This window comes from Rhizobium ecuadorense, from assembly GCF_001187535.1.
GTDB lineage: Bacteria > Pseudomonadota > Alphaproteobacteria > Rhizobiales > Rhizobiaceae > Rhizobium > Rhizobium ecuadorense.
In genome coordinates this window covers 55654-167323 of record NZ_LFIO01000023.1, presented here as the reverse complement: position 1 = coordinate 167323, position 111670 = coordinate 55654, and the positions used below count along the sequence as shown (strand labels likewise).

At 62.8% G+C, this 111670-nt stretch carries 110 protein-coding genes, 1 tRNA gene and 1 pseudogene (2 of these 112 running past the window's edge); 43 read left to right on the top strand and 69 right to left on the bottom strand.

The genetic code is table 11. The annotated features are described in order from the left end of the window. A protein-coding gene (locus AF337_RS01515) for an Lrp/AsnC family transcriptional regulator (protein WP_049730793.1) crosses the window boundary here: on the top strand, window positions 1-464 show its 3' portion. Its footprint begins 1 nt before the window's first position; only the last 464 of its 465 coding nucleotides appear in the window; its start codon straddles the left edge of the window (only 2 of its three bases are visible, at window positions 1-2); its stop codon occupies window positions 462-464. A gap of 72 nt (window positions 465-536) precedes the next feature. On the opposite strand, the gene AF337_RS01510 is transcribed toward AF337_RS01515, so the two are convergent. Together AF337_RS01510 and dut are read right to left on the bottom strand one after the other, a co-directional pair. After that, window positions 537-1436, bottom strand: a complete 900-nt coding sequence (locus AF337_RS01510) for a GNAT family N-acetyltransferase (protein WP_049730746.1) — start codon at window positions 1434-1436, stop codon at window positions 537-539. Further along, a complete protein-coding gene (gene dut, locus AF337_RS01505; RefSeq protein WP_049730745.1) occupies window positions 1436-1906 on the bottom strand; it encodes a dUTP diphosphatase in 471 nt (156 codons plus the stop codon). Before dut ends, AF337_RS01510 begins: the two co-directional genes overlap by 1 nt. A gap of 90 nt (window positions 1907-1996) precedes the next feature. On the opposite strand from dut, the gene AF337_RS01500 reads away from it, so the two are divergent. Next, complete coding sequence (locus AF337_RS01500) at window positions 1997-3580, top strand: peptide chain release factor 3 (protein ID WP_049730744.1); 1584 nt, start codon at window positions 1997-1999, stop codon at window positions 3578-3580. Window positions 3581-3603: 23 nt separating this feature from the next. Here AF337_RS01500 and AF337_RS01495 read toward each other — a convergent pair whose 3' ends face one another. Then, entirely contained in the window at window positions 3604-4497 is an 894-nt protein-coding gene (locus AF337_RS01495) for a LysR substrate-binding domain-containing protein (protein WP_049730743.1), read from the bottom strand. Between the two features lie 114 nt (window positions 4498-4611). Between AF337_RS01495 and AF337_RS01490 the strand changes: the two genes are divergently transcribed. After that, window positions 4612-5319 carry a glutathione S-transferase family protein gene (locus AF337_RS01490; RefSeq protein WP_049730742.1) on the top strand — a complete coding sequence of 236 codons (708 nt, stop codon included), beginning with the start codon at window positions 4612-4614 and terminating at the stop codon, window positions 5317-5319. A 42-nt stretch (window positions 5320-5361) separates the two neighbouring features. Here AF337_RS01490 and AF337_RS01485 read toward each other — a convergent pair whose 3' ends face one another. Beyond that, a complete protein-coding gene (locus AF337_RS01485; protein WP_049730741.1) occupies window positions 5362-5748 on the bottom strand; it encodes a RidA family protein in 387 nt (128 codons plus the stop codon). 82 nt (window positions 5749-5830) lie between these two features. Here AF337_RS01485 and AF337_RS01480 point away from each other — a divergent pair, with 82 nt between their 5' ends. Then, the gene (locus tag AF337_RS01480) at window positions 5831-6358 is read left to right on the top strand and encodes an Lrp/AsnC family transcriptional regulator (RefSeq protein WP_049730740.1); all 528 of its coding nucleotides are present in this window, start codon (window positions 5831-5833) and stop codon (window positions 6356-6358) included. A gap of 8 nt (window positions 6359-6366) precedes the next feature. Here the strand turns inward: AF337_RS01480 and AF337_RS01475 are convergent, their stop codons facing one another. The 5 genes from AF337_RS01475 to AF337_RS01455 form a co-directional block, all read right to left on the bottom strand. Next, the gene (locus AF337_RS01475) at window positions 6367-6783 is read right to left on the bottom strand and encodes a GFA family protein (protein ID WP_049730739.1); all 417 of its coding nucleotides are present in this window, start codon (window positions 6781-6783) and stop codon (window positions 6367-6369) included. Between the two features lie 115 nt (window positions 6784-6898). Next, window positions 6899-8431 carry a S10 family peptidase gene (locus AF337_RS01470; RefSeq protein ID WP_049730738.1) on the bottom strand — a complete coding sequence of 511 codons (1533 nt, stop codon included), beginning with the start codon at window positions 8429-8431 and terminating at the stop codon, window positions 6899-6901. Between the two features lie 173 nt (window positions 8432-8604). Further along, window positions 8605-9897: a CynX/NimT family MFS transporter gene (locus tag AF337_RS01465; protein ID WP_049730737.1), complete on the bottom strand. Its 1293-nt coding sequence runs from the start codon at window positions 9895-9897 to the stop codon at window positions 8605-8607. Beyond that, entirely contained in the window at window positions 9894-10571 is a 678-nt protein-coding gene (locus AF337_RS01460; protein ID WP_049730736.1) for a FadR/GntR family transcriptional regulator, read from the bottom strand. The genes AF337_RS01465 and AF337_RS01460 overlap by 4 nt, the downstream gene beginning before the upstream one ends. Before the next feature lie 317 nt (window positions 10572-10888). Next, on the bottom strand, window positions 10889-11800 hold the full coding sequence (locus tag AF337_RS01455; RefSeq protein ID WP_049730735.1) for a pirin family protein: 912 nt from the start codon (window positions 11798-11800) through the stop codon (window positions 10889-10891). Between the two features lie 248 nt (window positions 11801-12048). Here AF337_RS01455 and AF337_RS01450 point away from each other — a divergent pair, with 248 nt between their 5' ends. Beyond that, window positions 12049-12861 carry a class II glutamine amidotransferase gene (locus AF337_RS01450; RefSeq protein ID WP_049730734.1) on the top strand — a complete coding sequence of 271 codons (813 nt, stop codon included), beginning with the start codon at window positions 12049-12051 and terminating at the stop codon, window positions 12859-12861. Here the strand turns inward: AF337_RS01450 and coaBC are convergent. Next, entirely contained in the window at window positions 12848-14059 is a 1212-nt protein-coding gene (gene coaBC, locus AF337_RS01445; protein WP_049730733.1) for a bifunctional phosphopantothenoylcysteine decarboxylase/phosphopantothenate--cysteine ligase CoaBC, read from the bottom strand. The two genes, AF337_RS01450 and coaBC, sit on opposite strands and share 14 nt — an antisense overlap. Window positions 14060-14182: 123 nt before the next feature. Then, window positions 14183-14947, bottom strand: coding sequence for an SDR family oxidoreductase (locus AF337_RS01440; protein ID WP_049730732.1), 765 nt, complete (start codon window positions 14945-14947; stop codon window positions 14183-14185). A 125-nt stretch (window positions 14948-15072) separates the two neighbouring features. Here AF337_RS01440 and AF337_RS01435 point away from each other — a divergent pair, with 125 nt between their 5' ends. The 3 genes from AF337_RS01435 (at window position 15073) to AF337_RS01425 (ending at window position 17768) form a co-directional block, all read left to right on the top strand. Next, a complete protein-coding gene (locus AF337_RS01435; RefSeq protein ID WP_049730731.1) occupies window positions 15073-15984 on the top strand; it encodes a LysR family transcriptional regulator in 912 nt (303 codons plus the stop codon). A gap of 138 nt (window positions 15985-16122) precedes the next feature. Further along, window positions 16123-17385, top strand: coding sequence for an MFS transporter (locus AF337_RS01430; RefSeq protein WP_049730730.1), 1263 nt, complete (start codon window positions 16123-16125; stop codon window positions 17383-17385). After that, complete coding sequence (locus tag AF337_RS01425) at window positions 17382-17768, top strand: VOC family protein (protein ID WP_049730729.1); 387 nt, start codon at window positions 17382-17384, stop codon at window positions 17766-17768. Before AF337_RS01430 ends, AF337_RS01425 begins: the two co-directional genes overlap by 4 nt. Before the next feature lie 32 nt (window positions 17769-17800). On the opposite strand, the gene AF337_RS01420 is transcribed toward AF337_RS01425, so the two are convergent. The 8 genes from AF337_RS01420 to ubiE form a co-directional block, all read right to left on the bottom strand. Further along, a complete protein-coding gene (locus AF337_RS01420) occupies window positions 17801-19462 on the bottom strand; it encodes a thiourocanate hydratase (RefSeq protein ID WP_049730728.1) in 1662 nt (553 codons plus the stop codon). Between the two features lie 234 nt (window positions 19463-19696). Continuing rightward, window positions 19697-20026, bottom strand: a complete 330-nt coding sequence (locus AF337_RS01415) for a TfoX/Sxy family protein (RefSeq protein ID WP_049730727.1) — start codon at window positions 20024-20026, stop codon at window positions 19697-19699. A 3-nt stretch (window positions 20027-20029) separates the two neighbouring features. Then, window positions 20030-21127 carry a thiohydantoin desulfurase gene (locus AF337_RS01410; RefSeq protein WP_049730726.1) on the bottom strand — a complete coding sequence of 366 codons (1098 nt, stop codon included), beginning with the start codon at window positions 21125-21127 and terminating at the stop codon, window positions 20030-20032. Next, window positions 21108-22388, bottom strand: a complete 1281-nt coding sequence (locus AF337_RS01405) for a Zn-dependent hydrolase (RefSeq protein WP_049730725.1) — start codon at window positions 22386-22388, stop codon at window positions 21108-21110. The genes AF337_RS01410 and AF337_RS01405 overlap by 20 nt, the downstream gene beginning before the upstream one ends. Further along, window positions 22385-23764 (bottom strand): dihydroorotase, encoded by a 1380-nt coding sequence (locus tag AF337_RS01400; RefSeq protein ID WP_049730724.1) that lies wholly within the window; start codon window positions 23762-23764, stop codon window positions 22385-22387. The genes AF337_RS01405 and AF337_RS01400 overlap by 4 nt, the downstream gene beginning before the upstream one ends. Window positions 23765-23787: 23 nt before the next feature. Further along, window positions 23788-25374, bottom strand: coding sequence for an aromatic amino acid lyase (locus tag AF337_RS01395; protein ID WP_049730723.1), 1587 nt, complete (start codon window positions 25372-25374; stop codon window positions 23788-23790). A gap of 201 nt (window positions 25375-25575) precedes the next feature. After that, the gene (gene ubiB, locus AF337_RS01390) at window positions 25576-27150 is read right to left on the bottom strand and encodes a 2-polyprenylphenol 6-hydroxylase (protein WP_049730722.1); all 1575 of its coding nucleotides are present in this window, start codon (window positions 27148-27150) and stop codon (window positions 25576-25578) included. 51 nt (window positions 27151-27201) lie between these two features. Further along, window positions 27202-27978 carry a bifunctional demethylmenaquinone methyltransferase/2-methoxy-6-polyprenyl-1,4-benzoquinol methylase UbiE gene (ubiE, locus tag AF337_RS01385; RefSeq protein WP_049730721.1) on the bottom strand — a complete coding sequence of 259 codons (777 nt, stop codon included), beginning with the start codon at window positions 27976-27978 and terminating at the stop codon, window positions 27202-27204. 149 nt (window positions 27979-28127) lie between these two features. Here ubiE and mutM point away from each other — a divergent pair, with 149 nt between their 5' ends. The 5 genes from mutM (at window position 28128) to AF337_RS01360 (ending at window position 33966) form a co-directional block, all read left to right on the top strand. Then, window positions 28128-29018, top strand: coding sequence for a bifunctional DNA-formamidopyrimidine glycosylase/DNA-(apurinic or apyrimidinic site) lyase (gene mutM / locus AF337_RS01380; RefSeq protein WP_049730720.1), 891 nt, complete (start codon window positions 28128-28130; stop codon window positions 29016-29018). 20 nt (window positions 29019-29038) lie between these two features. Further along, entirely contained in the window at window positions 29039-29812 is a 774-nt protein-coding gene (locus AF337_RS01375; RefSeq protein WP_049730719.1) for an enoyl-CoA hydratase, read from the top strand. Between the two features lie 191 nt (window positions 29813-30003). After that, window positions 30004-30282 (top strand): 30S ribosomal protein S20, encoded by a 279-nt coding sequence (gene rpsT, locus AF337_RS01370; protein ID WP_003570835.1) that lies wholly within the window; start codon window positions 30004-30006, stop codon window positions 30280-30282. 856 nt (window positions 30283-31138) lie between these two features. Then, window positions 31139-32689 carry a chromosomal replication initiator protein DnaA gene (gene dnaA / locus AF337_RS01365; protein WP_049730792.1) on the top strand — a complete coding sequence of 517 codons (1551 nt, stop codon included), beginning with the start codon at window positions 31139-31141 and terminating at the stop codon, window positions 32687-32689. 164 nt (window positions 32690-32853) lie between these two features. Continuing rightward, window positions 32854-33966 carry a saccharopine dehydrogenase family protein gene (locus AF337_RS01360; protein WP_049730718.1) on the top strand — a complete coding sequence of 371 codons (1113 nt, stop codon included), beginning with the start codon at window positions 32854-32856 and terminating at the stop codon, window positions 33964-33966. A gap of 135 nt (window positions 33967-34101) precedes the next feature. Here AF337_RS01360 and hemW read toward each other — a convergent pair whose 3' ends face one another. The 4 genes from hemW to rph are packed head-to-tail and all read right to left on the bottom strand — an operon-like array spanning window position 34102 to window position 37100. Then, window positions 34102-35304, bottom strand: coding sequence for a radical SAM family heme chaperone HemW (gene hemW / locus AF337_RS01355; RefSeq protein WP_049730717.1), 1203 nt, complete (start codon window positions 35302-35304; stop codon window positions 34102-34104). Window positions 35305-35313: 9 nt separating this feature from the next. Then, window positions 35314-35958 (bottom strand): RdgB/HAM1 family non-canonical purine NTP pyrophosphatase, encoded by a 645-nt coding sequence (gene rdgB, locus AF337_RS01350; RefSeq protein ID WP_049730716.1) that lies wholly within the window; start codon window positions 35956-35958, stop codon window positions 35314-35316. Then, a complete protein-coding gene (locus AF337_RS01345) occupies window positions 35959-36384 on the bottom strand; it encodes a VOC family protein (protein WP_049730715.1) in 426 nt (141 codons plus the stop codon). Further along, window positions 36381-37100: a ribonuclease PH gene (gene rph / locus AF337_RS01340; RefSeq protein ID WP_049730714.1), complete on the bottom strand. Its 720-nt coding sequence runs from the start codon at window positions 37098-37100 to the stop codon at window positions 36381-36383. The genes AF337_RS01345 and rph overlap by 4 nt, the downstream gene beginning before the upstream one ends. A 127-nt stretch (window positions 37101-37227) precedes the next feature. Between rph and hrcA the strand changes: the two genes are divergently transcribed. Both hrcA and grpE read left to right on the top strand, forming a co-directional pair. Further along, complete coding sequence (gene hrcA, locus AF337_RS01335) at window positions 37228-38316, top strand: heat-inducible transcriptional repressor HrcA (protein ID WP_049730713.1); 1089 nt, start codon at window positions 37228-37230, stop codon at window positions 38314-38316. Between the two features lie 111 nt (window positions 38317-38427). Next, window positions 38428-39060, top strand: coding sequence for a nucleotide exchange factor GrpE (gene grpE, locus AF337_RS01330; RefSeq protein WP_049730712.1), 633 nt, complete (start codon window positions 38428-38430; stop codon window positions 39058-39060). Window positions 39061-39095: 35 nt separating this feature from the next. On the opposite strand, the gene AF337_RS01325 is transcribed toward grpE, so the two are convergent. Further along, window positions 39096-40040, bottom strand: a complete 945-nt coding sequence (locus tag AF337_RS01325; RefSeq protein WP_049730791.1) for a nucleoside hydrolase — start codon at window positions 40038-40040, stop codon at window positions 39096-39098. A 239-nt stretch (window positions 40041-40279) separates the two neighbouring features. On the opposite strand from AF337_RS01325, the gene AF337_RS01320 reads away from it, so the two are divergent. Together AF337_RS01320 and AF337_RS01315 are read left to right on the top strand one after the other, a co-directional pair. Then, complete coding sequence (locus tag AF337_RS01320; protein WP_049730711.1) at window positions 40280-40705, top strand: Hsp20 family protein; 426 nt, start codon at window positions 40280-40282, stop codon at window positions 40703-40705. A 47-nt stretch (window positions 40706-40752) separates the two neighbouring features. Next, window positions 40753-41010 carry a BQ00720 family protein gene (locus tag AF337_RS01315; RefSeq protein ID WP_003570822.1) on the top strand — a complete coding sequence of 86 codons (258 nt, stop codon included), beginning with the start codon at window positions 40753-40755 and terminating at the stop codon, window positions 41008-41010. A 336-nt stretch (window positions 41011-41346) separates the two neighbouring features. On the opposite strand, the gene trmB is transcribed toward AF337_RS01315, so the two are convergent. From trmB to AF337_RS01235, 16 genes are all read right to left on the bottom strand, one after another. Beyond that, complete coding sequence (gene trmB / locus AF337_RS01310) at window positions 41347-42048, bottom strand: tRNA (guanine(46)-N(7))-methyltransferase TrmB (RefSeq protein ID WP_049730710.1); 702 nt, start codon at window positions 42046-42048, stop codon at window positions 41347-41349. Further along, complete coding sequence (gene metK, locus AF337_RS01305; RefSeq protein WP_049730709.1) at window positions 42045-43298, bottom strand: methionine adenosyltransferase; 1254 nt, start codon at window positions 43296-43298, stop codon at window positions 42045-42047. The genes trmB and metK overlap by 4 nt, the downstream gene beginning before the upstream one ends. A gap of 178 nt (window positions 43299-43476) precedes the next feature. Beyond that, complete coding sequence (locus AF337_RS01300; RefSeq protein WP_049730708.1) at window positions 43477-43890, bottom strand: helix-turn-helix domain-containing protein; 414 nt, start codon at window positions 43888-43890, stop codon at window positions 43477-43479. A gap of 148 nt (window positions 43891-44038) precedes the next feature. Continuing rightward, window positions 44039-45643, bottom strand: a complete 1605-nt coding sequence (gene lnt / locus AF337_RS01295; protein WP_049730707.1) for an apolipoprotein N-acyltransferase — start codon at window positions 45641-45643, stop codon at window positions 44039-44041. Window positions 45644-45775: 132 nt separating this feature from the next. Next, a complete protein-coding gene (locus AF337_RS01290) occupies window positions 45776-46930 on the bottom strand; it encodes a hemolysin family protein (RefSeq protein ID WP_049730706.1) in 1155 nt (384 codons plus the stop codon). After that, window positions 46927-47442 carry an rRNA maturation RNase YbeY gene (gene ybeY / locus AF337_RS01285; RefSeq protein WP_049730705.1) on the bottom strand — a complete coding sequence of 172 codons (516 nt, stop codon included), beginning with the start codon at window positions 47440-47442 and terminating at the stop codon, window positions 46927-46929. The genes AF337_RS01290 and ybeY overlap by 4 nt, the downstream gene beginning before the upstream one ends. Next, window positions 47442-48494: a PhoH family protein gene (locus AF337_RS01280; protein WP_049730704.1), complete on the bottom strand. Its 1053-nt coding sequence runs from the start codon at window positions 48492-48494 to the stop codon at window positions 47442-47444. Before AF337_RS01280 ends, ybeY begins: the two co-directional genes overlap by 1 nt. An 18-nt stretch (window positions 48495-48512) precedes the next feature. Further along, on the bottom strand, window positions 48513-49922 hold the full coding sequence (miaB, locus tag AF337_RS01275) for a tRNA (N6-isopentenyl adenosine(37)-C2)-methylthiotransferase MiaB (protein ID WP_049730703.1): 1410 nt from the start codon (window positions 49920-49922) through the stop codon (window positions 48513-48515). Between the two features lie 49 nt (window positions 49923-49971). Further along, window positions 49972-50769 carry a lyso-ornithine lipid O-acyltransferase gene (gene olsA, locus AF337_RS01270; protein ID WP_049730702.1) on the bottom strand — a complete coding sequence of 266 codons (798 nt, stop codon included), beginning with the start codon at window positions 50767-50769 and terminating at the stop codon, window positions 49972-49974. A gap of 27 nt (window positions 50770-50796) precedes the next feature. Next, window positions 50797-51225: a Fur family transcriptional regulator gene (locus AF337_RS01265; RefSeq protein WP_049730701.1), complete on the bottom strand. Its 429-nt coding sequence runs from the start codon at window positions 51223-51225 to the stop codon at window positions 50797-50799. Between the two features lie 85 nt (window positions 51226-51310). Beyond that, the gene (locus tag AF337_RS01260) at window positions 51311-51811 is read right to left on the bottom strand and encodes a GNAT family N-acetyltransferase (RefSeq protein WP_193393560.1); all 501 of its coding nucleotides are present in this window, start codon (window positions 51809-51811) and stop codon (window positions 51311-51313) included. Beyond that, window positions 51808-52470 (bottom strand): tRNA (adenosine(37)-N6)-threonylcarbamoyltransferase complex dimerization subunit type 1 TsaB, encoded by a 663-nt coding sequence (gene tsaB, locus AF337_RS01255; RefSeq protein ID WP_049730699.1) that lies wholly within the window; start codon window positions 52468-52470, stop codon window positions 51808-51810. The genes AF337_RS01260 and tsaB overlap by 4 nt, the downstream gene beginning before the upstream one ends. 86 nt (window positions 52471-52556) lie before the next feature. Then, window positions 52557-53123, bottom strand: a complete 567-nt coding sequence (locus tag AF337_RS01250; protein ID WP_049730790.1) for a NifU family protein — start codon at window positions 53121-53123, stop codon at window positions 52557-52559. Window positions 53124-53228: 105 nt separating this feature from the next. Next, window positions 53229-53720 (bottom strand): universal stress protein, encoded by a 492-nt coding sequence (locus tag AF337_RS01245; protein ID WP_049730698.1) that lies wholly within the window; start codon window positions 53718-53720, stop codon window positions 53229-53231. Window positions 53721-53851: 131 nt separating this feature from the next. Beyond that, the gene (trpS, locus tag AF337_RS01240) at window positions 53852-54916 is read right to left on the bottom strand and encodes a tryptophan--tRNA ligase (RefSeq protein ID WP_049730697.1); all 1065 of its coding nucleotides are present in this window, start codon (window positions 54914-54916) and stop codon (window positions 53852-53854) included. Between the two features lie 121 nt (window positions 54917-55037). Then, window positions 55038-55436: a VOC family protein gene (locus tag AF337_RS01235; protein ID WP_049730696.1), complete on the bottom strand. Its 399-nt coding sequence runs from the start codon at window positions 55434-55436 to the stop codon at window positions 55038-55040. A 187-nt stretch (window positions 55437-55623) separates the two neighbouring features. Here AF337_RS01235 and AF337_RS01230 point away from each other — a divergent pair, with 187 nt between their 5' ends. Next, window positions 55624-56052, top strand: a complete 429-nt coding sequence (locus AF337_RS01230; protein ID WP_049730695.1) for a YcbK family protein — start codon at window positions 55624-55626, stop codon at window positions 56050-56052. Window positions 56053-56312: 260 nt separating this feature from the next. Here the strand turns inward: AF337_RS01230 and murJ are convergent, their stop codons facing one another. The 4 genes from murJ to mutS all read right to left on the bottom strand — a co-directional run bounded on the left by murJ (window position 56313) and on the right by mutS (window position 63956). Then, a complete protein-coding gene (gene murJ, locus AF337_RS01225; RefSeq protein ID WP_049730694.1) occupies window positions 56313-57899 on the bottom strand; it encodes a murein biosynthesis integral membrane protein MurJ in 1587 nt (528 codons plus the stop codon). A 25-nt stretch (window positions 57900-57924) separates the two neighbouring features. Continuing rightward, window positions 57925-60831 (bottom strand): [protein-PII] uridylyltransferase, encoded by a 2907-nt coding sequence (locus tag AF337_RS01220; RefSeq protein WP_049730693.1) that lies wholly within the window; start codon window positions 60829-60831, stop codon window positions 57925-57927. A gap of 108 nt (window positions 60832-60939) precedes the next feature. Further along, window positions 60940-61215 (bottom strand): hypothetical protein, encoded by a 276-nt coding sequence (locus AF337_RS01215; RefSeq protein ID WP_007633762.1) that lies wholly within the window; start codon window positions 61213-61215, stop codon window positions 60940-60942. Between the two features lie 14 nt (window positions 61216-61229). Further along, window positions 61230-63956, bottom strand: a complete 2727-nt coding sequence (mutS, locus tag AF337_RS01210; RefSeq protein ID WP_049730692.1) for a DNA mismatch repair protein MutS — start codon at window positions 63954-63956, stop codon at window positions 61230-61232. A 113-nt stretch (window positions 63957-64069) separates the two neighbouring features. Between mutS and AF337_RS01205 the strand changes: the two genes are divergently transcribed. Next, entirely contained in the window at window positions 64070-66355 is a 2286-nt protein-coding gene (locus AF337_RS01205; protein WP_049730691.1) for an NADP-dependent malic enzyme, read from the top strand. 177 nt (window positions 66356-66532) lie between these two features. Beyond that, window positions 66533-67522 carry a helix-turn-helix transcriptional regulator gene (locus tag AF337_RS01200; protein ID WP_049730690.1) on the top strand — a complete coding sequence of 330 codons (990 nt, stop codon included), beginning with the start codon at window positions 66533-66535 and terminating at the stop codon, window positions 67520-67522. Between the two features lie 64 nt (window positions 67523-67586). On the opposite strand, the gene olsB is transcribed toward AF337_RS01200, so the two are convergent. The 6 genes from olsB to AF337_RS01170 all read right to left on the bottom strand — a co-directional run bounded on the left by olsB (window position 67587) and on the right by AF337_RS01170 (window position 74083). After that, window positions 67587-68465: a l-ornithine N(alpha)-acyltransferase gene (olsB, locus tag AF337_RS01195; protein ID WP_049730689.1), complete on the bottom strand. Its 879-nt coding sequence runs from the start codon at window positions 68463-68465 to the stop codon at window positions 67587-67589. 108 nt (window positions 68466-68573) lie between these two features. Then, window positions 68574-70853 carry a PAS domain-containing hybrid sensor histidine kinase/response regulator gene (locus AF337_RS01190; protein WP_049730688.1) on the bottom strand — a complete coding sequence of 760 codons (2280 nt, stop codon included), beginning with the start codon at window positions 70851-70853 and terminating at the stop codon, window positions 68574-68576. Window positions 70854-70908: 55 nt separating this feature from the next. After that, window positions 70909-71412, bottom strand: coding sequence for a signal peptidase II (gene lspA, locus AF337_RS01185; RefSeq protein WP_049730687.1), 504 nt, complete (start codon window positions 71410-71412; stop codon window positions 70909-70911). Further along, window positions 71409-72269 carry a TrmH family RNA methyltransferase gene (locus tag AF337_RS01180; RefSeq protein ID WP_049730686.1) on the bottom strand — a complete coding sequence of 287 codons (861 nt, stop codon included), beginning with the start codon at window positions 72267-72269 and terminating at the stop codon, window positions 71409-71411. The genes lspA and AF337_RS01180 overlap by 4 nt, the downstream gene beginning before the upstream one ends. Continuing rightward, window positions 72266-73363 (bottom strand): class I SAM-dependent methyltransferase, encoded by a 1098-nt coding sequence (locus AF337_RS01175; RefSeq protein ID WP_049730685.1) that lies wholly within the window; start codon window positions 73361-73363, stop codon window positions 72266-72268. The genes AF337_RS01180 and AF337_RS01175 overlap by 4 nt, the downstream gene beginning before the upstream one ends. Before the next feature lie 99 nt (window positions 73364-73462). After that, window positions 73463-74083, bottom strand: a complete 621-nt coding sequence (locus AF337_RS01170) for an NUDIX hydrolase (RefSeq protein WP_049730684.1) — start codon at window positions 74081-74083, stop codon at window positions 73463-73465. Between the two features lie 67 nt (window positions 74084-74150). Here AF337_RS01170 and AF337_RS01165 point away from each other — a divergent pair, with 67 nt between their 5' ends. After that, window positions 74151-74606: an SRPBCC family protein gene (locus tag AF337_RS01165; protein ID WP_049730683.1), complete on the top strand. Its 456-nt coding sequence runs from the start codon at window positions 74151-74153 to the stop codon at window positions 74604-74606. Window positions 74607-74669: 63 nt separating this feature from the next. After that, entirely contained in the window at window positions 74670-75104 is a 435-nt protein-coding gene (locus tag AF337_RS01160; protein WP_049730682.1) for a GNAT family N-acetyltransferase, read from the top strand. A 35-nt stretch (window positions 75105-75139) separates the two neighbouring features. Here AF337_RS01160 and AF337_RS01155 read toward each other — a convergent pair whose 3' ends face one another. The 3 genes from AF337_RS01155 to sppA all read right to left on the bottom strand — a co-directional run bounded on the left by AF337_RS01155 (window position 75140) and on the right by sppA (window position 76916). After that, window positions 75140-75472, bottom strand: a complete 333-nt coding sequence (locus tag AF337_RS01155) for a LapA family protein (RefSeq protein ID WP_049730681.1) — start codon at window positions 75470-75472, stop codon at window positions 75140-75142. Window positions 75473-75636: 164 nt separating this feature from the next. Continuing rightward, a complete protein-coding gene (locus AF337_RS01150; protein ID WP_003544934.1) occupies window positions 75637-75936 on the bottom strand; it encodes an integration host factor subunit beta in 300 nt (99 codons plus the stop codon). Between the two features lie 29 nt (window positions 75937-75965). Next, window positions 75966-76916: a signal peptide peptidase SppA gene (gene sppA / locus AF337_RS01145; protein ID WP_049730680.1), complete on the bottom strand. Its 951-nt coding sequence runs from the start codon at window positions 76914-76916 to the stop codon at window positions 75966-75968. 226 nt (window positions 76917-77142) lie between these two features. On the opposite strand from sppA, the gene lptC reads away from it, so the two are divergent. The 7 genes from lptC (at window position 77143) to ptsN (ending at window position 83463) form a co-directional block, all read left to right on the top strand. Next, entirely contained in the window at window positions 77143-77808 is a 666-nt protein-coding gene (gene lptC / locus AF337_RS01140; protein ID WP_049730679.1) for an LPS export ABC transporter periplasmic protein LptC, read from the top strand. Between the two features lie 15 nt (window positions 77809-77823). Further along, a complete protein-coding gene (locus tag AF337_RS01135; protein WP_049730678.1) occupies window positions 77824-78459 on the top strand; it encodes an LptA/OstA family protein in 636 nt (211 codons plus the stop codon). Window positions 78460-78499: 40 nt separating this feature from the next. Further along, window positions 78500-79276: an LPS export ABC transporter ATP-binding protein gene (lptB, locus tag AF337_RS01130; RefSeq protein WP_003583867.1), complete on the top strand. Its 777-nt coding sequence runs from the start codon at window positions 78500-78502 to the stop codon at window positions 79274-79276. Window positions 79277-79496: 220 nt separating this feature from the next. Continuing rightward, complete coding sequence (rpoN, locus tag AF337_RS01125; protein ID WP_049730677.1) at window positions 79497-81059, top strand: RNA polymerase factor sigma-54; 1563 nt, start codon at window positions 79497-79499, stop codon at window positions 81057-81059. An 87-nt stretch (window positions 81060-81146) separates the two neighbouring features. Further along, entirely contained in the window at window positions 81147-82061 is a 915-nt protein-coding gene (locus AF337_RS01120) for a DMT family transporter (protein ID WP_049730676.1), read from the top strand. Between the two features lie 291 nt (window positions 82062-82352). Then, the gene (gene hpf, locus AF337_RS01115; RefSeq protein WP_003570772.1) at window positions 82353-82928 is read left to right on the top strand and encodes a ribosome hibernation-promoting factor, HPF/YfiA family; all 576 of its coding nucleotides are present in this window, start codon (window positions 82353-82355) and stop codon (window positions 82926-82928) included. A gap of 70 nt (window positions 82929-82998) precedes the next feature. After that, window positions 82999-83463: a PTS IIA-like nitrogen regulatory protein PtsN gene (gene ptsN, locus AF337_RS01110; RefSeq protein ID WP_003570770.1), complete on the top strand. Its 465-nt coding sequence runs from the start codon at window positions 82999-83001 to the stop codon at window positions 83461-83463. A gap of 118 nt (window positions 83464-83581) precedes the next feature. Here the strand turns inward: ptsN and AF337_RS01105 are convergent, their stop codons facing one another. Both AF337_RS01105 and AF337_RS01100 read right to left on the bottom strand, forming a co-directional pair. After that, window positions 83582-84481 (bottom strand): ribokinase, encoded by a 900-nt coding sequence (locus AF337_RS01105; protein ID WP_049730675.1) that lies wholly within the window; start codon window positions 84479-84481, stop codon window positions 83582-83584. Between the two features lie 81 nt (window positions 84482-84562). After that, window positions 84563-85789, bottom strand: a complete 1227-nt coding sequence (locus AF337_RS01100) for a DNA recombination protein RmuC (protein ID WP_049730674.1) — start codon at window positions 85787-85789, stop codon at window positions 84563-84565. 233 nt (window positions 85790-86022) lie between these two features. On the opposite strand from AF337_RS01100, the gene def reads away from it, so the two are divergent. The 5 genes from def (at window position 86023) to truA (ending at window position 89063) form a co-directional block, all read left to right on the top strand. Further along, a complete protein-coding gene (gene def / locus AF337_RS01095; protein ID WP_049730789.1) occupies window positions 86023-86538 on the top strand; it encodes a peptide deformylase in 516 nt (171 codons plus the stop codon). A gap of 65 nt (window positions 86539-86603) precedes the next feature. Next, window positions 86604-86888: a FitA-like ribbon-helix-helix domain-containing protein gene (locus AF337_RS01090; protein ID WP_049730673.1), complete on the top strand. Its 285-nt coding sequence runs from the start codon at window positions 86604-86606 to the stop codon at window positions 86886-86888. Further along, window positions 86885-87307, top strand: coding sequence for a type II toxin-antitoxin system VapC family toxin (locus AF337_RS01085; protein ID WP_049730672.1), 423 nt, complete (start codon window positions 86885-86887; stop codon window positions 87305-87307). The genes AF337_RS01090 and AF337_RS01085 overlap by 4 nt, the downstream gene beginning before the upstream one ends. A gap of 20 nt (window positions 87308-87327) precedes the next feature. Then, a complete protein-coding gene (gene fmt / locus AF337_RS01080; RefSeq protein ID WP_049730671.1) occupies window positions 87328-88263 on the top strand; it encodes a methionyl-tRNA formyltransferase in 936 nt (311 codons plus the stop codon). Continuing rightward, window positions 88263-89063, top strand: coding sequence for a tRNA pseudouridine(38-40) synthase TruA (truA, locus tag AF337_RS01075; protein WP_049730670.1), 801 nt, complete (start codon window positions 88263-88265; stop codon window positions 89061-89063). The genes fmt and truA overlap by 1 nt, the downstream gene beginning before the upstream one ends. A gap of 6 nt (window positions 89064-89069) precedes the next feature. Here the strand turns inward: truA and AF337_RS01070 are convergent, their stop codons facing one another. The 3 genes from AF337_RS01070 to dapD all read right to left on the bottom strand — a co-directional run bounded on the left by AF337_RS01070 (window position 89070) and on the right by dapD (window position 91806). After that, on the bottom strand, window positions 89070-89666 hold the full coding sequence (locus tag AF337_RS01070; protein WP_049730669.1) for a hypothetical protein: 597 nt from the start codon (window positions 89664-89666) through the stop codon (window positions 89070-89072). Next, window positions 89653-90846 (bottom strand): succinyl-diaminopimelate desuccinylase, encoded by a 1194-nt coding sequence (gene dapE, locus AF337_RS01065; protein WP_049730668.1) that lies wholly within the window; start codon window positions 90844-90846, stop codon window positions 89653-89655. The genes AF337_RS01070 and dapE overlap by 14 nt, the downstream gene beginning before the upstream one ends. Before the next feature lie 99 nt (window positions 90847-90945). Beyond that, window positions 90946-91806, bottom strand: a complete 861-nt coding sequence (gene dapD / locus AF337_RS01060) for a 2,3,4,5-tetrahydropyridine-2,6-dicarboxylate N-succinyltransferase (RefSeq protein WP_049730667.1) — start codon at window positions 91804-91806, stop codon at window positions 90946-90948. Between the two features lie 193 nt (window positions 91807-91999). Between dapD and AF337_RS01055 the strand changes: the two genes are divergently transcribed. Beyond that, window positions 92000-92866: an LOG family protein gene (locus AF337_RS01055; protein ID WP_049730666.1), complete on the top strand. Its 867-nt coding sequence runs from the start codon at window positions 92000-92002 to the stop codon at window positions 92864-92866. Window positions 92867-92951: 85 nt separating this feature from the next. Here AF337_RS01055 and AF337_RS01050 read toward each other — a convergent pair whose 3' ends face one another. Both AF337_RS01050 and AF337_RS01045 read right to left on the bottom strand, forming a co-directional pair. Further along, window positions 92952-93584, bottom strand: a complete 633-nt coding sequence (locus AF337_RS01050; RefSeq protein WP_049730665.1) for an EF-hand domain-containing protein — start codon at window positions 93582-93584, stop codon at window positions 92952-92954. Between the two features lie 104 nt (window positions 93585-93688). Continuing rightward, complete coding sequence (locus tag AF337_RS01045; RefSeq protein ID WP_049730664.1) at window positions 93689-94405, bottom strand: pyrimidine 5'-nucleotidase; 717 nt, start codon at window positions 94403-94405, stop codon at window positions 93689-93691. Between the two features lie 101 nt (window positions 94406-94506). On the opposite strand from AF337_RS01045, the gene AF337_RS01040 reads away from it, so the two are divergent. Both AF337_RS01040 and AF337_RS01035 read left to right on the top strand, forming a co-directional pair. Continuing rightward, on the top strand, window positions 94507-95580 hold the full coding sequence (locus AF337_RS01040) for a bifunctional transcriptional activator/DNA repair enzyme AdaA (RefSeq protein WP_049730663.1): 1074 nt from the start codon (window positions 94507-94509) through the stop codon (window positions 95578-95580). Continuing rightward, the gene (locus tag AF337_RS01035; RefSeq protein WP_049730662.1) at window positions 95577-96347 is read left to right on the top strand and encodes an isocitrate lyase/PEP mutase family protein; all 771 of its coding nucleotides are present in this window, start codon (window positions 95577-95579) and stop codon (window positions 96345-96347) included. Before AF337_RS01040 ends, AF337_RS01035 begins: the two co-directional genes overlap by 4 nt. A gap of 59 nt (window positions 96348-96406) precedes the next feature. Here AF337_RS01035 and AF337_RS01030 read toward each other — a convergent pair whose 3' ends face one another. Further along, entirely contained in the window at window positions 96407-97555 is a 1149-nt protein-coding gene (locus tag AF337_RS01030) for an alpha-hydroxy acid oxidase (protein ID WP_049730661.1), read from the bottom strand. 300 nt (window positions 97556-97855) lie between these two features. Further along, window positions 97856-98743: an acetylglutamate kinase gene (gene argB / locus AF337_RS01025; protein ID WP_003570750.1), complete on the bottom strand. Its 888-nt coding sequence runs from the start codon at window positions 98741-98743 to the stop codon at window positions 97856-97858. A gap of 143 nt (window positions 98744-98886) precedes the next feature. Between argB and AF337_RS01020 the strand changes: the two genes are divergently transcribed. The 3 genes from AF337_RS01020 (at window position 98887) to AF337_RS01010 (ending at window position 100836) form a co-directional block, all read left to right on the top strand. Further along, window positions 98887-99426, top strand: a complete 540-nt coding sequence (locus tag AF337_RS01020; protein ID WP_049730660.1) for a sigma-70 family RNA polymerase sigma factor — start codon at window positions 98887-98889, stop codon at window positions 99424-99426. After that, window positions 99423-100142, top strand: coding sequence for an anti-sigma factor (locus AF337_RS01015; protein ID WP_049730659.1), 720 nt, complete (start codon window positions 99423-99425; stop codon window positions 100140-100142). The genes AF337_RS01020 and AF337_RS01015 overlap by 4 nt, the downstream gene beginning before the upstream one ends. A 139-nt stretch (window positions 100143-100281) precedes the next feature. Then, window positions 100282-100836 (top strand): fasciclin domain-containing protein, encoded by a 555-nt coding sequence (locus AF337_RS01010; protein WP_049730658.1) that lies wholly within the window; start codon window positions 100282-100284, stop codon window positions 100834-100836. A gap of 212 nt (window positions 100837-101048) precedes the next feature. Here AF337_RS01010 and yihA read toward each other — a convergent pair whose 3' ends face one another. From yihA to rpmH, 4 genes are all read right to left on the bottom strand, one after another. Next, the gene (yihA, locus tag AF337_RS01005; protein ID WP_049730657.1) at window positions 101049-101702 is read right to left on the bottom strand and encodes a ribosome biogenesis GTP-binding protein YihA/YsxC; all 654 of its coding nucleotides are present in this window, start codon (window positions 101700-101702) and stop codon (window positions 101049-101051) included. Between the two features lie 142 nt (window positions 101703-101844). Further along, the gene (gene yidC / locus AF337_RS01000; RefSeq protein ID WP_049730656.1) at window positions 101845-103638 is read right to left on the bottom strand and encodes a membrane protein insertase YidC; all 1794 of its coding nucleotides are present in this window, start codon (window positions 103636-103638) and stop codon (window positions 101845-101847) included. Then, window positions 103638-104039: a ribonuclease P protein component gene (gene rnpA / locus AF337_RS00995; protein ID WP_049730655.1), complete on the bottom strand. Its 402-nt coding sequence runs from the start codon at window positions 104037-104039 to the stop codon at window positions 103638-103640. The genes yidC and rnpA overlap by 1 nt, the downstream gene beginning before the upstream one ends. Before the next feature lie 21 nt (window positions 104040-104060). Next, entirely contained in the window at window positions 104061-104195 is a 135-nt protein-coding gene (gene rpmH / locus AF337_RS00990) for a 50S ribosomal protein L34 (RefSeq protein WP_003570740.1), read from the bottom strand. 419 nt (window positions 104196-104614) lie between these two features. Here rpmH and AF337_RS00985 point away from each other — a divergent pair, with 419 nt between their 5' ends. The 3 genes from AF337_RS00985 (at window position 104615) to AF337_RS00975 (ending at window position 108790) form a co-directional block, all read left to right on the top strand. Further along, on the top strand, window positions 104615-106612 hold the full coding sequence (locus AF337_RS00985; RefSeq protein WP_049730654.1) for a methyl-accepting chemotaxis protein: 1998 nt from the start codon (window positions 104615-104617) through the stop codon (window positions 106610-106612). A 458-nt stretch (window positions 106613-107070) separates the two neighbouring features. Then, entirely contained in the window at window positions 107071-108591 is a 1521-nt protein-coding gene (locus AF337_RS00980; RefSeq protein ID WP_049730653.1) for an ATP-binding protein, read from the top strand. 122 nt (window positions 108592-108713) lie between these two features. Next, window positions 108714-108790 (top strand) — tRNA-Arg (locus AF337_RS00975). A 183-nt stretch (window positions 108791-108973) separates the two neighbouring features. Here the strand turns inward: AF337_RS00975 and AF337_RS00970 are convergent. The 3 genes and pseudogenes from AF337_RS00970 to AF337_RS00960 form a co-directional block, all read right to left on the bottom strand. Further along, window positions 108974-109292: pseudogene (locus AF337_RS00970) on the bottom strand (sunset domain-containing protein). 425 nt (window positions 109293-109717) lie between these two features. Beyond that, window positions 109718-110422 carry an SOS response-associated peptidase gene (locus tag AF337_RS00965; RefSeq protein WP_049730652.1) on the bottom strand — a complete coding sequence of 235 codons (705 nt, stop codon included), beginning with the start codon at window positions 110420-110422 and terminating at the stop codon, window positions 109718-109720. 224 nt (window positions 110423-110646) lie between these two features. Next, on the bottom strand, window positions 110647-111670 hold the 3' portion of the coding sequence (locus AF337_RS00960) for a glycosyltransferase family 2 protein (protein ID WP_082336725.1). 176 nt of this gene lie beyond the right edge of the window; only the last 1024 of its 1200 coding nucleotides appear in the window; its start codon lies off the right edge, out of view; it ends in the stop codon at window positions 110647-110649.

Genomic DNA, 111670 nt, shown 5'->3' with positions numbered 1-111670 from the left:
TGGCTAACGATGTGCAGTCGCTCGACGAAACCGATCAGGCCATCCTGGGAGCGCTGGCCGGCAATGCCCGTATCTCGCTGAAGGAGCTGGCGCAGCAGGTGGGGCTTTCCTCGCCAAGTGCGGCCGAGCGTCTGAGGCGGCTGGAGGAGCGCGGCGTCATCAAGGCCTTCACCATCGATCTCGACCCCGCCGCCGTCGGCTATCCCCTGCAGGCGATCGTCCGTGTGCGGCCGCTGCCCGGGCAGTTGCATTTCGTCGAGCGGCTCATCCAGGAGATTCCCGAAATCGTCGAATGCGACAAGGTGACCGGCGAGGATTGTTTTATCGCCCGCCTGGTCATCCGCTCGATGGCGGAGCTCGACGGCCTACTCGACAAGGTCGCCGAACGGGCGGAAACCAACACCGCGATGATCAAAGCCTCGCCCGTCAAACGCCGCCTGCCGCCGCTGTCTCGGAAAAAGTAAACTCGGCGAACGAGTGCATGTCGCCCGGAAGTGTGCAGCGATTCCCAACGACATGCATCAAAACAAAGAGCTTTAGAAATCCGCCATCGGCGACAGCATCGCCGGAAAATGCGGGGCCTCATCGCCGAGCCCGCGCAGCATCAACACGGTGCCGCTTTCCACCGGCTGCGGAGTTCCCGCCCAGCCGAGCTTGTCGGGACGGAAAAGCACCTCGACGGCGGCGGCGGCGATGTCGAGCCCGCCGAGGATCGCGGCTAGCGACGGGATCTCCGCCGCCACGACATCGAGAAGGCGGAAGCGGCCGGCCTGATCCATCTTCCAGGCGATCGCAGCCTGCCGGTCTTCCAGGAAGCTGACGCGGACATCGGGATCGAGCTGGGTGTTGATGAGAAACATCGCCGCATTGACGGTGACCGAGAGCGACGTCGAAACCGGGGTTCGCGCTTGCAGCAGCGATTGCAGCAGGGCAAGATCGTCAGCATCGGTCGGCGCAAGCAGCCGGGCGGGTCCTGAAAAAATCGAGGGGTCTGGTGCCGCTCCCTCATATCGATGCTGCGGTATGACCCGAAAACCGTAGGGCTCGTAGAGCGACGGTTTATCGGTATAGAGAATGACGGCTTCAAAACCCTGCCGCTCGCACCAGTCGAGCGCCTTCACCGTGAGGTCGCGGTAGAGCCCGCGCCCGCGCCATGCCGGCCGCACGGCGCCCGATTGCAGCCCGGCGGCATGGACGATCCGGCCGTTGAGGACGAAAGGCAGCGCAAAAGCCGAGAGATTGGCCGCAAGTCCCCCCTCGGCATCGAACCAGCCGAACGGCATGCTGCTGGGGTCGGGGCCGCCGAGCTGCTGCAGCGGGCCGATATCGATGCCGAAAATATCCTGGAGCAGGCGGACCAAGGCCGCCCAGCCGACCGGGTCGCCGAAATAATCCTGCCGAAAGGTGAGGCCGGCGCTGTCGAGGCGTTTGGCCATCACACCCCGGTAGAGCCGAAGCCGCCGGCGCCGCGCGTCGTCTCGCTGGCGGTGGCGCTCTCGGCCACCCGCGCCTGGGTCACCGGCGCGATCACCATCTGGGCGATACGCATGCCGCGCTCGACGATGAAGGCTTCCTCGCCGAGATTGGCGAGCAGCACCTTCACCTCGCCGCGATAATCGCTGTCGACGGTACCGGGCGAATTCAGGCAGGTGATGCCGTGTTTGAAGGCAAGGCCGGAACGCGGCCGCACCTGGCCCTCGAAACCCTCGGGGATTTCGAAGATGAAGCCGGTCGGCACCAGCGCCCGTTTGCCGGGCAGCAGCGTCAGCGGCGTGTCGCCATCGACGGCGGCGCGCAGGTCCATGCCGGCCGCCCCCTTGCTCTCATAGGCGGGCAGGTCGAGGCCTTCGCCATTGGTCAGGCGGATGAGGTTCAGCGCCGGGCGCGTGTCGTGATGAATGGTCATGGCCCATTACTTTGCGCGCGAAAGGGTAAGGTCAATTGCAAAGCCGGGCTTTAATCGTTAGATACGCGGCAATTCCACAGGATTCACAGTATGGCCGAAAGTCTCGCCGAGGCGGTTTCCCGCCGCCGCACATTCGCTATTATCGCCCACCCGGATGCGGGCAAGACGACGCTCACCGAAAAGCTGCTGCTGTTCGGCGGCGCCATTCAGCTTGCCGGCGAAGTCAAGGCGAAGAAGGATCGCATGCAGACGCGCTCTGACTGGATGAAGATCGAGCGCGAGCGCGGCATCTCCGTCGTCACCTCGGTGATGACCTTCGAATATAACGACAATGTCTTCAACATCCTCGACACGCCGGGTCACGAGGATTTCGCCGACGACACCTATCGCACGCTGACGGCCGTCGACGCCGCGGTCATGGTCATCGATGCCGCCAAGGGTATCGAGCCGCGTACGCTGAAGCTCTTCGAAGTCTGCCGCATGCGCGATATTCCGATCATCACCTTCATCAACAAGATGGACCGCGAAAGCCGCGATCCCTTCGAAATCCTCGACGAGGTGGAAGAGAAGCTGGCGCTGGATACGGCGCCGATCACCTGGCCGATCGGCCGCTCGAAGACCTTCTGCGGCTCCTACAATATTGCCGCCAACACGGTGCGCGGCTCGGATACCGAAATCGAGGGAACGCCGGTCAACGGTCCGCAGGCTGTTGCCGACAGGCTGCCGGAAAACGAGCGCCGGGCTTTCGTCGAGGAGACGGAGCTGGCGATCGAGGCCTGCCGCCCCTTCGACCGCGACTCCTTCCTGGAAGGCCATATGACGCCGGTCTTTTTCGGCTCGGCGCTGCGCAATTTCGGCGTTCGCGACCTGATCAACGCGCTCGGCGAATTTGCGCCGCCGCCGCGCGACCAGGTCGCCGATACCAGGACCGTGCACGCGACCGACGACAAGATGACCGCCTTCGTCTTCAAGATCCAGGCCAATATGGATCCCAACCACCGCGACCGCATCGCCTTTGCCCGCATCTGCTCCGGCAAGCTCGAGCGCGGCATGAAGGCAAGGCTTGCCCGCACCGGCAAGCAGCTCGGCCTGACGGCGCCGCAATTCTTCTTCGCCTCGCAGCGCCAGCTTGCCGACACCGCCTATGCCGGCGATGTCGTCGGCATTCCCAATCACGGGACGCTGCGCATCGGCGATACGCTGACCGAAGGCGAAGCCCTCGTCTTCCAGGGCGTGCCGAACTTTTCGCCGGAAATTCTGCGCCGCGTGCGCCTGGAAGACGCGATGAAGGCGAAGAAGCTGAAGGAAGCCCTGCAGCAGATGGCCGAGGAAGGCGTCGTCCAGCTGTTTTCGCCGGAGGACGGTTCGCCGGCGATCGTCGGCGTCGTCGGCGCCCTGCAGCTCGACGTGCTGAAGGAGCGGCTGATGGCCGAATACGGCCTGCCGGTCTCCTTCGAAATGTCGCGTTTCTCCGTCTGCCGCTGGATCTCCGCCGATCAGCCGGCCGATCTGGAAAAATTCCTCACCGTCAAACGCGGCGATATCGCCCGCGATCTCGACGGCGATCCGGTCTTCCTCGCCCAGGACGGGTTCTCGCTGCGTTACGAGTCCGAACGCCATCCGGCGATCAAGATGGTCGCCATCAAGGAATATCACGCCGCCAAGGCGGCGTGATACCCGAATACATTCTTGCAGTTCTAGCCGGCCAGCCGTTCCGCCAAAAAATCGACGACGGCGCGCACCGCCGGCAGCTGGCCGCGCCGGTGCGGCATCAGGATCGTCGTCTCGATGCTGCCGGCCGTCCAGTCCGGCAGCAGCCGCACCAGCCGCCTGGTCGCCAGCGCTTGCCGGCAGACCGATGTCGGCAGGCAGGTGATGCCGAGCCCGGCCGCCGCCGCTTCCATCAGCACAAAGGGTTCGTCCGCCGCCATGACGGACTGCAGCGTGACCAGCGCCTCTTCGCCGTTATCGCAATAGAGCCGCCATTGATTGTCGGTCAGGCTGGTCATGATCGTGGCGTGTTGCGTCAGGTCTTCCGGGCGGCGCGGTTGCCCATGGGCGCGGATATAATCCGGCGAGGCGAGAATGAAGAAAGGGTGGCTGGCAAGCTTGCGCTGCACCAGCGCCGAATCCGGCAGCGGCGCGCGGTGGCTGCGCAGCGCGATGTCGAAGCCTTCTTGGACGATATCGACGAAACGGTCGGTCACATGCATGGAAAGCCGGAGCTTCGGATAGCGCGCCGCCAGCGCCGGCAGATGCTCCGTCAGGGTGAATTGCGCCGTCGGCACCGAGGCCGTCAGGCGAACGCTGCCGGCGGGCTCGGCCAGATGCCGCCGCACGATGCCCTCGGCCATCTCCGCCTCGATGATCGAGGCTTGTGCGTGCTGAAAGAATTCCCGGCCGAGCTCGGTCAGCGCGAAGCTTCGCGAAGTGCGCTGGATCAGCCGCACGCCAAGCCGACCTTCCAGCTCCGCAACCCGCTTGCTGACTGTCGATTTCGGCATGCCGAGATGTCTCGCCGCCGCCGTGAAACTGCCGCTGTCGACCGCCTGCACGAAGAGATGCAGGTCGTTGAGATTGAAGAGCGCCATCGCCATCTTCCATGATTGTGGACATTGGGATGCATTTATAGCCTCTACCGCAAGATCGTCCATATCTGCACATTGATCGCGTCCAAACATGTTCAATTCTGAAAGGAACGATTGATGTCACCCATATTGTTTTACGGCGTCCCCGAAGGCTGCTCCTTCGGCTCGATCGTCGCGCTGGAATGGTCCGGCCTGCCTTACCGGCTTTGCCGCGTCGAGATGCCGGAAATGGTCTCCAGCGACGACTACCTCAGGATCAACCCCGTCGGCGAAACACCGTCGCTGTTGCTCGAAGATGGCAGGGTCATCAGCGAAAGCATGGCGATCCTCCAGCATATCGGCGCCCGGGCGATCGGCAGCGGTCGCGGTTTTGCGCAGGGGTCGGAGGATTTCGATCGTCTGAACCAGATGCTCGCCTTTCTCAACACCAGTTTCTTCAAGGCCTTCGGCCCACTCTGGTATGCGTTCGAACACCCGCTGGAGCCGCAGCAGAAGCAGGCGCTGGCAGCCTATGGCATCGCCGCAGTGGAAAAGGCGCATCACACGCTGGAACGGCTGCTCGATGGCCGCGATTGGCTTGTCGGCAACGGCCCGAGCCTGGCCGATGCCTATTTCGTCGGGATTGCCCGCTGGAACGATTTTCACAAGGTCGTCGACCGGCGGCAGTTTCCCGGCCTGCATCGCCTCTACGAGCGCATGCAGCAGCAACCGGCCGTGCAATTTGCCCATGCGATCGAGCACCGGCAGGAGACCAAAAGCAGTGGCGGTTTCCTCGGCGAGGTCGATCTGACCGAAGCCCTCGGCCTGTTGAAGCAGGCCGCCTGAACCCGGCGGCCATCGCGGCTTCGGATGCGATGGCCATTGCCGTCAGCCGGCGGCGACGATCTCGATCTCGACGAGCCAGTCGTCGCACAGCGTTTCCACGACGATGGCGGTCGTCGGCACGGCGCGGCCGCCAAGGGCGCGAAGCCGGGCATTCTGGTTCGCCTCCACAAAGGCGCGATCGCGCAGGTAACTCGTCAGCCGCACGATGTTGTCCACCGTCATTCCGGCGGCTGCGAGGATGCTGCGCAGATTGGCCCAGACAAGTTCCAACTGCCCGTCCAGATCGGCCGCCGCCATTCCCTCACTATCCAGACCCATCGTGCCGCTGACGAAGAGCAGCCGGGAGGGATGCCTTACCTCCAGCGCGTGAATGTAATCGGGGCTCGTGGGATAGATCCCGCCTGTCGGATTATGCTCGATCATCTCCATGGGGCTTTTCCTCCATCGAATATTCTGTTGAACAAATGGCAATATCGGCGATTATTCTTCGGCACAAAGAGGAGTTTGCCGAATGAAGAAAAATACAGACGATCTTCGGCAGCGGCGTGTACAGCAGCCGGCCATGGATGCTTTTGACCGAAAAATATTAGCCGCGCTCGCCGCCGACAGCAGCCAGAGCTATGCGAGACTCGGCCAAGTGGTCGGGCTTTCGGCGCCGGCCGTGCATGAGCGTGTGCGCCGTCTCAGCCAATCCGGCGCCATCAAGGGCGTGCATGCCGCGCTGGATGGAGCCGCCCTCGGCAAGCCGCTGCTGGCCTTCGTGCATGTCGAGGCGGCCGGCTGGGGCAAGAGCGAGCGGCTGATGCAGCTCCTGCACTTTCCCGAAGTCGAAGAGATGCATTCGGTTGCCGGTGATGCCAGCGTCCTCTTCAAGGTCCGCACCGCCAGCCCGCAGGCATTGGAGGCTTTTCTCGCACAGGTTCACGCCGTTCCCGGCGTCACCGGCACCCGCAGCTATATCGCTCTCTCCACCTATCTCGAGCGTCCGGTCCAGGCCGGCGTCACGGAGATCTGGCCGGATATACCGCTGCCGGAATAGTCTGCGACCTAAACGTCCTTGCCGCGGTCCTCGCCGTCGAACCGTGGCAGCGGTTCGATATTCTCCACCCAGGGCAAGGCCGAGCGGCACCATATCTGCTTCCTGGGCGTGAGTTCCCGCCGCTGGTCGATGCCGCCAAGGCGGATGCCGATCGCGCCGCCGTCGCCATCGGTGCGATAAAGCGGCGATCCGCAGTTCGGGCAGAAGAATTGCCGGCTGAGGCCGCCGCTATCGCCGTATTTGCTGTAGCCGCGCGGTTCGCCCGAAATCAGCGTGAAACTTCCCGGCCGCGCCGGCGCGGTGACGCGATAGGCCGACCCCGTCAGCCGCTGGCAATCGGTGCAATGGCAGATCGTGACCCGCTCCGGATCGATCTCGGCTTGATAGCGGATCGCGCCGCAATGGCATCCTCCGGTGATATGCATCGGCAAGTCCCCAAAGCATGTCGCGCAAAAGTGTGAAGCGGTTTTGCGAGGAAGACATGCGAAAAACAAAAAGCTAAAGCGTGGGCCAAGCGAATCTGAAAGATCGCGACACGCTTTAGTCCGCCGGCTGCACGGCCAGGCGTCTGGCGTAAAAGGCCTTGGCATCCGCCGTGAAGGCGGCCCGCTGATCGGCCCGGGTGTAGAACATATGCCCGCCGCGATAAAGTTTCAGCCCGACGCGGCCGCCGGCAAGCGACGGCGGCAGGTGGTCGACCACGTAGCGGCTGACGCCGTAAGGCGTCACCAGATCGCTGTAGCCATGCGCGATCAGCAGATGGAAGGCCGTGTTGGAGGCAAGCAGCTGCCTGATGTCGTCGGTGGCGGTCGCCTGCAAGCGCGATCCGCCGCCGCGCCCGCTGCCCCATTCCCAGCGCCGGCTGATATCACTGTCGAGCAGCGAATAGGTCATCTCGGTTTTGAAGCCGAGTTCGTTGCGGGCATAGTCGGCAAAAGCGCCGCCATAGGCGCGGGTGAAGCCGTCGAGGATGGCGTCGTCGCCACGGTCGTAATCCGATTCCGGATAGGGATCGGGGGCGGCGAAGGCGGCGTCGTAGGAGCTCATCACTTCGCCGCTGCCCCCGTCGGAGTGTTTGACGAAGGAATTGCCGAGGAAGCCGCGGTTGCGCGTGACGATATCCTCTGGGATGCCTGTCAGCCCGGCGATCCTGCCATAGAAGGCGGCGGCCTCAGTGCCCGTCGGCGGGGAACCGGCAAGCGTCGTCAGATAATCGCCGAGCGCGAAGGCCTCGGCCTCGCGCTGCTTCTCTTCGTTAAAGGCGTTGCGCCGGTCGAGTTCGGCCGCCGCCAGTGACGGCAGCTCAAGCGCTGCGCCGAGCGCAAACTGATCGGCATTGAACATCAGCTGGCCCTCGAGCAAGGGCGAAAGCATCACCGCGCCGGCGACGACGATGCCCTGGCTTTCCTGCAGCGCCGAGGCGACCTTGGCGGCGCGGAAGCCGCCGTAACTTTCGCCGAGAAGATATTTCGGCGCGTTGGAACGGTTGTTGTGAGCGACATAGAGCGCGATCGCCTTGGCGATGCTCTCAGCGTCTGCGTTGACGTTGTAATAGTTGGAGGCGTCGTCGGCCTTCACCGTCCGACTCCAGCCGGTGCCGATCGGATCGATCAGCACGAGATCGGTGAAATCGAGCCAGCTTTGCGGGTTGTCGACGAGCTGCGCATGGGCGCCGTCGCGCGCCTGGGGCCCGAAATCAAGCACCTTGGGCCCGACCAGCCCGAGATGCAGGAAGGCGGAAGCCGCACCCGGCCCGCCGTTGAAGGCGAAGGTCAGCGGCCGGTCCGGCCCGCCGCCTTTCGCGACATAGGCGGTGTAGAAGATCGCGCCGGTCGGCGCGCCGTCCTGGCCGAAGAGATCGAGCGTGCCGGCGGTTGCGGTATAGGCAATCTTCCGGCCGCCGATCGTCAGTTCGTGTTCGGTGACGGAATCGGCCGGCAGCAGCTTCAGCACGCCGTCGCGCGCACTGCGCTCGACTTTCTCTCCGGATTGACTGCTTTCCTGAGCCGGGGAAAGGGCAGGGGCCAGCGACACCGCCAGAGCGGCAAACAGAAACAGGGGTCGTAAACGCAAGATGTCTCCTCCGGCGGTGCGGACTGCAGCTAAAGCATGTCGCGCGGTTTTCCCAGGCAAAGCGCGAAGCGCTTTTGCCCCAACGACATGCGTAAGAACAAAGAGCTTTAGAGATAGCGTAACATCCGCGGCCGGCGACCGGCATCAAGAGATGGTGATGGGCCGGTGAGGGCTCAGCTCACCTTTTCCACGGCATGGACATTGATCTCGACCGACCGGCCGGCTTTCCAGCCGTTGATCGCCGCACCGAGCCCAAGCGCGACAAAAAGGGCGGCGCACCAGGAAAAGCTGCCGGTCCAGCTGCGGATAAGGCCGACGATGAGCGGGCCGATGGCTGCAAGCAGGTAACCGACGCATTGCGCCATGCCGGACAGATGGGCGGCGACATCGGGATCGCGCGAGCGCAGCACGATCGTCGTCATCGCCGCCGCGATCAGCCCACCCTGGCCGATGCCTTGCAGCAAGGCCCACAGCCAGACCGTCGACAGCGGCGCAAACAGCAGGCCGAGCAGGGCGATAACGGCAACGCCGCAAAGACTGGCATTGATCAGCCGCTGGTCTTTGCCATGCACGGCGATATGCGGCACGATCAGGCAGGATGCCGCCTGCACCATCACCGACAGCGAAACGATCGCCCCGGCGGTGACCCCGTCGAGGCCGCGTTCGCGCAGGATCGGAACCAGCCAGCCGAAGACGCAATAGGCAAGCGCCGATTGTAGCCCCATGAACAGCGTCACCTGCCAGGCCAGCCGGTCCCGCCACAGGCCTTGGACATGAAATCCGCCTCGCCTGGCCTGGCCTCCGTTGCGCAGAACCTGCGGCAGCCAGATCAGGCCGACGATCAAGGCGGGCAGCGCCCAGGCGGCGAGCGCGCCTGAGAGAGAGCCGCCGAGCGCGTGCTCGATCGGCAGCGTCAGCCCGGCCGCACTGGCCGCACCGGCGCAGAGCGCCATGGTGTAGAAGCCGGTCATCAGCGCGGCGCGCCCGGCGAAATCCCGTTTCACCAGCCCCGGCAGCAGGACGTTGCCGATGGCGATACAGGCGCCTGCGAGCGCGGTGCCGATGAAGAGCAGCGGCACCGAGGAAAGCCCGCGCAACGCAGTGCCGAGCGCCAGAAGCAGGATAACGCCGAGCAGCGTGCGTTCCGTGCCGAGGCGCTGGGCAAGACGTGGCGCCAGCGGCGAAAAGGCGCCGAGGCAGACGACCGGCAGCGTCGTCAGCAGGCTGGCGCCAAGCGCGCTGAGGCCAAGTTCCGCGCGGATTTCCGGCAGCAGCGCCGAGGCGCTCGAAAAGACCGGGCGCAGGTTGAAGGCGATCAGCACCAGGCTGGCGCCGAGCAGCAAACGATCGGCGGCACCGCGCACCGGTGTTGCCTGCGGCGGCGGCAGGCTGCCGGCCTCGGCGTCTACAAGCAGTTCGTCTGATGCGTCGAATGTCGTGACGGTATCGGCGGAAGATGTGGTCATGACAGGATCATCCGGTCGAGAGCGGCAAGAACCGGCCCCATGAAGCGGCGCACCGCCGCATCCGCTCTATCGGGATCGCCAGTTTCGATGGCGTCGACGATATCGGCATGCGCCTGCATATCCGGTTCGGGAATATCCTTGCCGAGTGTCGCGGCGATGGTATCGGCGATCGAGGCCGAGAAGAAATCGTAGATCTCGATCATCGCCCGGTTGCCGGACGCGGCGATGACCGCCTTGTGGAAGGCGAGGTCGCGTTCGATGAAGCCGGCCTGATCGCCGCCGTCGTAACTGCCGCGTTCGGCAAGCAGTCGGCGAAGCTCCGCTACCGTCTCCGGGCTCTTGCGGACTGCCGTCAGCCGGGCGGCCTCGACGTCGAGCGCCAGGCGCGCCTCGAACTGGTCGCGCAGGCTGGCGCGCCGCGCCATCGTCAGCGGCCGGCCGGCATCGCTGGTTGCGCGGACATAGGTACCCGAACCCTGCCGCGTTTCGAGATAGCCTTGGGAGACGAGAACCCGCACCGCCTCGCGCACCGTGCCGCGGCTCACCGAGAGCATGGCCGACAGTGCGGCTTCATTCGGCAATTTCTCGCCGACCGCCCAGCGTTTGCCGAGAATATCGCTGCGGATCGCCTCGACAGCGTCATCGGCGAGATTGGTCCTGCTGATTGCGCGCATCCCACTACTCATAAAGTCATCTGATGACTTTATGAGTAGTGGGATTGCGATGGTTCGTCAATGCTGATGAAATCACGGCAATAAAAAAGGGCCGCCTCGGCGACCCTTTCCATGAGTTTGGCCTCAAACTGGCCTGGACTGTCTATGCAGCCCCAGGAAGGCGGGGATTACAGCGAGGGCTGCCTCGCTTTCATCATCTCTCCCATGCCCGTTACGAGGTCCGAAATCTCATTAGACATTGGATCACCTTCCTTTCGTTCTGTTGCTGATAGCTCGAAGGTAGGCCGATTCTTCGCAGATGCAAGAGAGAAATGCGATCAATGCGCCGCCTTGATGAAGGTGCCGTTCTGCAGTTCGCGCATCGCCTGCATGATTTCCTCGCGCGAATTCATCACGATCGGGCCGTGCCAAGCGACCGGCTCCTCGATTGGCTTGCCTGATACAAGCAGGAAACGGATGCCCTGGTCGCCCGCCTGCACCGTCACTTCGTCGCCGCTGTCGAAGACAACGAGCGTGCGGTTGCCGGACATGTCGCGAATGTTCAACTCCTCGCCGTCCACTTCCTTCTCGACGCGCACTCCGAAGGGTTTCGACGCATCGCGAAAGGTGCCGGAGCCGGCGAAGATATAGGCGAAGGCGTTGCGATAGGTGTCGACCGGCAGACGCTTCTTCTTGCCGGGCGGCACCGAGACGTCGAGATAGATCGGCTCGGCGGCAACGCCGTCGACGGGACCGGCCTTGCCCCAGAAATCGCCGCAGATCACCCGCACGGCCGTGCCGTCATCATCGACGACGACAGGGATATCGGCGGATTTGACGTCCTGATAGCGCGGTGCCGTCATCTTCAGCGAGGAGGGCAGGTTTGCCCAGAGCTGGAAGCCATGCATGCGGCCGGCGAAATCGCCCTTCGGCATTTCCTGGTGCATGATGCCGCTGCCGGCTGTCATCCACTGGATATCGCCGGCGCCGAGCAGGCCACGGTTGCCAAGGCTGTCGCCGTGTTCGACGGTGCCGGCAAGCACATAGGTGATCGTCTCGATGCCGCGATGCGGGTGCCACGGAAAACCGCGAATATATTCCGCCGGATTGTCATTGCGGAAATCGTCCATCATCAGGAAGGGGTCGGTCATCGCCGGATCGCCGAAGCCGAAGACGCGGTGCAGCTTCAGGCCCGCGCCTTCCATGGTCGGTGTGGCGGTACTTTCATGTTTGACGGGGCGGATCGACATGATGTCCTCTTGAAGGTTCAACTTGGCGGCAACTATAGCGGCCCGGCCGCCAAGCGCGAAGCCTGCCCTGCGGACAACGCAGTGTTCACAAAAGAACACAGGCTTTCGCCGAATTTGAACATCCCGATCGCCACGAAACCGTCATCTTGCGCTTGCAAACCAGCGGCGCGTTAAGCTGTTATTAGCCGCGACGGCAGACAATTTAGCATGCCCGCCGATGCGGCGGCGGGTCCCGGAGCAAGAAAGCCATGTGTCGCTGGGCAGCCTATCGCGGAGACGCTCTCTATCTCGAGGAACTGGTATCCTCGCCCGCTCATTCGCTGATTGAGCAGTCCCATTGCGCCACGCGCGCCAAGACGGCGACAAATGGCGATGGCTTCGGCATCGCCTGGTATGGCGATAGGCCGGAGCCCGGCCGCTACCGTGATATCCTGCCGGCCTGGTCGGATTGCAATCTGAAGAGCCTGGCGCGGCAGATCCGCTCGCCGCTCTTCCTCGCCCATGTCCGCGCCGCCACCGGCGGCGGCACGCGCCGCGACAATTGCCACCCCTTCACCCATGACACCTGGTCCTTCATGCACAATGGCCAGATCTCCGGTTTCGAGCGCCTGCGCCGGCCGATGGAGGCGATGCTCGATGACGACCTGTTCAACGCCCGCGGCGGCACGACCGATTCCGAGCTGATGTTCCTGCTGGCGCTGCAATTCGGCCTGCGCGATGCGCCGATCGCCGCAATGGCTGACATGGTCGGCTTCGTCGAGGATCTGGCCGAAAGTCTCCTCGGCTCGATCCTGCTGCGCTTCACCGCCGCCTTCTCCGACGGCAAGACGCTCTATGCGATCCGCTATGCCACCGATCGCAAGGCGCCGACGCTCTATGCCTCACCTGCCAGCGCCGGCTATTGCCTGGTCTCCGAGCCGTTGAACGACGATGTCGACGCCTGGGCCGAAATTCCCGATGGCAGTGCCGTCACCGTCGGCGAAAACGGCATCGACGTCGCAGACTTCCGGCCGGGAAAGCGAAGTGCTGCCCAGCCGCAGCGCATGGCTATCCCTGCCTGAAGCTTTCGGCGATCAGTGCCGCCAGTCTTTCGGCAACCTCTTCCTTCGCCAGGTCGGGCCATTGCTCGACGCCATCGCGGCGGATGAGTTTGACGCTGTTGCGGCTGCCGCCCATGATGCCGGTGGCCGGCGAAACGTCATTGGCGACAATCAGGTCGGCGCCCTTGCGCTCGAGCTTCGCCTTCGCATTGCTTTCCACGTCCTGCGTCTCGGCGGCAAAGCCGATCACCAGTTTCGGCCGCATCGTATGATGGCCGACGGTTTTGAGAATGTCGGGATTCTCGGTCAGCGCCAGCGTCGGAATGGATTCGCCCGGATGTTTCTTCAGCTTCTGGTCGGCCGCCGAGGCGACGCGCCAGTCCGCCACAGCCGCGACCATCACCGCTATGTCGGCCGGCAGCGCCGAAAGCACCGCGTCACGCATTTCCTCCGCCCGCTCGACATGCACGGTGCTGACGCCGACGGGGTCGGCGATCGTCACCGGCCCCGAGACCAGCGTCACTTCGGCTCCGAGTTTGGCAAGGGCTGCGGCGATCGCATGGCCCTGCCGGCCGGAAGAGCGGTTGGCGATGTAGCGCACCGGGTCGATCGGCTCGTGCGTCGGTCCTGAGGTGACGATCGCCTTGCGCCCCTTCAGCGGCTTTTCTCCGTCGTCGAGCATGGTTTCGGCCGCCGCCACGATCTCCAGCGGCTCCGCCATCCGGCCGACCCCGGCCTCCCGGCTCTCCGCCATCTCGCCGGCCATCGGCCCGACAAAGCGGACGCCGTCTGCCCGGAGCAGCGCCGCATTGCGCCGCGTCGCCGGATGCGCCCACATTCTGGGGTTCATCGCCGGTGCTGCCAGCACCGGTCTCTCGGTCGCGAGCAGCACGGTCGAGGCAAGATCGTCGGCAAACCCGTTTGCCATCCTCGCCATCAGGTCGGCGGTGGCAGGGGCGATGAGCACGAGGTCGCAGTCGCGCGCCAGCCTGATATGGCCGACATCCTGTTCGTCTTCACGCGAAAACAGATCGAGGAAGACGTGATCCGCCGCCAGCGCGCCGACGGCCAGCGGCGTGACGAATTCCTGGGCGCCCTTGGTCATGATGGGGCGCACGCTCGCGCCGCGCTCGCGCAGCCGGCGGATCAGATCCAGGCTCTTATAGGCGGCGATGCCGCCTGAGATGATGAGGAGGATGCGTTTGCCGCTGAGAGCCATGGCTTTCTACCCGTCGCCTTATTGACCGGCCCCGACCCTAAGCCTTTGGCGTAGAACATGCAATCGCGCGGGCGGGTTGGAGAGAGATCGCCAACCCGCCGGCCAATAATCGCGCCGCGCGTCTCAACTGCGGGTGATCGAAATGCCGCCGTCGACCAGCGAAGCCGTGCCGGTGACGAAGCTCGCATCGTCGGAGGCGAGGTAGAGAACCGAGCGGGCGAGTTCGTCCGGTGTCGCGACACGCTTCAGCGCATGCATATTGGTGACGGCAACCTGCTTGTCGGCCGTATCGTTCATGTCCCGGTACATGTCGGTATCGACCGCACCCGGCAGAATGGCATTGACGCGCACGCCCTGCGGTCCGAATTCAGCCGCGAGCGCCTGCGTCAGCCCGATCAGCCCGGATTTGCTGGCGGCATAAGCGGCGACGCCGGGAAAGGCGAAGCTGTAGCCGACGAAGGTCGAGGTGAAGATCACCGAGCCGCCGCCATTTTCCGTCATGGCGCCGATCTGATGTTTGGCGGCGAGGAAGGAGGCTGTCAGATTGACGGCCAGCGCCTCGCTGAAGCCTGCTTCCGAGACACCGGTGCTCGGGCCAGCCTCGCCGATGATGCCGGCATTGTTGAAGGCGATGTCGAGCTTGCCGTAATGGGCCACGGCGGCCGCGACCAGCGCCTTGTGATAGTCTTCCGACCGGACGTCGCCGGCGATGGCGACGGCGTCGCCGCCCTCTGCCTTGATCTCCGCGACGAGACTGTCAAGTTCGGTCTGACGTCGGGCGCCGACGACGACCTTTGCGCCTTCGGCGGCAAAGAGCTTTGCGGTGACGCGGCCGATGCCGGAGCTTGCGCCGGTGATGATCGCGACCTTGTTGTTCAAGCGGTTCATGGTTCCATCTCCTGTGTTGAAGCGAGGCGGCCCTTGCCGTCTCTTGCGTTGAGTGGAAGATGGCATTTTCTTTTCGTTCGGATTAGTCTCCAGATCGGGGAATTCGAATTCGGAAAGACCGAACGATGATCAGGATCGAAGGTATTGCGGCTTTTGTCGCCGTCGTCGAGGCAGGCTCGGTCAGCGAGGCGGCCCGGCGCCTCAGGCTCTCCAAATCCGTCGTCAGCGAAAGGCTGGCGGAACTGGAGAAATCGCTGGGCGGCACGCTACTGCACCGAACGACGCGCAAGCTGGCCTTGACCGAGGACGGTGTGGTCTTTCTGGAGCGCGCCGGGCGTATCGTGCGCGAGATCGAGGAGGCCGCCGCCGATATGGCCGAGCGGCGCGGCACGCTGTCGGGGCCGATCCGCATCGCCGCCCCCGTCACCTTCGGCCGCATGCATCTCGGCCCGGCGCTCTACCCCTTTCTTGCCGACCATCCCGATATCGAACTGACGCTCGATATCGACGACCGGCGTGTCGATGCCGGCTCGGACGGCTATGACGCCATCATCCGCAACGGCCCGATCGCCGACAGCCGGCTGGTCGCCTGGAAGCTTGCGCCGAGTCGCCGCCTGCTCTGTGCGTCGCCGGATTATCTCGCGCGGGAGGGAATGCCGTTGTCGCTTGATGATCTCAACAGCCATCGCGGCATCTTCTACACCAATCGCGGCGTCGCCGACTGGCGCTTCCAGACGCCGGAGGGTGCGGTCGTCGTCCGCGCGAAACTGGCGCTCGGCATCAACAATGGCGACATGCTGCGCGACGCCGCGATTGCCGGTCTCGGCATCGCGCTGCTGCCCGCCTTTATCGCCGGCCCGGCCATCCGCGAAGGCAGGCTTGCCGAAATCGATATCGGCCACAGGCCGGAGGCCGAATTCATCTACATGGCTCATCCCGAGGGCCGCAATCCCTCGGCCAAGCTGCGCGCCATCGCCGATCATCTGAAGAAGAGTTTTGGCGATCCGCCCTATTGGGATATTGCGGATAGAGCATGATGCCGAAAAGTGTGAGCGGTTTTCGGGCGACATCATGCTCTAACTCTTTAATGTAGAACAGGATTCAGATTTTAGGCCAACCGGCCTAAAATCATCCTGTTCTAACCAATGAACTCGAAGGTTCGTCAGGATGAAGATATGCCGCCGTCAGTGCATGGCGTGAAGACTACGATCGCAGGAGAAAAGCACTATCTGACACGCGGCACCGGCGCCTATCGCCGCGCCAGCCTGGCGCTTTTCCTTTCCGGCTTTTCCACCTTCTCGCTGCTTTATTGCGTGCAGCCGCTGTTGCCGATCTTCTCGCAGGAATTTGCCGTCAGCCCGGCCGAAAGCTCGCTGTCCCTTTCACTTTCCACCGGCTTCCTGGCGGTCGCCATCGTCTGTGCCGCCGCCGTCTCGGAAGGGCTTGGCCGCCGCAGCCTGATGGCGCTGTCGCTGGTCGGCGCCGCCTTGCTGACGGTGGCCACCGCCTTTGCGCCGAACTGGCATCTGCTGCTGGTGATCCGCGCCCTGCAGGGTCTCGTTCTCGGCGGCGTGCCGGCCGTCGCCATGGCCTATCTCGCCGAGGAAATCGATCCGCGCGGCCTCGGCGCCACCATGGGCCTCTATGTCGGCGGCACGGCCTTCGGCGGCATGTCCGGCCGCGTCCTCACCGGCATCTTCGCCGAATATCTCGGCTGGCGGCCGGCGCTTTTCCTCATCGGCGCCATCGGCCTTGCCGCCGCGCTCGGCTTCATCGCCCTGCTGCCGCCGTCGAAGAATTTCGTCCGCCGGCCGGGCTTCGATCCGCGCTTTCACGCGAAAGCCTGGCTCGGCCATCTCAAAAATCCGGCGCTGCCCTTCGTCTTCGCCATCGCCTTCCTGGCGATGGGCTCCTTCGTGACCATCTATAATTATGCCGGTTTCCGTCTCGTGGCGCCGCCCTATGGCCTCAATCAGACCGAACTCGGCCTGATCTTCACCGTCTATCTCTTCGGCATCGGCGCCTCCTCGATCGGCGGCCTGATCGGAGACCGGATCGGGCATTTTCGCGTGCTGCTCTTCGGTCTGGCGCTGACGGCCGCCGGCAGCGCGCTGACGCTTTTCGCACCGCTGCCATCCATCATTCTCGGCATCGTCGTGCTGACGACCGGCTTTTTCATGAGCCATTCCATCGCCAGCGGCCTCGTCGGCAAGCTTGCGCATGGCACCAAGGGCCACGCCTCGTCGCTCTATATGCTCGCCTATTACGTCGGTTCCAGCCTCATGGGCTCGGCCGGCGGCTGGTTCTTTGCCGTGGAAGGCTGGGCCGCCGTCGTCCTCTTCACGCTTGCCATGCTGGCGCTCGCCTTTATCTCCGCCTGTGTCGCCCAGCACTTTGCCCAGGGCTTTGCCCAGGACTTTACAAGGAGAAAAGCATGATCCGCATAGACCGTCTCGATCATCTTGTGCTGACCGTCGCCGATATCGCAGCCACCTGCGACTTCTATTCCCGCATTCTCGGCATGTCGGTCGAAACCTTTGCGGAAGGCCGAAAGGCGCTGAAATTCGGCAGACAGAAGATCAATCTGCATCAGGCCGGCCACGAATTTGAACCCAAGGCAAGACATGCCACCCCCGGCTCCGGCGACCTCTGCTTCATCGCCGAGACGCCGCTTGCCGATGTCATCGCCCATCTGCAGGCGTCGGCCATTGTGATCGAAGAAGGCCCAGTCGAACGCACCGGTGCGACCGGATGCCTGCGCTCGGTCTATTTCAGAGACCCTGACGGCAATCTCATCGAAGTTTCGAATCCGATCGATTGACGCTCGATATCTGGCCGATACCTGCCCCCGACTCAATCCAGCCTGATATAGGGCACATCCTTCTTCGCCACCTCATCAAGCGCCTCCTCATAACCGGCATCGGCATACCGCATGACGCCGAGGGCGGTGTCGTTGGTCAGCGCGTGGTCCAGCCGCTCATCGGCGGCATCGCTGCCGTCGGCGACGACGGTGACGCCGCAGCTTGTCATGTAGCCGGCATAGCCGCCGCCGCCGGAATGGACGACGACGAGATCGGCCATCGACGAGCAGAGCATCATCGCATCGATCAGCGGCCAGTCGGCGATCGCATCCGATCCGTCCTTCATCCGCTCGGTCATGATATTCGGATGCGCCATGGCGCCGGCGTCGAGATGGTCGCGGGAAAAGGCGATGGGGCCTTTGAGCTCGCCGCCTGCGACCAGCGCGTTAACCCGCCGCGCCAGCATCGTGCGTTCGCCGTGACCGAGCCAGGCAATGCGGGCCGGCAGCCCTTCGAAGGGAACATGCTGGCGCGCCAGCCGGATCCAGTTGGTGATGATCCTGTTGTCGGGGAAGAGTTCGAGCAGCAGGTCGTCGATGCGGGCGATATCGCTCTCCTCGCCTGAGAGCGCCATCCAGCGGAACGGGCCGATCGCCCGGGCAAACAGCGGCCTCAGATAGGCTTCGGTGAAGATCGGAATGTCGAAGGCATTGGTGACGCCACCCTCTTTCGCCTGGGTGCGGATAAGGTTGCCATTGTCGAAGACTTCCGCGCCGCGCTTCTGGAATTCCAGCATCGCCGTCACATGCTCGACGATCGAGGCGCGGCTTGCCGCCATCAATTGCCCCTGGCCGTCGTCGCGCAGCCCTTTGACCTGATCGAGGCTCATGCCCTTCGGCACATAGCCATAGACGAGGTCGTGCGCCGAGGTCTGGTCGGTGACGATATCGGGCACGATGCCGCGCCGGGCAATTTCGGGATAGACCTCGGCCGCATTGCCGACCAGCCCGACCGACAGCGCCCGCTTCTCCTTGACCGCCGCATCGATCATCTGAAGGGCGGTATCAAGATCGGGCGCGATTTCCTGGAGATAACCGATCTGCTGGCGCTTGCAGGCCCGTTCCGGGTCGATATCTACACAGAGGATCGCCGCCCCTGCCATGCGACCGGCGAGCGGCTGCGCCCCGCCCATGCCGCCAAGCCCGGCCGTCAGCACGAAGCGGCCGGCAAGATCGCCGCCGAAGCGCCGCTCGGCAATGCGCATGAAGATCTCATAGGTCCCCTGAATGACGCCCTGGCTGCCGATATATTGCCAGGCGCCCGCCGTCAGTCCGCCCCAGCAGATCAGTCCCTTGCGCTGCAGCTCATAGAACACTTCGGCCTTCGCCCATTGCCCGACGATATTGCAGTTCGCCATGATGACGAGCGGCGCCTTGGCGTGCGTTCGTACCAGCCCGATCGGCTTGCCCGACTGGATGAGCAGCGTCTGGTCCTCCTCCATCTCGGTCAGCACCTTGACGATGCCCTTGTGCGCCGCCCAGTTGCGCGCAGCCTTGCCGAGCGCGGCATAGACGATCAGGTTTTCGGGATCCTCGCCGACCGACAGCACATTTTCGAGCAGCCGCAGCAGCGCCTCCTGCCGCCAGCCCTTGGCACGCAAGTCCGGCCCGCCGGGAATCGGAAATTTCGGATGACGTGGATTGGCCTTCGGCATCGTGGGTTCCTCGCTTGGTTCTCAGTTTTTTTCCCTTCTCCCCGGCGGCGGTCCGAAGGACGGGTCGAGACCTGTGGCTCGACCCTGGTCGGTGGCCCCGAAGGGTCGGATGAGGGGGCCACACGGTAAAACATTCATTGCCCTTCGCTTGCGCTCAGGCACTCGCGGCTTTGCCGCTCACCCCCTCATCTGTCCTTCGGACCCCCGCTGGGGAGAAGGGGGAAAGCGCAGTCTCTACTTCCCCGGCAGCGATTCCACGTAGGCAAGTGCCGCACCGAGCAAACGCCGTCTCAGCGCATCGTCGCCGTAAACCGCAGCCGTCGCCCGCACCCAGCCTTGCATCACCCGTTCGCCGGACAGCATCTGGATCACGCCCGGCAGCGCCAGCGCCCAGCCGTCATTGCCTCGGCCGAGACGGACCAGCATGCCGTCGTGGCGCGCGCCGCAGAGAAGATTGCCGTTCAGCATGAAGGCGGAGCCGCCGAACATCGATTTTTCGGCAAGGCCCGGTCGATCGCCGAGTTCCTCGCGCAACAGCTCTTCAAGGCCGGGATCGCGCGTCATGGTTCAGGCCTTCGTTTCCAAAGCGTAGCGGGCGATCTCTATCCCCATCGCCTTTTCGACGACGGGATAGACGGTGGGATCGAGCACGCTTGCCGACAGCGGAATGATATCCTTCGGCACATGCAGGATGAACACATGCATGCCCTCCTGCAATTGGCCGACGCTGAGCGGCTCGCCCTCCGGCGACAGCGTGGTGATCACCGCGGGGAAGGTCGCAAGCCGGGCGCCATTCGCATCGTCGACCGCCATATATTCGTTCATCACATGCAGCGCCACCGATTTTGCGCCCGTGCCGACGGTGACCGTGCCGATGTCGAAGGCTTCCTTGGTGTAGACGACGTCCTTTCGAGAGATGACGCCCTCGGCGAGGATATGCCCGCCCGTCGTCTTGCAGATCGCATCGATAACATTAGATCCGCCGCGCTTTTCCGCCGCGATGATCGCTTCTCCGAGCACCAGCGCCATCGAGATGCCGCCGAGTGCGGCATGGCTACGGACATAGGAAGCGCGCAGCGGGTTGCGGCAGCTGGCGATAAAACCGCCGGATTGATCGGCGGCCGCGCGCAGCACCGGCGAGATCTTCGCCGTCGCCCCCTTTACCACCAGCTCGATATAGCGGTTCTCGGCCCGATTGCCGCCGACGGCGGTCTGGATCATCGGCTCGGGTGAACCGGCCATGCCGATCGAGCCCATGTCGCCGGTGGGATGGGCGCGGATATCGCCGACCGCGTCGACCACCTTGGTGCCGAGGATCGCCGAAGGCAGCCAGCCGTTCAGCGTCGAGGATTTGCCGTTCTGGCCGATGATCAGCCCGGAAAGCTTTTCACCCAACGCCTCCTGCAGCAATTGCACGGCTTTGACATAATCGATGCCCTGCATTTCCCAGGGCGTGGTGGAGGCCGGCGCGCCGATCGCCGCCGCCGTGGCGATCCAGGCGTCATCCTGCAGCTCGTCGATCGACACCAGCTCCGGCTTGCCGATAGTGACGGCGGCAAACCCAAGCATTCGCCCATGATCGGCCCAGCCGCCGCCGCCGGCGGCATAGACGGAGCCGCCCTTGACGGCTGCTTCCACGTCCTTCTCAACCAGTATGCGTCCCATCCGGTTTCTCCTGGTTCAAATCTCTGTCCATTTCGTGCACCGCCTCGAACAGCACGGCGGCGCCGAGCGCGATATCGTCATTGTCGGCCCATTCGTCGGGGCAATGGCTGCGGCCGTCCCGGCAAGGCACGAAGATCATCGCCGCCGGCGCCACCTTGGCGATCCAGGCGGTATCGTGCCCGGCGCCGGAGGCCATGCGGCGATGTTTGGCGCCGACGCTGATGCAGGCGGCCTCCAGCGTCGACAGCAGCCCGGCATCGCCCGGCGTCGGCAGATTGTCGGACACCCGGCTCGGCGGCTTGATCGTCACGCCATAGGCGTCGGCGAGCTTTTCGACATGACCGTCGAGCCAGCGGCAGAAAGCTTCCATATCGTCGCGGATTTCGGCGCGGCCGTCGATCAGCAGCACCACTTTCGACGGTACGACATTGGCGGCATTCGGCTCGATCCTGAGTTCACCGACCGTCGCGGCGAAGTGGCCCGGCATCTTGGCAAGCTCGGCGGCGGCGTTGCGGATGTCGAGCACCAGCTGGGCGGCCGCCACCAGCGCATCCGCCCGCCGATCCATCGGCGTCGTGCCGGCATGGTCGGCCCGCCCCTCGACGGCAATTTCGATGCGGGTGATGCCGGAGATCGCGGTGACGATGCCGATGTCCTCCCGTTCGGCTTCGAGCACCGGTCCCTGCTCGATATGGAGCTCGAGGAAGCCTGCCAGATCGGGCCGCTTCTGCTGCGCCAGCACGCCTGGCGTGCCACCCAGCTCGGCGATGGCGTCGGCCAGGTCGCGCCCGTCGCTGACACGCGAAAGCCAGGCCTCCGGCAATTGCCCGGTCATCCCCCGGCTGCCGATGCAGGAGACGCCGAAGATGCTCACCTCCTCGGCAAGGAAGTCGACGATCTCGAGATCGTGGTCGAGTTCGATCGCCCGGTCGCTGAGCGCGCGCGCCACCTCAAGCGCCGAAATTACCCCGGCAATGCCGTCGAAGCGGCCGCCATCCGGCACCGTGTCGGAATGCGAACCGAGCATGATCGTGCCGAGCCAGGGTTTGCGGCCCGTGCGCCGGCCGATCAGATTGCCGGCGGCATCGATCCTCGTTTCCAGCCCCGCCGCCTTCATCCGCGCTTCGATATAGGCCCGGCCTTCGAGAAAGAGCGGCGTGAAGGCCCGCCGCGTCCAGGGATGGCCGGGCTCGGTAATTGCGGCGAGCGCCTCGAGATCTGCGGCGATCCGGCCGGCATCGACGGGCAGATTGCGGCTCATGCAGGCGCTCCCGCAACAACCTGGCGCGGCAGCGGCCGGACGAACCGCCCGGTGCCGGGTTCGGCCAGCACCTTGCCGCCTTCGGCGATCTTTTCGCCCCTGAGATAGGTGGCCGCAACGCTCCACGGCAGGCGAATGCCGTTATAGGCGCTCCAGCCGACGACGTTGTTGCCGCTGGCAGACGCGTCATAGATGCTGTCCCGCGGCTCCAGCACGATGATATCGGCATCCTTGCCCGGCGTCAGCGCCCCCTTGATATGGTCGAGGCGGAAATGCCTGGCCGGGTTCTCCGCCATCAGCTTCGCCGCCCATGTCAGCGGAATGCCGCGCTCGCTGGCGCCTTTGACGAAAAGCGGCACCATCACCTCCAGGCCCGGAACGCCGGAGGCATTGGCGAGCATATCGGGATTGGTCTTGCGGTTCTCCGACCAGCTGACGTGATCGGTGGAGACCAGCCAGACGTCGCCCTCGGTCACCTTCCGCCAGAGCTTCTCCACCTCGGCGCGCGGCCGCAGCGGCGGATTGATCTTCGCTTTGCCGCCGAGGCGTTTCACGTCGTTCTCTTCGTCGAGCGTCAGATAATGGATGCAGCATTCGACGGTCGCGGCAAAACCGTCACGCCGATAGGCGCGGGCAATGTCATAGCCGCGCCCGAGCGAGCAGTGCACCACATGCGCCGGGCAGCCGGTGGCAGCTCCCGTCTCGAAGATCGTATGCATCGCCAAGAGTTCGGTAATCGGCGGCCGTGACAGGCCATGCGCCTGCCAGTCGGTGATGCCGCTCGCCTTCACCGCAGCCATATAGCTGCGCACCGCCTCGTCATCCTCATTGTGCACACCCGCCGTCAGTCCCGTCGGCGCGATGGCGGCAAAGCAGGCGTCGAGCAGAGCCGGCGGAATGCGTGGAAAACGCTTGGGGTCGGTGCCGAAAGTCGAGAATTTGAAGGCGGCAACGCCTGCCTCGACCATCTCGCCGATCCGCGCCGGGCCTTCTTCCGGATCGACCGTGCCGTAAAGCGCGAAGTCGACGCGCGCCTGCTGCCCGGCATGGTCTATCTTGCGTTTGACCGCCGCCGCCGAGCAGACAAGATCGCCCTCGTCATAGGGCATGTCGACGATCGTTGTTACGCCGCCGGCTGCCGCCGAACGCGTCGACCAGACGAAATCCTCCTGGTCCTTCTGGGAAAGCGAATGCACCTGCGCGTCGATCGCGCCGGGCAGGATCAACGCTTTGCCGAGCAGATGCCGTTCGCGCGCCGCGGGCGGCACGCCGAGACCGACCTCGGCGATCCTGCCGTCGCGGGCGGCGACATAACCCGCTTCGAGAATGCGGTCCGGCAGCACCACCGTGCCCTGCAGAACGAGATCGAAGTCCATCACGCTTCCTCCCCAGGCTGAGATCAGAGTGCCTGCGCCTCGTGGTGGGCCAGGCGCTCCTCGATATGCTCCAGTGATCCGAGCGCAAAGAAATCGTCGAAGGAGGCGATCGGAACCTGCTCGGTCAGCCTCGAGAGGAAGTCGTCCGAGCCGAGCTCCTCCTCGATTGCCTCCACCTCGGCCGAAAGCGGCCTGTCCACGATATAGAAATCCGCATGTTTGCGCACGACGTCGTAAAGCATGGCGGCGACGCCCTTCGGTTCGTCGCCGAGAATGTCGATCGCCTGGGCCGACAGCAGCGCCTCCAGCGCTGCCAGACGCTTCAGCGCCTGCATCTGGCGCTCGAAGCGCTCGATGACCAGCGGCAGGAAGGCCGCCTCGTCCTCCAGCCCGGCGGCCACCACCAGCGACTGCGCCGACACCGGATTGGACATCGACAGCACGCGCGAAAAAATCTCGCCGGCAAGCTTGATGATCGGCCCGAAACCGGTGGCGATCCGCCCTGGCGGCACGAGATTGACCGGCAGGTCGCGCCGCTGGCCATTGCCGAGAATGACGCAGCGGTTGAAGGCGTTGCGCGCCGCATGCGCCATGCAGAGTGCGGCCGATTCGAGCAGGATCGTCACATCGAGCGGCAGCGAGCCGCCCGAGGTCATCACCCGGCCTTCGACCACGACGGGATTGTCGTCCGAACGCCCGGTGGCGGCAAGGATTTTATGGCCTGTCGACAGCAGGTTTTCGATGACCGCGCCGAATACCTGGGCGATCATGCGCAGGCTGAGCGGATCCTGCACATGCGTCGCGACGGGCCAGTTCCAGTCGTCGGAGGCGTTGCAGAGCCAGGCGCCGATCAGCGCCTCGCGCGCCGTGCCGACATGGCGGACGGCCTTCCAGGGATCGCGGGACGCGCCGAGCGCGCCGGCCGCCATCATCGCCGTCGCCAGCAGGATGCGGATCGAGGCGGCGGCATTGCGCGTCGTTTCCGCAGCCGCGGCAAAGCTCACCGCATTGATGCTGAGCGAGGCGAGGCTGTCGCGCGGCGCCATCCGCACCGGCTCCAGTCCGGCCGCCCGGAAGGCGTCGGCCGCCTGCATCCGCTTGCCGCGATAGACCGCTTCGCCGACGCCGGTCAGCACCGCGCCGATCTGCCCCATCAGGCCGATATCGGCGCAGCCGATCGAGCCGGTGCGCCGCACGACCGGGATCAGATCGGCTTCCAGCATGGTGATATAGGCTTCGATCAGCTCCGGCGTGCAGCCGACCTGGCCGGTTAACGCCGTATTGACGCGGATCGCCATTGCGTTGCGCACGACATTGCAGGAAAAGGGCGTGCCGGTGCCGAAATGATGGGCGCGCACCAGGCCGAGGTTGAAGGTGTCGAGTTCGTCGGCCGACCACTCCACATCCTTCATGGCGCCGACGCCTGTTGTCGAGCCGTAGACCGGCATGCCTGAAGCAATCGCATCCTCGACGATCTCCCGGGCAATGGCGATGCGGGCCATGCCGGTCGCCGAAGCCGATATCGTCGCCTTGCCCGCACCGATCGCCGCCATCTCGGCAAAACCGAGCGGCCGTCCGGAAAGTTCGATGCCAAGGCGTTCGTGCTGCATGTGCCATATCTCCTAGAACAGGATGATTTTAGGCCGGTCCGGCAGAAAACCTGAATCCTGTTCTAAATTAAAGAGTTAGAGCATGATGTCGCCCGAAACCGCTTACACTTTTCGGCATCATGCTCTAACGGCGAGACTAAGCGAGCCCTCCGTCACATGGGATATCCCAAATGCCGAACACAGCATGTTTTTACCGACGGATCAGCTCACCATCCAGGCAATATAGAGAAGCGTCAATGCGATGACCCAAAGCGCGATCCTGGCCGAGCGGTTATGCCGCGCCTCGGCCTTGCCGATCGCCTCCGCCGTCTGTTCGTCGAACCGTAAGCCGTGTTCGCTCATATGCAGAAGCTGGTGATGGAATTTTTCGGTCTTCGCCGCGATTTCCGGCACGGCTTCGGCAAGCTTCACCGCCGCCTTCAGCCCATCTTTGAGATCGGTGGCGATCCGCTTCGGCCCGAGATTGGTGCGGATCCAGTCGCCGACGACGGGCTCGGAAGCCTTCCACATGTTGAAGCGCGGATTGAGCATGCGCGACACGCCTTCGACCACGACCATGGTCTTCTGCAGCATCACCAGCTCCGGCCGCGTCGCCATGTCGAAGAGTTCGGTCACTTCGAAAAGCAGCGTCAAGAGCTTGCCCATCGAAATCGTTTCGGCCGGCTGCCCATGGATCGGCTCGCCGATCGCCCGGATCGCCTGGGCGAAGCTCTCGACATTGTGGTGGCCAGGCACATAGCCGGCCTCGAAATGCACCTCGGCGACGCGGATATAGTCGCGGGTGATAAAACCATAGAGGATTTCGGCTAGGAACCGCCGTTCCTTTTTGCCGAGCCGCCCGACAATGCCCATGTCGACGGCGACGATCATGCCACCCGCATCGACGAAGAGGTTGCCCGGATGCATGTCGGCATGGAAGAAGCCGTCGCGCAGCGTATGGCGCAGGAAGGACTGGATCAGCGTATCGGCAAGCAGGTTGAGATCGTGGCCGGCCGCGCGCAGCCCCTCGACGTCGGACATGCGCGTGCCGTCGATCCATTCCATGGTGATGACGTCGCGCCCCGTTCGCTCCCAGTCGACCTTCGGCACGCGGAAGCCGGGATCTCTCTCGGTATTCTCGGCGATCTCGGAAAGAGCGGCCGCCTCCAGGCGAAGATCCATCTCCATCTTCGTCGTCTGTTCCAGCGTCTTCGTCACCTCGACCGGCCGCAGCCGCCGGCTCGAAGGCAGGAAGCGCTCCTGCATATGGGCGACGAGATACATCGCCTCGATGTCATGGGCAAAACGCTGGCGCACGCCCGGCCGCACGATCTTGACGGCGACCTTCTTGCGGCCTTCCGATGTTTCGACCTCGGCCGGATGCACCTGGGCGATCGAGGCCGCGGCGATTGGCTCGTCGAAGCTCGCATAGAGTTCGCCGATCGGCCGCCCGAGCGAGCCTTCGATATTGGCCTTGGCGGCAGCCGAGGGAAAGAAGGCCATCCGGTCCTGCAACTGCGACAGGTCGTTGGCGAATTCGACGCCGACGACATCCGGCCGTGTCGCCAGGAACTGGCCGATTTTCACATAGGAGGGGCCGAGTCGCTCGACGGCTTGCGCCAACCGGTCGCTGCGCTTCTGGTGCCGCGCCTTGCTGCGCTCGAAGATCGTGACGAAGGATTTGGCGAGCGCCACCGGAGGCGGCAGCCCTTCGGACGGCAGAGCCGAGACGACGCCTTCGCGCACGAGCACCCAGCCGACGCGCCAAAGGCGGAAATAGGCCCCGAAAGTGCTCATGCCACAGTGCCCCGCCGAGGGAGGTTTGTCTCTTTTTCTTCCCTCATTCCCTCAGAGCTTCCAGCCGGAATGCAGCGAGGCGATGCCGCCGGTATAATTGGTGTAGCTGACGCGTGAAAAGCCGGCCTGGCGGATCATCGCCGCGAAATTCTCCTGGTTCGGGAATTTGCGGATCGATTCCACCAGATACTGGTAGGGTTCGGCATCGCCGGTGATCGCCTTGCCGAATTGCGGAATGGCATTGAACGACCAGGCGTCATAGATCTTGTCGAGCAGCGGCATGTCGACTTCGGAAAATTCGAGCACCAGCAGCCGGCCGCCGCGCTTCAGGACGCGATAGGCCTCCGACAGTGCGACATCGATCCGCGGCACGTTGCGGATGCCGAAGGCGATCGTATAGGCGTCGAAGCTGGCAGCCTCGAAGGGCAGTTCCTCGGCATTCGCCTCGACGAAGGTGAGATTGCCGGAAAGCTTCTTCTTTTCCGCCCGCTCGGCGCCGACGCCGAGCATCGAGCCGTTGATATCGAGCACGGTCGCATGCGCCTGCCGGCCCGAAGCCTCGACGATGCGGAAGGCGATGTCGCCGGTGCCGCCGGCAACGTCGAGCACCTTGTAGCCCGGCTCCTTGCGCGGGTTCAGCGCCGAAATCATCGCATCCTTCCAGGCGCGGTGCATGCCCATCGACATGACGTCGTTCATAATGTCGTAGCGTTTGGCGACCTTGTGGAACACCTGGTTGACGAGGCCCTGCTTCTCGCCGTCAGACACCTCGCGGAAGCCGTAGGAGGTCTCCATGCCGCCATCGGCGGAAGTGCGGCTTTCTGACATCAGACTGCTCCGTTCCTTGATATTCAGCCGCGCAGGCCATAGCGAAAGACCGCGCGCGACGTTATCACTGGGCCGCGCTTTCCGCGGACCACTGGCGCTATAGCGCACATCGTCCTCGGTTGAAACACGTTAGATACAGATGGGTTAAGATGCCGGAATTGCCAGAAGTCGAAACGGTAAAACGCGGCCTGGCGCCGGCGATGGAGGGGGCTCGCGTCGCCAGGCTGGAGTTGCGCCGCGGCGATCTGCGCTTTCCCTTTCCCGAGGCTTTCGCCGACAGGGTTTCCGGCCGCACCATCGTCGGGCTTGGGCGCCGCGCCAAATATCTGCTGGTCGATCTCGACGACGGCAACACGCTGATTTCCCATCTCGGCATGTCCGGCTCTTTTCGCATCGAGGAGGGCGTCGCCTCCGGGACACCGGGCGAATTTCATCATGCCCGTTCGAAGGACGAGAAGCACGATCACGTCGTCTTTCACCTCGACGCTCCGGGCGGCTCCTGCCGCGTCGTCTATAACGACCCGCGCCGTTTCGGCTTCATGGATATGGTGGAGCGCGCCGATCTCGCCGCCCATCCCTTCTTCCGCGACCTCGGCCCGGAGCCGACCGGAAACGAGCTTGGCGCCGCCTATCTCGCCGAGCGCTTCCGCGACAAGGCGCAGCCTTTGAAGAGTGCGCTGCTCGACCAGAAGAACATTGCCGGTCTCGGCAATATATATGTCTGCGAGGCGCTGTGGCGCGCGCATCTTTCGCCTGTCCGCGCCGCCGGTACGCTGGTGACGGCAGGCGGCCGGCCGAAGCAGCAGCTGGACCTGCTCGTCGCCTCGATCCGCGACGTCATCGCCGATGCGATCGCCGCCGGCGGATCGTCGCTGCGCGATCATATCCAGACGGACGGATCGCTCGGCTATTTCCAGCACTCCTTCTCTGTCTATGATCGCGAAGGTCAGGCTTGCCGCACGCCCGGCTGCGGCGGTACGGTCGCCCGTATCGTCCAGGCGGGCCGCTCCACCTTCTATTGCGCCGCCTGCCAGAAATAAGAGAGAACCGGGAGACCAGCATGGCCTATGAGACCCTGATCGTCGAAACCCGAGGCAATGTCGGCCTCGTCACGCTGAACCGCCCGCAGGCGCTGAACGCCCTGAATTCCACCGTCCTGAAGGAATTGAAGGAGGCCTATGCCGCCTTCCATGCCGACGAGGCGGTCGGCGCCATCGTCATCACCGGTTCCGAGCGCGCCTTTGCCGCCGGCGCCGATATCAAGGAGATGCAGCCGCTGGAGTTCGCCGATATCTATAAGAGCGATTTCATCAGCGGCTGGGACGAGGTCGCCAAGGCCCGCAAGCCGGTGATCGCCGCCGTCAACGGCTTTGCGCTCGGCGGCGGCTGCGAGCTCGCCATGATGTGCGATTTCATCATCGCCTCGGAGACGGCGAAGTTCGGCCAGCCGGAAATCACCCTCGGCGTCATTCCCGGCATGGGCGGCTCGCAGCGGCTGACGCGCGCCGTCGGCAAGGCGAAGGCGATGGATCTCATCCTGACCGGCCGGATGATGGATGCCGCCGAGGCGGAGCGGTCGGGACTCGTATCGCGTGTGGTGGCGCCCGAGCGTCTGCTCGAGGAGGCTCTCGCCGCGGCCGAAAAGATCGCCTCGCTCTCGCAGCCTTCGGTGATGATGGCCAAGGAGGCGGTCAACCGCGCCTTCGAGACGACACTGGAGGAAGGGCTCCGCTTCGAACGCCGGCTGTTTCACAGTCTCTTTGCCACTGATGACCAGAAGGAGGGCATGGCGGCCTTCGTCGAGAAGCGCAAACCGGCTTTTAAGCACCGTTGAACGCTTTTAGCCGCTTGTCATGGCAAAGCTTGAAAATCCGCGTTGACGTGGGCCGGCTTTAGAGTTATATGCCCGCCCACGGTTCGGAAAGCCGGTTTGGTTTTCCGCGATTGCTCCCGCATTGCTGGATTCTGTGGCCGCAGGGCCCGCGGTAATGGCGGAGTTTGTTCGAATTCTTGAGAGAGGCATCCATGGCCAATACAACTTCGGCGAAAAAAGCGACCCGCAAGATCGCCCGCCGTACCGACGTCAATAAGGCTCGTCGCTCGCGCGTTCGTACTTTCGTTCGCCAGGTCGAAGAGGCCATCGCATCCGGTGACGCCGCCAAGGCGAAGGAAGCTTTCCTGGCCGCTCAGCCCGAGCTTGCCCGCGCCGCCAGCAAGGGCGTGCTGCACGCCAACACGGCATCGCGCAAGGTCTCGCGCCTGGCCGCTCGTGTGAAGGCTCTTTCGGTCACCGCGACCGCGTAATCTTCCGTTAACGTCTTCATCTTTATGATTAGCCCGGTAATTTTACCGGGCTTTTTCGATTCCGCCGATCAGCCCTTCTATGGTTAATCCTGCGACTGTTTCGTGTCAATGCCATGACAGGAAAAACTGTTTAAAAACAAATAGTTGCGCAAGGATGCTTTGACGCCACGCGACTCTGCCCCGAGCTTCCGGGAGCAGGGGGGAGTCAAGCAGATTTTTATTTTTTTTCTTTCCATGCGTGTCAAAATAGCCCGAACGGGGAATCTCCTTGATTCAAAAGCGATTCTTTTTTGACGCTGGTGTGACGCCCGAAAACGGCCGGCGGAGTCAATGCCCGCTTCTTAATTTTGCGTAAAATTCATCGTTGATATTGCCATTTGATCCTGCCTAAATGGCTTCCAACAAAGGGCGCGGACATCACCTGCAGAGGCTCGGTCTTAACTGCCACGTCGGCAGGGCGATAAGTTTGTGCCATTTGTTACGGAGCCTTGCGCTTCCGTTTTTTCAAGCACTTGACGGATTTGGGCCGTAACGTGGCTGTTACGGGCAGGGATGTTTTGTGTCTTCGGTGGTCACACGTTTAACGCGAGGCTGCCGGAGAAGGTAAAGTGATATTGCGTTCGGGCTGATCGGTCGAAAACGAGGATCGACCGCCAGCCTGGCACGGAAAGCCGATGAAGGTTGCCGCATGAATGCGGTTCCTGCAACGGAATTCTGCGCCGGTCCCTTCGGGGGCAGTGTTTGAGTGAACCGGCAGGTAAGCGGCTTCATGAGGATGCCGTCAGCTCGCCAAAGCGGGGAATAATCGGGCGGCTATTTTAGCGGAAGCCGCCCGGTGGAATTGAAAGGCGGCATTATGCAGATGAATACGATGACGACGGGCGGGCTCGACAATGGGGATGTGGCACCGCAGGCGTTTGGCTCCATTCGCCTCGAAGTGGGAGAAGCAAAGGCGGAAATGAAGCACGGCATCTTGTTTGAGCGCGTCAGCGCGCGCTTGAAGGCCCAGGTCGGTCCGGACGTCTATGCCAGCTGGTTCGCCCGGCTGAAGTTGCATTCGGTCTCGAAGAGCGTGGTTCGCCTGTCGGTTCCGACCACCTTCCTGAAGTCGTGGATCAACAATCGTTATCTCGATCTCATCACCGGTCTGTTCCAGGCCGAAGATCCGGAAATTCTGAAGATCGAAGTCCTGGTGCGCACGGCGACCCGCAGCGGCACGAAGGCGCTCGATGAGGCGGTCCAGCCCGAGCCGGTCGTTGCCCCCCAGGCGCGCCGCCCGGCAAGCGCCCAGCCGGCCGGCCAGGCCGTCCAGCAGGCGGTTTCCTCAGTGGCTGCGGCAAGGCCCGCAAGCTTTGGCTCGCCGCTCTTCGGTTCGCCGCTCGACAGCCGCTTCACCTTCGACACCTTCGTCGAAGGCAGCTCGAACCGTGTTGCGCTTGCGGCTGCGAAGACGATCGCCGAAGCCGGTTCCGGCGCAGTGCGCTTCAATCCGCTGTTCATCCATTCGGCGGTCGGCCTCGGCAAGACCCACCTGCTGCAGGCAATCGCCAATGCGGCGGTGCAGAACCCGCGGGCACTGCGCGTCGTCTATCTCACGGCCGAATATTTCATGTGGCGCTTCGCCACGGCGATCCGCGACAATGACGCGCTGACGCTGAAGGATTCGCTGCGCAACATCGATCTCTTGATCATCGACGACATGCAGTTCCTGCAGGGCAAGATGATCCAGCATGAATTCTGCCATCTCCTCAACATGCTGCTCGACAGCGCCAAGCAGGTGGTCGTCGCCGCCGATCGCGCCCCCTGGGAGCTGGAATCGCTCGATCCTCGCGTCCGGTCGCGCCTGCAGGGCGGCGTGGCGATCGAATTCGACGCGCCGGATTATGAGATGCGTCTCGAAATCCTCAAGCGCCGCCTTGCGGCAGCCCGGCTCGAAGATCCATCGCTCGAAATTCCGGCCGACCTGCTGCAGCACGTCGCCCGCAACATCACGGCCAGCGGCCGCGAACTGGAAGGCGCATTCAACCAGCTGGTCTTCCGGCGCTCCTTCGAACCGAACCTGTCGATCGAGCGCGTCGACGAACTGCTTGCCCATCTGGTCGGCTCCGGCGAACCTCGCCGCGTGCGCATCGAGGATATCCAGCGCATCGTCGCCAGGCACTATAACGTCTCGCGCCAGGAACTGGTCTCGAACCGCCGCACCCGCGTCATCGTCAAGCCGCGCCAGATCGCCATGTATCTGTCGAAGACGCTGACGCCGCGCTCCTTCCCCGAGATTGGCCGCCGTTTCGGCGGGCGCGATCACACGACCGTGCTGCACGCCGTGCGCAAGATCGAAGAGCTGATTTCCGGAGACACCAAGCTGTCGCACGAAGTCGAGCTTCTGAAGCGGCTGATCAACGAATAACCACCCGATTTTCGGAAGGTTTTGACGGCTGGAAGCGATTCCGGCCGTTTTGCTTTATGAGCTTTTTATTCTATACCTCCGGCCATCCCGTGCATGTCCGATTTGGAGCGGCGTGCGTCGGACAAAGACTGAAGCGCCGAAGAGGGCGCATGGGAGGATAATGGATGAGTTTTAGAAAGATCGCCGTTCTCGGCCTCGGCAAGGTCGGACGGCTGGCGGCCACGCTTTTGCATGAGGGCGGTTTCGAGGTCATCGGCGTCGATGCGCAACTGCCGCTGAGCGACGTTCCCTTCAAGTGCCGCGCCGGCGATATTGCCGACGTCCAAGTGGTCGGCGAGCTGCTGTCGAATGTCGAGGCGGTGCTTTCCTGCCTTCCCTACCATCTGAACATCGAATTGGCGCGTGCCGCCCATCTCGCCGGCATTCATTATTTCGACCTGACCGAAGATGTTCCCACCACCAATTTCATCATCGAACTGTCAAAGACCGCCCGCGGCCTGATGGCGCCGCAATGCGGCCTGGCACCGGGTTTCGTCGGCATCGTCGGGTCAAGCCTTGCCGATGGCTTCGAGCGCTGTCGTTCGATCCGCATGCGCGTCGGCGCCCTGCCGCAGCATCCGACCGGCCTTCTGGGCTATGCCTTCAACTGGTCGCCTGAAGGTGTCGTCAACGAATATCTGAACGATTGCGAGGTCATCGAGGGTGGGGTGCGCAAGCTCGTCTCGCCGATGGAATGGCACGAGACCGTCTATGTCGGCGGCGTCAAGCTCGAAGCCTTCACTACCTCGGGCGGCCTCGGCACCATGTGCGACACCATGCTCGGCAAGATCGACAATCTCGATTACAAGACCATGCGTTATCCCGGCCATATGGAGCTGATGAACTTCTTCTTCCACGAGCTTTTGATGCGCGACAAGCGCAAGCTCGCCGGCGAGATCCTGACCAACGCCAAGCCGCCTGTTGAAGACGATGTCGTCTATGTCCATGTCGCCGCCGAGGGCACGGAGAATGGCAGCCTGCGCCGCAAGGAGTTCGTGCGCGCCTATTACCCGATCGAGATTGCCGGCGCACGCCGCACGGCGATCGCCTGGACGACCTCGGCCTCCGTCGTTGCCGTCATCGAAATGGTCCGCGACGGCCTGCTGCCGGCCACCGGCTTCCTGCACCAGGAGCATATTCCGCTGGAGATGTTCCTGAAGACGCCGACCGGCAGCCTGTTCAAGGCCGGCGCCACTACAGCGCCGCGCGCCTCTTCAGACGCGCAAAGGACGCTGTAGCACTTTGAATTGCTGCATAATTTTGTCCTTAATCGATTTCGATGTAAGGAATTATGCAGCAGCCACGGCTGAGAATTGTTTTTCCGACGCGGCGTTGATGTCATCGCCGCGTTGGAAACAATCCGTTGTCCGATGTCAGCAGGCGAGATCGGCGACGACGGAATCGAGGATCAGCATGCCCGCCGGCGTGCAGCGCAGCCGTGAATTGCCGATCCGCTCGATGAATTTGTGTTCGAGCAGAAACTCTTCCCGCTTCGGGTCGAGGTCGCGGCCGGAAAGCTGCTGCCAGCGGGCGAGATCGACACCTTCCCTGAGCCGCAGCCCCATCAGCAGCAATTCGTCGGACTGTTCCTCGTAGCCGAGCCGATCCTCGTCGAGAATGCCGTGGCCGTCGCGCTCGACCATGTCGAGCCAGGCTTCCGGCTTGCGCTCGGTCGCCGTCGCGATCTTTTCCGGCCCGCGCGTCAGCCGGCCATGCGCGCCCGGGCCGATGCCGGCATAATCGCCATAGCGCCAATAGGTCAGATTGTGCCGGCTTTCGGCACCCGGCCGGGCATGGTTGGAAACCTCATAGGCGGGCATGCCCTCGCGCGCGGTGATCTCCTGCGTCGCCTCGTAGAGGACGGCCGATTGCTCGCCATCCGGCACGATCAGCTTGCCTGATTTGTGCAGGCCATAGAAGGGCGTGCCTTCCTCGATGGTCAGCTGATAGAGCGAAAGATGATCGACCGCGTAGGAGATCGCTTGCCTCAGCTCTTTCTCCCATTCCTCGACCGTCTGATGCGGCCGGGCATAGATCAGGTCGAAGGACATGCGCGGAAAAATGTCGCGCGCCAGCCGGATCGCCTTCAGCGCATCGGCGACGTCATGCAGCCGGCCGAGGAACTTCAGGTCCCGATCATCAAGCGCCTGCACGCCGAGCGAGACGCGATTGACGCCGGCCGCCCGGTAGCCGCGGAAGCGCTCGGCCTCGACGCTCGAGGGATTGGCCTCCATGGTGATCTCGATACCATCAGGCACGTGCCAGTGCCGCGCAATGCCGTCGAGAATGGCGGAGACCGTTTCCGGGTTCATCAGCGACGGCGTGCCGCCGCCGAGGAAGATGCTCGTCACCGTCTTCGGCCCGCTCATTGCCCGGACCGTCGCCATCTCCTTCAGGAAGGCTGCTGCAAAGCGCTCCTGATCGACCGGCTGGTGGCGCACATGGCTGTTGAAATCGCAATAGGGACACTTCGCCGCGCAGAAGGGCCAATGCACATAGACGCCGAAGCCGGGCTCGCCGGTATCGGGCAGCAGTGCGACGTCGCGCGAGAGGCTTGGAGTGTCGAAATTGTCCACGTAGTGACCTTATGCCTCCAGGCAGGTTTCGACAAAGAGTTTGAAGGCGCGCGCCCGGTGCGACAGCGCCTGCGGCTTGCCGATGTTCCAGCCGTGTTTTTCCTCGCTGCTCATTTCCCCGAAGGTGATGTCGTAACCCTCTGGCTGGAAGACCGGATCGTAGCCGAAGCCCTGGGTGCCGCGCGGCGGCCAGGCGACGCTGCCCTCCACCTCGCCACGAAACAGTTCCGTGTGGCCGTCCGGCCAGGCAAGGCAGAGCACGCTGACGAAACGCGCGGTACGCTGTTCAGGCTTGGTCGCGCCCGCATCCTGCAGCGCCTTTTCCACCTTTGCCATCGCCATGTCGAAATCGCGCGTGCCGTCCGATGTCTCCGCCCAATTGGCGGTGTAGACGCCGGGATCGCCGTCAAGCGCGTCGACCACCAGCCCGGAATCGTCCGAAAGCGCCGGCATGCCTGCGGCATTGGCGGAGGCCACCGCCTTGATCGTCGCATTCTCCTCGAAACTGGTGCCGGTTTCGTCGGGCTCGACGAAATTCAGCTCGGCTGCCGATTTGGCGGTGAAGCCGAGTGGTCCGATCAATTCCTGGATCTCACGGATCTTGCCGACATTGTGGCTGGCGACGACGATGGTCTTCGTTTCGAGCTTGCGCATTCAGATATCCTGTTCGATGCCCCAGATTTTAGCCTCCGCGCATTCCAGGCTGTTGCCGGCGGGATCGCGGAAATAGATCGAGCGGCCGCCATTCGGCCAGTGCACCTCGGATTCGATCGCCACACCGGCCGCTCTCAGCCGCTCAGTCATGGCATCGATGTTGCGGCCGGAGACCCGGAAGCAGGCATGGCCCGCTCCGCTCGTGCCATGCGGCGGCACCTGCAGCGCGTCGGGGGCCGGCGGTTTGACCGTTTCCTCGGGATTGAAGATCAGCAGAACACCGGGGCCACAGCGGAAGAAGACATGCCGGTTGGCGGCGCGGGTGATCTTTTCGAGCCCGAGAACGTTCTCGTAGAACGCCTCGGCCTCATCGAGATCGCGCGCATAGAGCGCCGTTTCCAACATGCCTTCCAGCATGGGGTTCATCCCGCAATTGCCTGTTTCTGCAGGGCGACGAGTTCGCCGATGCCGTTCTTGGCAAGACCCATCAGCGAGGTGAATTCCTCTTCGCTAAACGGCGTGCCTTCGGCCGTGCCCTGGATCTCGACGATCCCGCCGGTGCCGGTCATGACGAAGTTGGCGTCGGTCTCGGCCGAGGAATCCTCGAGGTAATCGAGATCGATCACCGGCTGGCTGGCGAAGACGCCACAGGAAATGGCGGCGACATGATCCTTCAGGACCCGGTCGACCTTGATCATGTTGCGGCTTTCCATCCATTTCAGGCAGTCGTAAAGCGCAATCCAGCCGCCGGTGATCGAGGCTGTCCGAGTGCCGCCATCGGCCTGGATGACGTCGCAATCAAGGGTGATCTGGCGTTCGCCGAGCGCCTGCAGATCGACGACGGCGCGCAGCGACCGGCCGATCAGCCGCTGGATCTCCTGGGTGCGGCCGCCCTGCTTGCCGGCCGCCGCCTCGCGCTTCATGCGCTCGCCGGTCGCCCGCGGCAGCATGCCGTATTCGGCCGTGACCCAGCCTTTGCCGGTATTGCGCAGCCATGGCGGCGTCTTTTCCTCGAGGCTGGCCGTGCAGAGCACATGCGTATCGCCGAATTTCACCAGGCAGGAGCCTTCCGCATGCTTGGAAAAATTGCGCTCGAACGAGACCTTGCGCATCTGGTCGATTTTTCTGCCTGAAGGCCGCATTCTTATCTCCTGGGGTTTGTTGACCGCTTCTACGATTGGCGGCGCCCATTTGCAAATTCCCTTTTGCCACGGCTGCGAGTTTGACTTACTTTTCGGGAAGTATCATCAGCGCGGGTTCGTAAGCTTCATGGGCATCAGGTCGACATCGGTTTCGGATGCCGTTGCTGCGCTGGACGAGCGCTCCAGGGAAATTTTTCGGCGCATCGTCGAAGGTTATCTGGAGAGCGGCGAGCCGCTCGGTTCGCGCAACCTGTCCCGCCTGCTGCCGATGTCGCTGTCGCCGGCCTCGGTGCGCAACGTCATGAGCGATCTCGAAGATCTCGGCCTCATCTATTCGCCACATATCAGCGCCGGCCGGCTGCCGACCCAGATCGGCCTGCGCTTTTTCGTCGATGCCTTCATGCAGGTCGGCGACCTCTCCGCCGAGGACCGCGCCAGCATCGATCGTCAGGTGCGGGCCGAAAGCGGCGGCAATCCGGTGGAATCGATGATGAACGAGGCCAGCCGCATGCTATCGGGCATTTCGCGCGGCGCCGGCCTGGTCATCACCTCGAAAAGCGATCCGGTGCTCAAACATGTCGAGTTCATCCGACTGGAGCCGACAAAGGCGCTGGCCGTGCTCGTCGGCGATCACGATCAGGTGGAAAACCGCATCATCGAACTGCCGGCGGGCGTCACCTCCTCGCAACTGACCGAGGCGGCGAATTTTCTCAATGCCCACATGTCCGGCCAGACCCTGCCGGAGCTGCGCAAACAATTGAGCCAGCTGAAGGATAACGTCCGTCACGAGCTCGACGCCCTGTCGCGGGATCTCGTCGAGCGCGGCATCGCCGTCTGGGCCGGCAGCCCTGATGACGGCAAGCCGGCGCAGCTGATCATTCGCGGCCGCGCCAACCTGCTTGAAGGCCTTGCCGGCGCCGAGGATCTCGACCGGCTGCGCCTGCTGTTCGACGATCTCGAAAAGAAGGACAGCCTGATCGAGATCCTCAATCTGGCCGAAACCGGCTCGGGTGTACGCATTTTCATCGGCTCGGAAAACAAGCTCTTCTCGCTGTCCGGCTCGTCGCTGATCGTCGCGCCCTATCGTGACGATGACGATCGCATCGTCGGCGCCGTCGGCGTCATCGGCCCGACGCGGCTGAATTATTCCCGCATCGTGCCGATGGTGGATTACACCGCCCAGCTCGTCTCCCGGCTTTCGCGCAATCCGCTTTGACGCCACTTTGACGAAGACCGCGGAATTTTCGCTTCTTTGTCACGCAGACTTGATTTTTTTCGGTCAAACCTCGATATCGGGCGCATCTGAAGACACCAACCGGAGACCGTCATGACCGATGACACGACGAAAAACGGACCTGACGCAACTGCGGCCGATGCCGCAGCCGACGCTGCCGCCTACGTCGAGAACGATATCGCGCAGGAAGAGGCCCCCCAGCCTGATGCACTCGAGCTTCTGAAAGCCGAAAACAGCGAGCTGCGCGACCGCTATCTGCGCCTTGCCGCCGAAATGGACAATCTGCGCCGCCGCACCGAGCGTGAGGTCAAGGATGCCAAGTCCTATTCCGTCGCCGGTTTTGCGCGTGACATGCTGGCCGTCTCGGACAATCTGCGCCGGGCGCTGGATGCCATCCCGCCGGAGGCCAAGGATACGGCCGATGCCGGCCTGACCACGCTGATCGAAGGCGTGGAGATGACCGAGCGTGCCATGCTCTCGGCGCTCGAACGTCATGGCGTTCGCAAGCTGGAGCCGGTCGGCCAGAAATTCGATCCGAATTTCCATCAGGCGATGTTCGAAGTCCCGAACCCGGATGTGCCGAACAACACCGTCGTCCAGGTGGTGCAGGCGGGCTTTTCCATCGGCGAGCGCGTGCTGCGCCCGGCCATGGTCGGCGTTGCCAAGGGCGGCCCGAAGGCGGTTGAAGCCGAAGCCAATTCCGTGTTCGACGAGAAGGACGCCTGAACCGCACCTTCTCCCTGTGGAGAAGGACGCTGAAATCAGATGCGGGCGAAGCGTTCGATCAAAAGATCGAAGAAGCCGTCCGCATCGACCTGGCGCATGACTTTGGCGTTGCGCTGGCGCTCGGTGACATGCCACCAGTCGACGACCGTCATGCCGACGGTGAGTTCGGACTGAACCTCGATCTCGACATTGCATTCCCGGCCTTCGAAAAGCTCCGGCTTCAGCAGGTAGGCGACGACTGTCGGGTCATGCAGCGGTCCGCCATCGGAGCCGTATTTCTCGATATCGAAGCGCTCGAAGAATTCCAGCATCTCGACCATCGCCTTTGCCGGCGCCGTGCCGATCTCGGCCATCCGCTTCACCCGGTCTTTGCGGGTCAGCAATTGGTGCGTGACGTCAAGCGGCATCATCACGATCGGCACGCCTGAGCGGAAGACGATATCGGCGGCCTCGGGGTCGACATAAATATTGAATTCGGCCGCCGGCGTGATGTTGCCGCCCTCGAAGAAGCCGCCGCCCATCATCACCAGTTCGCGGATGCGCGGGGCGATGTCGGGCGCCTTCCGCAAGGCCAAGCCGATATTGGTGAGCGGCCCGAGCGTGCAGAGCGTCACGGTGCCTTCGCTCTCACGCCGCAGCGTCTCGATGATGAAGTCGACGGCATGGCCTTGCTGCAGCGCCATCGTCGGCTCGCTGAGTTCAGGGCCGTCGAGGCCGGTCTTGCCGTGCACATGTTCGGCGGTCACCAGCTTGCGGGCGATCGGCGCGTCGGCGCCGGCGAAAACCTTCGTCTGCGTCCGGCCGCAGAGCTCGCAGACGATGCGTGCATTGCGGCTGGTCAGCGCAAGCGGCACATTGCCGGCGACCGTAGTGATCCCCAGCACTTCCAGCTCGTCGGGGCTGCCGAAGGCCAGCATGATGGCGGCCGCGTCGTCCTGGCCGGGATCCGTGTCGATGATGATCTTTCTTGCGCTTGCCATCCGATGCACCGTTTTCTTCATTTCTCGTCGCAAATCGGCACATTGCGCGCCGGCACGTTTTGATGCGAGGCAGCAGGCGCTTTGTCAAGCAGCCCCCGGGGCGCCACCTTAAAATTGCGGGGTGGCACCGAGACGTCGCCCGCGTCTTGCAGCGCCGGGGTGCTGTCCCCATATTAGCGGCATCCGGATGCTGCCCTTAAGGTCCGGGATGGTCGCTTGCATCAAGGACTTGAAAAGAGATGAGCCGCATTACCCCTTTCGCCAGCCCGCTGCTTCTGGGCTTCGATGCCATGGAAAAGACGCTGGAGCGCATTTCCAAGGCAAGCGACGGATATCCGCCTTACAATATCGAACGCATCGGCGCCGACAGCGGCGCGCCGGAACGTCTGCGCATCACCCTGGCTGTCGCCGGCTTCGGCGAGGAGGAACTCGATGTTTCCATCGAGGAGAACCAGCTTCTGATTCGCGGTCGCCAGGTCGAGCAGGGCGATCGGGACTATCTCTATCGCGGCATCGCCGCCCGCCAGTTCCAGCGCACCTTCGTTCTTGCCGACGGCATGCAGGTGCTCGGCGCTGGTCTGAAGAACGGTCTGCTCTCCGTCGATCTAATTCGCCCGGAGCCGGCGCGCATGGTCAAGAAAATTAACATTTCGGTCTCACAGTAGCACAACGGTTTGTCGAACCGTTGGTCCCTTCTTCCGGAGGAACAGGAATGTTGATGAAAGAAGCCACGTCTCACTTGACCAAATCCGAGCTTGCCCACATCGGCAGCGGCGAGGTCGCTTATATCAGAAAAATGCGCACCGAAGAGGTCGCCAAGTGTTTTCCCGAGGCGCCGGATATCGATCCGAATGTCGATCTCTGGGCACTCTTCGGCGCCGACGGCACGCCGATCCTCTTGACGGACAACCGCTCCAGCACCTTCTTCAAGGCTGCCGAGGACGAACTGAAGACGGTCAGCCTGCACTGACCGTCGAATACTGTCTATCGCGTTTCACCGCTTTTTGCGGTGCATCAGGCATTTGTAGCGATGCCGCTTCGAGATAAACTGATCGTCGTTGGTGCCGTGTGACCCCCTCATCCGACCCTGCGGGCCACCTTCTCCCCGCTGGGGAGAAGAGGGGAGAATGCCGCGCCGATGCTGCCCAAACGAACCCGGCCGTTCAGAAGCACGTCATCCAATGGGATCGATAAGGAGGCAGCTTGCTCCTTCTTCTCCCCAGCGGGGAGAAGGTGGCCCGAAGGGGTCGGATGAGGGGGCCACACGGCACGCCCGTCGCTATTGCCCTCTAGCCGCCGTTGAAACTCAGATCTTCCGGAACGTCAGATAGGCCGACGACCGGCCCTCGCGGCGCGCCTTGGCCTCGTAGCGCGTGCTCGGCCAGCCCTCATAGGGCGTCAGCCAATCCGCCGCGTTGCCGGCCATCCAGTCGAAGCCGCCATGGTCGCGGCATTTGAGCAGCGTCCAGTTGACATAGGTGTCGATGTCGGAGGCGAAGCAGAACAGGCCGCCGGGCTTCAGCACGCGATGGAAGCGGTCGAGATTGGTCTTCGAGACGAAGCGCCGTTTCCAGTGCTTCCGCTTCGGCCAGGGGTCGGGGTAGAGCAGGTCGATCTGGTCGAGCGACGCGTCCGGCAGCCAGTCGAGCAACTGCGTCGCATCGTCATTATAGACGCGGATATTGCGCGCGCCCGTTTCGCCGACGCGCGACAAAAGCTTCTGCATGGAGTTGACGAAGGGTTCGACGCCGATGAAGCCGGTGGACGGTCTTTCCAGGGCGCGGTGGATCAGGTGTTCGCCACCGCCGAAACCGATTTCCAGCCGCAATGTCTCCACCGGAACCGGAAAAAGCGAGGTCAGCGGCTCCGGAGGAGCCGCCGAGAGGTCGACGAGGAATGCCGGGAGCAGGCTGTTTAATGTTTCAGCCTGCTGTTCGCGCAGGGCCTTTCCCTTGCGGCGACCGAAAAAGGCTTCGGTCGCCCGGCCCCGGCGTTCCATATCCGTCATGCAGCGGCCTTGGTCTTCACGGCTTCCTTGAGTGCCTTCACGAGGTCGGTGCGCTCCCAGGAGAACGAGCCGTCGCGGCCGGCCTTGCGGCCGAAATGGCCGTAGGCCGAGGTCTTGGCGTAGATCGGCTTGTTGAGGTCGAGGTGGCGGCGGATGCCCGACGGCGACAGGTCCATATTCTCACGGATCGCCGCTTCGACCTGGTCTTCCGAAACACCCTTGCCGGTGCCGTGCAGGTCGACATAGATCGACAGCGGCTGGGCGACGCCGATGGCGTAGGAGAGCTGGATCGTGCAGCGGTCGGCAAGGCCGGCGGCCACGACGTTTTTGGCGAGATAGCGGGCGGCATAGGCAGCCGAACGGTCGACCTTGGTCGTGTCCTTGCCGGAGAATGCGCCGCCGCCATGCGGCGCAGCACCGCCGTAGGTGTCGACGATAATCTTGCGGCCGGTGAGGCCCGCATCGCCGTCAGGTCCGCCGATGACGAACTTGCCGGTCGGGTTGATGTACCACTTGCAATCGTCGGCGATCTTCAGTTCGCCGAGCGCTTCGCGGATATAGGGCTCGACGACGGCGCGGACCTTCTTCGAATCCCAGCTCTCGTCGAGATGCTGGGTCGAAAGCACGATCGAGGTTGCTTCCGACGGCTTGCCGTCGACGTAGCGCACGGTCACCTGGCTCTTGGCGTCGGGGCCGAGCTTGGCGACTTCGCCATCGCCCTTCTTACGGGCAACTGCGAGCAGCTGCAGGATCTTGTGGGAATAATAGATCGGCGCCGGCATCAGATCCGGCGTTTCGCGGCAGGCGTAACCGAACATGATGCCCTGGTCGCCGGCGCCCTCGTCGCCCTGCTGGTCGGCAGCACTGTCGACGCCCTGGGCGATGTCGGCCGACTGCGAGTGCAACAGCACGTCGATCTTGGCCTTCTTCCAGTGGAAGCCGTCCTGCTCGTAACCGATGTCCTTGATAGCGCGGCGGGCGGCAGCCTTGAACTTCGACGGGTTGATGACGTCGTTGCCGTCCTTGTCCTTCTTCATCAGGCTCGGGGGAAGGCGAACTTCACCGGCGATGACGACACGATTGGTCGTCGCGAGGGTTTCGCAGGCAATGCGCACGCCCCACGGATTGATGCCAGTCTTTGCCGCTTCGCGGTAGACCAGATCGACGATCTCGTCGGAGATGCGGTCACAGACCTTGTCAGGGTGACCTTCGGCAACAGATTCGCTGGTAAAGAGATAATTCGCGCGCATTCCGGGATTCCCCTCAAAGAATAAAAGCTACCTAGTAGGTACTCAGTTCGAGGCCTGATGACAAGCGCAGAAGGACATAAATATATCTTTATATCTGCGGCAAAGTGACAAATTTTGCCCTAAAAACGCAAAAAAGGCGGCCTTTCGACCGCCTTTCGGATTCTGCGATGGGTGTGGCTCAGTCGGAGTCGGCCTCGGCTGCCAGAGCCTTCACCAGCTCCACGACCTTGCGGCGAACCTTCGGATCGGAAATCTTGACGAAGGCGCGGTTGAGCTGCAGGCCTTCGGAAGAGGAGAGGAAATCGACGACGTAATTCGAGCTGGAGGCCTCGGCCATGCCGCCGCCGGAATGTTCGCCGGGCGCGTCCTCGAAGAAAAAGGAAACCGGAACATTGAGGATGTTCGAGATATTCTGCAGACGGCTTGCGCCGACGCGGTTGGTGCCCTTTTCGTATTTCTGAATCTGCTGGAATGTGATGCCGAGGCTTTCGCCCAGCTTTTCCTGGCTCATGCCCAGCATTGTTCGGCGAAGACGAATACGGCTGCCAACATGGATGTCGATCGGATTCGGCTTCTTTTTGTTTTCAATCATGGTCGTGCCCTAGCTAAGAATTTCAACCTGTTTAACCGGCATGCCCCTGATCCATCCCAAACGCCACGTTGCAAGCGGTGAGAACCCACCTTTGAACATACGTTCGGAACGCCGATTGTCATCACTATGCAATTTTAGGGGTTTTTGGTCAATTCAACCCGGAAATAAAACCTCTACGAGAAACCAGCGCAATCAAAATGAGCAGGACCTCGGTCAACCAGAAGTATGTTTGCCGGGGGAATGTCGTTCCGGCTTCCACCCCGAACCTATCAAGAGTTGCATCAATATAGCCGGTTTGTTCGAGATCGAGGCCGGCAACAATTTCCCCTCGTGCATTTACAATTGCTGAAATACCGCTATTGGCGTCGCGAATCAGCGGCAGTCCGGTTTCAACAGCCCGTACACGCGCCTGCTGGAAGTGCTGATAGGGGCCGGGCGTCGCACCGAACCAGGCATCATTGGTGATATTGAGGATGGCATTGGCGTCTTTGATGTCGCCGGTCATTTCATCGGGGAAAATGATCTCGTAGCAGATCAGCGGATAGAGATTGAGCCCGCCGGGCAGCGCCAGCAGGTGCCGGCTCACTGCTGCCGAAAACCCTCCGGGCATCTCGACGACGTTCTGGATGCCGAATTCGGTGAGCAGGTCCTCGAAGGGCAGGTATTCGCCGAAAGGCACCAGATGTACCTTGTCGGAGGCGGCGACGATCTGACCGCGTCCGTCGATGACATAGATGGAATTATAGTAGCGCGCCGGCGTGCCGGGTCCCATCTCTTCGGCGCGCACCGCGCCGGCGATCAGAATCTGGTTGTCGTCGAGCGTATCGGCGATCCGCGTCAGCGCATCCTGGTTGTCGGTCAGGATGAAGGGGATCGAGGTTTCCGGCCAGACGATGATGTCGGGCTTGCGCCCGCCGCTTTTCGGCGTTTCGGCCGACAGCTTCAGATGCGTCTCGAAGATCGCATTGCGGTCGGCGTCATTGTCCATCTTCGCCGCCTGGTCGATATCAGGCTGCACAAGCCGCACCACTGGCCGCTTATCCTCCGGCAAGGCCGCCGCCCGCGGCGCGAGGTAGAGGGCATAAGCACCGTAGCCGAGATGGGCGGCAAACAGCAGGACGGCGAGCGCGAGACCCGCCCGCGCGCCTTGCCGCGTGCCGGCAAGGGCAGGCGCGGAGAAGATGAAGACGGCAAGGGCCGTCACCCCCATCGCCCCGATCACATGCGCCGACTGCATCATCAGCGGAACCGGCATCATGCCGTAGCCGATGGCGTTCCAGGGAAAGCCTGTGAGAACAACGCTTCGCAGCCATTCCATCAGCCCGAAGCTGGCCGCAAGTGCGGCGATCCGTCCCATGCCGTCGGACCAGAAGATGCGGGCAAGTGCGGCCGCCAGGCCGTAGAAAATCGCCAGGCAGGCCGGCAGTCCGAGAATGGCGAGCGGCAGCGCCCAGGCGAATTCCTCCTGATCGACCAGCAGCGCATGGCCGAGCCACCAGAGACCGGCGACGAAATAGCCGAAGCCGAACAGCCAGCCGGTGGCAAAGGCCGGCCACAGCCTGCCGAACACGCCGCTTTCAGGCGAAGCCGCCGCCCCGTCGATCAGCCAGACGAGCAGCGGGAAGGAGACGAACATTGCCGCGAAGAAGCCGAAGGGCGGCAGCGCCAGCACGGCGAATGCTCCGGCGGCGATGGCCAGCAGCGACCGTTTGAAACCCCAGACGAGGATAACCCTGTCCGCAAGCCGCTCCATGCGCACTCCCATCAAAACCGCGAATCAACCCGTTCGCAGTCTTTCAAAAAAGCGGCTCCTTGTCCCGTTAATGCATATCGCCCGGAACCGTGCAGCGGTTCCGGGATAACGACATGCACAAAATATACAGCCTTAGTTGGCGGTTGATTCCGCCGGCCGGTCGTCGCCAGCGTCAGAGCCGGGCGGGATGTCGCCATCGACCTTGGCGCGGCGGCGGATCGCATGGCGCTTGCGGGTGATGCGCAGCCGCTTGATGCGGCGCGGATCGGCCTCGAGAATGTGGAATTCGAAACCGGGGAGCGCCTGAACGACCTCGCCGCGTACCGGGATGCGGCCGAGTGCGGAGAAGATCAGGCCGCCCAGCGTATCGACCTCGTCGACCTGCTCGCTGATATCGAAATCCGGTCCGATCGCTGCGGCGATCTCTTCCAGTTCGACGCGGGCGTCGGCGATGAAGACGTCTTCGGCGACCCGCTTGAACATCACCTCTTCGTCGTCATGTTCGTCGTCGATGTCGCCGACCACCATTTCGACGATGTCCTCATGCGAGGCGAGGCCGTCGGTGCCGCCATATTCGTCGATGACGAGCGCCATCTGCGTGCGGTTCACCTGCATGCGGCGCAACAGGTCGGAGGCCAGCATCGACGGCGGCACGAACAGGATCTTGCGGATGATGCCGGCTTCCGTCAGCGTCTTCTGCAAGTCGACGCGGGCGAGATCGAAATTCGGCTTGCCCGAACGCGTGGGCTTCTGGATGTTTTCGGGCGCAACTTCGATCGCCGGCAGCGCCGGCACGGCAACGGCCGGTTTTGTCGGGCCGCGGCGTTTGTTGCGCGCCTGCTTGGCGACATAGGAGAGCAGGTCGCGGATATGCACCATGCCGCGCGGATCGTCGAGCGTATCGGCATAGACCGGCATGCGCGAGCGGCCGGATTCTTCGAACAGGATCATCAACTCGCCGATGGTGATATTCTGGTCGACCGCCTCGATATCGGCGCGCGGCACCATCACGTCGGCGACGCGTACCTCGCGAAAACGCAGGATGTTGTGCAGCATTGCCCGTTCGTCGGGCGAAAACGCGTCGTCTCCCGCCGCATCGGTCATCAGCGCGTCGGCAAGATCCTCGCGCAGCCGCGAGCCTTGCTGCGGGCGAAGGATGCGCGCGGCGCGCGACCAGAAGGATTGGGATCGGCCGGATGGCCGACTACTACTGCCCGCCTCGTCGGAAGAGGAGGATGGCTCGGAGTCCTTGGCGTCTGCCGCCGGCTTCGTCGTAAAGTCGCTCATGGTTCCATTTTAAGGTCTTGACCCTCGTAAGGATCAGATAGGCCGAGCTGCGCCAAAATGCGAGTCTCCAGCCCCTCCATAATTTCGGCTTCGGCACTATTCATATGGTCGTAGCCGAGAAGATGCAAGAAACCGTGCACCAGAAGATGGGTCAAATGGTCGTCGAAACTCTTTTCGAGCTCGATGGTTTCCCGCTCTACCGTCTCCCGGGCGATGATGATGTCGCCGAGCATCGGACCGGGCATCGTGCCGGGCTGAACCGGAAAGGCCGGAAAGGAAAGCACGTTTGTCGCCTTGTCCTTCCCCCGCCATTCGGCGTTGATGTCCTGAATCGAGGCGTCGTCGGTGAAGACAAGCGACACCTCGGGCGGCATCGTCGGGAAGGGCTGCTTCTCGCTGTCGCGGAGATAGACCACGGCTGCGCCGAGCACGCGCTCGCAGAAGGACAGCAGCGTTTCCTCGCCCGGCCAGCCGATGTCGTCGACGCTGATCTGGATGTCGAGTTCGGCCATCAGTCCTGCCGGCTGGCTGCTTCGGTTTCGACGGCATAGGTGGAATCATAGGCCCTGACGATGCGTCCGACCAGCGGATGGCGGACGACGTCGGTATCCTTGAAGCGCACGATCGATATGCCCTCGACGCCGTTGAGAAGCTGCAGCGCCTCGACGAGACCGGATTTGACGCCGCGCGGCAGGTCGATCTGGCTCGGGTCGCCGGTGACGATCATCCGGGCATTTTCGCCGAGACGCGTCAGGAACATCTTCATCTGCATCGATGTCGTGTTCTGCGCTTCATCGAGGATGATGGCGGCATTGGCGAGCGTGCGGCCGCGCATGAAGGCGAGCGGCGCGATTTCGATGACGCCGGCGGTGATCGCCCGGTCGACCTTGTCGGCGGGGATCATGTCGTAGAGCGCGTCATAGAGCGGGCGAAGATAAGGATCGACCTTTTCCTTCATGTCGCCAGGCAGGAAGCCGAGGCGCTCGCCGGCTTCGACCGCCGGGCGCGACAGAATGATCTTTTCGACCGCGCCGCGCTCCAGGAGCTGGGCGGCATGGGCGACGGCGAGATATGTCTTGCCGGTGCCGGCCGGGCCGACGCCGAAGACCAGCTCGGCACGCTCAAGCGCCCGGATATAGGCGTCCTGGGTCGGCGTGCGGGCGATGATCGTCTTCTTGCGGGTGGAAACCTGCGCCATCGTCAGCTTGGCCTTGCGCTCCATGGTGGGAAGGCTGAGCTGGTCGTCGGCGGCGACTGCCATGCGGATTGCGCCCTCGACGTCGGATCGTTCCACGCTGCCGCCTTTCTGAAGCTTTTCATAGAGATAATCGAGAGTGCGCCGCGCCTGGTTGGTGGTCACGACATCGCCTGATATGACGACCGAATTGCCGCGGGCCCGCGCATCGATATTGAGCCGTTCCTCAAGCAGCTTGAGGTTCTGGTCGAATTGACCGAAGAGCTCGCTGGCGAAGCGGTTGTTCTCGAACGTCAGGACAAAGTGATTGGAGTCGCTCGGCGTGCGGGGGTGGCGCGGTGAAGAAGAAACCAATTCTTGTCCGTTCAAGCGGTCGGGCTCCTTGGGTTAAACCGCAGCCTCTGCACGTTCGGCAAACAGGCTGTTGTTTCCGGTTCCGGTGATTCGCACTTTAATAATGTCACCGATTTGCGATGCTTTTGCATCAACATTCACGGATTGAAGCCACGGAGAGCGGCCGATCAGCTGTTCCGGCATGCGACCGGGCTTTTCCAGCAACAGGTCGATCTCTTTGCCGATGCAGGATTCGGCAAATTCCTGCTGCTGCTTCAGGAGAAGCGCTTGCAGGCGTTCCAGCCGTTCTGCCTTGATCTCTTCCGGCACCTGGTCCTTCAGTTCCGCGCCGGGCGTGCCCGGCCGTGTCGAGTATTTGAACGAGAAGGCCTGTGCATAACGGACCCCCTCCACAAGCCTGAGTGTATCCTCAAAATCGGCGTCTGTCTCCCCCGGAAAGCCGGTAATGAAATCGCCCGACAGCGCGATATCGGGCCGCACCGTGCGGATGCGCGCGATCAGCGAGAGATATTCGGCCGCCGTGTGGCGCCGGTTCATCGCTTTGAGGATACGGTCGGAGCCCGATTGCACCGGCAGGTGCAGATAGGGCATCAGCGCCCGGAGATCGCGGTGGGCGTCGATCAGCCGGTCGTCCATGTCGCGCGGATGGCTGGTGGTGTAGCGCAGCCGCGCAAGGCCGGGGATCTCGGCAAGCCGGTAGAGCAGGTCGCCGAGGCTCCATGCCTCGCCCCGCGGCCCGGCACCGTGCCAGGCATTGACGTTCTGCCCGAGCAGGGTGATCTCGCGCACGCCGCCCTCGACGAGCTTTTCGGCTTCCTCGACGATCTGAGAAACCGGCCGCGACACTTCCGAGCCGCGCGTATAGGGCACGACGCAGAAGGTGCAGAACTTGTCGCAGCCCTCCTGCACCGTCAGGAAGGCGGTGACGCCGCGGGCGCGGATCTTCCGGCTCTCGGCGATCGGCAGGTGCTCGAACTTGTCCTCGATCGCATATTCGGTATCGACGACGCGCTGGCCCTCCTTGGCCCGGCGCAGCGCCTCCGGCAGGCGGTGATAGGTCTGCGGGCCGATGACGACGTCGACGGCAGGCGCCCGGCGCAGGATCTCCTCGCCTTCGGCCTGGGCGACGCAGCCGGCAACGCCGATCATCATCTCCCGGCCGTCCACCGCCTTCCTCTTTTTCATGTCGCGCAGCCGCCCGAGCGCCGAATAGACCTTCTCGGCCGCCTTCTCTCTGATATGGCAGGTATTCAGCAGAACGAGGTCGGCCTCTTCCATATCCTCGGTCGGTTCGTAGCCGTCGCGGGCAAGCGCATCGCTCATCCGCGTGGAATCATAGACATTCATCTGGCAGCCATAGGTCTTGATGAAGACCTTGCGGCTGTTGGAGCCGTCGCGGAGTAGCTGTTCCGGGGCCTGGAGGAGGGCGCTTTCCTGTGTCATGGCGCGCTATTTAGTGGTTTTTGCCGCCCGAGAAAATCGAAATCTTACGTTAGGAGATTTCCCGCCCGCGCAGGCGGCTGTTCAACAGGTTGCGAATGCGTGAGGCAATGGCCGCGCTCACCTCCTTGCGATTGGTGTCGGCGCGGTATTCCACCGCCTCGCCGAAGGAAACTTCGGCGTCGATGGCGCCGCAGCGCACGATGTCGAGGAGGTGCGGCAGCAGCTCGATATCCCCCGGCCAGGCGGCAAGCGGCCGGTGATAGCGGCCCATGGCGATGCCGTGCACCCTCGTATAGGCGACAGCCACCGGCTGCACCACGACGATGCCCGTCGGCGAAGCGGGCACGGCCATCGCGGCGGCGCCGAACAGCGAGGATTTGACCTCCAGCAGCCGGTTGCCGTCCGAGGTCGTGCCCTCAGGAAAGAGCACGACGATCTCGCCGTCGGCCATGCGCCCGGCGATCTCGTTTGCCTGATGGCCGGTCTTGCGTCTCTCTTCGCGCACGACGAAGACGCTCTTCTGCAGCTTGGCGAGCGTGCCGAAGATCGGCCAGTCGGCCACCTCGATCTTGGCGATGAAGGCAACGTCGGCAACCGCCGACATCACCATAATATCCATCCAGGAGGAATGGTTGGAGCAGAGCATCAGCGGCCGGCGCTCTTCCAACCGGCCGGTGACGCGGACGCGGATGCCGAGACAATAGCAGACGATGCGGTGCCAGACGCGCGGCAGCCGGCGCCGCAGCCGCCAGTCGAAACGCAGGGCGAGCAGCTGCAGCGGTACGAGCACGATGCTGACGGCCAGGATGATGACCGCAGCGCAGACAATACGCAGCCAGGCGATCAAATGCTGGTCCCCCGGGCGGCCATCGCTTCAGAGATCGTCCTTCTTCAGCGGGATGCCGTAGAGCTCCAGCCGGTGGTCGACCAGCTGAAAGCCGTGCTCGCGGGCGATGCGCTCCTGCAGCGCTTCGATCTCCGGCGAGCGGAATTCGATGACCGTGCCGGTCTTCAGATCGATCAGGTGGTCGTGATGCTCTTCCGGCACCGTTTCGTAGCGCGAGCGCCCGTCGCGGAAGTCGTGGCGGGCGATGATGCCGGCATCCTCGAACAGTTTCACGGTGCGGTAGACGGTCGAGATCGAGATCTTCGCATCGACCTTCACCGAGCGGCGGTAGAGTTCCTCGACGTCGGGATGGTCTTCGGAGTCTTCCAGGATGCGCGCGATCACGCGGCGCTGCTCGGTCATGCGCATGCCGCGTTCGGTGCAAAGCTCCTCAAGGGTCTTGGCTACATCAGACATGGCCCGCCTCTAGGGATATTCGTGTTTCGAAAACGCCGCACCGCGTTGCGCCGTGCCTGCGTCCATGTTTCTCGCTGGCAGGGAACTACCGAAGAACGCGCTTCATGACAAGCGCCGTGGAGAGGGCGCCGTTTTCCTGCTTGTAATAACCCTTGCGTTCCCCGACCTTTTCGAAGCCGAGCTTGCGATAGAGGCCAAGCGCTGCCGTATTGCCGTCGTCGACTTCGAGAAACATGCTCTCGCCGCCGCGGGCGCGCGCTTCCCGTATCGCCGCCTGCATCAGCCGCCAGCCGAGCCCGGCGCGGGCGACCTTGGCCTGGACGGCGATCGTCAGGATCTCCGCTTCGCCCGCGACATGGCGGGCCAGGATGAAGCCGGGAAGCGGTTTTTTCAGGATGGCGTTGGTCTGGCGCGCGACGAAGCCGAACACGGTCTCCTGCATCAGCAATCCGTGAAATTCACCGTCGCCCCAGGGCCGGGCAAAACGCTCGCCGTGCAGGACGGCGACATCGCGGCAATCCTCGCGCTCCATGGCAATGATCTCGAATTCCGGCTTCAGCGTCAGATAGGCTTCCAGCATCGTCATACTCGTCGGGCAATCGCATACCCGGCCTGCGGCTTGGCATCGGGTCCGCGCAGATAAAGGGGCTTCGGCTTTCCGGCATCGGGGGAGGCGGCAGCACCGAGGCGCGCCACGATAGAGATCGGGAAACTGTTGCTGTGATCGCTGCCGGCGTCGGCCTTCAAGAGCGGCGTCGCCGAACCGGTGATCTCTCCGTCGAAGCTTTCAGCAAAAGCTTGCGCGTGCGCGACGCTTAGCGCCCGTGGCGCGTCGAGGGGCGAACCGTCTGATGAAAAGGACTGGAGGTAGATTTCGTCCCGCTTGGCGTCCATCGCTGCCAGCACGGCGCGATGAGGCGTCTTCTCGCGCTGGGCTGATGCCATGACCTCGAGCGTGGTGACGCCGACGGCGGGCACATTGAGGGAAAGCGCAAAACCGCGGGCGGCGGCAACCCCGACGCGGATGCCGGTAAACGAGCCGGGACCGATGGTGACGGCAATCCGGTCGATATCGGATAGCGTCATATCGGCCTGTTCCAGCGCGCGATCGACGATACCGATCAGATGTTCAGCATGCCCCTTGCCGATCATGTCCGATGCCTCCCCCAGCATCGTATTCCTGCCGCTGTCGTAAACGGCGGCAGCGCAGTCTACACCTGCCGTGTCGAGCGCCAGAACAATCATGCCATCAATTTCCGAAAAATCTATTGTCGCCCGATTATAAATTCATCCGGCCGAACGGGAGATGAACGGCCGGACGAACTCACATTTTAAGCGGCAATCACTTCCTGCACTTCCGGGACGAAATGGCGCAGCAGGTTCTGGACGCCGTGCTTCAGCGTCGCCGTCGAAGACGGGCAGCCGGCGCAGGACCCCTTCATGTTCAGATAGACCTTGCCGTCCTTGAAACCGCGGAAGGTGATATCGCCGCCATCCTGGGCAACGGCCGGCCGCACGCGGGTCTCCAGCAGTTCCTTGATGGTCAGCACGATCGATTCGTCGCCTTCGTCAAAGAACTCGTCGCCGGCATCGACGTCCTCGGAAAGGATCGAGGCATCGCCCATAACCGGCTTGCCGGACATGAAATGCTCCATGATCGAGCCTAATATAGCCGGCTTAAGATGCTGCCATTCGGCATCGTCCTTGGAAACGGAAATGAAATCATAGCCGAAGTAGACGCCGGTGACTCCAGGGATTTCGAACAGGCGGGCAGCGAGCGGCGAAGCTTCGGCTTCCGCAGCACTGCGGAACTCGGCCGTGCCGTTTTCCATCACCACCTTGCCCGGCAGGAACTTCTGCGTGGCGGGGTTCGGCGTGGCTTCGGTCTGAATGAACATCTGGGTCTCCATGCGGCTGCCCATGGCTTCGCCGTCTTTAGAATTCTTCAAAAGAAGATAAGCCGATTGCCGGTACCATTCAAGAGATTTTTACTCAAGAAATTCTCAGCAGAGGGCGTCGATTTCCTCGTTGGTCAGCGTATCCGGCAGCACCGTGACCGGGATCGGAAACGCCGCCGCCCGGCCGGCGATCGACGAGACCAGTGGTCCCGGACCTTCCTTCGCCGAACCGGCGGCCAGAACGAGGATCGCGACATCGCGGTCTTCCTCGATCACCGCGTTGATCTGTTCGGCCGCACCGCCTTCGCGGATGACGATCTCCGGCTCGATGCCGATCGTCTCGCGCACGATCTGGGCGATCTTGGCAACCACCGCCTCGGCCTCCTCGCGCGCCTCGGCCCGCATGATCGCCTCGACGCCCAGCCATTGCTGGAAATCCCCGTCGGGGATGACGTAGAGCAGCACCAGCCCGCCATTGGAATTCTTCGCGCGCCGGCCGGCATAATGAACGGCGCGCTGGCATTCGGGTGTACCGTCGATCACCGCCATGAATTTGCGGCGATGACCTTCGAGCCGTGAGAGTCGCTTCGATACCATGGCGCGGACTCTGACACCCGAAGCGGAAAATTTGCAAGCCCAGTTTTTCCTCTTCTCCCCCCGGGAGAAGGTTCCCTTCTCCCCAGACGAGGGTCCCCTTCGCCCCTAAGCGGGGAGAAGAAGAGTCACCCTCAATAGAGGAAGCCGATAACGTCGCGTACTTGGCGCATCGTCACCTCGGCGCGGGCCCTGGCGCGTTCGCCGCCCTTGCGCAGGATCGCGTCGATATGGCTGGTATCGTCCATCAGCCGGCGCATCTCGCCGGTGATCGGCGCCAGCACATGAATGGCGAGATCGACCAGCGCCGGCTTGAAGACGGAGAATTGCTGGCCGCCGAATTCGGCAAGCACGTCGGCCTTGGACTTGTCGGCCAATGCGGCATAGATCGCCACCAGATTGTCGGCTTCCGGCCGGCCCTGCAGCCCGTCCACCTCGCTCGGCAAGCCGTCCGGATCGGTCTTTGCCTTGCGGATCTTCTTCGAGATCGCGTCCTCGTCGTCCATCAGGTTGATGCGCGACAGGTCGGAAGGGTCGGATTTCGACATTTTCTTGGTGCCGTCGCGCAACGACATGACGCGCGGCGCCGGCCCGCCGATCAGCGGCTCGACCATCGGGAAATAGGCATGCACCGGCTCGTTGCCGACGGTGATGTCGACCCCATAACCGGTCCTGCCGATATGCTCGGCATAATCGAGGTTGAACTTCATCGCGATGTCGCGGGCAAGTTCCAGATGCTGCTTCTGATCCTCACCGACCGGCACATGGGTGGCGCGATAGACGAGAATGTCGGCGGCCATCAGGCTCGGATAGGCGTAAAGGCCGAGTGAGGCTTGCTCGCGGTCCTTGCCGGCCTTGTCCTTGAACTGCGTCATGCGGTTCATCCAGCCGATGCGGGCGACGCAGTTGAAGATCCAGGCAAGTTCGGCATGCTGCGGCACGGCCGACTGGTTGAAGACGATATGTTTTTCCGGATCGATGCCGGCGGCGATGAAGGCGGCGGCGATCGAGCGCGTCTGGCTCGGCATGTCCTCATGCACCAGCTGGGCGGTGAGCGCATGCATGTCGACGACGCAATAGATGCAGTCATTGCCTTCCTGCAGCGCCACGAAGCGGCGGATCGCGCCGAGATAATTGCCGAGATGCAGATTGCCGGTCGGCTGCACGCCGGAGAATACGAGTTTCTTGAATTCGCTCATGTCGTCCTCGATAGGCTGGTGGAGGGCCCACAGCTTTGGTTTGCTGCATGGCAACAGGGTTGTTCACCCATGTCGCCAACGCCGCGGCTTATGCACGGGCAACCGGTCGCAATCAAGGGGTTCAGGCCGTGGCATGCTGGATCAGATCGAAGCTGTTGCCGTAGGGATCGCAAAACACCGCGACCGTGCCGTAAACCTCATACCGCGGCTCTTCGAGAAAGCGCACACCGGCTGCCAGCATTGCGGCATGGTCGCGGGCGAAATCATCGGTCTTCAGGAAGAAGCCGACACGGCCGCCGGTCTGGTTGCCGATCGCCGCCCGCTGCGTCTCGTTTGCCGCCTGCGCCAGCAGAAAGGCGGCGCCCTCTCCCCCTTTGGGCCTCACCACCACCCAGCGCTTGCCCTCCGGTTGTTTCTCGTCCTGAAGGCAATCGAAAGCGAGGGCGTCGCAGTAGAAAGCCTTGGCGCGGTCGTAGTCGTCGACGACGAGGGTGACGAGGAAAAGCGACTGGATCGTCATGTCATATCTCCCGATTGAGATGTTTATTCCAATTTGGATCGGCAATATCCGTTGTTTTAAGCCAAAATGATCAAGTTGTTTACCCACAATTGAGTATAAAATTTCACAGAAAAGCTTTTATTGAACTGAAAATCCTCGATCGCGCAGGGGCGTGCGATGGCCGCCCTGTCAACCGCCCGGAGGGACCATGCAGAACGCCAGTTTGCTCGCCATGGCAGGCCTTTTCGCCCTACAATCCGCAACCGGCGCCGTCGGTCAAGACAGCAAGAGACCGGCCATCCATATTCCCAAGCAGGAGGCGCGCCTTGCCTACACGGTCCAGACCGTCAGCGTCCGTGCCGGCTGTTTTCCCGAGCGTCTTCGGGCGGTGCTGTCGCATATCGCCGCAAAAACCGGACGCCGGCCGATGATCACCTCCGGCCTCAGGCCGCATCCCCGCCGCCATGGATCCCTGCACGGCAAATGCCTGGCGGCCGATATCAGGATGCCGGGCCTCTCGGAGCGCACCATCATCGCAGCCGCCAGAAGCGCGCCGGGCATCGGCGGCATCGGCACTTATTGCAACGGCATCGTCCATGTCGACGTCGGGCCGCAGCGGCGATGGGTCGATTGCTGAAAAGTGCTGCCCGCCCTTGTCCAATGGTTGTCCGGTTCGTGGCCGGCGAAGACCCCTCCCCAACCCCTCCCCACAAGGGGGAGGGGCTAACCTAGCGCACTGTATAGCGCTAAGCAGCAACCTTTCTGCGGATGAAACAGTGAAATGGAACACGTCGGGCGCGGCATCTAAGTCCCTCCCTTTTGTGGGGAGGGGTTGGGGAGGGGTCTTGTGGCTCGACGGTTGGTGCCGGCATGCAAGGGGCCGGCACCGGCAATCGCCTAGTTTTGCGCGTCCTTCGCCGCCACCGGCTTGCGGTTCAGGTTGCGCCGGATCATGCCGAGATCGGCCCCGCCGATCAGGAAGGCGGCGGCGAAATAGACCAGCATGGCAATGGCAATCAGCAATCCGAGCGTGCCGATCTTGGTAAGAAGCGGCGCGCCGGAGGCAAGCGCGGGCGCAAAATGCTGCTTGAGGAACACGATCGCCCCGCCCATGACGGCTGCGGCGACGATCAGCAGGACGGTGCGTTTTGCCAGCGCCCATTCCCATGTCAGATGGCCACGGCGCAGAAGCGTGGTGAACAGCAGCATAGTGCTGATCCAGCCGGCGGTGGCTTCGGCAACGGCGATGCCGGGCGCGCCCATATAGGGAAAGAGGGTCAGCGCCGTGGCGCAGTTGGTCGCAACCGCGATCGCCGAAAAGCGCATCGGCGTCTTGGTGTCCTCACGGGCATAGAAGCCCGGCTGCAGCGCCTTGATCAGCACGAAGGCGGGCAGGCCGATGCCGTAGATCGCCAGGATCGAGCCGACGACGGCGGTGTTTTCCTGATGGAAGGCGCCGCGCTCATAGAGCACGCGGATGATCTCGTCGGAGAGGATCCACAGCGCGAAGGCGGCGGGGATCGTCAGGAACAGCACGAATTCGATCGAGCGGTTCTGCAGGTTTCCGGCCTCGCGCAGATGGCCGCCCTTCAGCGCCCGGGCAAGTTCCGGCAGCAGCACCACGCCGACGGCGACACCGACGACGCCGAGCGGCAGCTGATAGATGCGGTCGGCATATTGCAGCGCTGCGATCGCGCCGTCGCGCGACGAGGCGATCGCCTGGCCGATCAGCTGGTTGATCTGGGTGATGCCGCCGGTCACCGCCGCCGGCACCGCCAGGATCAGCAGCCGCTTGACGTTCGGCGTCATCTTCGGGAAGCGGAAACCGATGCTCATGCCGGCCGCCAGCACGCCGACATAGACGACGGCGAGCTGCAGGACGCCGGCGGCAAGCACGCCAAAGGAGAGATACCAGGCCGTCGCCAGCGGATCGGCGCCGGTATAGAGCGCATAAAACAGCGCCCCGATCATCACCACGTTGAGGAAAACCGGCGCGATGGCCGCGGCGAAAAAATGATGCAGCGAATTCAGCATGCCGCTCATCATCGCCGTCAGCGACATGCACATCAGATAGGGAAACATCACCGCCGCCATGCGGATGGTGATCGAGAATTTCTCGGGATCGTCGGCAAAGCCCGGCGCGATGACGAAGCGCACCAGGAGCGGCATCGCAAGCTCCATCACGATGGTGATGAGCAGCAGCACCGAAAACAGCACGCCGAACACTTCTTCGGAAAAGCGCTTGGCGCCATCCGTGCCGTTCGCCTCGATCTCCTTGGCAAAAAGCGGCACGAAGGCGGCGTTGAAGGCGCCTTCGGCAAACAGCCGGCGGAACAGGTTCGGAAAACGGAAGGCGGCATAGAAGACGTCGGCCATCGGTCCGGTGCCGAGTGCGGCGGCCATCAGCGTTTCGCGGGCGAAGCCGAAGATGCGGCTGCCGAGGGTGGCGCCGCCGACGGTCGCGAATTTCTTGACGAGACTCATGCGTATTGGCTCATGCGTGTGGGGCTCATGCGGGGGAATCGGCTTTCTTGTCGGCTGAAGGTGATGTCCGGGCGGTGGCGGCCGGCGCGATAATGCCGGAGGGCATGCGCTCGCGCAGTTCGTCTTCCTCTTCGGCCATGACGGCCTTCATCCGGGCGGTGATGTTGGCGCGCTTGCTGTCGCCGGATATTTTCTGTCCGACCAGATCGGTGACGTAGAAGGTGTCGATCACCTTCTCGCCGAAGGTGGTGATGCGGGCCGACTGGATGTCGAGCGACAGATCGGAGAGCACGGCGGTGATCTCCGACAGAAGTCCCGGCCGGTCGAGGCATTCGACCTCGATGACCGTGAACTTGTTCGACAGGCTGTTGGTGATGTTGACCGACGGCGGAATGACGAAGGCCTTGTTCTTCTTGCGGTTGCGCGCCCGCGTGGCGATCACCTCCGGCAGCCGCTTGCGGCCGGACAGCACGTCCTCAATCATCCGTCCGATCGTGCCGGCACGACGCAGTTCGTCGGCATCGTCGGAAAATTCGCGGCTGACATGGATCGTATCGAGCGCCCGGCCGTCCGACGTCGTGAAAATCTGCGCGTCGACGATGTTGGCGCCGGCGGCGGCACAAGCGCCGGCAATGACGGCGAGCAGGCGCGGGTGGTCGGGCGACAGCACGGTGATTTCGGTGATCGCGTGGAAACTGTCGGTGCGCACCGTCGTGGCGAGCGCCTGGCCTGCCTTGTCGGCCTGGCGGATGAAATGGGCGTGACGGATCTGGTCCTCAAGCGGCACGGAGAGCAGATAGGGCTGGTAATGCAGCTTGGTATAGGTGTTGCGGTCCTTCTGGCTCCAGTCGGAGAGCGCGCCGCGCAACGCCTCGGCGGCGGCGTTCGCCCGCTCCTTGCGCGAGACTTCCGAGAAACCGCCGGCCAGCAGCAGCTCGGTTTCATAATAGAGCGTGCGCAGAAGCTGGCCCTTCCAGCCGTTCCAGACGCCGGGGCCGACGGCGCGGATATCGCAGATCGTCAGGATCAGCAGCATCTTCAGCCGGTCGAGCGACTGCACCCGGTCGGCGAAATCGGTGATGGTCTTGCGGTCGGTGAGGTCGCGGGTCTGCGCGACCATCGACATGGTCAGATGTTCCTCGATCAACCAGACGACGATTTCCGTCTGCTTCTGCGACAGGCCGAAGCGGGCGCAGAGCTTGCGGGCGACGCGGGCGCCGGCGATCGAGTGATCCTCCAGCCGCCCCTTGGCAATATCGTGGAGAAGCACGGCGACGTAGAGCGCCTCGCGGTCCTCGATGTTCGCGATCAGCTTGTTCGCCAGCGGGTGCAGATCCTCGGACCGCGACTTGTCGATCTCGGAGAGCACGTCGACGGTGCGGATCAGATGTTCGTCGACCGTATAGTGGTGATACATGTTGAACTGCATCATCGCGACGATCTTGCCGAATTCGGGAATGAAGCGGCCAAGCACGCCGGCCTCGTTCATCCGCCGCAGGATCAGCGCCGGATCGCGCTTTGATGTCAGGATCGACATGAACAGGCGGTTGGCTTCGTCGTTTTCCCTGAGCCGGTTGTCGATCAGCGCCAGCGAACGGGTGACGCGTTTCAGCGCGTCCGGGTGGAATTCCAGCCCGTTGATGTCGGCGACGTGGAAGAGCCGGAGGATGCTGACAGGATCGCGCTTGAACACCTCCGCATCGGCAAGCGCGATGCGGCCGCGATCCTCGACGAATTCGACGCTGCCGGCGATCTTGCGGGTGCGATGGGTGAAACGGCTTATGACGCCGGTGAGGCCGGGGATCGACTTCGCCTGCTGGTCTTCGAGCGCGGCGCAGAGGATGCGGGTCAGATCACCGACATCCTTGGCGACAAGGAAATAGTGCTTCATGAAGCGCTCGACGGCCGATAGGCCCGGCCGGGTGTGATAGCCGAAGGCTTCGGCGATGTCGCGCTGGATGTCGAAGGACAGCCGCTCCTCGGCCTTGCCGGTGAGGAAGTGCATATGGCAGCGTACCGCCCAGAGGAAATCGTCGGCCTTTTCGAGCAGACGGTATTCGTGCTTCGACAGGACGCCGAGCTTGACCAGTTCCGCCTGGTCGCGCACGTGATAATAATATTTCGAGATCCAGAACAGCGTGTGCAGGTCGCGAAGCCCGCCCTTGCCTTCCTTGACGTTGGGCTCGACGAGATAACGTGTATCACCAGCCTTGCGGTGGCGCTCGTCGCGCTCGGCAAGCTTGGCGGCGATGAATTCAGGGCCGGTGCCGGTGACGATTTCCTTGTCGAAGCGGGTCTCGAGCTCGGTTTCCAGCCGCTCCAGGCCGCAGATGTAGCGCATCTCGAGGATGGCGGTGCGGATCGTCATGTCGGATTTCGAAAGCGCGATGCATTCCTCCACCGTGCGGGTGGCGTGGCCGACTTTGAAGCCCATGTCCCAGAGGACGTAGAGCATGAATTCGACCGCCTTGTGCGTCTCCTCAGTCGGCCGCGGCGGGAAGAGGAAGAGCAGGTCGATATCGGAGCCCGGCGCCAGCGTGTCGCGGCCGTAGCCGCCGACGGCGGTGACCGTGAACTTGTCCTTCTGCTGCGGAAAGATATGTGCGGTGGCGAAATTGTAGAGGACGGTGATGATCTGGTCCTGCAGCCAGGAAATCCGGTAGGCGCAATTCAGTCCGCCGCCATCGGCCATCAGCGCGGCCCGTGCCTTCTGCCGGCCTTCCGTGCTTGCCTTTTTCAGGACGGCGAGAAGGTCGGCGCGCAGCACGTCGGGCCGGTTGCGGTTGGCCTCGGCAACGGCGTCGCACTGCTTCTGCAAGAGTTCGACGTCGAGGATATGGGAAAGATCAAGCGCGCGCATCGCTGTCGCCGGGGCAGTTTCCTGTTCATGCCGGGCGGCCGGATCCCGGCTCGCCTCGTGTTTCGTCTGCATGCGCTATAACCCCTTTGTCAGGCGATCGACACGCGCCCTCATACTGCAAGAACCTTTAAATTTGGCGAAATGGTGTTGGTAAGCCGCGCGACAGCTTTCCCGAAAAACTCAGAGGGCGGCCCGCGCATTCAGCAAATGCAGCACCTGCCGTGTCTCTCTCATGATCTCCTCAAGCGACTGCCGGTCGCATTCGCGATAGCCGGCCTTGGCGATTGATGTGCCGAGTTCTGAGATCATAGCGCAACAGCGGGTGATTTTCAGCATGCCGATCGGCGACGTCCAGCCGCGCGCATTGCGGTCGGCGTCGGCGCGCCGCATCGTGTCGAGCATCGAGCAGATGAGCGACAGGCGCTCCGTTTCGCGAACCAGCTTTTCCATGAACATCGCGTGCCGCTACCCTATTTCAGCTTCTTCTTGAGGTCGTAAAGCGCGTCCATTGCCTCGCGCGGCGTCATGTCGTCAAGGCTCATCGCCTTCAGCGCCTCCTCGACCTTGGACGGCCCGCGGGCCGTGTCCTCGCGCCGCACCGCCACCTGGAAGAGCGGCAGGTCGTCGATCAGCTGGCTCGCCGGGTTCTTGCGGTCGGCGTCCTCCAGGCGGGTGAGCACATCGCGGGCCCGCGCCACCACCGAGGCCGGAAGCCCGGCAAGCCGGGCGACCTGGATACCGTAGGAGCGGTCGGCTGCACCCGGCCCGACCTCATGCAGGAAGATGACGTCGCCGTCCCATTCCTTGACGCGCATCGTGGCGTTCGATAGCCGGCCAAGCTTTTCCGACAGCACGGTCAGCTCGTGGAAATGCGTGGCGAACAGGCCGCGACAGCGATTGGCCTCATGCAGGTGCTCGACGGCGGCCCAGGCGATGGACAGGCCGTCGAAGGTGGCGGTGCCGCGGCCGATCTCGTCGAGAATGACGAGCGAACGGTCGCTCGCCTGGTTGAGGATCGCAGCCGTTTCGACCATCTCGACCATGAAGGTGGAGCGCCCGCGCGCCAGATCGTCGGAGGCGCCGACGCGCGAGAACAGCCGGTCGACGATGCCGATATGGGCCGAGGTCGCCGGCACGAAGGAGCCCATCTGCGCCAGGATTGAGATCAAAGCGTTCTGCCTGAGGAAGGTCGACTTGCCGCCCATGTTGGGGCCGGTCAGCAGCCAGATCGCGCCGTCCTTGTCGCCTGACTTCGGCGACAGATCGCAATGGTTGGCGACGAAGGGGCCGCCCGCCTGCCGCCGCAGCGCCTGCTCGACCACAGGATGACGGCCGCCCTCGATAGCAAACATCTTCGAGCCGTCGACCTGCGGCCGGCAATAGGCCTGCTCCTCGGCGAGCAGCGCCAGGCCCGCGGCAACATCGATGACCGCAAGCGCCCGGGCGCCGGATTTGATCGCCTCGGCCTCCGCAACCACGGCCGCCGTCATCCTCGCGAAGGCGGCGAGCTCGATCGTCAGCGCGCGGTCGGCGGCATTGGCGATACGGCTTTCGAGATCGGCAAGTTCGGTGGTGGTGAAGCGCATCGCGCTCGCCATCGTCTGGCGGTGGATGAAGCGGGCCTTGGCCTCAGCCGTGTCGGTCATCGGCGAGGCATTGCCGGCCGTGACCTCGATGAAATAGCCGAGGATGTTATTGTGCTTGATCTTCAGCGACCGGATGCCGGTCTCTTCGGCATATTGCAATTGCAGGCCGGCGATGACCCGGCGCGACTGGTCGCGCAGCGCCCGGACCTCGTCGAGCTCGGGGCTGGCGCCGTCGCGCAGGAAGCCGCCGTCTCGCTTCAACAGCGGCAATTCCTCGGCAAGCGTCTCGGCCAGCAGGCTTTCCAGCGCCGCGGGAAGCGCCTGCAGCCCGGACAGCGCCTGGCCAAGCTCTTCCGGCAGCATCGCGCTTTCCAGCGCAGCCGCAACGTCGCTCGCCGCCTGAAGGCCCTGGCGGATCGCCGAGAGATCGCGCGGGCCGCCGCGGTCGAGCGCCAGGCGCGACAGTGCCCGCGGCATGTCGGGCACATGTTTCAGCGTGTCGCGCAGCTTGCCGCAGAGCGACGGTTCGTCGATCAGAAAGCCGATCGAATCGAGCCGCGCATTGATGCGGGCGGGGTCGGTCAGCGGCGACATCAGCCGCTCGGCAAGCAGCCGCGCGCCGCCGCCGGTGACGGTGCGGTCGATCGCCTTCAAGAGTGAGCCGTTGCGGTCGCCCGACAGCGTGCGGGCCAGTTCCAGATTGGCGCGGGTGGCGGGATCGATGAACAGCGTCGACGCTGCACTTTCCCGCTCCGGCTTTCCAAGCGGCGGCCGCTCGGCGATCTGCGTCTTCTCGACATAGGCGACGGCCGCGGCCGCCGCCGCCAGCTCGGCGCGCGAGAAGCTGCCGAAGCCGTCGAGCGTCGCGACGCCGAAATAACGGGCGATCCGGCCTTCGGCGCTGGCGCTGTCGAAAAGCACGGAAGGCTGCGGCACCGCGGTGCGGCCGAGCACGTCGAAGACCGGTTTCAGTTCCGGATCGTGGAAGATCGTGTCGGGAAGGATGAGCTCGCGCGGATCGATGCGCAGAATATCGGCAAGCAGGCGCGAGGCTTCGGTCTCGGCCAGCCGGAAGACGCCGGTGGAAATATCGATCCAGGCAAGCGCCAGCAAGGGCTCGGCGCCACCGCGAATGCGGGTCAGCGCCATCAGATAGTTGGATTCCGAGGGCGAAAGCAGCTTTTCCTCGGTGATCGTGCCTGGCGTGACCAGGCGGACGACATCGCGCTTGACGACGGATTTGCCGCCGCGTTTTTTCGCTTCGGCCGGATCCTCGACCTGTTCGCAGACGGCGACGCGGAAACCGAGCGAGATCAGCTTCTGCAGATAATCGTCGGCCGCATGCACCGGCACACCGCACATCGGGATGTCCTGGCCCATGTGCTGGCCGCGCTTCGTCAGCGTGATGCCGAGCGCGCGCGAAGCCTCCAGCGCATCCTCGAAGAACAGCTCGTAGAAATCGCCCATGCGATAGAAGAGCAGCGAACCCGGATTGTTCGCCTTGATCTCGATATATTGCTCCATCATCGGCGTGGCCGAGGCACGGCTTTCCGCCGTGGCAAGCTCGGCAGCCGAAAAGGCGTCATTCCCTGTGTCTATTCGTGCGTTCACGGAGGTGCAGTTTTTCCCAAAAAAACAGGTGCCAACCCTATCCGCGCGCCGCTATAGATGACAACAGCATTTGAGGAAGAGCGAAGCGTCGCCCACAGGACGTTGGAGGATTTATGCCCGATATCGATAAGAAGGACCGGCCGGCGACATCAGTTACCGACCAGGAGGCGCTCGATTTTCACGCCACGGGCCGGCCCGGCAAACTGGAAGTCGTGCCGACCAAGCCGATGGCGACGCAGCGCGACCTGTCGCTTGCCTATTCGCCGGGTGTCGCCGTGCCCGTCAAGGCGATCGCCGCCGATCCGCAGACGGCCTATGATTACACGGCCCGCGGCAACATGGTCGCGGTCATTTCCAACGGCACGGCGATCCTCGGTCTCGGCAATCTCGGCGCACTCGCTTCCAAGCCGGTCATGGAAGGCAAGGCGGTGCTGTTCAAGCGTTTCGCCGACGTCGATTCCATCGACCTCGAGATCGATACCGAAAATGTCGACGAATTCATCAATTGCGTGCGCTTCCTCGGCCCCTCCTTCGGCGGCATCAACCTCGAGGATATCAAGGCGCCGGATTGTTTCGTCATCGAAAGCCGGTTGCGCGAGCTGATGGATATTCCCGTCTTCCACGACGACCAGCACGGAACGGCGATCATCGCCGCCGCCGGCCTGATCAATGCGCTGGAATTGACCGGCCGCGACCTGAAGACGACGAAGCTCGTCTGCAACGGCGCCGGTGCTGCGGCGATCGCCTGCATCGAGCTCATCAAGGCGATGGGTTTTGCGCCCGAGAACGTTATCCTCTGTGACACCAAGGGCGTCATCTACCAGGGCCGCACAGAGGGCATGAACCAGTGGAAATCGGCGCATGCGGCAAAGACCGACGCGCGCACGCTTGAGGAGGCGATGGAGGGCGCTGACGTCGTTTTCGGCCTGTCGCAGAAGGGCGCCTTCTCGGCCGAGATGATCCGCTCGATGGCGGATCGGCCGATCATCTTCGCCATGGCCAATCCCGATCCCGAGATCACCCCCGAGGAGGTGGCCCGCATCCGCGACGACGCCATCATGGCGACCGGCCGTTCGGATTACCCGAACCAGGTCAACAATGTCCTCGGCTTTCCCTATATTTTCCGCGGCGCTCTCGACGTCCGTGCTTCCACCATCAACGACGCGATGAAGATCGCCGCCGTCAAGGCGCTGGCAAACCTTGCCCGCGAGGATGTGCCGGATGACGTCGTTGCCGCCTATCAGGGCAACCGGCCGCGTTTCGGCTCGCAGTACATCATCCCGGTTCCTTTCGATCCGCGGCTGATCTCGGCGATCCCCGTCGCGGTCGCTGAAGCCGCGATCGAGACCGGCGTTGCCCGCAAGGTCATCACCGATATGGCCGGTTATGCCCGCGAGCTTTCGGCGCGCCGCGATCCGATCGCCTCGACGCTCGCCAGCCTCTATGAGCGGGTGCGCCGCCGCCCGAAGCGCATTGTCTTTGCCGAGGCCGAGGAAGAGCAGGTGCTGCGCGCCGCATTGTCCTACGCCAATCAGCAGCTCGGCACCGCCGTCCTGCTCGGCCGCGAGGACCTGATCCGGTCGACGGCCGAACGCGCCGGCATCGATCTCAACCGGCCGGGCCTGGAGATCGTCAATGCCCGTATTTCCACGCGGGTCGAGGCCTATATCGACTATCTCTATGCCAGGCTGCAGCGGCACGGTTACCTGCACCGCGACGTCCAGCGGCTGATTCACAACGACCGCAACCACTTCGCCGCAACCATGGTGGCGCTCGGAGATGCCGACGGCATGGTGACGGGCATCACCCGCAACTATTCCACGGCGCTGGAGGACGTGCGCCGCTGCATCGATGAAAAGCCTGGCCACCGCGTCATCGGCGTCTCGCTGGCGCTCTGCCGCGGCCGCACGGTCTTCGTGGCCGATACCGCCGTGCACGACATGCCGACGGCCGAGCAGCTTGCCGATATCGCCGAAGAGGCGGCCGGGCTCGCGCGGCGCATGGGTTATTCGCCGCGTGTCGCGCTGCTGGCCTATTCCACCTTTGGCCATCCCTCGGGCGAACGCTCCGAGCGGGTGCGCGAGGCGGTGAAGATCCTCGACAAGCGTCGCGTCGATTTCGAATATGATGGAGAGATGGCGGCCGACGTGGCCCTGAACCGCAAGGTGATGGAGCAATATCCCTTCTGCCGCCTTTCCGGTCCCGCCAACGTGCTTGTCATGCCGGCCTTCCACTCGGCCTCGATCTCGACCAAGATGCTGCAGGAGCTCGGCGGCTCCACCGTGATCGGCCCGATCCTCGTCGGCCTCGACAAGCCGGTGCAGATCACCTCGATGGGCGCCAAGGACAGCGACATCGTCAATATGGCGGCGATCGCCGCTTATGGCGCGGGTTCGTAAACTCGCTCTGCCTCCCATATGAGACGGCATTTCCGTGCCCGGTCGACAACACGTCGGCCGGGCACAGCTTTTGTGGCTTACGCACCGAGGCCCTGGTTGAAAGGGTTTATCTAATAAGTCATACTTTTGATGCAAAGCGCGGGGCATAATTTAATTTCATCAGCCGTTTGGGTTCCCATGCCGGAAAATGCATCCTCCAATTTCATCGCCCGATTTCAGGGGGCAACTTTCGACGATATGGTCGAGGCTCTGACCAAGGGGTTCGGTTCGTTCGACGCATGGCGCAATGGCCGAGAGAAACCACTCGACTGGAAGGTCGGGTTTTGGGGCGATGAGCGGTTGTCGCTGGTCAGCAACCAGGATTCCGGCGGCTGGGGTGCACGAACGGCAGATGGAACGCCGGAAACTCTGGCAATCATCGTTCCGCGCACGGGTGCTCTCGACGTAGGATTTGGTCGGACCGTGGCCGAAGCGACACCCGGGCGGCTGTTGGTGACGAACAATCTTGAACCGGAACGGGTTTCCGTGAGGGCAGCGCCGCACCGGTCGGACACACTCAGCCTGAGCTGGTCGATCATCGCTCAGACCGTCGCTGCCGTATTGGAGACCCCGCTGACCGGGGCAATGGATCTGGCGCCGGTCATTGATCGTTCCACGGCGGCGGGACAGTTGATCGGCGGCCTCGCCCAAACGATGATCATCGGCATGCGCAACAACGGGCCGCTACTCCAATCGCCAATTGCCATGTCGAACCTGATCCAGGCCTTTGCCGATCTGGTGGTGCGCCTGGTTCCGCATCGGCTCTCGCATCTCCTCGACAAGAAAATCCATCTGATCGCACCGCGGCACGTCCGTCGCGCCATTGAATTCATGCATGCAAACATCGCGCAGCCGTTGACAATGCAGAGTGTCGCGGAGGCGGCGGGCATTTCCATTCGCGCTCTCGAAGTCGGTTTTCGTGCCTTCAAGGGAGCCACACCCTCTGCCTACCTCAGGACGATCCGCCTGCAAGCGGTCCGAGAGGATCTGCGCGATCCTTCCAACCGGCAGTCGTTGCGGGACATCTGTTTGAAGTGGGGATTCTTTCACCTTGGCCGTTTTGCGGCCACCTATCGGGCGGCGTATGGAGAGAACCCGTCAGATACGAGAAGGCGGTTCGGTATGTGAGGGCACGCCATCGCAGAGCCTACAGCGCGCGTCTTTTGCTGTAGGCTTTCACAAGCAGACGGCTCTAGCTCGAGAAGCGGCCGGCGTCGGCGCCATAATAATTCAGGTAGCGGTCGGAAATGCTGGAGATCGGCAGCACGATCAGCACGTCGGTCGTGTTGAAGGCATGATCGATGACGGCGCTGGAGCCGACCATCGCGCCGAGGCGCATATAACCCTTGATCAGCGGCGGCAGCGCCATCAGCGCCCGCTTCGGGTTGACGGCCTCGACCGGCATCAGGTCCATGTTGCGGGCGAGATGCGGCAATGCGTCGACGGCCCATTCGTTCTTCGCCAGCACATTGTGGTAGAGGAAGGACAGCGCCAGCGCATGGCTCTCCAGATAGACGCCGGGGAAAGAGGCGCAGCCGAACATGGCGCTGACGCCGTGCTTCAGCGCATAGGCCCAGTTGCCCTGCCAGAGAAGCTCGACGGTGCGCTTGGTGCGGTATTCCGGCAGCACGCAGGAACGGCCAAGCTCCATGAAGCGCTTGTCCGGATGTTTGGCAAGGAGGCCGTCGATCTCGAATTCGGAAGCCGAGTAAAAACCGCCATTGGCCATGGCGATATCCTGGCGCAGCAGCCGGTACGTGCCGACGATCTGGTCTTCCGGGTCACCCTCGATCGTGCGGTCGAGAACGAGAAGATGGTCGCAGACAGCGTCATAGGCGTCGACATCGCGCTGGCGGCGCATGGCATCCTGCGGCAGTTGCGCCTTCATTTCGTCGACGAAGACGCGGTAGCGCACCGCCTGGGCGGCATCGATCTCGCGCGCCGTGCGGGCCAGGCGGGTTTCCAGATTGCCGATGCGGCCGAGGATATCGCCGTCCTTCTGCGCAGCCGCCGTCGAAGGCGGTGCAGCCTCGGCAGTGGTGTCACGATTCAGGATGTCGATGGCGGACATGGCGATTCTCCCGTTGCCGGCTTATCGACGCCATAAAACACTTCTCTGCGACAGGAAAGTGACATATTGGATTTCACGGCGCAAGACGCATGCCGGCCCCGCGGCACGTTACCGCGCCTCTGCCCGGCGGGCGGAAAGTGCGGCGACCGCCTGAACTTCGGTCAGCAGCCGCACCGGGTCGACCGGCTTGACCATGACCCGGTTGGCGCCGTTCAGCAAGACCTGGCGGCGCGATTCGTCGCTCTTGTCGGCGGTAAGCACGATCACCGGCACCGGGGCGAGATCGAGCCGCCTTTCGTGGCCGCGCAGGCGTCCGAGCATATCGATGCCGTTGCCGCCGGGCATCGACAGGTCGCTGATGATGATATCGGGCCGGGCATTCGCCTCGCAAAGGGCGCAATCGAGCAGCGCCTCGAAATCCTCGACATGGCGCACCTTATGCCCGCCCTTCTCCAGCACGACGCGCACCAGCATGGCATTGATCGGATCGTCCTCGCCAAGCAGGATGTTGAGCCCGCTGGCGGCCACCATCGTCTCGGCCGTCGAAAGGCCGAAGCCCGGCTGGTTGTCGTTCAGCGCGTCGCGCTTCTCCATGCCGCGCATGCGCCCGCGCAGCACGTCGATCAGCGATTGTTCGCGCAGCGGCCGGATGAGCCAGGCATCGAAGAGGTCGAGCGGATGGGCGCTGCGCTCCTCCGGATTGACGAGCAGGACCTTGCGCAGGCCAAGGGCGGCGATTTCGGCGCGATCGGCAAGATGGGCGGAAAATTCGGCCGACATGCGATGGTCGATGATGATATCGGTCGGCCGCTTTCCGCTGTTTGCCAAGCCAAGCAGCGTTGCCCGCGCGCTCTCGCCGTCGGCGACGAGATGGCAGAGGCCGCCAAGCGCGGTAATCGTCTCGGCGACGGCGGTGCGCGCCGCACCCGCCGGCGCCAGGAGCACGACGCTGTTGCCGGCAAGCAGCGTATTGCGCCTGTCGGGGCGCTCGCTGCCGATATCGACCGGGAAGCGGATGGTGAATTCGCTGCCTCTGCCCTTTTCGCTGGCAACCGTCAGCGCGCCGTTGAATTCGCGCATGATGCGGGCGGAGATGGCAAGGCCGAGCCCGGTGCCGCTGCTCTTGTCGGCGACGGTCCCGCCCTGCTCGAACTCGCCGAAGACCCGCGCCTGCTCCTCCGCCGTCATGCCGGGACCGCTATCGGTGACGGTGATCGACAGGTCGTCGGCGTCGAGCGACACGCGAATGAAGACGCCGCCGGCCTGGGTGAACTTCACGGCATTGCCGATGACGTTGAACAGAACCTGGCGCAGCCGCGCCGGGTCGAAGCTCATATTCTCCGGCACGTCTGAAGACACCGTGGCGCCGATCTCAATGCCTTTTTCATGCGCCCGGTGGGCGAGCATCTCGACGACGCTTTCGAGCAGCTTGCGCAGCGATTCCGAGCGCGGGTGCAGCGCGAAGCGGCCGACCTCGATGGTGGAGAAATCGAGCAGATCTTCGACAAGCTGCGTCAGCGCGTGGCCGGACTGGCGGATATTGGCGAGATAGTCCTGCTGCTCCTGCGTCAGCCGCGTCTCGGCGAGCAGATGCGTCATGCCGAGCAGGCCGGAAAGCGGCGTGCGCACCTCGTGGCTGACGGTGGCAAGCAGCCGCGATTTGGCGGCGCTGTTATATTCCGCCTTCTGGCGGGCCTCTTCGCGGCCCTGTGCGATCAGCCGCTCGTCGGTCACATCACGCGCCACGCTCTGCAGCAGCAGGCGGCCGTTTGCCGGGTCACGAGTGACGACGTCGCGCCAGAGAAAGATGCGCTGGCCGTCCGGCGTCGAGATCTCGACGTCGAAGCAGTGCGGGATCGGGCCGGGGCGGAAGGCAAGCCCGATCTCCTCGCAGCTCCGCCCCTCCGGACGCAGCCGCCCGGTCAGGCGGCGAAACGTGTCGTTGGCGGAAATGATGCGCCGGTCCATGCTGCGGCTGACGGTGATGTCGCCGAGCACGTCGTGCACGTCGGCGAACAGCTTGGCGCCATCGTTCCAATCCGGCAGGGATTTGCCGCCGCGCGGGGGCTTGCGCCGCCGCACCATCAGGACGACATAGCTGGCGATGACGGCAAGGCCGAGAACGACAAGACCGCCCGAAAGCAGCAGAGCATCGCCGGCATGGGCAAGCAGCGTCAGGATCATCGCGGCAAGCAGGCCGGCGCCGCCAAGCCAGCAGACCAGCAGGCGGCGTGTTGTTGCAGGCCCGATCTTGCCGTCATCGGCTGCCTCAAGCGCCGATGCGACCGGCCGCGAGAAGGACCCCGCCATCCGCTCTTCATGCGGCTTGGCGGCGGGTCCGCCGAAGGCGGCGGACAATCTTTCCTGCAACTGTCCCAGATTGTGCATGCTATCTGGCTAACATGAGGCCTCTTCCGAATGCCTTCAGGAATTCGATAAGATTTTAGTGGCTGGCCGTTTTCGGCAGCATCAGCTCGTCGAGAATGACGCAGGCCGCGCCGATAGTGATGAAACTGTCGGCGAGATTGAAGACCGCGAAGGACCAGCTTTCGGTGTGGAAAAGAATGTAATCGATCACATGGCCATAGGCGAAGCGATCGACGAGATTGCCGATCGCGCCGGCGATGATCAGCGCATAACCGAGATGGGCGAGCCAGCGGTCCTTCGCCGTGCGGTACCACAGCCAGATGACGAAGGCGACGATGACGAGCCGCATGCCGACGATGAACCAGCCATCCATGCCCTCCAGCATCGAAAAGGCGACGCCGAGATTGTAGGTGCGGTAGAGCGCCAGCATCGGAATAACCGGCACGGCCTCCTGCAGCGGCAGGTAATGATCGACAGCGATCTTGACGACCTGATCGATGAGCACGGCGACGACGATGAAGAAGAGGATCGGCGCCGGCCTCGAAAACAGTGCGGGGCGGGCAAAAGTCTGTTCGGTCATTTGCCCTCGGCAAGTAAGAGGAGATGGCGGCGCGCCTCGAAAAGCATGACGGCGGTGGCGACGGCAAGGTTCAAAGAATCGGCGCGGCCCTGCTGCGGAATGCGGGCAAGCGCGTCGGCTTGCCCGGCCAGTTGGTCCGGCAGGCCGGATTGCTCGTTGCCCATCAGCAGCACGACGGGCTTCTTCCGGTAGTCGATGGTGCGGTAATCGACCGCGCCGGCAAGATGCGTCGCGACCACGCAAACGCCGGCCGATTTCCGCCAGGCGATGAATTCCTCCGGCGTCGCCCGTGCGACCGGAACGGCAAAGACCGAGCCCATGGTGGCCCGCACCGTTTCGAGCGAGAAGGGATCGGTCGTCTCTCCGATCAGAATGATGCCGGACGCGCCGGCCGCATCCGCTGTGCGGATGATGGTGCCGAGATTGCCGGGATCGCGCACCCGATCGAGCGCCACCCAGGTCTCGCCCTCTCTGGGCCGGATGTCCTTGAGCGGCTTCCAGCGCTGTTCGAAAATGCCGACGACCATCTGCGGATTGTCGCGGCGGGTGATCGAGGCGATCACCTTTTCGCTGACTTCGAGCACCAGCCCGCCGGAAGCGACGGTCCTTGCCGCCATCTGCTCGACCAGCGGCTTGCCCTTGGCGGCCTTGGCATAGACCAGCGTGCGGATCGTCCAGCCGAGTTCGATCGCATCGATGACGAGCTTCAGTCCCTCGGCCAGGAAAGTCCCGCTCTCCTCGCGCGACTTCTTGTTCGTCAGCGCCTTGATGTCTTTGATGATGGGATTGGCAAGCGAGGTGACTTCCTTCACCTGTCCGACCCTGCGCGGTCCCTGATCGTGGAAGTCCTTGCTCATTTCGGCACCCAGCGGGAAAAGAGGGAAGTGGAAAGCGCCCGGCCCTGCGTCTTGCCGTCGAGGCCGGCTTCGCGGATGACCAGCTCGCCGGATTCGACCGCGCCGCCGGCGCCCCGCATCGTCTCGCGCATCAGCTCGTGGATCGAATAGAAGCTGGCGCGGATCGAATAGGCCGTCAGCACCAGGCCCACCGCCTTCGGCGACAGGATCTCGCGGCAGACATCGAGCATCAAGGGCAGATGCTCGAAGAGGTGCCAGACCTCGCCGTTCGGGCCGCGGCCGAATTTCGGTGGATCGGTGAGGATGATGTCGTACTGGCTGCCGCGGCGTTCCTCGCGCAGGATGAATTTCATCGCATCCTCGCAGATCCAGCGGATCGGCAGTTTCTCCATGCGCCCGAGCGCCTGGTTTTCCCGCGCCCAGCCGATCGCCTTCTTCGAGGCGTCGACATGGGTGACTTCGGCGCCGGCCGCGGCGGCAACCAGCGAGGCGACGCCGGTATAGCCGAAAAGGTTCAGCACCTTCAGCGGCCGGCCGGCCTTTTCGACCTGCTCCTTCATCCAGCTCCAGTGCACGATCTGCTCCGGGAAGACGCCGACATGACGGAAGGAGGTGAAACGGCCGTGGAAATCGACGCCGAGCAGGTTCAGTGGCCAGGTCTCGCCGAGCGCCGCCTTCGGGAAGCGCCAGCGGCCGCTGCCTTCCTCGTCGGTGTCGCCGGTGAAGACGGCATCGACCTTTTCCCAGACATGGGCCGGCAGCGAAGGCCGCCACAGCGCTTGGGCCTCGGGACGGATGATGCGGTAAGGCCCGTATTGTTCCAGCTTTTCGCCGTTGCCGCTGTCGATCAGGTGGAAGTCGCCGGCCCCGAGCGATTCGAGGATCACGGGCACGCGCTCGGTCGGACGCTCGCCGCTGCGCGTCGTCAGCGGCCGTTCGGCGGCGGCGGGCACGGCAGCTTCGCGCACCGTCTCACGGGCTGCCGCGGGCCGTGCGGCCGGCTTTGGCGGCCGGCCGGCCCGATCGTCCCTGCGGCTTTCACCGGAAGGACCTGATGTCTTCTTCTGGCCCGGCCGGCGTTCTTTCTGTTTCAACGTGCTCTTCCGCGTCTCTGTCGGGCACAGCGCCCTTTGATTTATGCAGTAGCCCAGAAAAGCGTGCCGGATCAACTGCGCGCCGGCGCGGTATGTATTTCAAGCCTCGGATGTCCGCCGGCGAAGCCAGCTTTCTGCCGCATAAAGGGCCGCGACATGCATCGACTGCATGACGACCGCGCCGGACTGCAGGTCGCCAAGGATGGCGGCAAGATCCGCAAACAGCAGCTCGATCTTCTCGCCGGGGTCGAAACGCGGTTCGCCGGCCCGGCTGAGGCCGAGCGCCAGCCAGCTCGTCACCGCGTTGCTGTGGCTTGCGGCATTCGGATAGGAGGTCAGCAGCTTGACGAAGGTCGAGGCTTCATAGCCGGTCTCCTCGTGGAGTTCGCGCCGGGCTGCTGTCATCGCCGCATCGCCGCTCCCGCTGTCGCCGCGCTCGATGCCGCCGGCGACGAGACCGTGGATGATCTCGCCGCGGCCGTGCCGGTATTCCCGCGTCAGCAGCACGCGCCCGTCGGGCATCACCGGCACGACGTTGATCCAGTCGGGATAGTCGAGCACATGGAAGGGCGCGACGACAATTCCGTCGGCGGTGACGCAATCATCGCTTCGCAGCCGGATCCAGCGGTCCTCATAGGTGATGCGGCTTGCCGTCACGCTCCAGGGCTTCAATTCGTCACTCATCGCCTGTTCCTTGCTCCGCAACGAGCGGGATAACATTCCTCTCTAACTGGCAAAAGCCTTTCCCGCTGGGATAAGATGAACGAATCGGAGATGGGGCTGTCGAATGGATTTCACCGGCGAAGAACGCATCGCCGCGCCGCGGGATGTCGTCTGGGCAGCGCTCAACGATCCCGAGATCATGCGCGGCTGCATTCCGGGCTGCCAGAGCATCGAGCGGCTGTCGCCTGACATGTTCGAGGCGACGATCAAGGTCAAGTTCAGCCTGCTGTCGGCGACCTTCCATGGGCTGTTGACGCTTTCCAATGTCGATGCGCCGAAAAGCTACACGCTGTCGGCCGAAGGCAAGGGTGGTCTTGCCGGCTTTGCCAAGGGCAGCGCCGACATCGTGCTCGAGCAAAACGGCGCCGAGACCATCCTGCATTATCGGGCCAAAGCCGAACTCGGCGGCAGGCTTGCCCAACTCGGCGCACGCCTGCTCGATTCGACCTCGCAGAGGCTCGCCGAAGGGTTCTTTTCGGATTTCAATGCCGCCGTCGTCGCGAAGATGGCGGCCGGCTGATCCCGGCCCGGCACCACGTGCTTTGGGCTTGGCGCGGGGTGGGGCATGGGTTAAATCGACGTCATGACGTGGACAATCAGGCCGCCGCGGGCGGAAGACCAGGAAATACTCGCGGAGATTTATCTTTCCGTGCGCCGCGAAACATTCGTCTGGGTCGACCCCGGCAAGTTCCACCGCGAGGATTTCGCCGCTCATACCAATGGCGAGACGGTCTTCGTCTGCGAGCATGAAAACGGTGGAGTAGCCGGATTCCTGGCGCTCTGGCCGGCCGATGATTTCATCCACATGCTCTATATCAGCCGGGACTTCCAGGGCTTTGGCGCCGGTACGGCGCTGCTGCAGGCGCTGCCCGAATGGCCGCAACACCGCTACCGGCTGAAGTGCCTGGTGAAGAACCGGCGGGCGAAGGCGTTCTACCTTTCCCACGGTTTCCGCGTGACCGGCAACGGCACGTCGCCGGAGGGCGATTATGAGGAGCTGAGCTTCTTTCCGGTTTGATCGAGCGCCGGACCGTCGTCGAATCCGAGCCGGTTTTACCGTGCCGGAAGCTGCCCGGCGATTTCCTCGGCGCGGCTCTTGTGGCGGTCGGCCTCACCCTGCCAGCGGATGGCTTCCTTGGCTTCGGTGCGGGCGCGCTTGCGGTGTTTGCCCTGGCTGAACCAGGTGGCGGCCGAGCCGATCAGCATGCCTGCGATCAGGGCAACGACCAGGAAGACGAAGAAGGGTGCGGAAAGCGCAAGTACCTGATCCTCCGGCCGGAACGGATTGAAGGCGAGCGTGACGCTTTGCCGGTTGGCGACGCAGAAGACAATGAGGACGACGCCGAGCGGCAGCAGAATCAACAGGTTGACGATCTTCTTGGCCATTTGAGCTCTCCATGCGTCGGATGGTGCCGCTCTCTTCGCGCGGCGCGTTGTATCTGCGCATCGGCCCCGAAAATCGCTTCCGATTTTCGGGGCCGATGCATGAGCAGAATAGAAAAGCGGCCTACGAGTTCAAGTGCGGATTCGCCGCAGGCGGCTTGCGCCGCTCAATCCTCTTCGTCCGCCTGGCCGGGATTGAGCCGCTCGCGCAGCTCCTTGCCGGTCTTGAAGAAGGGAACCCACTTCTCCTCGACGAAGACGGTATCGCCGGTGCGCGGATTGCGGCCGGAGCGGGACGGGCGGTTCTTGACCGAAAACGCGCCAAAGCCGCGCAATTCGACACGGTTGCCCGCAGCCAGTGCATCCGTGATCTCGTCGAGAACCGCGTTGACGATATTCTCGACGTCGCGATGATAGAGATGCGGGTTGCGTGCCGCAACAATCTGCACCAATTCGGACTTGATCACAGTCGCCCCCTTAAATTATTGATTTCTTATCAATCGTGGCCAACCTGCCAAACTGAAAGCAGCCCGTCAAGAAGCAACTTTGGGGGCAGGATTCCATTGATATCCTGGCCTTTCATGAGATCATCATAACCGAAGATCGTAATCAACCGCGAAACAGCCCCAGCGAGCAGAAACGGCGTGTTGCTCTTCTTGTCCCAGTCCACCATCGGCAGGTCGGCGTCGACGCCGCGCGACTTGAGATAGGCCCGGATTTCCGGCTCGCCGCCGATCGTATCGATAAGTTTCACCTTGAGCGCCTGGCGGCCGGTATAAATGGTGCCGTCGGCGAGCTTCAGCACCTCGTCGCGCGGCAGCTTGCGCCGGTCGGCGACCAGATCGACAAACCAGTTATAGCTGTCGACCACCATGTTGCGGATCATTGCCTTGGCCTCCTCGCTCGCCTCGTGGAAGGGCGAGGGCTCGGCCTTCAGCGGCGAGGATTTGATCTCCTGCAGCGAGACGCCGATCTTGTCGAGCAGCGGCTGGATCTGCGGATACTGGAAGATGACGCCGATCGAGCCGGTGATCGAGCTGTCGCCGGCAATGATCGTATCGCCGGCGGTGGCGATCATGTAGCCGGCGGAGGCGGCAAGCGTGCGCACGTCGGAGACGACGGGCTTTTTGGCCGAAATCGCACGGATCGCCTTGAAGATTTTTTCGCCGCCATAGGTCGTGCCGCCGGGTGAGGAGATCGAAATCACCGCGGCCTTCACCTGGTCGTTGGTCTCGACCTTCTTCAGCCGCTCCAGAAGCTCGTCGTCGTCGACGATCAGCCCCGATATCGTCACATGGGCGATATGCGGGCGGCCCATCTTGCTGTCGCCGACGACGAAGCTGTAGAAGGCGAAACCAAGCGCCACGACAAGGGCCACCGCCGCGAGGCGCCAGAACCAGAGCTTGCGGCGCAGCCGCCGGCGATCCGCGATCATCGAACTGTCCATGAGATACCTCCAGCGCTGGCCCCGGCTTCGGCATGCCCGCCGATGGATCCGGTGAAATAGGTGGCAGCGGCGCGTACGAATGCCACTTTTTGATGTTTTTCCGTTTTGTTGCTTGTTGCAGAAAAAATTCCATATTGGCAAGCCAATGTAATAATGCGAAACGAACTGTGATTGGCGGCCGGCTTTGTTGCGAGGCGCTGCCGTCACCGCACATGGAACGAGACCTATGCTCGATACCCTGAAGAACAACGGAAATGCCGCCTATGCGGGCTCCGGCAGGAGCGCCTATGGCGATGCGTTGTTCCATTCCGCCCGCGTGCGGCGGCTGAAGATTTTGCTGCCGGTGGCAGCCCTCGTCGTCGCGGCTGGCCTGACGGCGGTGGCGTTGGTCAAGATCTATCTGCCCGAGAACATCAAGATGGAAGGCGCCAAGATCGAGAACGGCAAGGTCGTGATGGAAAAGCCGGCGATCGCGGGCCGTAATTCCGACGGCGTCAACTATTCGATGCTTGCCGAAAGGGCGCTGCAGGATATCCGCAATCCCGATCTGATCACGCTTGAGACCATCAAGGCCGCCGTGCCGATGAATGACGGGCTGATTGCCCGCGTCGTCGCCTCGACGGCCGATTACAATCGCGCCACCGACAACCTGCATATGACGGCCCCCTTCACCCTGGTGCTGAGCAGCGGCCTCAACGCGAATTTCCAGTCCGCCCGGCTCGACATCAAGGGCGGAAACATGCGCAGCGACGACCCCGTCACCATCACCAAGGACAATGCCTCCATTGTTGCGAAGACGCTCCAGATAACCGATAAGGGGCGGGTGATCACATTCGAGGGGAATGTTCGCATGAATGTCGATCCATCCACCATCCATAAACAGGGCACTTAACCAGCCGGGTCATCCATGACAAAAGATTGTCGTTTTTCCACTTGCAAGACTGGCATGGCATTCATTGCCGGCGCATTTGCCCTTATTCTGATGGCCCCGGGCGCAGGCGCGCAGCAGGCGGCCACGATGTCGGGCATGAAGCTTTCCAACGACCAGCCGATCCAGATCGAAAGCGACAAGCTGGAGATCCACGATCAGGAGCACACTGCCTTGTTCACCGGCAAGGTCAAGGTCGTCCAGGGGACGACGACGATGCAGTCCGGCAAGATGACCGTCTATTACAAGGACAAGGCGGCAAAGCCCGCCGCTGATGGAGCGCAACCCGCAGCCCAGCCGCAGCAGTCGGCCTCGCTGGCATCGGGCAGTGCCGATATCGACAAGATCCTGGTGACCGACAAGGTCCTGCTGACATCGGGCACGCAGACGGCGACTGCCGATGACGGCGCTTTCGATATGGCCTCGCAGACATTCATCCTCACGGCGGATCAGGGCAACAAGGTTATTCTGTCGGATGGACCGAACGTCTTTACCGGCTGCAAATTGACCGTTCACATGCAAACCGGTCAGGCGGAGCTTGAAAGCTGCGGCGGGCGTGTCCAGATTCAGCTCGATCCAAAATCGCAGCCGAATGCACAGCAGAAGCAGAACTGAGAAGCCGGCCTCCCACGTGAAATTATCATCGCTATCCACCATGTTCGGCCAGCCCGGGCCACAAGCTGCGGGCGCCGCCGACAAAAGCCGCTATCAGGGAACGCTGATCGCCCGCGGTCTGACGAAGACCTATGCGACGCGTCGCGTCGTCAACGGCGTCTCGCTGGTGGTGCGCCGTGGCGAGGCCGTCGGACTGCTCGGCCCGAACGGCGCCGGCAAGACCACCTGCTTTTACATGATCACCGGCCTCGTGCCGGTGGATGAAGGCACGATCGAGATCGACGGCAACGACGTCACGACCATGCCGATGTACCGCCGCTCGCGTCTCGGCGTCGGTTACCTGCCGCAGGAAGCCTCGATCTTCCGCGGCCTGACGGTGGAAGAGAATATCCGCGCCGTCCTCGAAGTGCATGTCAAGGACAAGGCCGAGCGCGAGCAGAAGCTGAACGAGCTGCTGGAGGAATTCCATATCCAGAAGCTGCGCAAGAGTGCCGCCGTCGCCCTGTCGGGCGGTGAGCGCCGCCGCCTCGAAATCGCCCGGGCGCTTGCGACCGACCCGACCTTCATGCTGCTTGACGAACCCTTCGCCGGCGTCGATCCGATCTCGGTCGCCGACATCCAGAATCTCGTCCACCACCTGACGGCGCGCGGCATCGGCGTTCTCATCACCGACCACAATGTGCGCGAGACGCTGGGCCTGATCGACCGCGCCTACATCATCCATGCCGGTGAAGTGCTGACCCATGGCCGGGCGAACGACATCGTCAACAATCCGGAAGTGCGCCGGCTTTATCTCGGCGACAATTTCAGCCTCTGAATGGCTGATGACGCCAAAGACGGGGACGCTGCCTCAGTCGTCCTGAAACGGCGCAGACCTTTCGCCGACACCTGTCCCACCGCAGAAATTAACCGCGCTGACATAGTTCCGCTTGACCAAATGAGATAAAAAAGCAATTTTTGGGCCAGTTGGATTTCCGTCGCCTGAAGTGTGATCGGACGCGGTTTCCCGGAGGAATCGAGGGAGTTTCGCGTCCGTCATGGCACTGTCCGCCAGTCTTTTCCTGCGCCAGAACCAATCCCTGGTGATGACACCGCAACTGATGCAATCCATCCAGTTGCTGCAGATGACGCATGTCGAGCTCACCCAGTTCATCGCCCAGGAGGTGGAGAAGAACCCGCTGCTCGAATTTCCGTCGAATGACGGCGAGGCAGGGGCCGAACGCGGCGAAGCCGAAGATGAGCCTTATGGTCATCCGCCGGAGGATGCGGGCTCGGACGACGGCTATGACAACCGCACCGACGCGCTCTCCAGCGACTGGTACGACAATGGCGGCAGCGCCAGCACCAGCCGGCTGAACGACGAACTCGACGCCAACTATACCAATGTTTTTCCCGATGACAGCGCGCCGCAGCGCCTCGATGCGCCGGAGCTCGTCGGCCAGTGGAAATCGATGCCGGGCAGCGGCGGCGAGGGCGCCGATTACGATCTCGACGATTTCGTCGCCGGCCAGGTGTCGTTGCGCGATCATCTCGTCCAGCAGATCCCCTTCATCCTGCCCGACATGGCCGATCGGCTGATCGCGCAGAACTTCGTCGATCAGCTCGACGATGCCGGTTATCTGCAGGTCGATCTCGTCGAGACCGGCGAACGGCTGGGCACCAGCCTGACTGCGGCCGAGCGTGTGCTTGCCGCCCTGCAGACGCTCGATCCGCCGGGAGTTTTCGCCCGCAGCCTCTCGGAATGCCTGGCGATCCAGCTCAGGCAGAAGGACCGATACGACCCCGCCATGCAGGCGCTCGTCGAAAACCTCGAACTGCTGGCGCGGCGCGATTTCGCCACGCTGAAGCGGCTCTGCGGCGTCGACGAGGAAGATCTTCTCGATATGCTCGGCGAAATTCGCCAGCTCAATCCCAAACCCGGCAGCGGTTTCGAGACCGGCGTTTCCGAAGCGATCATGCCCGACGTCGTCGTCAGGCCCTCTTCGGAGGGCGGCTGGCTGGTCGAGCTTAATCCGGATACGCTGCCGCGCGTGCTGGTCAACCAATCCTATTTTTCCCGCGTGACCCGCAATGGCGAGGATCACGCCTTCCTTTCCGAATGCCTGCAGAGCGCCAACTGGCTGACACGCAGTCTCGACCAGCGGGCGAAGACCATCATGAAGGTGGCAAGCGAGATCGTCCGCCAGCAGGACGCCTTCCTGCTGAACGGCGTCGACCACCTGCGCCCGCTGAACCTGAAGACGGTCGCCGAAGCGATCAAGATGCATGAATCCACCGTCAGCCGCGTCACCTCGAACAAATATATGCTGACGCCGCGCGGCCTCTTCGAACTCAAATATTTCTTCACCGTCTCGATCAGCGCCGTCGCCGGCGGCGACAGCCATTCGGCCGAGGCCGTGCGTCACAAGATCCGCGCGCTGATCATGCAGGAGAGCCCGGACGCGGTGCTCTCCGACGACGATATCGTCGACATGCTGAAGAAGGGCGGCGTGGATCTCGCCCGGCGCACGGTTGCCAAATACCGCGAGGCCATGAACATCGCCTCCTCGGTGCAGCGCCGCCGCGAAAAGCGGGCGCTCGCCAAGGTCGCCGGCTTCTGACACCGCAATGCTTCGGTCTTGATCGAAGCATCCAGCTCCAAATCCCGTTATTGCTCTGGCGTCTGGAGCGAACTGGGAAAGCCGACCATGATGCCGCAAAATCAGAAGCTTGCCAGGGAGCTTTTTCTGCTGTTGGCGCTGGCGACCCTTTGGGGGGCCTCCTATACTTTCATCAAGATCGGTGTCGAGACGATCCCGCCGGTGACGTTGATCGCGGTCCGCACGCTGATTGCCGGTGCCATCCTGCTTATCGTCCTCCGCTACCGGCGAATCCGCCTGCCCACCGACGGCGAGACGTGGCGGCGGCTTTTCGTCCAGGCCTGTCTGAACAGCGTCATTCCCTTCACGCTGATCGCCTGGGCGGAACAATCCGTCGATGCCGGGCTGGCGGTGATTCTCAATTCGGCGACGCCGATCTTCACCTTCCTGCTGACCGTGTTGATAACCCGCCATGAGCAGGTGACGGCGCGAAAGCTTTTCGGCGTCATATCAGGGCTTGCCGGCATCTGCCTGGTCATCGGCGTCTCGGTGCTCGGCGGTCTCGGCGAAAGCCTGACGGCGCAGCTCGCCATCATCCTGGCGACCACCTGCTATGCTGGTGCGGCGATTTTCAGCAAGAACTTCAAGGGGCTCGATCCCATCGTGCCGGCGGCCGGCTCGTTGATCTCAGGTGCGGTCATTCTGTTGCCGGTCAGCCTTGTCGTCGACCGGCCGTGGACGCTCGATCCATCGGCCGCATCGATTCTGGCGCTGCTGGCTCTTTCCGCCTTTTCGACGGCGCTTGCCTTTTCGATCTATTTCCGCCTCGTCCAGACGCTGGGTTCGGTCGGAACGACGTCGCAAGCCTATCTCAGGGTTCCGATCGGCGTTGCGATCGGCATCGTTTTCCTCGGCGAAAGGCTGAGCTCCACCGCCTGGATTGGACTCATTTGCGTCATTCTCGGTGTCGCAGCTATGACGATCCCGGCAAGGGTGAGTACAAGCAGGGCGGGAATGGTCTAGGCATCACTGGCTAGCGGTCGGCCGCATCCCCGGTATTCCTTGGCGCGGCATCACACGCGGTGCGCGCATTGGCAGCCGCGGTTTTCGCCCTATTGACTTTCCGGCAGCGGCTGGCTAGAAGCCCGCCGCAATCGATGCCGCAAACGGCATCTGGAGTTATCCCCAGCATCAGAAGGGTACCAAGGACCAGCAGGCTGACGCCGATCTTGCTTGAGATTGCGCGAAGTGCTTGGATGAACCTGAGGCTTGGCGTAAACTGATACCCGCAAACGACATAAGAAGGGAAACTCCATGAGTGTGCGTGTGTCCGGTAAACATATGGAAATTGGTGAATCGTTCCGTCAAAAGATCGAGGACCAAATTGGTATGGCCATCACGAAATACTTCGACGGGGGGTATTCCGGCCAGGTGACCGTGGAAAAGGCGAGTTCTCGTTTCTCCGCAGATTGCAAGCTTCATCTCGACAGCGGGGTGGTGCTGCATGCGGCCGGTGAAGCGACCGATCCCCAGCTTGCTTTTGACGCCGCTTCGGAGCGCATCGAAAAGCGTCTGCGCCGCTATAAGCGCAAGCTGAAGGACCATCATGCCGGAAACCATCTGAACGGTTTTGCAGAAGTCTCCTACACGGTCATGGACTCTGTTCCTGATCACGAGGATGAAATTCCCGACGATTTCGCCCCTGCAATCGTCGCCGAAAGCACGAAGCAGCTGAAGACCATGTCGGTCGCCACCGCCGTGATGGCACTCGACATGACCGACGAGCCGCTTCTCCTGTTCCGCAGCCCCGGCAAGGAACATTTGAACATCGTTTACCGTCGGCACGACGGAAATATTGGCTGGATCGATTCGGCCAATATCAAAGGCTGAGGTCAGGGCAGTGAGCGGCGGTATTGCCGCCGCTCCTTGCATTTGATCCCGGCGACAGAAGGAAAAAGAAATGGCATTGGCAGATTTGCTCCATCAGGATGCGATCATTCCCGCCCTCAGAGTAAATTCCAAGAAACAGCTGCTTCAGGAATTGGCCGCAAGAGCCGCCAGGATCACCGGGCTCTCCGAACGGGAGATCTTCGACGTCATCCTGCAGCGCGAACGCCTTGGCTCGACCGGCGTCGGCAACGGCATCGCCATTCCCCACGGCAAGCTGGTCAACATCCATTCGATCGTCGGCATCTTCGCCCGGCTGGAGCAGCCTGTCGATTTCGAGGCCCTGGACGACCAGCCTGTCGACCTCGTTTTCCTGCTGCTGGCGCCGGAAGGCGCGGGCGCTGATCACCTCAAGGCCCTGTCGCGGATTGCCCGCGTGCTGCGCGACCACGATCTGGTCGCCAAGCTGCGCGCCACCGATTCCGCTTCGGCGATCTACGCCTTCCTCAATGAAGAGCAGACGTCCAACGCCGCCTGAACCAGGCCCTGCAAAACTGTGCAGCAGTCTTGCGACAATGCGATGCGCGTCAGGCCGGAAACCGCCGCAACTCCCGGAATCAGCGGGAGTCTAGCCGGCGGCTTCGCAAGGCAACCCGCTATATCCTGGCTGCGACGTCTTCACCCGAAGGGATCGAAGGCTGTGCTCCTGATTTGAGGCAGGCGAGCGAACCGGCGACCGCCGCCCGGCGCAGCGCCGAGGCAAAATCCAGACCCTCGTCGAGGCTCGCAGCGAAATAGCCGCAGAAGGTGTCGCCGGCGCCGACCGTATCGACGGGTTCGATCTTCAGGCCCTGCGCCCGCGCGATCGCTCCGTCGCGGATGGCGACGACGCCGTCGCCGCCGAGCGTCACGATCAGCGTCTGGCCGGTTTCGGCGTGCAGGCGCGTCAGGGCCGCCTCGCGCGCTTGCGCGTCCATGCCGTCCTGTCCGGCCAGCCGCTCGAATTCGGTCTCGTTGGCGATGACGATATCGGCGAGCCGGCCGAGACGCGGCGCATCGGGAATCAAGGGAGCAAGGTTGAGAATGCTGGTGACGCCCTCGGCGCGGGCGGCCGACAGCGCGCGTTCGACGGCTGATGTCGGCACTTCGAGCTGCAGCATCAGGATATCGCGTTCCTGCATGCCGCCGATCGCGGCCTCGGCATCGTCGGGCGTGACCAGGCCGTTGGCGCCGGGAACGACGGCGATCATGTTTTCGCCGTCGCCGCCGACCAGGATCAGCGCCGTGCCTGTGGGACCGTCGACATGTTTGACGCGGGAAAGATCGGTACCCGCATCATTGAGCAGGGAAAGGGCATCGGCGGCAAAACTGTCCTTGCCGACGGCGCCGGCCATATGCACATGGCGACCGGCGCGCCGCGCGGCCAGCGCCTGGTTGGCGCCCTTGCCGCCGGCGGCGGTGGCAAAGCCGTTGCCGGCCACCGTCTCGCCGGGCTTCGGCAGGCGCTCGGTGGTGGCGATGAGGTCCATGTTGATGGACCCGAAAACTGTAATCATCAGGGATGTCCCGTCCTCTGGCGCATGCAGGCGACGTCATGCTCCTGCTGTTTCATGCGGGCGAGACACTGCCCGAAGCGGTCACTCCTCGTCAACCACCCGCAGCTTGAGAAGACCGGTGCGGCTTTCCACCGATTTGGCCGCGGGTTCGCCGTCGCGGGCCGGCTTGGCCTCGCCACCGCCCGCTTCGAATTCCAGCGCTTCGATCTTGGCGCCGCGCCTGGTCAGTTTGTCGGCCGAGGTGACGACCATGTCGATGTCCTTCTGCGCCATAGCAAAGTGACCTTGCAGCTTGCGCACCCGCTCATCGAGGCGGCCGAGATCGTCCATCAGGATTGCCACCTCGCCCTGGATCAGATGCGCCTGCGCCCGCATGCGCTGGTCCTTGAGCACGGCCTGGATGACCTGGATCGACAGCATCAGCAGCGACGGCGAAACAATGACGACACGCGCCCGGTGCGCCTTCTGCACCACCGGCTCGAAATTCTCGTGGAGCTCGGCGAAGATCGATTCCGACGGCACGAAGAGAAAGGCCGTATCCTGGGTTTCGCCCTGGATCAGATATTTCTCGGAAATGTCCCGGATGTGGATCTCCATGTCGCGGCGAAACTGCTGGCCGGCGATCTTGCCGGCCTCCGGGTTGCCGGCGTCGCGGATCGCGTTCCAGGCTTCGAGCGGAAATTTCGCATCGATCACCAGCGGCGGCGCGCCGTTCGGCATGCGGATCGTGCAGTCCGGCCGCGAACCGTTGGTGAGCGTCTGCTGGAAGGCATAGGCGCCCATCGGCAGGCCGTCGGCGATGATCGTTTCCATCCGGGACTGGCCGAAGGCGCCGCGCGTCTGCTTGTTGGAAAGAATGGCCTGCAGCCCGACGACATCCTTGGCCAGCGTCTGGATATTGTTCTGCGCCGCATCGATCACCGCCAGCCGCTCCTGCAACCGCTGCAGGTTCTCATGCGTCGACTTGGTCTGCTCGGTAATCGTCGAGTTGACGCGCTGCGACATGCCGTCGAGGCGTTGGCTGATCGCCTGGTTGAGCTCGCTCTGCCGCGCCCCGAAAACCTCGGTCATTGCCGCGATGCGGCCCTGCATTTCCGCCTGGATCTTCAGAAGCTCGGCCATGCGCGCGTCGCTTTCTCCAGCGCGAAAGCTCGCCTCCTCCGCCTGTTCGCGGCGAAGGCTTGCACCACGCAGCAGCAGCACGGTCACCAGCAGGACAAAGGCCAGCAGAACCCCGCCGGCAAGCGCCAACATGGTCGGGCTGATCGAGGCAAGCGGTAAAGTGAACGAATCGGAATGGGCGGTCATGCCGCAACCATAACAGAAGGGGCGGCAATATATAGATCAAAGCGTGAACGAAACTGGAGGCCCCCGATATATTCGCACGCGGTGGCGGCTGCTGGCCTATGCGATCACTCGGCACCGCTGTCCGCCAGCGACCCGAGGCGAATATGGCGAAATTCCGGGCGGAGATGCAAAAAAGCGTCTTCCCCGCCTGCCGGATAATTCCATAGTCGGAAAAGATGGGTTATGGGAACGCCATGACCATCAAGCCACTCATCATTCTTCCCGATCCCCTTCTCCGCCAGATCTCCAAGCCGATCGAGCGGGTCGACGCCGACCTGCAGCGTCTTGCCGACGATATGCTGGAAACCATGTACGACGCGCCGGGCATCGGCCTTGCGGCGATCCAGATCGGCGTGCCGCGCCGTATGCTGGTCATCGACGTGTCGCGCGAGGGCGAGGAAAAGCAGCCGCAGGTCTTCATCAACCCGGAGATCGTCACCTCCTCCGACGATCGCTCGGTCTATGAGGAAGGCTGCCTGTCGATCCCGGATTATTATGCCGAGGTCGAGCGCCCGGCTGTCGTCTCGGTCAAATATCTCGACCGCCACGGCAAGGAACAGACGGTGGAGGCCGACGGCCTGCTCGCCACCTGCCTGCAGCACGAGATCGACCATCTGAACGGCGTGCTGTTCATCGATTATATCTCGCGGCTGAAGCGGGAGATGGTGATCAAGAGGTTCACCAAGGCGGCGAAGTCGAAGGCGCTCTGAGCGCCGCGTTGAAAATTCGCCGGCGAGGCATTATGATATCACTGATATCATGATGGAGGTGCCGCATGGGTGATTTTCTGATCAGGAATATTTCCGAGGCGATGAAGCGAGACATTGCGGAATCGGCGCAGCGCAGTGGAAACAGTCTTTCTGACGAGGCCAAGGAACTTTTGCGGGAAGCGCTTCAGAGAAAAACCGGAGCAAAGCCCGAGGCCGTGTCGGCCTATGCAGCGATACGCGCCGCTTTCGAAAGAGAAGACGCGGTAGACGACGAATTTGCTGCAATCATGGAGGAAATCGAGGCCGCGCGGAAAAAGGATTTTGGCCGGCCGTTTGAGGACTTCGAATGATCGTTCTCGATACGAATGTGGTTTCCGAGTTTGCCAGGTCATTACCCAATGAAAAGGTGAAGGCTTGGATGTTGCGGCAGGATAGCTCGAGAATCTGGCTTTGCACTGTCGGGTTGATGGAGCAGATTTACGGCGCTGAAAGGGTTCTCTTGAAGACCGGATCGGATCGCTTCTTTCGCGCCATCGAGAATTTGGTGAAAGGCCAATTTCGTGATCGTATTGTTGGCTGGGATTTGGAAGCGGCCATGGCAACCGGACGCCTGCGGGCGAAACGTGAAAACATAGGGCGTCCGATTTCGGTCCAGGATGCCATGATTGCCGCCATCTGCCTTGCCAACGGCGCCACACTCGCCACCCGCAACACCAGAGATTTCGAGGGGCTTGATCTCAAGCTCGTAAACCCGTTTGAAGAGGGTTGACCCTCAATTGGCGAGATAGAATGTCCCTTCGCATCATCTTCATGGGAACCCCCGAGTTCTCGGTCCCGACCCTGCGTCTGCTCGTCGATGCCGGCCACAGGATCGTCGCCGTCTATACCCAGCCGCCGCGGCCGGGCGGGCGGCGCGGGCTCGATCTGCAGAAATCGCCGGTGCATCAGGCGGCCGAACTGCTCGGTCTTCCGGTCTTCACGCCGGTCAATTTCAGGGATGCCGAGGAGCGCGAGCGGTTCGCCGCCCTCAAGGCCGATGTCGCCGTCGTCGTCGCCTACGGATTGCTGCTGCCGGAGCCGGTTTTGAACGGCACCCGTGACGGCTGCTACAATGGCCATGCCTCGCTGCTGCCGCGCTGGCGGGGGGCCGCGCCGATCCAGCGGGCGATCATGGCGGGTGATGAGAAGACCGGCATGATGGTGATGAAGATGGACAAGGGCCTCGATACCGGCGCCGTCGCGCTGACCCGCGAAGTCGGGATCAACCCAAACATGACGGCCGGCGAGCTGCACGACCGGCTGATGCAGGTTGGCGCCAAGGCGATGGCGGAAGCCATGGTGAAGCTTGAAATGAACGACCTGCCGCTGACGCCGCAGCCGGAAGAGGGCGTGCTCTATGCCGCCAAGATCGACAAGGCCGAGACGCGCATCGATTTCGCCAGGGATTCCAAAGATGTGCACAATCATATCCGCGGACTGGCGCCTTTTCCGGGCGCCTGGTTCGAGCTCGAGATCGGCGGCAAGCCGGAGCGGGTGAAGGTGCTGGGATCCGAGCTGGCGGAAGGCGAGGGGGCTGCCGGGCAATTGCTGAGCGGTGATTTCGTGGTCGCCTGCGCCTCGGGTGCTGTGCGGCTGACTAGGCTGCAGAAGGCCGGCGGCAAGCCGCTGGCGGCAGCCGACTTCCTCAGGGGCACGCCGCTTGCCGCCGGCACGAGGCTTTCCTGATGCCGCGTTTCCGCATGACCGTCGAATATGACGGCGGCCCTTATGTTGGCTGGCAGCGGCAGGAGAACGGCCCCTCGGTGCAGGGCGCGATCGAAGCGGCAGTGCTGTCGCTGACCGGCGAGACGGTCTCGGTCCGCGGCGCCGGCCGCACCGACTCCGGCGTCCACGCCATGGGGCAGGTGATTCATGCCGATCTTTCCAAGGACTGGTCGCCCTACCAGCTGCAGAATGCCTTGAACGCACATCTGAGGCTCGGCGACGAGCGTGTCTCCATTCTCGATGTCGAAGCGGTTCCGGAATTCTTCGATGCCCGCTTTTCGGCGCTGCGCCGCCATTATCTCTACCGTATCGTCAGCCGCCGGGCGCCGCTGGCGCTTGAAGCCGGCAAGGCCTGGTGGGTGCCGAAGGTGCTCGACCACGAGGTCATGCATGCCGCCGCCCAGCGGCTGGTCGGCCGGCACGATTTTTCCACCTTCCGCGCCGCCCATTGCCAGGCAAACAGCCCGGTGCGCACGCTCGACCGGCTGGATGTGACCCGCAACGGCGAGCTGATCGAAATCCGCGCCACGGCGCAGAGCTTCCTCCACAACCAGATCCGTTCCTTCGCCGGCACGCTGAAGCTCGCCGGCGAAGGCAAATGGACGCCTGACGATGTCGAGGCGGCGCTCGAAGCGCGCGACCGCAAGGCCTGCGGGCCGGTGGCGCCGCCCGACGGGCTCTATTTTCTGCAGGTGGATTATCCAGACGTGATCGTCGATCGGCGCAGGCCGGTCAGTGATCCCGACGACGATCAATCATAGGCTTGATCAGACCGGATAGATGCCGAGGAAGTGCTGCAGATATTCCGAAAGGATCATCGACGGCACCAGCAGCACCAGCGTCATCGCCCCGACCATCAGCGCGTGGCCGTGGCAGATCATCCTGAGGATGCGCGCCAGCGCGAAGACCTGCGCCAGCATGAAGGCAAGCAGCAGCAGCGAGACGAGGCCGACGGAGCCGGGAAGGAAGACCACCATCGCCAGCAGCAGACCGTTGATATAGGAGAGCGGCACGCCGAGCCAGTTGACGCTGACGACGACCGGCGCGAAACGCTCGCCCATGCGGAAGGCAAGCAGCAGCAGCCCGGCAAAAACCAGCGGCACGAACCAGTTGGCGAGTTCGACGAGGCCGAGCCTGAGATAGAAAGCAAAGCCGACATCGGCTTCCGGCGGCATCGACCGCAGAAAGACCTGCCGCCACCAGAGCCAGGAAATGCCCATCGGCGGCAGGCACCAGGCCATCGCCCAGAACGAGCGGTTGACGCCGCGCTCGGACATGTCGAGGTAGCGGAAGCCGCGCGGGTCCAGCCGGATCAGCAGCCAGAGGCCGGCCAGATAATACTGGACTTCTCTAAGCCCCGGCATTGGCGAACCAGTGGGCGATGAAGGTTTCGTAGATCGCCGTCAGCATCTCCAGATCGGAAACGGCGACACGCTCGTCGACCATGTGCATCGTCTGGCCGACGAGGCCGAACTCGACGACCGGGCAATAATCCTTGATGAAACGCGCATCCGACGTGCCGCCGGTGGTCGAAAGCTTAGGCGAGCGGCCGGTCACGCTCTCGACGGCCGATGACAGCGAGGCGATCAGGCCATTGTTGCGGGTCAGGAAGACATGGCTTGGCCGGTCGGCCCAGACGATATCGTATTTCACCGGTTCGCGGCCCGGCCGCAGCCGGCCGTCCCCGGCGGCGGCTTGCAGACGGCGCAGGATTTCGGCGCGCAGCGTCTCGGCCGTCCAGCTGTCGTTGAAGCGGATGTTGAAGCTTGCCGATGCCCTGGCCGGAATGACGTTGGTTGCCGGATTGCCGACATCGACCGTCGTCACCTCGAGATTCGAGGGCTGGAAATCGTCGGTGCCGCCGTCGAAGGGCGGGTCCATCAGCGCCTGCGTCAGCTGCAGCATGCCGCGCACCGGATTGTCGGCAAGATGCGGATAGGCGGCATGGCCCTGGACGCCGTGCACGGTGATCCTGCCCGACAGCGAGCCGCGCCGGCCGATCTTGATCATGTCGCCCAGCCTGTCGGGATTGGTGGGCTCGCCGACCAGGCAGGCATCCCAGCGCTCGCCGCGCTCAGCCGCCCATTGCAACAGCTTGATCGTGCCGTTGATCGCCGGGCCTTCCTCGTCGCCGGTGATCAGGAAGGAGATCGAGCCCTTGGGCGGTCCGCTTTTCTCGATATGGCGGGCGACGGCGGCGACGAAACAGGCGATGCCGCCCTTCATATCGACCGCGCCGCGGCCGAACAATTCGCCCTTCGATATCTCGGCGGCAAAGGGCGGATGCGTCCAGGCAGCCTCGTCACCGACCGGCACGACATCGGTATGGCCGGCAAACATCAGATGCGGGCCGTCGCTGCCGAGGCGGGCATAGAGGTTTTCGATGTCGGGCGTGCCCGCTTCGCTCGCTTTCACCTTGTCGACGATGAAGCCGAGCGGCGCAAGCATGGCGTCGAGCGCCGACAATGCGCCGCCTTCGGCTGGAGTCACGGAGGGGCAGCGAATCAGCGTCTGAAGATTGGCGACGGGATCGGTAGCGGTCATGGCGTCGAACTATCCGGCGGGAATGGCAAAGACATGGCAAGGCGGCGGCGCCTCGCGTAAAAGACGCCGTCTGTTTACCGGATCATTTTCCCGATGTCATCAATCGCGCAACAGCTCGTTGATGCCGGTCTTGGAGCGGGTCTTTTCATCGACGCGCTTGACGATGACGGCGCAGTAGAGATGCGGCGCCGGCTGGCCGTTCGCCATCGTCGCATTGCCCGACGGCATCGAGCCGGCGACGACAACGGAATAGGGCGGCACTTCGCCGTAGCTCACCTCACCGGTGGCGCGGTCGACGATCTTGGTCGACTTGCCGATGAAGACGCCCATGCCGAGCACCGAGCCTTCGCGGATGATGCAGCCTTCGACCACTTCCGAACGGGCGCCGATGAAGCAATTGTCTTCGATGATCGTCGGGCCGGCCTGCATCGGCTCCAGCACGCCGCCGATGCCGACGCCGCCGGACAGATGCACGTGCTTGCCGATCTGCGCGCAGGAGCCGACCGTCGCCCAGGTATCGACCATCGTGCCTTCGCCGACATAGGCGCCGAGATTGACGAAGGAGGGCATCAGGATGGCGTTCGGGGCGATATAGGCCGAGCGGCGCACGACGCAGTTCGGCACGGCGCGGAAGCCGGCGGCGCGGAAATGGTTCTCGCCCCAGTTCTCGAATTTCGAAGGCACTTTGTCCCACCAGGTGGAATTGCCCGAGCCGCCCTTGACCACATCCATGTCGTTGAGGCGGAAGGACAGGAGCACGGCCTTTTTCAGCCACTGATTGACCGTCCATGCGCCGTCGGCGCCACGCGTCGCGACACGGACCTTGCCGGCATCGAGCAGGTCGAGCGCTGCTTCGACGGCATCGCGGACCTCGCCCTTCGTCGACGTGTTCACATTGTCGCGATTGTCGAAGGCGGCTTCGATGGTCTTTTCGAGGGATGCGAGGTCGGTGGCGCTCATGGGAATTCCTTAAACTTCGATCTTTATCGTGGAGACGGCGCAGTCTCCGGAATTGCGGTTGGCGGGATTGTGTCCTGCTCTACAGCATGCGCCCGTAGAATGGAATGATTTTTCGGGCAGGATCAATCTGGTTTCAAGGCGTTATAGCGACATATCCGGCACTACGACCGGCAGGACTGAAAGGCATTTCGACATGGCGAAGGGACGAAACGGCGGATCGCGGCGCAAGGACGGCGTATGGGACCCGCTGAAGAGCAGCTCGACCGACAGGCAGCGCGCCGAAGCCGTGCCGAAGACGCCGCAGACGATGTCGCCCGCTTACCGCCTTGCCTATGTCGACGAGGACTTCCTCTGCCGCGAGGAGTTGCGGCCGATCCGCCTGCAGCTGGAACTGCTGAAGACGGAGATGATGCTGACGGAACGCGGCATCCGCTCCACAGTCGTCATGTTCGGCGGCGCCCGCATTCCCGCCCCCGGCCAGAGCGCCTGGGCGGCGCGCAACGATATCCAGCGCGCCAATCTGGAGGCGGCTTCCGTCTATTATGACGAGGCGCGCAAATTCGCCCGGCTCTGCTCGAAATATTCGGCGACCCTCGGGTTCCAGGAATATGTCATCGTCACCGGCGGCGGTCCGGGCGTCATGGAAGCGGGCAATCGCGGCGCGGCCGACGAGGGCGCACCCTCGATCGGCCTCAACATAGTGCTGCCGCACGAGCAGGCGCCGAACGCCTATGTGACGCCGGAGCTCAGCTTCAACTTCCACTATTTCGCCATTCGCAAGATGCATTTCATGGTGCGCGCCAAGGCGATCGCCGTCTTTCCCGGCGGCTTCGGAACGCTCGACGAATTCTTCGAATGCCTGACGCTGATCCAGACCGGCCGCATGGAGCGGCTGCCGCTGATCCTTTTCGGCGAGGCCTTCTGGCGCAGCATCGTCAATTTCGATGCCCTGGCCGAATTCGGCACGATCGCGCCTGATGACGTCAAGCTGATCAGCTTCGTCGACACGGCCGAGGCCGCGTGGAAGATCATCCAGGATTTCTATGAGCATCGCGAATAGCGTCTCGGTCGTGAGACGCGTCTCTTTCCCCGCCGGGCGGGGAAAGAGCGGGGGCAATGGTTCGCCCAGCTTTACTGAAGCGGCCTTACAGCAGCGGCCGGTCCGGCATGTCGTCGATCGAGATGACGCCGTCCTTGTTGCGGTCCATCCGCGCAAACAGCTTGTCGAAGGCGGCGACCGCTTCCTGTTTGGAGATCTGGCCGTTCTGGTCGGTATCGATCCGATGCATCATCAACGAGGCGCGCATGATGTTGCCGCCATGGCGCATCCAGCGGTGCCCGTCACGACCATCGTGCCCGTCGCGGGGCGGCCGTCCCTGGTCGTCATTGTCCGGCGTCGCGGCGGCGCTATCCCCCTTGTTTTCGCCGGCCTCCTGGTTGCGCTGATCTCGCATCGCCTGCATCTCGGTCTTCTGGTATGCGCGGATTTCACCGGGCGTCAGCGAGCCGTCATTATTGGTGTCGATCGCAGCGAAAACCTTGTCGAGGCCGGCCGTCGCCTCTTCCTTGGTGACCTTTCCGTCCTTGTTCGTGTCGAACTGCTTGAGCATCCTGACATAGGTGATTTCGCGGAAGGCGGCAGATCCTGGACCGTGTGGACCGTGCATGCCGGCGTGCTGACGCGGCCCGTCACCGGGTGCGGCATAGCCCGCTCCGGCGGCTGCGCCGAAGATGAGGGTGGAGGAAAGCGCTGCCAGTATCAGCTTGTTGCGGTACATCGTATTTGCCTTTCGTGAGGTGTCCCCTCACGAAGAAAGCTACGGCAGCAGGGCGGAAAGCCCCAGTTAAACATCGGTAAGCTGAATGAAACTTTGGTAATCCGTCAGCCGCCGAGGCCGGTGACCTTATTGAGAAAGGCGGCGAGGTCGTCGGTGACGAAATCGATATGATCCTCTTCGCCGCTGGTCTTTTCCCACCATTCGACGAGCGTCTCTTCCAGATTGCGCGGCACCAGCAGCACGGTCTGCATGCCGAGCGCCTTCGGCACCGTCAGATTGCGCGGCAGATCCTCGAACATCGCCGCCTTGCTCGTTTCGACGCGTTTTAACGCCGTGAACTTGTCGTAGGTCGCCTGCGCCGGCTTCGGCACGTAGTCGGCGGCGACGATGTCGAAGATGTCGTCGAAATGCTCGAGAATGCCGAGCGCCTCCGCCGTCATTTCCGCATGTTTGACGCTGCCATTGGTGAAGATGAACTTGCGCCCCGGCAGCGCCTTGATCGCCTGGCCGAGTTCCGGCTGCGGCGTCAGCGCCGAATAGTCGATCGCATGCGCCTTTTCCAGAAAGTCGTTCGGGTCGATGCCGTGATGGATCATCAGCCCCTGCAGCGTCGTGCCGTGTTCGAGGTAATATTGCTTCTGCAGCTTACGCGCCTCTTCCCGCTCCATCTGTAAGAGCGCGGCGACATAGGCAGTCATGTTCTTGTCGATCTGCGCGAAGAGATTGACATGATGCGGATAGAGCGTGTTGTCGAGGTCGAAGACCCAGTCGGTAACGTGCGCGAAATCGGCTTTATCTGGTGTGCGGTCGATCTTTGTCATGGCGGACTTATGGCATGGCTGCGACCGCAAGGAAATCGACAAGAAAAAATAGACGCCCGATTTTCGGCGGACGTCGCGGGCGCGGGATGCTAGAAACGGCTATGCTTTTCGAACGTCCCGACGATGATACGCTCTATGACGCCTTGATCGCGCGCAGTGCCGATTATGAGGGCCAGGCCTATGTCTGCGTCAAGACGACAGGCATCTTCTGCCGTCTGACGTGCCCGGCGCGCAAGCCGAAGCGGGAAAATACCCTGTTCTTCGAGACGATCGCCGCCTGCATGCATTCCGGCTTCCGCCCCTGCCGGCGCTGCCGGCCGCTGCAGCAGCCGGGCCGGGAGCCGATCGTCGACGCGCTGCTTGCCGCGCTTGATGGCGAGCCGGGGGTTCGCTGGACGGAAGACGAGCTTGTGCGCCGTGGCCATGATCCCTCGACGGTGCGCCGCGCCTTCAAGCGGGCGCTCGGCATGACCTTTCATGATATCGTCCGCTACATCAGGCTCGGGCAAGCCGCCCGGCAGCTGGCCGATGGCGCGCGGGTCATCGATGCGCAAATCGACGCCGGATACGAGTCTCCGAGCGGCTTTCGCTCGGCCTTCCAGCGGCTCGTCGGCAAGGCGCCGGCGCTGTCGCAGAACCGCGAACTGCTCTTTGCCGACTGGTTCGACACCCCGCTCGGACCGATGATCGCGGTTGCCGACAAGACCCATCTGCATCTTCTCGAATTTCACGATCGCAAGGCGTTGCCGGCCGAGCTCGAAGGATTGCAGAAGCGCGTCCGCTCCTCGGTCGCGATCGGCCGCACCCCTGTCATCGATCAGGTCGAGGCGGAAATCCGGGATTATTTCGAGGGGCGGCTCACTGTTTTCACGACGCCGTTGGCGCTCGGCGGCACAGCCTTCGAAAAACATGTCTGGGCAAAGCTGATGGAGATCCCTGTCGGCAAGACGCGCGCCTATGGCGATCTTGCAAGGGAGATGCACAGGCCGGAGGTGGTGCGTGCCGTCGGCCGCGCCAATGGCGCCAACCAGCTTGCGATCATCGTGCCCTGCCACCGCATTCTCGGCGCGGACGGTTCGCTCACAGGTTACGGCGGCGGCCTCTGGCGCAAACAATGGCTGCTGCGCCACGAAGAGAAGATCAGCATGCAAGCGAAGATGGAGGAGACAGCATGAACCAGACCGAGAAGGCCAAGGCATTTGGTGCGCTGCACCAGAAGGGCAACCCGATCGTGCTTTACAATATCTGGGATGCCGGCACCGCGAAGGCGGTGGCGGAAGCCGGCGCCAAGGCGCTGGCGACGGGAAGCTGGTCGGTCGCCGCGGCCCACGGTTTTGCCGATGGCGAGAAGCTGCCGATGTCGGTGCTTGTGGAGACGGCGAAATCCATCACCGATTTCGTCGACCTGCCGCTTTCTGTCGATTTCGAAGGCGCCTATTCGGCGGAGCCCGCGGGGGCGGCCGCCAATGTCGCCAGGCTGGTGGAGGTCGGCGCCGTCGGCATCAATTTCGAGGATCGGGTCGTTGCCGGCGAGGGGCTTTATCCCGCCGAGAGCCAGGCGGCCCGCATCCGCGCCATTCGCGCGATGGCCGATGCCAAGGACATCCCTTTCTTCATCAACGCCCGCACCGACCTTTTCCTGGCCGAAAGCGATCTTGCCAAACATGCCGGCCTGGTGGACGAGGCGATCGAGCGGGGCAGGGCCTATGCGGCGGCCGGCGGCAACGGCTTTTTCGTGCCCGGCCTGATCGATCCCGGTTTGATCGAAAAGATCTGCGCGGCATCGTCGCAGCCGGTCAATGTCATGATGCGGACCGGCGCCCCCGATGTGAAAACCCTGGCAAGGCTCGGTGTTGGCCGCATCAGCTATGGGCCGGGGCCTTACCGGTCGATGATGGAAAAGCTGAAACAGGAGGCGGCGGCGATTTATAGCCTGCGCTGAGATGTTGACGGGCCGCATCCGCAGGATAGGCTGCGGCCCGCAATAACGTAGTCTTCCGCTCAGGAACGGAAGCGCAGATTGCGCCGCGTCAGCTGAGCGACCGAGGTGCAGCCCATCAGCTTCATGTCGCGTTCGATCTCGGTGCGCATCGTCTCCAGCGCCCGTTCGACGCCGGGCTGTCCGGCAGCGGCAAGCGGGAAGAGATAGTAGCGGCCGAGCCCGACGGCCTTTGCCCCCAGCGACAGCGCTTTCAGCACATGTGTTCCCCGCTGCACACCGCCATCCATCATCACGTCGATCCGGTCGCCGACGGCATCGACGATCTCGGCCAACTGGTCGAAAGCGCTGCGCGAACCGTCGAGCTGGCGGCCGCCATGGTTGGACAGCACGATGCCGGTGCAGCCGATCTCGACCGCGCGCTTGGCGTCTTCGACCGACATGATGCCCTTCAGGCAGAATTGCCCGCCCCAGGCCTGCACCATGTCAGCCACGTCGTTCCACGACATCGAGGGGTCGAGCATTTCGGTGAAGTAGCGGCTGATCGACAGCGCCCCACCATCCATCTTGACGTGGTTTTCGAGCTGCGGCAGCCGGAAGCGCTCATGCGTCAGCCAGTCGATCGCCCAGGACGGCTTGATCGCGAACTGGGTCATGCCGGCGAGGTTGAGCTTGAAGGGAATGGCAAAACCGGTGCGCTTGTCGCGCTCGCGGTTGCCGCCGGTGATGCTGTCGACCGTCAGCATCATCGCCTGCACGCCGGCAGTTTTCGCCCGCGCCATCATCTCGTGATTGAGGCCGCGATCCTTGTGGAAATAGAACTGGTAGACCTGCGGCCCGGCACTGAGCTGTCTGGCTTCCTCCAGGCTGATCGTGCCGAGCGAGGAGACGCCGAACATCGTGCCGTGTTTGGCCGCCGCCGCCGCCACCGCCCGCTCCCCCTGGTGGTGAAACAGCCGCTGCAGCGCCGTCGGCGAGCAATAGACCGGCATTGCCAGCTTCTGCCCCATGACCGTCACCGACATGTCGACCTCGGCCACCCCTCTGAGAACATCGGGCACCAGATCGCAGGCCTCGAAAGCCGCGGTATTGCGCCGATAGGTCACCTCGTCATCGGCAGCGCCGTCGATATAATCGAAGATCGGCCCGGGAAGCCGCCGCTTGGCCATGCGCCGGAAGTCGTGGAAATTATAGCAGTCTGTAAGGCGCATCTGTTTGCTCGACCCGTTGGTTTTCGGGCCGCAACCTAAAACACGATTCGAAATCTTGCCAAGGCTAGATCGGGCGATTTGCGGCCTGTCCGATAGGATTGTCGCTGTTTGGGCGGTTTTTGCGCGGGACGGCGCTCAGGCGATGGCGATCAACCTCCACCCCCTGCTTCAGTGAGGCATTCTCCAACGCACCTCATCCTGAGGCGCGTAGCCCGCAGGGCGAAGCCTCGAAGGACATGCCGCAGCGCTGCTCCTTGCATCCATCCCCTGCTGGCGCAGGTTCGCGTCGACCACTCTCGATCAGGGAACGATCAGCGTTCCGATGCCGTGCTCGGTGAAGATTTCCAGCAGGACGGAATGGGCGGTCTTGCCGTTCAGGATGACGACGCCCTGGACGCCGGCCTTGATCGCGTCGATGCAGGTCTCGACCTTGGGGATCATGCCGCCCGAGATCGTGCCGTCGGCGATCAGCGCATGGGCTTCGGCGACGGAAAGCTCCTTGATCAGCTGGCCGTTCTTGTCGAGCACGCCGGCCACATCGGTCAGGAACAGCAGCCGGGTGGCGTTCAGCGCCCCGGCTATGGCGCCGGCGAAAGTATCGGCGTTGATATTGTAGGTCGCCCCGTCACGGCCGGGCGCGACCGGGGCGATCACCGGGATCATCTCGGAGCGGGCGAGCAGATCGAGCAGCGTGCGGTCGACCTCGACCACCTCGCCGACGAAGCCGAGATCGAGCACCCGCTCGATGTTGGAATCCGGGTCCTTGACGGTCTTGCGCGCCTTTTCGGCGAAGACCATGTTGCCGTCCTTGCCGCACAGGCCGATCGCCCATTCGCCGGTCTGGTTGATCAGCGCGACGATTTCCTTGTTGATCGAGCCGGCGAGCACCATCTCGACGATCTCGACCGTCTTCTGGTCGGTAACGCGCAGCCCGCCCTCGAATTTCGATTCGATGCCCATCTTGTTCAGCATGGCGCCGATCTGCGGGCCGCCGCCATGAACGACGATCGGGTTGACGCCCGATTGCTTCAACAGCGCGATGTCGCTGGCAAAGGCCTTGCCGAGCTCGGGATTGCCCATGGCGTGGCCGCCATATTTCACGACGATCGTCTTGTTCTCGTAACGCTGCATGAAGGGCAGCGCCTTGGCCAGAAGCCGTGCCTGCAGTTCGCTTTCGGACTCGTTCATGGGGACCCCGCGGAATTGTTCGCGGCCTTTTATCGCAAGTTTCCGACAGAGGGAACAATCCAGAGGGCAATAGTTTTTCGTATCTGGCGCGGAGCCGATGGTTTTTAGCGTCCGGCGCACCCAAGCACGATATGAGGAACGGCATGCAAGGCGATGAGATTGCAGACCTGATCGGCCGCGTCGCGCTCGGCGACCGCAGGGCCTTTGTTGCGCTTTACAATCAGACCGGACCGAAACTTTTTGCCATCTGCCTGCGTATCTTGAAGGATCGCACGGAAGCCGAAGAAGCCCTGCAGGAAGTCTATATCAGCATCTGGCAAAGGGCCGGAAGCTTCCAGGCAGCCACGGGTTCGTCCTCGGCATGGCTTTCGGCGATTGCCCGCAACCGGTCGATCGATACGCTGAGGACGCGCAAGCCTGTCGCCGACGAATTGGACAGCGCCTACGATCTTGCCGACGCCGCACCCGACCCGGAAATGCAGACGGTGACGAAGGATGAAGGAAGGCGGATTGACACCTGCATGGAAGAGTTGGAAGCTGATCGTGCGGTCGCGGTGAAACGGGCTTATGTCGAAGGGCTGAGCTATCAGGAACTGGCCGATCAGTTTGGTGTCCCGCTGAACACGATGCGGACCTGGCTCAGGCGCAGCCTGTTGAAACTGAGAGAGTGCATGGAACGATGACATCGCCCGACAAAAGCAAGGGAGACCGCTCCCGCGACGAGGTTCTCGCCGGCGAATATGTGCTTGGCGTCCTGTCGCAGCAGGACCGGCGGGTGGTGGAAGAGCGCATGCGCCACGATCGGCCCTTTGCCGCGATCGTCAGCCGCTGGGAAACCAACCTTTCCGCCTTCAATGACGAGTATGAAACCGCCGCTCCAAACCGGGAAACCTTCAAGCGGATCGAGGCGCGGCTGTTCGGGGATGCTGAAAAACCCGCATCCTTTTCGCAAGGGCTCTGGAATTCGGCGGTTTTCTGGCGCTCGCTGAGCTTTGCCTGCATCGTCGTCGCCGTCAGCGCCGTCATCTTCGCCTCCGGCGTGGTGCCTGAGCCGCAGGGGCCGACACCGCTTGTCGCCTCTCTTTCCGGCCAGAACAGCGCCATCAATCTTCTTGCCTCCTACGAGCTGCAGAGCGGCCGGCTGAAGATCGTGCCGGTCGCAGCCGGCAAGCCGGAGGAAAAGTCGCTGGAACTCTGGCTGGTGCCGGGCAGCGGCCTGCCGAAATCGCTCGGCGTCTTCCAGCCGGGCGAGAGCGGCGAACTCGTCATTCCCGCCGATCTGCGCGGCCATCTCGCCGATGGCGCAACACTTGCCGTCAGCCTCGAACCCTTCGGCGGCTCGCCGACCGGCCAGGCGACCGGTCCGGTGATCGCAAGCGGCGCTTTACGCCGGCCGTGATTGGGCGCGGGCCGTAATCGGCGCCGCGTAATATCATTTTCTCCCGCCTGAAACTCTTTGGCGCGAACCTCCGTAGTTCGAATGTCCGGACGACGCTCAGGCATAAGGCCCGCGGATGGTGTCCGGTGAGGAGAAAATCATGATCAAGTCCCTATTGCGCGGCTTCGCGCTCGCCACCGCCCTGTCCGCCGTCGCCTTTGCCGCCGCCAAGAACCCGGAAGTCGGCGGTGCGGCGATGTTCGCCACCAAGAACATCATCGAAAACGCCGTGAATTCCAAGGATCACACGACGCTGGTGGCAGCCGTCAAGGCAGCCGGCCTGGTCGGCACGCTCGAGGGCAAAGGCCCCTTCACCGTCTTTGCGCCGACCAACGAAGCCTTCGCCGCCCTGCCGAAGGGCACCGTGGAGACGCTGCTTAAGCCGGAAAACAAGGCGACGCTGACCAAGGTTCTGACCTGCCATGTGGTTGCCGCCGATGCGATGGCCAAGACCGTTGCCAAGATGATCAAGGATGACGGCGGCGAGCACGACATCAAGACCGTCGGCGGCTGCGTGCTGAAAGCCAGGGAAAGCATGGGCAAGATTACGCTGACCGACGAAAACGGCGGCGTCTCCCATGTCACGATCGCCGACGTCAAACAGTCGAACGGCGTCATCCACGTCGTCGACAAGGTGCTGCTGCCGAAGATGTAGACCTCAGCGTATCGGCGGAAGCAGGCTCGTTCATCACCGTCCCGGTTGGAGCTGATGGCTGCCCCTCACCCTAACCCTCTCCCCGTAAAAAACGGGGAGAGGGGACGTGCCATGCGGGACGTTGCGAGGAACCGAGAGGCTGCGAAGTGTCCCCTTCGCCCCGCGAGCGGGGAGAAGGTGCCGGCAGGCGGATGAGGGGCAGGCGGCGATCTCTACTTCCAGTTTGCGACGCCGACGGTTTCGCCGATCGCCTGGCGCAGATCGTCCAGCCCGTCGCCCTTTTCCGATGAGGTGGACAGCACGCCGGGATAGGCGGCCGGGCGCTTGCGGATCTTGTCCGCGGTCTCGGCAAGCAGCTTCGGCACGGCGGGCGCCTTGATCTTGTCGGTCTTGGTCAGCACGATCTGATAGGAGACGGCCGCCTTGTCGAGCAGATCAAGCACGTCATCGTCGTTTTTCTTGATGCCGTGGCGGCTGTCAATCAGCACATAGACGCGCTTTAGCGTCGCGCGGCCGCGCAGATAATCGAAAACCAGCTTGGTCCACTTGTCGACCATCTCCTTCGGCGCCTGCGCATAGCCATAGCCCGGCATGTCGACGATCGCCATTGGCGGCATGTCGCCGCTTTCGCCGGAAAAACCGTCCGGAACGAAATAATTGAGCTCCTGGGTGCGCCCCGGCGTGTTCGACGTGCGCGCCAGCCCCTTCTGGCCGACCAGCGCATTGATCAGCGACGATTTGCCGACATTGGAACGGCCGGCGAAGGCCACCTCAAGCGGCCCTTCCGGCGGCAGGAAGTTGAGCGACGGGACGCCCCGGATGAAGATCCATGGGTGGCCGAAGAGCGGCTTTTCGGTTTCGGGCATGCGGGCTCGGCAATCCTAGGGTTCTGTCTCTTAACCGGGCTTCGTGGTTTTGCGGACGGATGTCAAGCTTTGAGGTGGTCTGCGCTTCGCGCCTCGGTCCGCTCGGAAATGAAAAGCCCCGCCGGAGCGGGGCTTGAGAGCATCATTTCGACGGCGCCGGTTTTCGCCGGAACAAGCCCTTCAGATTGTCGAAAAGTTCGACCTTGACGCCTTGGCGCTTCATGATCACCGACTGCTGCGCGACCGAGAGCGTGTTGTTCCAGGCCCAGTAGATGACGAGGCCGGCCGGGAAGCTTGCCAGCATGAACATGAACACCAGCGGCATCCAGTTGAAGATCATCGCCTGCGTCGGATCGGGCGGCGTCGGGTTCATGCGCATCTGCAGGAACATGGTGACGCCCATGATCAGCGGCCAGACGCCTAGATGCAGAATGGTCGGCGCTTCGAAGGGCAGCAGGCCGAACAGATTGACGATCGTCGTCGGATCGGGCGCCGAAAGGTCCTTGATCCAGCCGAAGAACGGCGCGTGCCGCATTTCGATGGTGATGTAGATCACCTTGTAGAGCGAGAAGAAGATCGGGATCTGCAGCGCCACCGGCCAGCAGCCGGCGATCGGGTTGATCTTCTCTTCCTTGTAGAGCTGCATCGTCGCCTGCTGCAGCCCCATGCGGTCGTCGGCGAATTTCGCCTTTAGCTCCTCCATCTTCGGCTGCATGCGCTTCATGTTCGCCATCGACGCATATTGCTTGCTGGCGAGCGGGAAGAACAACGCCTTGACGACGATGGTGGTGCACAGGATCGCCACGCCGAAATTGCCGAAGAAGCGATAGAAGAAGTCCATCAGCTTAAACATCGGCTTGGTGATGAAATAGAACCAGCCCCAGTCGATCAGCCGGTCGAACTTCGGAATCGAATAGCTGGCCTCGTAGCCGTCGATCACAGGCACTTCCTTGGCGCCGGCGAAGACGAGGTTCTTGAGCTCGATCGATTGGCCCGGCGCAACGGTGAAGGCATCGTCCTTGTAGTCGGCCTGATAGCGCGGCTGACCATCGGCAAAATGCGAAAAGCGCGCTTCATAGGCTGACGTCTGCGGCGGAACGATCGTCGCGGCCCAGTATTTGTCGGTGATGCCAAGCCAGCCGCCGGTCGATTTCGGCGGCATGACGGCTTCCTTCTCGGCGGCGGTATATTTGGTTTCGACGAGGCCGTCGTCGCCGATGACGCCGATGAAGCCTTCATGCAGGACGTAGACCGAGGGCGTCGTCGGCTTGTTGTAACGCGTGACACGGCCGTAGGAGGAGAGCGATACGGGAGCCTGGCCGGTATTTTCGACCTTGTCGGCGACGGTGAACATGTAGCGTTCGTCGACGGAAATCGTCCGGGTGAACGTCAGGCCCTTGTCATTGGTATAGGAAAGCGTCACCGGCGTCTTGTCGGTGAGCTTGGCGCCTTCCGGCGCCGTCCAGAGCGTCGAAGCGCCGGGAACGCTGCCCGTCGCGTCGCTGCCGATATAGCCGAGCTCGGTGAAGTAGCCGTCCTTGGTTTCCGCCGGGCTGAACAGGGTGATGGTCGGGCTCGAGTCGTCGACGGTCTCGTGATAGCCCTTGAGCTTCAGGTCGTCGAGCCGGGCGCCGGCAAGGTTGATCGAGCCGGAAAGCGCAGGGGTATCGATGACGACGCGCGGGTTCTTGGCGAGCGCCTGTTCGAGTGTCGCCGTGGCGACGGCCTGACCCGAGGGCGCCGTGCCGCTGGTCGGAGCCGGCGTCGCGCCATCGGCTGCGGGCTGCTGCACCTGTTCGGTCTTCTGCTGCGCCTTCTGGGCTTCCTGCGCCTTGCGCTGGGCCTCGATGCGCGGATTCATATAGAGAAACTGCCAGCCGAGGACGATCAGCACCGAGAGAGCGATCGCAATGAAGTAATTGCGGTTTTTTTCCATCATACGTTCCTGGGGCGTCCATCTCCGGAGCGCCGGGGTTTCGGCCTGGTTTCCACGCGAAATTTCAGTTCCGCGGCCAATTCTTTGAAGGACGCCTCAAGCACGTCCCTGCGCGCGACAACCACATAGTCGTGTCCGGGCTGCATTGCAAACCCCGCATGAAGCCGCACCGCCTCTTTCAGGCGGCGGCGCATACGGTTGCGTTCGACTGCGTTGCCATGTTTTTTGGTGACTGTGAAACCGACGCGGGCTTGGCTGTCGGGTTCCTTCCGGTCGAGGACTTCGAGAAGGAAGAGGCCGCCGCGGCGTTTTTCGCCTTCGCGTACGGCAAGAAACTGCGGGCGGCTTTTCAGCCGCCCGACAGTGTGTTTTTTTTCATTGGTCGTCAATTCGCCCGCCATCTCTACTCGGGCAACCCGGCCTTAAGCCGAAAGACGCTTGCGGCCCTGCGCGCGGCGGCCGGCGATGACCTTGCGGCCACCCTTCGTGGACATGCGCGCACGGAAGCCGTGGCGACGCTTGCGAACAAGCTTGGATGGTTGGTAGGTACGCTTCATTTATTTAAACACCGCGGAGTGCGGCCCTTCTTGAATTTGCATAATGCAAGGAGCGTTGTTTTTCGAACGGGCGGGCCATGAAAGGCCTGAATGACCGGACGTGCGGCGGCTTATACGGACGAAGCCGGTGAAAGTCAATTATACGCGATAATTTCACTTTGCGCGGCCGGCTCGACAAGTATTTTCGCACTCTGGTGTTAAGAAATTCGACCTGCGCCGATTGGTTGTGCTTTGCCGTCGCTGCAGATCGATCGCCCGGTTTTCAGGGCTTTTCGCGCCCTCGTCAGGGCCGGCATGGATAATTTTCCCCGGCCATAATCGTAAATATTGGCAATCGAACTTTAATCAATTTCACCGATATTCGGATCATCGGCTGGCAATTTGCTTTCCAGGCAGTGGCGTAGGTAGGAGACAGTGCATTGAAGATCCGCGGCAAAATTAATCTGCTGGTATGCGTGATGGGCTCCGTCGCGCTTCTGATCGGCGCAACGGCCTTGTCGGCCATGCACGAATATAGCCGCAACCTGACGGCTTACGAGCAGGCTGCCGCCCGCGCCTATGCCGGTGAACGCCTCAACCGCTTCGTCACCGCCGTGGTGATGGAATCGCGCGGCATCTATGCGGCGAAGACGATCAAGGATACGCCGAACTTCGCCAAGGGCCTGCTGGCCGGCCTCGACGAGATCGACAAGGTCATCGCGGGCTGGGCGCCGCTGGTGCCGGAGGAGGAGAAGGGTGATTTCGCCAAGCTTGCCGCCCGCGCCGCAGAATTCCGCACCTTCCGCGCGGAAACGGCCCGGCTCGGCACCGAAGTCGGCCCCGAGGCCGCCAGCGCCCAGGGCAACAATGAAGCCAACCGCGCCAACCGCAAGGCGTTCCAGGCTGAGATCGACGCGGTCGTCGCCATCGACAAAGCCGCGCTGGAGACCGTCAACGCCGAGATCGAGAGTTTCCGCTCCTGGGTGCTGATGCTCGTCCTCAGCATTACCGGCATCGGCATCGCGGCCGGCATCGGCATGGGCTTTTATATCGGCACCAGCCATCTGAGCCGCCCGATCAAGCGCGTCACCGATGCGATCAAGGCCGTCGCCGACGGCAATTTCGAAGCCGAGGTTCCCTTTGCCGGGCGCCAGGACGAAATCGGCGAGATGGCCGCGGCGGTCGCGGTCTTCAAGCAGAACGGCCTTGCCGTCAAGCGCCTGAACGCCCAGGAGGCGGCCATGCGCGCCAAGAGCGACGACCTGCAGTCGAGCATGTCGGTCGTCGTCGCCGCGGCTGCGGCCGGCGATTTCAGCCACCGTATCAGCAAGGACTATGAGGACGAAAACCTCAACCAGTTCGCCGGCAATATCAACACGCTGCTGTCGAGCGTCGATACCGGTATCGGCGAGACCCGCCGTGTGATTGCAAGCCTTGCCGAAGGCGACCTCACCCAGACGATGCGCGGCAGTTTCCAGGGTGCCTTCGCCGAGCTGCAGCAGAACGTCAACAACACATTCGTCACCTTGCAGGCGACGATGCGCGAGGTGCGCGAGACGACGGAAGCGATGAACGGCAACACCGCCGAGCTGCGCAACGCCAGCGACGACCTGTCGAAGCGCACCGAGCAGCAGGCGGCCGCCCTCGAACAGACGTCAGCAGCGCTCGATCAGATCACCGCCGTCGTCCAGAACTCCACCGAGCGGGCGCATGAAGCAACCGTCATGGTTTCCGAAGCCAAGGACAAGTCGGGCGCATCAGGCGTCGTCGTGCGCAACGCCGTCGAGGCCATGGGCCGGATCGAGCAGGCCTCGCGCGAAATCAGCCAGATCATCAATGTCATCGACGAGATCGCCTTCCAGACCAATCTTCTGGCGCTGAATGCCGGTGTCGAAGCAGCCCGCGCCGGTGAGGCCGGCAAGGGCTTTGCCGTGGTCGCCCAGGAAGTGCGCGAACTTGCCCAGCGTTCGGCAACCGCCGCCAAGGACATCAAGGCGCTGATCACCAAGTCGGGCGACGAAGTGCAGGTCGGCGTCAAGCTGGTGCAAGCGACCGGCGAGGCGCTGGCGGAAATCGGCACCCGCGTCATCGCCATCAACGACCATATCCATTCGATCGCTACGGCTGCGACCGAGCAGTCGACCGGCCTCAAGGAGGTCAATACCGCCGTCAACCAGATGGATCAGGTGACACAGCAGAATGCCGCCATGGTGGAAGAGACCTCCGCCGCCACGCACAGGCTGTCGGCCGAAGCTGGCGGGCTGGTCAGCCTCATTGCCCGCTTCAAATTGTCGGACGACGCCCCGACACCGGTGGCGCTGGTCCGCAACGAGCCGCAACGGCCGGTCGCCTCTCCCGCCCGCCGCGCGATCGCCAAGGTCGCCCGCGCCTTCGGCGGCAATGCGGCCGCGGCGGAGCAGAGCTGGGAAGAGTTCTGATCTGTTATTGACCATCGCCTCGAATGCCGAAAGCTGCCCCTCACCCTAACCCTCTCCCCGTAAAAAACGGGGAGAGGGGACGTGCCCCGCGAAACGTTGGCGAGGGACGGAGAGGTTGCCGCATATCCCCTTCGCCCCGTTTACGGGGAGAAGGTGCCGGCAGGCGGATGAGGGGCTGCCCCCAGCACGACCGAAGAGAATAATGAAACCGCCATCGCCGCCTCTCGGGCGGCGTTTCTTTGTGACGACATGACGCTGCTCGCAAAGATTTGAAAGCGGAGCCTTTTGGTCTAATATAGAGACCCAGAGCATGATGCCGAAAAGTGTGAGCGGTTTTCGGACGACATCATGCTCTAGCTAAAGAATCGAGAACAGGATTGGTTGCGGGCCGACCGGCCTGAAATCAATCCTGTTCTAGGTGAGGGCGGCTGCAGTGCTGCCGATCGGGCGAGACCAGAATGCCGGTACAAGATCAGGGCGACAATCCTTCGGCGGAAACCACCGCGGCCGGCGAGACCGCAAGGGCGCCATGCCCGTCTGCTGGCATGTTCGGCGGATTGTCGGGCAAGCTGCTCTGGCTCACCGTCGTCTTTATCATGCTCGCCGAAATCCTGATCTTCTTCCCCTCGGTCGCCAGCATGCGGATACGCTGGCTGCAGGACAGGCTGAACACGGCCGCCGCCGCCGCCATCGTCATCGATGGGTTGCAGCCGGTCGAGCTGCCGCGCGCCCTGCAGAAGGAAACGCTCGAGGCGACCGGCACCAAGGCGATCGTGCTGCGCAAGGACGGGACCTCGCGGCTCCTGGCGACGACCGATATGCCGACCTCGGTCGATGAAGCCTATGATCTCACCGATGTGCCGCCGGCAACGGCGATACGCGATGCGCTCGACACCTTGATCTTCGGCGGCAGCAGGATGATCCGCGTCTATGGCCCCGTCGGCGACACCAATACCGGCGTCGAGGTGGTGATGAAGGACAGGCAGCTGCGCACGGCGATGTTTGCCTATTCCCGCAACGTTCTCCTGCTGTCGGTGCTGATCTCGCTCTTCACCGCGACGCTGATCTTCTTTGCGATCAACCGCATCCTGATCGGCCCTATCCGCCGGCTGACCGGCAGCATGCAGCAATTCTCCTCCGATCCCGAAAACCCCGCCCATATCTATATCGGCGATGGCGGCCGCGACGAACTGGCGGTTGCCGGCCGCAACCTCACCTCGATGCAGATGGAGCTGCAGAAGACGCTGAAGCAGCAGAAGAACCTCGCCGCTCTCGGCCTTGCCGTCTCCAAGATCAATCACGACATGCGCAACATCCTGGCCTCGGCGCAGCTGATGTCGGACCGGCTGGTCGACGTCGACGATCCGATGGTGAAAAGCTTCGCCCCGAAGCTGTTGCGCACCATCGACCGCGCCGTCGGCTATACCACCGAGGTGTTGTCCTATGGCAAGGCGAGCGAATCCGCCCCGCGCCGCCGCCATATCCCGCTTTTGGAACTCACCCAGGACGTCAAGGATATGCTGGCGATCGATCCGCAAAGCGGCATCGAATTCGCAGAGCAGATCGCCGCCGATCTCAAGGTCGATGCCGATGGCGAGCAGTTGTTCCGGGTCGTCCACAATCTCTGCCGCAATGCGCTGCAGGCGCTGACGGCGCCGGGCGAGGGCGCCCCGGGTACGGTCAGGCGCATCACCGTCGCCGCCCAGCGCGTCGGCAGCGTCGTCAGCATCACGGTGGATGATACCGGTCCCGGCATGCCATTGAAGGCGCGCCAGAACCTCTTTGCCGCCTTTCGCGGCTCCGCCCGCTCCGGCGGCACCGGCCTCGGCCTGACGATCGCCCGCGAGCTGGTGCTCGCCCATGGCGGCACGATCGCGCTGGTGGAAAAGCCGACGGTGGGCACCCAGTTCCGCATCGAGATCCCCGATCGCCCGGTTTCGCTGGAGGATTACCGCAGCCGGACGCACATCGAAAAGTGACAGGATTTCAAAAGCCGTGGCCGCAAATTATGAAACGCGCGATTTTTTCCGAAATGCTCTTGCATTGTCTCCAAGGACGCTTTAGAGGATCGCCCACGCAAGCGGCACCGCCGCACTTGCACGCACCCGTAGCTCAGCTGGATAGAGCACCAGACTACGAATCTGGGGGTCAGGAGTTCGAATCTCTTCGGGTGCGCCATTCTTTTCAATCACTTGGCATTGGTATAATCCGGTAAGGCAGGATGCCGGGCTAACTCTGGGCTAACATTGGCAGCGTCACCCGAACGATAGTGACGATTCGGCCCCCGTGGCATTCGTTCCCCATGCCCGCACCGTCGAAAATCAAAGCCGCATCCTGTCAAGGTCGCGAATCCATACTTCATCACGTTTTCGATTTCCGCCAGCCGGCCGCCCAAGCTTCAAATTCCGAGCAGAACCACCGTTCACCATATTGGGGGCTAATTGTCGTCTGGGCATAGTATCTCTGCCCCGGCACTGTGGAAAATGCGCTCGCCCGTTTCGATGCTGATATTGCCCTTGATCTTGCATGATTGTCCGGAGCCGTCAGACGCGTTCCACGAAGCCAGCAAGTCGCTTACGGTCATGCCGCCGGCTGCACCAAACGCGAGCGCGCCGATCATCAAGCCCGGAAACTTGAGAAGCACTGATCTCTTCTGCGGATTGCGATAATTTTGACGCATGCCCGATCTCCGCCATTTCGCGCGAAGGTCGTAAGCGCGTTACAGGGCGGCGAACATCTGTCCAAAAGGCTTATCTCGACATTCTACGTGCTCAGGCCCCGCACGTTCGCGAGCGCGGGCGCGCCGAAAAAAACAGCCCCGCTGAGGGCGGGGCAGTTTTGGGAAGGGACGGGATCGCAGGAAGGGGCGGACCGGCCCTGTGTTCAGGGCCTCTTTACGATCCCATTGCGCTCACCAAAGCCGACTGACTGTTCCTGTACGGTATTGGACCGAAAGGCGCATCACCGAAGCTAAGAAGCAATACGCCCCGCCAGGGCGGGGCGTTTCGTAGTAGCCGATCTTGCATTATCAGCGATGCCGCACCGAGGGGAGCGGCAGGTTGAAAGATAACATAGTTCGGAAAATCTTCAATTTACCTGAAATTATTAATCCATCTGCCGAACCGGATTTGTGTCAAGATCAACTCGATTTAAGATTTCAGGACCCACGTTTTTGAAATTGCTTACGCGGCGCGCAATTGGCCACATCGTCATCGCATCGGAATCGAACGGCCTAATCAGGTCACGCGGGTCTGGATCTGTAGACAACCAACGCTCATAATTCGCGCGACGAAGCACGACCGGCATGCGATTGTGGATTCTTGCGATCATATCGTTAGGTGGACAGGTTGCGACGGCGAATGTACGGATATCGATGCCGATCGGATGCCGCCAAATTTCCCAAATGCCCGCTAGCGCGAAAGTCGACCGATCCTTCAAGGCGACAGCGTGCGGTTGGTTGCTGTCGTTCCATTCGATAAAGCCATTGACGGGGACCAAGCAGCGGCGCGACCGGTAAGCTTCCCGGAACATTTGATGAGTAGCCATCACGTCGCCGCGTACGATCGCCGGCGCCTGTCTGCGCGGGTCAATCCACGTCGGCATAAAGCCCCAGCGGGCGACGGCGAAGGCAGGTTTGGACCTATCACCTCGCCGTGCATTGTCTTGAATAATGATGTGGTAAACCTCGGCGGGACCGCCATTATAACGAGGGAGACGCTTGCCAAGGTCATCGACCTTACCTCGCTCAGCAAAGCTGAAACTTTCCGCCAGCTCGTCAAAAGACTGACTAATGTAGACGCGACGGCACATGCCTCATTCCGTATGCGTTTCCGGATAATCCGATATGGGCCATATTTAAAAGACGTCAATGACAGAGTAGTATCTACGTGGCTTCGGGAGACGATGACCTAGAGCTGTCATGCAATCTTGCGGCGGTACTGAGCCTGTCCGCTTCTAACGCAGTTACCCGCTTTCCGTTGCATCATTTGGTATGCGTTCTCCAACATAGGGCGAAACGGCTGAAGATCCATTAGTCAGCAAGACAAGGAACGCTCGGGATGCCGGCACACTTGGAGACCTGAAGTAGGATCGATCCAGACGTGTGGGGCCTCTTCAATACGAAATGAACTCAGCTTGGCATCCGCCGCTGCCAGCCGCATCAGCTGGCGTCTTGATCGGTGGCTCTCGTCAGGGCGTTCGACGCGCGCAACGATCTGTTGGTCGAATTTCGACCTGCCGGGGCGATCAGGATTTTGCGCGCTTCCTATTGTCGTTGCGAAGCCGGATTCGTGTCGTAGCCAGCGCAGCCCCTTTTTGAGGATACGCTGAACTACGAAAAACGGTTCGCTTCGTAGCATCGACCAGAGAACCATGACTGACAAACATGAACTCTTAGCTCGGCGGAATTGCCAGTACGCATATTTCCAAGTTGCGTTCAGCGCACTTCGCGCAGCGTAGCGGGGGAGCTGAGGGTTTGCGGCAAGCGAACGTCTGACAACCTCCAGAGCGCTCTGACCCATCTGCAGGTGATTTGACGACATGCTGCCTGGATATTGACGGTATCCAACCAAGCGTTCCGGGATGACTTCGATAAGATAGCGCGCGGCCAGTCTAAGTTCAAAATCGAGGTCTTCGCAGCCGCCAATTCCCGCTGCCGCATATGTGCTATCAAATCCGCCAATTTCAAGCGCGACCCCCCGACGAATAAGAAGCGCGCTTCCGTTGCCAACGTATTTGAAGGTGAGATGCCGGGCGTAAATATATCCTCTCGCAAAATCGGGGCGGCAAGAGCAGACGATCTCATCGTCTTTGTTGATTATATGATGCAGTACATAAACTGCGGCCCACTGCATTGATAATCTATCGAGCGCGTTTACCTGCTTCTCGATTTTCGTCGGATGCCAGAGATCATCGGCATCAAGAAACGCCACATATGGGCCTGATGATGCTTCAATGCCGGTATTTCTTGCGGCCGCGACACCGCGATTTGACGTGGACAGAAGGCGAATTCGTGAATCCATCCTGGCGATTTGCTCGACCAATCTTGCCGTATCATCG

Excerpts from the sequence above, each read along its gene's own strand:
- AF337_RS01475 (WP_049730739.1), bottom strand. The coding sequence starts at position 6,783 with ATGCATATCACCGGAGGATGCCATTGCGGCGCGATCCGCTATCAAGCC.
- AF337_RS01415 (WP_049730727.1), bottom strand. The coding sequence starts at position 20,026 with ATGACGCGCGATCCCGGCCTTGAAGAGCTGTTGCGCGAGGAACTCGGC.
- AF337_RS01315 (WP_003570822.1), top strand. The coding sequence starts at position 40,753 with ATGTTGATGAAAGAAGCCACGTCTCACTTGACCAAATCCGAGCTTGCC.
- lptB (WP_003583867.1), top strand. The coding sequence starts at position 78,500 with ATGTTCGGCCAGCCCGGGCCACAAGCTGCGGGCGCCGCCGACAAAAGC.
- AF337_RS01070 (WP_049730669.1), bottom strand. The coding sequence starts at position 89,666 with ATGCCGGGGCTTAGAGAAGTCCAGTATTATCTGGCCGGCCTCTGGCTG.
- rdgB (WP_049730716.1), bottom strand. The coding sequence starts at position 35,958 with ATGCGCAAGCTCGAAACGAAGACCATCGTCGTCGCCAGCCACAATGTC.
- AF337_RS01165 (WP_049730683.1), top strand. The coding sequence starts at position 74,151 with ATGGATTTCACCGGCGAAGAACGCATCGCCGCGCCGCGGGATGTCGTC.
- trpS (WP_049730697.1), bottom strand. The coding sequence starts at position 54,916 with ATGAGCGAATTCAAGAAACTCGTATTCTCCGGCGTGCAGCCGACCGGC.
- AF337_RS01325 (WP_049730791.1), bottom strand. The coding sequence starts at position 40,040 with ATGGCAAGCGCAAGAAAGATCATCATCGACACGGATCCCGGCCAGGAC.
- AF337_RS01190 (WP_049730688.1), bottom strand. The coding sequence starts at position 70,853 with ATGCACAATCTGGGACAGTTGCAGGAAAGATTGTCCGCCGCCTTCGGC.
- AF337_RS01400 (WP_049730724.1), bottom strand. The coding sequence starts at position 23,764 with ATGGACTTCGATCTCGTTCTGCAGGGCACGGTGGTGCTGCCGGACCGC.
- AF337_RS00965 (WP_049730652.1), bottom strand. The coding sequence starts at position 110,422 with ATGTGCCGTCGCGTCTACATTAGTCAGTCTTTTGACGAGCTGGCGGAA.
- AF337_RS01435 (WP_049730731.1), top strand. The coding sequence starts at position 15,073 with ATGATCAGGATCGAAGGTATTGCGGCTTTTGTCGCCGTCGTCGAGGCA.
- AF337_RS01055 (WP_049730666.1), top strand. The coding sequence starts at position 92,000 with ATGGCGAAGGGACGAAACGGCGGATCGCGGCGCAAGGACGGCGTATGG.
- trmB (WP_049730710.1), bottom strand. The coding sequence starts at position 42,048 with ATGACGGATATGGAACGCCGGGGCCGGGCGACCGAAGCCTTTTTCGGT.
- mutM (WP_049730720.1), top strand. The coding sequence starts at position 28,128 with ATGCCGGAATTGCCAGAAGTCGAAACGGTAAAACGCGGCCTGGCGCCG.
- yihA (WP_049730657.1), bottom strand. The coding sequence starts at position 101,702 with ATGCCCGAAACCGAAAAGCCGCTCTTCGGCCACCCATGGATCTTCATC.
- AF337_RS01105 (WP_049730675.1), bottom strand. The coding sequence starts at position 84,481 with ATGATTACAGTTTTCGGGTCCATCAACATGGACCTCATCGCCACCACC.
- miaB (WP_049730703.1), bottom strand. The coding sequence starts at position 49,922 with ATGACACAGGAAAGCGCCCTCCTCCAGGCCCCGGAACAGCTACTCCGC.
- AF337_RS01155 (WP_049730681.1), bottom strand. The coding sequence starts at position 75,472 with ATGGCCAAGAAGATCGTCAACCTGTTGATTCTGCTGCCGCTCGGCGTC.
- AF337_RS01440 (WP_049730732.1), bottom strand. The coding sequence starts at position 14,947 with ATGAACCGCTTGAACAACAAGGTCGCGATCATCACCGGCGCAAGCTCC.
- AF337_RS01345 (WP_049730715.1), bottom strand. The coding sequence starts at position 36,384 with ATGAACCCCATGCTGGAAGGCATGTTGGAAACGGCGCTCTATGCGCGC.
- AF337_RS01100 (WP_049730674.1), bottom strand. The coding sequence starts at position 85,789 with ATGACCGCCCATTCCGATTCGTTCACTTTACCGCTTGCCTCGATCAGC.
- AF337_RS01510 (WP_049730746.1), bottom strand. The coding sequence starts at position 1,436 with ATGGCCAAACGCCTCGACAGCGCCGGCCTCACCTTTCGGCAGGATTAT.
- AF337_RS01410 (WP_049730726.1), bottom strand. The coding sequence starts at position 21,127 with ATGGGACGCATACTGGTTGAGAAGGACGTGGAAGCAGCCGTCAAGGGC.
- AF337_RS01320 (WP_049730711.1), top strand. The coding sequence starts at position 40,280 with ATGAGCCGCATTACCCCTTTCGCCAGCCCGCTGCTTCTGGGCTTCGAT.
- AF337_RS01045 (WP_049730664.1), bottom strand. The coding sequence starts at position 94,405 with ATGACAAAGATCGACCGCACACCAGATAAAGCCGATTTCGCGCACGTT.
- AF337_RS01010 (WP_049730658.1), top strand. The coding sequence starts at position 100,282 with ATGATCAAGTCCCTATTGCGCGGCTTCGCGCTCGCCACCGCCCTGTCC.
- AF337_RS01265 (WP_049730701.1), bottom strand. The coding sequence starts at position 51,225 with ATGTCTGATGTAGCCAAGACCCTTGAGGAGCTTTGCACCGAACGCGGC.
- dut (WP_049730745.1), bottom strand. The coding sequence starts at position 1,906 with ATGACCATTCATCACGACACGCGCCCGGCGCTGAACCTCATCCGCCTG.
- AF337_RS01425 (WP_049730729.1), top strand. The coding sequence starts at position 17,382 with ATGATCCGCATAGACCGTCTCGATCATCTTGTGCTGACCGTCGCCGAT.
- AF337_RS01035 (WP_049730662.1), top strand. The coding sequence starts at position 95,577 with ATGAACCAGACCGAGAAGGCCAAGGCATTTGGTGCGCTGCACCAGAAG.
- AF337_RS01205 (WP_049730691.1), top strand. The coding sequence starts at position 64,070 with ATGCCCGATATCGATAAGAAGGACCGGCCGGCGACATCAGTTACCGAC.
- AF337_RS01480 (WP_049730740.1), top strand. The coding sequence starts at position 5,831 with ATGAAGAAAAATACAGACGATCTTCGGCAGCGGCGTGTACAGCAGCCG.
- def (WP_049730789.1), top strand. The coding sequence starts at position 86,023 with ATGACCATCAAGCCACTCATCATTCTTCCCGATCCCCTTCTCCGCCAG.
- AF337_RS01030 (WP_049730661.1), bottom strand. The coding sequence starts at position 97,555 with ATGCGCCTTACAGACTGCTATAATTTCCACGACTTCCGGCGCATGGCC.
- AF337_RS01250 (WP_049730790.1), bottom strand. The coding sequence starts at position 53,123 with ATGTTCATTCAGACCGAAGCCACGCCGAACCCCGCCACGCAGAAGTTC.
- AF337_RS01050 (WP_049730665.1), bottom strand. The coding sequence starts at position 93,584 with ATGTACCGCAACAAGCTGATACTGGCAGCGCTTTCCTCCACCCTCATC.
- rpsT (WP_003570835.1), top strand. The coding sequence starts at position 30,004 with ATGGCCAATACAACTTCGGCGAAAAAAGCGACCCGCAAGATCGCCCGC.
- AF337_RS01220 (WP_049730693.1), bottom strand. The coding sequence starts at position 60,831 with ATGCAGACGAAACACGAGGCGAGCCGGGATCCGGCCGCCCGGCATGAA.
- AF337_RS01460 (WP_049730736.1), bottom strand. The coding sequence starts at position 10,571 with ATGCGCGCAATCAGCAGGACCAATCTCGCCGATGACGCTGTCGAGGCG.
- AF337_RS01260 (WP_193393560.1), bottom strand. The coding sequence starts at position 51,811 with ATGACGATGCTGGAAGCCTATCTGACGCTGAAGCCGGAATTCGAGATC.
- olsB (WP_049730689.1), bottom strand. The coding sequence starts at position 68,465 with ATGTCCGCCATCGACATCCTGAATCGTGACACCACTGCCGAGGCTGCA.
- yidC (WP_049730656.1), bottom strand. The coding sequence starts at position 103,638 with ATGGAAAAAAACCGCAATTACTTCATTGCGATCGCTCTCTCGGTGCTG.
- AF337_RS01020 (WP_049730660.1), top strand. The coding sequence starts at position 98,887 with ATGCAAGGCGATGAGATTGCAGACCTGATCGGCCGCGTCGCGCTCGGC.
- coaBC (WP_049730733.1), bottom strand. The coding sequence starts at position 14,059 with ATGGCTCTCAGCGGCAAACGCATCCTCCTCATCATCTCAGGCGGCATC.
- murJ (WP_049730694.1), bottom strand. The coding sequence starts at position 57,899 with ATGAGTCTCGTCAAGAAATTCGCGACCGTCGGCGGCGCCACCCTCGGC.
- AF337_RS01235 (WP_049730696.1), bottom strand. The coding sequence starts at position 55,436 with ATGACGATCCAGTCGCTTTTCCTCGTCACCCTCGTCGTCGACGACTAC.
- ubiE (WP_049730721.1), bottom strand. The coding sequence starts at position 27,978 with ATGTCAGAAAGCCGCACTTCCGCCGATGGCGGCATGGAGACCTCCTAC.
- dnaA (WP_049730792.1), top strand. The coding sequence starts at position 31,139 with ATGCAGATGAATACGATGACGACGGGCGGGCTCGACAATGGGGATGTG.
- AF337_RS01430 (WP_049730730.1), top strand. The coding sequence starts at position 16,123 with ATGCCGCCGTCAGTGCATGGCGTGAAGACTACGATCGCAGGAGAAAAG.
- AF337_RS01245 (WP_049730698.1), bottom strand. The coding sequence starts at position 53,720 with ATGGTATCGAAGCGACTCTCACGGCTCGAAGGTCATCGCCGCAAATTC.
- rph (WP_049730714.1), bottom strand. The coding sequence starts at position 37,100 with ATGCGGCCTTCAGGCAGAAAAATCGACCAGATGCGCAAGGTCTCGTTC.
- lspA (WP_049730687.1), bottom strand. The coding sequence starts at position 71,412 with ATGACCGAACAGACTTTTGCCCGCCCCGCACTGTTTTCGAGGCCGGCG.
- AF337_RS01040 (WP_049730663.1), top strand. The coding sequence starts at position 94,507 with ATGCTTTTCGAACGTCCCGACGATGATACGCTCTATGACGCCTTGATC.
- hpf (WP_003570772.1), top strand. The coding sequence starts at position 82,353 with ATGAGTGTGCGTGTGTCCGGTAAACATATGGAAATTGGTGAATCGTTC.
- AF337_RS00980 (WP_049730653.1), top strand. The coding sequence starts at position 107,071 with ATGCCGGTACAAGATCAGGGCGACAATCCTTCGGCGGAAACCACCGCG.
- AF337_RS01215 (WP_007633762.1), bottom strand. The coding sequence starts at position 61,215 with ATGTTCATGGAAAAGCTGGTTCGCGAAACGGAGCGCCTGTCGCTCATC.
- ubiB (WP_049730722.1), bottom strand. The coding sequence starts at position 27,150 with ATGAGCACTTTCGGGGCCTATTTCCGCCTTTGGCGCGTCGGCTGGGTG.
- hrcA (WP_049730713.1), top strand. The coding sequence starts at position 37,228 with ATGGGCATCAGGTCGACATCGGTTTCGGATGCCGTTGCTGCGCTGGAC.
- AF337_RS01180 (WP_049730686.1), bottom strand. The coding sequence starts at position 72,269 with ATGAGCAAGGACTTCCACGATCAGGGACCGCGCAGGGTCGGACAGGTG.
- AF337_RS01135 (WP_049730678.1), top strand. The coding sequence starts at position 77,824 with ATGACAAAAGATTGTCGTTTTTCCACTTGCAAGACTGGCATGGCATTC.
- ybeY (WP_049730705.1), bottom strand. The coding sequence starts at position 47,442 with ATGGCCGAACTCGACATCCAGATCAGCGTCGACGACATCGGCTGGCCG.
- AF337_RS01450 (WP_049730734.1), top strand. The coding sequence starts at position 12,049 with ATGTGTCGCTGGGCAGCCTATCGCGGAGACGCTCTCTATCTCGAGGAA.
- AF337_RS01375 (WP_049730719.1), top strand. The coding sequence starts at position 29,039 with ATGGCCTATGAGACCCTGATCGTCGAAACCCGAGGCAATGTCGGCCTC.
- AF337_RS01120 (WP_049730676.1), top strand. The coding sequence starts at position 81,147 with ATGATGCCGCAAAATCAGAAGCTTGCCAGGGAGCTTTTTCTGCTGTTG.
- AF337_RS01495 (WP_049730743.1), bottom strand. The coding sequence starts at position 4,497 with ATGGCGCTCTTCAATCTCAACGACCTGCATCTCTTCGTGCAGGCGGTC.
- AF337_RS01405 (WP_049730725.1), bottom strand. The coding sequence starts at position 22,388 with ATGAGCCGCAATCTGCCCGTCGATGCCGGCCGGATCGCCGCAGATCTC.
- rnpA (WP_049730655.1), bottom strand. The coding sequence starts at position 104,039 with ATGGCGGGCGAATTGACGACCAATGAAAAAAAACACACTGTCGGGCGG.
- sppA (WP_049730680.1), bottom strand. The coding sequence starts at position 76,916 with ATGGACAGTTCGATGATCGCGGATCGCCGGCGGCTGCGCCGCAAGCTC.
- AF337_RS01230 (WP_049730695.1), top strand. The coding sequence starts at position 55,624 with ATGCAGAACGCCAGTTTGCTCGCCATGGCAGGCCTTTTCGCCCTACAA.
- AF337_RS01455 (WP_049730735.1), bottom strand. The coding sequence starts at position 11,800 with ATGTCGATCCGCCCCGTCAAACATGAAAGTACCGCCACACCGACCATG.
- dapE (WP_049730668.1), bottom strand. The coding sequence starts at position 90,846 with ATGACCGCTACCGATCCCGTCGCCAATCTTCAGACGCTGATTCGCTGC.
- AF337_RS01485 (WP_049730741.1), bottom strand. The coding sequence starts at position 5,748 with ATGGAGATGATCGAGCATAATCCGACAGGCGGGATCTATCCCACGAGC.
- AF337_RS01490 (WP_049730742.1), top strand. The coding sequence starts at position 4,612 with ATGTCACCCATATTGTTTTACGGCGTCCCCGAAGGCTGCTCCTTCGGC.
- AF337_RS01085 (WP_049730672.1), top strand. The coding sequence starts at position 86,885 with ATGATCGTTCTCGATACGAATGTGGTTTCCGAGTTTGCCAGGTCATTA.
- AF337_RS01465 (WP_049730737.1), bottom strand. The coding sequence starts at position 9,897 with ATGACCACATCTTCCGCCGATACCGTCACGACATTCGACGCATCAGAC.
- lnt (WP_049730707.1), bottom strand. The coding sequence starts at position 45,643 with ATGGAGCGGCTTGCGGACAGGGTTATCCTCGTCTGGGGTTTCAAACGG.
- truA (WP_049730670.1), top strand. The coding sequence starts at position 88,263 with ATGCCGCGTTTCCGCATGACCGTCGAATATGACGGCGGCCCTTATGTT.
- grpE (WP_049730712.1), top strand. The coding sequence starts at position 38,428 with ATGACCGATGACACGACGAAAAACGGACCTGACGCAACTGCGGCCGAT.
- ptsN (WP_003570770.1), top strand. The coding sequence starts at position 82,999 with ATGGCATTGGCAGATTTGCTCCATCAGGATGCGATCATTCCCGCCCTC.
- AF337_RS01160 (WP_049730682.1), top strand. The coding sequence starts at position 74,670 with ATGACGTGGACAATCAGGCCGCCGCGGGCGGAAGACCAGGAAATACTC.
- dapD (WP_049730667.1), bottom strand. The coding sequence starts at position 91,806 with ATGAGCGCCACCGACCTCGCATCCCTCGAAAAGACCATCGAAGCCGCC.
- AF337_RS01360 (WP_049730718.1), top strand. The coding sequence starts at position 32,854 with ATGAGTTTTAGAAAGATCGCCGTTCTCGGCCTCGGCAAGGTCGGACGG.
- lptC (WP_049730679.1), top strand. The coding sequence starts at position 77,143 with ATGCTCGATACCCTGAAGAACAACGGAAATGCCGCCTATGCGGGCTCC.
- AF337_RS01300 (WP_049730708.1), bottom strand. The coding sequence starts at position 43,890 with ATGATTGAAAACAAAAAGAAGCCGAATCCGATCGACATCCATGTTGGC.
- AF337_RS01290 (WP_049730706.1), bottom strand. The coding sequence starts at position 46,930 with ATGAGCGACTTTACGACGAAGCCGGCGGCAGACGCCAAGGACTCCGAG.
- rpmH (WP_003570740.1), bottom strand. The coding sequence starts at position 104,195 with ATGAAGCGTACCTACCAACCATCCAAGCTTGTTCGCAAGCGTCGCCAC.
- AF337_RS01170 (WP_049730684.1), bottom strand. The coding sequence starts at position 74,083 with ATGTTATCCCGCTCGTTGCGGAGCAAGGAACAGGCGATGAGTGACGAA.
- metK (WP_049730709.1), bottom strand. The coding sequence starts at position 43,298 with ATGCGCGCGAATTATCTCTTTACCAGCGAATCTGTTGCCGAAGGTCAC.
- AF337_RS01015 (WP_049730659.1), top strand. The coding sequence starts at position 99,423 with ATGACATCGCCCGACAAAAGCAAGGGAGACCGCTCCCGCGACGAGGTT.
- tsaB (WP_049730699.1), bottom strand. The coding sequence starts at position 52,470 with ATGATTGTTCTGGCGCTCGACACGGCAGGTGTAGACTGCGCTGCCGCC.
- argB (WP_003570750.1), bottom strand. The coding sequence starts at position 98,743 with ATGAACGAGTCCGAAAGCGAACTGCAGGCACGGCTTCTGGCCAAGGCG.
- AF337_RS01500 (WP_049730744.1), top strand. The coding sequence starts at position 1,997 with ATGGCCGAAAGTCTCGCCGAGGCGGTTTCCCGCCGCCGCACATTCGCT.
- AF337_RS01200 (WP_049730690.1), top strand. The coding sequence starts at position 66,533 with ATGCCGGAAAATGCATCCTCCAATTTCATCGCCCGATTTCAGGGGGCA.
- AF337_RS01395 (WP_049730723.1), bottom strand. The coding sequence starts at position 25,374 with ATGCAGCACGAACGCCTTGGCATCGAACTTTCCGGACGGCCGCTCGGT.
- fmt (WP_049730671.1), top strand. The coding sequence starts at position 87,328 with ATGTCCCTTCGCATCATCTTCATGGGAACCCCCGAGTTCTCGGTCCCG.
- rpoN (WP_049730677.1), top strand. The coding sequence starts at position 79,497 with ATGGCACTGTCCGCCAGTCTTTTCCTGCGCCAGAACCAATCCCTGGTG.
- AF337_RS01420 (WP_049730728.1), bottom strand. The coding sequence starts at position 19,462 with ATGCCGAAGGCCAATCCACGTCATCCGAAATTTCCGATTCCCGGCGGG.
- AF337_RS01090 (WP_049730673.1), top strand. The coding sequence starts at position 86,604 with ATGGGTGATTTTCTGATCAGGAATATTTCCGAGGCGATGAAGCGAGAC.